The sequence below is a fragment of the Pseudomonas sp. GW823-FHT03E05 genome, from assembly GCF_058796855.1.
Map to the genome: position 1 here is coordinate 392,249 of NZ_JBXAJB010000004.1, position 113,433 is coordinate 505,681.

108 protein-coding genes and 1 tRNA gene (2 of these 109 only partly in view) are annotated in these 113,433 nt (G+C 62.8%); 48 read left to right on the plus strand and 61 right to left on the minus strand.

The window, feature by feature from the left end; translation table 11 throughout:
- From AC1RCO_RS18675 to AC1RCO_RS18705, 7 genes are all read left to right on the plus strand, one after another.
- Positions 1-251, plus strand: the end of a protein-coding gene (locus AC1RCO_RS18675) for an amino acid ABC transporter ATP-binding protein (protein WP_011063128.1). The gene continues 484 nt to the left of window position 1, outside the view; 251 of the gene's 735 nt are visible here — the last part of the coding sequence; its start codon lies beyond the left edge, outside the window; the stop codon is at positions 249-251.
- A gap of 133 nt (positions 252-384) precedes the next feature.
- Positions 385-2,286, plus strand: a complete 1,902-nt coding sequence (gene aauS / locus AC1RCO_RS18680; protein WP_492617936.1) for a two-component sensor histidine kinase AauS — start codon at positions 385-387, stop codon at positions 2,284-2,286.
- Positions 2,283-3,608, plus strand: coding sequence for a two-component response regulator AauR (aauR, locus tag AC1RCO_RS18685; RefSeq protein ID WP_011063130.1), 1,326 nt, complete (start codon positions 2,283-2,285; stop codon positions 3,606-3,608). The genes aauS and aauR overlap by 4 nt, the downstream gene beginning before the upstream one ends.
- A gap of 27 nt (positions 3,609-3,635) precedes the next feature.
- The gene (locus AC1RCO_RS18690) at positions 3,636-3,965 is read left to right on the plus strand and encodes a GlpM family protein (protein ID WP_169892259.1); all 330 of its coding nucleotides are present in this window, start codon (positions 3,636-3,638) and stop codon (positions 3,963-3,965) included.
- A 177-nt stretch (positions 3,966-4,142) separates the two neighbouring features.
- A complete protein-coding gene (locus AC1RCO_RS18695) occupies positions 4,143-5,063 on the plus strand; it encodes an arginase family protein (RefSeq protein ID WP_220223203.1) in 921 nt (306 codons plus the stop codon).
- Positions 5,060-5,434, plus strand: a complete 375-nt coding sequence (locus AC1RCO_RS18700; RefSeq protein WP_011063133.1) for a DMT family transporter — start codon at positions 5,060-5,062, stop codon at positions 5,432-5,434. Before AC1RCO_RS18695 ends, AC1RCO_RS18700 begins: the two co-directional genes overlap by 4 nt.
- 31 nt (positions 5,435-5,465) lie before the next feature.
- Positions 5,466-5,867, plus strand: coding sequence for a DMT family transporter (locus AC1RCO_RS18705; protein WP_011063134.1), 402 nt, complete (start codon positions 5,466-5,468; stop codon positions 5,865-5,867).
- 106 nt (positions 5,868-5,973) lie between these two features.
- Here AC1RCO_RS18705 and AC1RCO_RS18710 read toward each other — a convergent pair whose 3' ends face one another.
- A complete protein-coding gene (locus tag AC1RCO_RS18710) occupies positions 5,974-6,840 on the minus strand; it encodes a fatty acid desaturase family protein (protein WP_093408393.1) in 867 nt (288 codons plus the stop codon).
- 102 nt (positions 6,841-6,942) lie between these two features.
- Positions 6,943-7,713 carry a MipA/OmpV family protein gene (locus AC1RCO_RS18715; RefSeq protein ID WP_492617937.1) on the minus strand — a complete coding sequence of 257 codons (771 nt, stop codon included), beginning with the start codon at positions 7,711-7,713 and terminating at the stop codon, positions 6,943-6,945.
- Between the two features lie 229 nt (positions 7,714-7,942).
- Here AC1RCO_RS18715 and AC1RCO_RS18720 point away from each other — a divergent pair, with 229 nt between their 5' ends.
- The 6 genes from AC1RCO_RS18720 to AC1RCO_RS18745 are packed head-to-tail and all read left to right on the plus strand — an operon-like array spanning position 7,943 to position 15,186.
- Positions 7,943-8,638, plus strand: coding sequence for an HAD-IB family phosphatase (locus AC1RCO_RS18720; RefSeq protein WP_011063137.1), 696 nt, complete (start codon positions 7,943-7,945; stop codon positions 8,636-8,638).
- Positions 8,631-10,025 (plus strand): aspartate aminotransferase family protein, encoded by a 1,395-nt coding sequence (locus tag AC1RCO_RS18725; protein WP_011063138.1) that lies wholly within the window; start codon positions 8,631-8,633, stop codon positions 10,023-10,025. Before AC1RCO_RS18720 ends, AC1RCO_RS18725 begins: the two co-directional genes overlap by 8 nt.
- On the plus strand, positions 10,022-10,888 hold the full coding sequence (locus AC1RCO_RS18730) for an alpha/beta hydrolase (RefSeq protein ID WP_492617938.1): 867 nt from the start codon (positions 10,022-10,024) through the stop codon (positions 10,886-10,888). The genes AC1RCO_RS18725 and AC1RCO_RS18730 overlap by 4 nt, the downstream gene beginning before the upstream one ends.
- 14 nt (positions 10,889-10,902) lie before the next feature.
- Positions 10,903-12,030, plus strand: a complete 1,128-nt coding sequence (locus AC1RCO_RS18735; RefSeq protein ID WP_015636831.1) for a GNAT family N-acetyltransferase — start codon at positions 10,903-10,905, stop codon at positions 12,028-12,030.
- A complete protein-coding gene (locus AC1RCO_RS18740) occupies positions 12,027-13,799 on the plus strand; it encodes a sensor histidine kinase (protein ID WP_065365272.1) in 1,773 nt (590 codons plus the stop codon). The genes AC1RCO_RS18735 and AC1RCO_RS18740 overlap by 4 nt, the downstream gene beginning before the upstream one ends.
- Positions 13,789-15,186: a sigma-54-dependent transcriptional regulator gene (locus AC1RCO_RS18745; RefSeq protein WP_015636832.1), complete on the plus strand. Its 1,398-nt coding sequence runs from the start codon at positions 13,789-13,791 to the stop codon at positions 15,184-15,186. The genes AC1RCO_RS18740 and AC1RCO_RS18745 overlap by 11 nt, the downstream gene beginning before the upstream one ends.
- Before the next feature lie 71 nt (positions 15,187-15,257).
- Here the strand turns inward: AC1RCO_RS18745 and AC1RCO_RS18750 are convergent, their stop codons facing one another.
- Positions 15,258-16,292 (minus strand): alpha/beta fold hydrolase, encoded by a 1,035-nt coding sequence (locus AC1RCO_RS18750; RefSeq protein WP_015636833.1) that lies wholly within the window; start codon positions 16,290-16,292, stop codon positions 15,258-15,260.
- A 289-nt stretch (positions 16,293-16,581) separates the two neighbouring features.
- Here AC1RCO_RS18750 and metR point away from each other — a divergent pair, with 289 nt between their 5' ends.
- The gene (gene metR, locus AC1RCO_RS18755; protein WP_011063144.1) at positions 16,582-17,499 is read left to right on the plus strand and encodes a transcriptional regulator MetR; all 918 of its coding nucleotides are present in this window, start codon (positions 16,582-16,584) and stop codon (positions 17,497-17,499) included.
- A gap of 46 nt (positions 17,500-17,545) precedes the next feature.
- Here metR and AC1RCO_RS18760 read toward each other — a convergent pair whose 3' ends face one another.
- From AC1RCO_RS18760 to AC1RCO_RS18795, 8 genes are all read right to left on the minus strand, one after another.
- The gene (locus tag AC1RCO_RS18760; RefSeq protein ID WP_053153541.1) at positions 17,546-18,055 is read right to left on the minus strand and encodes a GNAT family N-acetyltransferase; all 510 of its coding nucleotides are present in this window, start codon (positions 18,053-18,055) and stop codon (positions 17,546-17,548) included.
- Between the two features lie 2 nt (positions 18,056-18,057).
- On the minus strand, positions 18,058-18,423 hold the full coding sequence (locus AC1RCO_RS18765) for a nuclear transport factor 2 family protein (RefSeq protein WP_072450848.1): 366 nt from the start codon (positions 18,421-18,423) through the stop codon (positions 18,058-18,060).
- A gap of 15 nt (positions 18,424-18,438) precedes the next feature.
- A complete protein-coding gene (locus AC1RCO_RS18770) occupies positions 18,439-19,077 on the minus strand; it encodes a LysE family translocator (RefSeq protein ID WP_011063147.1) in 639 nt (212 codons plus the stop codon).
- A 40-nt stretch (positions 19,078-19,117) separates the two neighbouring features.
- The gene (locus tag AC1RCO_RS18775) at positions 19,118-19,537 is read right to left on the minus strand and encodes an NUDIX hydrolase (protein WP_492617939.1); all 420 of its coding nucleotides are present in this window, start codon (positions 19,535-19,537) and stop codon (positions 19,118-19,120) included.
- 100 nt (positions 19,538-19,637) lie between these two features.
- On the minus strand, positions 19,638-20,984 hold the full coding sequence (gene nosR / locus AC1RCO_RS18780; protein ID WP_015636838.1) for a response regulator c-di-GMP phosphodiesterase, NosR family: 1,347 nt from the start codon (positions 20,982-20,984) through the stop codon (positions 19,638-19,640).
- 196 nt (positions 20,985-21,180) lie between these two features.
- A complete protein-coding gene (locus AC1RCO_RS18785; RefSeq protein ID WP_011063150.1) occupies positions 21,181-21,450 on the minus strand; it encodes a type B 50S ribosomal protein L31 in 270 nt (89 codons plus the stop codon).
- A 100-nt stretch (positions 21,451-21,550) separates the two neighbouring features.
- Entirely contained in the window at positions 21,551-22,876 is a 1,326-nt protein-coding gene (locus tag AC1RCO_RS18790) for an APC family permease (protein ID WP_492617940.1), read from the minus strand.
- Between the two features lie 96 nt (positions 22,877-22,972).
- Positions 22,973-23,794: a carbon-nitrogen hydrolase family protein gene (locus AC1RCO_RS18795; protein WP_015636841.1), complete on the minus strand. Its 822-nt coding sequence runs from the start codon at positions 23,792-23,794 to the stop codon at positions 22,973-22,975.
- A 93-nt stretch (positions 23,795-23,887) separates the two neighbouring features.
- On the opposite strand from AC1RCO_RS18795, the gene AC1RCO_RS18800 reads away from it, so the two are divergent.
- The 7 genes from AC1RCO_RS18800 (at position 23,888) to AC1RCO_RS18830 (ending at position 29,499) form a co-directional block, all read left to right on the plus strand.
- Complete coding sequence (locus AC1RCO_RS18800) at positions 23,888-24,688, plus strand: helix-turn-helix transcriptional regulator (protein WP_019093121.1); 801 nt, start codon at positions 23,888-23,890, stop codon at positions 24,686-24,688.
- A 108-nt stretch (positions 24,689-24,796) separates the two neighbouring features.
- Entirely contained in the window at positions 24,797-26,416 is a 1,620-nt protein-coding gene (locus AC1RCO_RS18805) for an FMN-binding glutamate synthase family protein (RefSeq protein WP_492617941.1), read from the plus strand.
- A gap of 63 nt (positions 26,417-26,479) precedes the next feature.
- A complete protein-coding gene (locus AC1RCO_RS18810; RefSeq protein WP_019093120.1) occupies positions 26,480-26,764 on the plus strand; it encodes a putative quinol monooxygenase in 285 nt (94 codons plus the stop codon).
- Between the two features lie 76 nt (positions 26,765-26,840).
- The gene (locus AC1RCO_RS18815; protein ID WP_011063156.1) at positions 26,841-27,137 is read left to right on the plus strand and encodes a cupin domain-containing protein; all 297 of its coding nucleotides are present in this window, start codon (positions 26,841-26,843) and stop codon (positions 27,135-27,137) included.
- An 80-nt stretch (positions 27,138-27,217) separates the two neighbouring features.
- Positions 27,218-28,060, plus strand: coding sequence for an alpha/beta fold hydrolase (locus tag AC1RCO_RS18820; RefSeq protein ID WP_492617942.1), 843 nt, complete (start codon positions 27,218-27,220; stop codon positions 28,058-28,060).
- 240 nt (positions 28,061-28,300) lie between these two features.
- Positions 28,301-28,891: a papain-like cysteine protease family protein gene (locus AC1RCO_RS18825; protein WP_011063158.1), complete on the plus strand. Its 591-nt coding sequence runs from the start codon at positions 28,301-28,303 to the stop codon at positions 28,889-28,891.
- Between the two features lie 8 nt (positions 28,892-28,899).
- Positions 28,900-29,499: a hypothetical protein gene (locus AC1RCO_RS18830; protein ID WP_210458161.1), complete on the plus strand. Its 600-nt coding sequence runs from the start codon at positions 28,900-28,902 to the stop codon at positions 29,497-29,499.
- A gap of 101 nt (positions 29,500-29,600) precedes the next feature.
- Here the strand turns inward: AC1RCO_RS18830 and AC1RCO_RS18835 are convergent, their stop codons facing one another.
- Positions 29,601-31,022, minus strand: coding sequence for an amino acid permease (locus AC1RCO_RS18835; RefSeq protein WP_015636846.1), 1,422 nt, complete (start codon positions 31,020-31,022; stop codon positions 29,601-29,603).
- Between the two features lie 477 nt (positions 31,023-31,499).
- On the opposite strand from AC1RCO_RS18835, the gene AC1RCO_RS18840 reads away from it, so the two are divergent.
- From AC1RCO_RS18840 to AC1RCO_RS18850, 3 genes are all read left to right on the plus strand, one after another.
- On the plus strand, positions 31,500-34,607 hold the full coding sequence (locus AC1RCO_RS18840; RefSeq protein ID WP_065365269.1) for a transglycosylase domain-containing protein: 3,108 nt from the start codon (positions 31,500-31,502) through the stop codon (positions 34,605-34,607).
- 120 nt (positions 34,608-34,727) lie between these two features.
- Positions 34,728-35,306 carry a PadR family transcriptional regulator gene (locus tag AC1RCO_RS18845; RefSeq protein WP_011063161.1) on the plus strand — a complete coding sequence of 193 codons (579 nt, stop codon included), beginning with the start codon at positions 34,728-34,730 and terminating at the stop codon, positions 35,304-35,306.
- The gene (locus AC1RCO_RS18850) at positions 35,303-36,088 is read left to right on the plus strand and encodes a siderophore-interacting protein (protein ID WP_492617943.1); all 786 of its coding nucleotides are present in this window, start codon (positions 35,303-35,305) and stop codon (positions 36,086-36,088) included. The genes AC1RCO_RS18845 and AC1RCO_RS18850 overlap by 4 nt, the downstream gene beginning before the upstream one ends.
- A 72-nt stretch (positions 36,089-36,160) precedes the next feature.
- On the opposite strand, the gene AC1RCO_RS18855 is transcribed toward AC1RCO_RS18850, so the two are convergent.
- Both AC1RCO_RS18855 and AC1RCO_RS18860 read right to left on the minus strand, forming a co-directional pair.
- Positions 36,161-36,829 (minus strand): Pr6Pr family membrane protein, encoded by a 669-nt coding sequence (locus AC1RCO_RS18855; protein WP_011063163.1) that lies wholly within the window; start codon positions 36,827-36,829, stop codon positions 36,161-36,163.
- 8 nt (positions 36,830-36,837) lie between these two features.
- On the minus strand, positions 36,838-37,068 hold the full coding sequence (locus tag AC1RCO_RS18860; RefSeq protein ID WP_019093117.1) for a VF530 family protein: 231 nt from the start codon (positions 37,066-37,068) through the stop codon (positions 36,838-36,840).
- 265 nt (positions 37,069-37,333) lie between these two features.
- Here AC1RCO_RS18860 and AC1RCO_RS18865 point away from each other — a divergent pair, with 265 nt between their 5' ends.
- Complete coding sequence (locus AC1RCO_RS18865) at positions 37,334-39,373, plus strand: TonB-dependent receptor (RefSeq protein ID WP_065365267.1); 2,040 nt, start codon at positions 37,334-37,336, stop codon at positions 39,371-39,373.
- Positions 39,374-39,438: 65 nt separating this feature from the next.
- On the opposite strand, the gene AC1RCO_RS18870 is transcribed toward AC1RCO_RS18865, so the two are convergent.
- Positions 39,439-40,827 carry an aminotransferase-like domain-containing protein gene (locus tag AC1RCO_RS18870; protein ID WP_123472919.1) on the minus strand — a complete coding sequence of 463 codons (1,389 nt, stop codon included), beginning with the start codon at positions 40,825-40,827 and terminating at the stop codon, positions 39,439-39,441.
- Between the two features lie 305 nt (positions 40,828-41,132).
- Between AC1RCO_RS18870 and AC1RCO_RS18875 the strand changes: the two genes are divergently transcribed.
- The 6 genes from AC1RCO_RS18875 (at position 41,133) to AC1RCO_RS18900 (ending at position 48,410) form a co-directional block, all read left to right on the plus strand.
- Positions 41,133-42,335, plus strand: a complete 1,203-nt coding sequence (locus AC1RCO_RS18875) for a benzoate/H(+) symporter BenE family transporter (RefSeq protein WP_492617944.1) — start codon at positions 41,133-41,135, stop codon at positions 42,333-42,335.
- A 227-nt stretch (positions 42,336-42,562) separates the two neighbouring features.
- On the plus strand, positions 42,563-43,936 hold the full coding sequence (locus tag AC1RCO_RS18880) for a carbohydrate porin (RefSeq protein ID WP_011063168.1): 1,374 nt from the start codon (positions 42,563-42,565) through the stop codon (positions 43,934-43,936).
- A 117-nt stretch (positions 43,937-44,053) separates the two neighbouring features.
- Positions 44,054-46,474 (plus strand): glucose/quinate/shikimate family membrane-bound PQQ-dependent dehydrogenase, encoded by a 2,421-nt coding sequence (locus tag AC1RCO_RS18885; protein WP_015636854.1) that lies wholly within the window; start codon positions 44,054-44,056, stop codon positions 46,472-46,474.
- Between the two features lie 348 nt (positions 46,475-46,822).
- Positions 46,823-47,134, plus strand: coding sequence for a hypothetical protein (locus AC1RCO_RS18890; RefSeq protein WP_019093113.1), 312 nt, complete (start codon positions 46,823-46,825; stop codon positions 47,132-47,134).
- Between the two features lie 229 nt (positions 47,135-47,363).
- The gene (locus tag AC1RCO_RS18895; RefSeq protein ID WP_220223212.1) at positions 47,364-47,657 is read left to right on the plus strand and encodes a hypothetical protein; all 294 of its coding nucleotides are present in this window, start codon (positions 47,364-47,366) and stop codon (positions 47,655-47,657) included.
- A 105-nt stretch (positions 47,658-47,762) separates the two neighbouring features.
- Positions 47,763-48,410 (plus strand): carboxypeptidase-like regulatory domain-containing protein, encoded by a 648-nt coding sequence (locus tag AC1RCO_RS18900; protein WP_026019976.1) that lies wholly within the window; start codon positions 47,763-47,765, stop codon positions 48,408-48,410.
- On the opposite strand, the gene AC1RCO_RS18905 is transcribed toward AC1RCO_RS18900, so the two are convergent.
- Positions 48,388-50,046, minus strand: a complete 1,659-nt coding sequence (locus tag AC1RCO_RS18905) for an ATP-binding response regulator (protein WP_053153562.1) — start codon at positions 50,044-50,046, stop codon at positions 48,388-48,390. The two genes, AC1RCO_RS18900 and AC1RCO_RS18905, sit on opposite strands and share 23 nt — an antisense overlap.
- A gap of 145 nt (positions 50,047-50,191) precedes the next feature.
- On the opposite strand from AC1RCO_RS18905, the gene AC1RCO_RS18910 reads away from it, so the two are divergent.
- Together AC1RCO_RS18910 and AC1RCO_RS18915 are read left to right on the plus strand one after the other, a co-directional pair.
- On the plus strand, positions 50,192-50,809 hold the full coding sequence (locus AC1RCO_RS18910) for a LuxR C-terminal-related transcriptional regulator (RefSeq protein ID WP_015636859.1): 618 nt from the start codon (positions 50,192-50,194) through the stop codon (positions 50,807-50,809).
- Positions 50,810-51,011: 202 nt separating this feature from the next.
- Positions 51,012-51,443, plus strand: a complete 432-nt coding sequence (locus tag AC1RCO_RS18915) for a hypothetical protein (protein WP_011063174.1) — start codon at positions 51,012-51,014, stop codon at positions 51,441-51,443.
- Positions 51,444-51,479: 36 nt separating this feature from the next.
- Here AC1RCO_RS18915 and AC1RCO_RS18920 read toward each other — a convergent pair whose 3' ends face one another.
- On the minus strand, positions 51,480-53,822 hold the full coding sequence (locus AC1RCO_RS18920; RefSeq protein WP_015636861.1) for a putative bifunctional diguanylate cyclase/phosphodiesterase: 2,343 nt from the start codon (positions 53,820-53,822) through the stop codon (positions 51,480-51,482).
- A gap of 458 nt (positions 53,823-54,280) precedes the next feature.
- On the opposite strand from AC1RCO_RS18920, the gene lon reads away from it, so the two are divergent.
- From lon to cmoB, 5 genes are all read left to right on the plus strand, one after another.
- Positions 54,281-56,701 carry an endopeptidase La gene (gene lon, locus AC1RCO_RS18925; protein WP_011063176.1) on the plus strand — a complete coding sequence of 807 codons (2,421 nt, stop codon included), beginning with the start codon at positions 54,281-54,283 and terminating at the stop codon, positions 56,699-56,701.
- 160 nt (positions 56,702-56,861) lie between these two features.
- Positions 56,862-57,254: a protease inhibitor I42 family protein gene (locus tag AC1RCO_RS18930; RefSeq protein ID WP_011063177.1), complete on the plus strand. Its 393-nt coding sequence runs from the start codon at positions 56,862-56,864 to the stop codon at positions 57,252-57,254.
- A 1-nt stretch (position 57,255) separates the two neighbouring features.
- Positions 57,256-57,891 (plus strand): lysoplasmalogenase, encoded by a 636-nt coding sequence (locus tag AC1RCO_RS18935; RefSeq protein WP_011063178.1) that lies wholly within the window; start codon positions 57,256-57,258, stop codon positions 57,889-57,891.
- A gap of 169 nt (positions 57,892-58,060) precedes the next feature.
- The gene (cmoA, locus tag AC1RCO_RS18940; protein ID WP_011063179.1) at positions 58,061-58,804 is read left to right on the plus strand and encodes a carboxy-S-adenosyl-L-methionine synthase CmoA; all 744 of its coding nucleotides are present in this window, start codon (positions 58,061-58,063) and stop codon (positions 58,802-58,804) included.
- The gene (gene cmoB, locus AC1RCO_RS18945) at positions 58,801-59,757 is read left to right on the plus strand and encodes a tRNA 5-methoxyuridine(34)/uridine 5-oxyacetic acid(34) synthase CmoB (RefSeq protein ID WP_011063180.1); all 957 of its coding nucleotides are present in this window, start codon (positions 58,801-58,803) and stop codon (positions 59,755-59,757) included. The genes cmoA and cmoB overlap by 4 nt, the downstream gene beginning before the upstream one ends.
- 142 nt (positions 59,758-59,899) lie before the next feature.
- Here the strand turns inward: cmoB and tadA are convergent, their stop codons facing one another.
- The 7 genes from tadA to treP all read right to left on the minus strand — a co-directional run bounded on the left by tadA (position 59,900) and on the right by treP (position 69,364).
- The gene (tadA, locus tag AC1RCO_RS18950; RefSeq protein ID WP_011063181.1) at positions 59,900-60,388 is read right to left on the minus strand and encodes a tRNA adenosine(34) deaminase TadA; all 489 of its coding nucleotides are present in this window, start codon (positions 60,386-60,388) and stop codon (positions 59,900-59,902) included.
- Positions 60,388-61,764 carry a multicopper oxidase family protein gene (locus AC1RCO_RS18955; protein WP_015636864.1) on the minus strand — a complete coding sequence of 459 codons (1,377 nt, stop codon included), beginning with the start codon at positions 61,762-61,764 and terminating at the stop codon, positions 60,388-60,390. The genes tadA and AC1RCO_RS18955 overlap by 1 nt, the downstream gene beginning before the upstream one ends.
- A gap of 198 nt (positions 61,765-61,962) precedes the next feature.
- Positions 61,963-62,253, minus strand: coding sequence for a PTS sugar transporter subunit IIB (locus tag AC1RCO_RS18960; RefSeq protein ID WP_011063183.1), 291 nt, complete (start codon positions 62,251-62,253; stop codon positions 61,963-61,965).
- A gap of 2 nt (positions 62,254-62,255) precedes the next feature.
- Positions 62,256-64,793: a phosphoenolpyruvate--protein phosphotransferase gene (gene ptsP / locus AC1RCO_RS18965; protein ID WP_492617945.1), complete on the minus strand. Its 2,538-nt coding sequence runs from the start codon at positions 64,791-64,793 to the stop codon at positions 62,256-62,258.
- A 60-nt stretch (positions 64,794-64,853) separates the two neighbouring features.
- A complete protein-coding gene (locus AC1RCO_RS18970) occupies positions 64,854-66,077 on the minus strand; it encodes a maltoporin (protein ID WP_152686411.1) in 1,224 nt (407 codons plus the stop codon).
- A gap of 134 nt (positions 66,078-66,211) precedes the next feature.
- Positions 66,212-67,861, minus strand: a complete 1,650-nt coding sequence (treC, locus tag AC1RCO_RS18975) for an alpha,alpha-phosphotrehalase (protein WP_065365257.1) — start codon at positions 67,859-67,861, stop codon at positions 66,212-66,214.
- Positions 67,862-67,921: 60 nt separating this feature from the next.
- Entirely contained in the window at positions 67,922-69,364 is a 1,443-nt protein-coding gene (gene treP, locus AC1RCO_RS18980; protein WP_011063187.1) for a PTS system trehalose-specific EIIBC component, read from the minus strand.
- Positions 69,365-69,593: 229 nt separating this feature from the next.
- Between treP and treR the strand changes: the two genes are divergently transcribed.
- The 3 genes from treR (at position 69,594) to AC1RCO_RS18995 (ending at position 71,909) form a co-directional block, all read left to right on the plus strand.
- On the plus strand, positions 69,594-70,298 hold the full coding sequence (gene treR / locus AC1RCO_RS18985) for a trehalose operon repressor (RefSeq protein WP_011063188.1): 705 nt from the start codon (positions 69,594-69,596) through the stop codon (positions 70,296-70,298).
- A gap of 145 nt (positions 70,299-70,443) precedes the next feature.
- Positions 70,444-71,163, plus strand: a complete 720-nt coding sequence (locus AC1RCO_RS18990; RefSeq protein ID WP_138641126.1) for a hypothetical protein — start codon at positions 70,444-70,446, stop codon at positions 71,161-71,163.
- A 140-nt stretch (positions 71,164-71,303) separates the two neighbouring features.
- A complete protein-coding gene (locus AC1RCO_RS18995; RefSeq protein WP_011063189.1) occupies positions 71,304-71,909 on the plus strand; it encodes an ADP-ribosyltransferase family protein in 606 nt (201 codons plus the stop codon).
- A 78-nt stretch (positions 71,910-71,987) separates the two neighbouring features.
- Here AC1RCO_RS18995 and AC1RCO_RS19000 read toward each other — a convergent pair whose 3' ends face one another.
- The 6 genes from AC1RCO_RS19000 to AC1RCO_RS19025 form a co-directional block, all read right to left on the minus strand.
- Entirely contained in the window at positions 71,988-72,509 is a 522-nt protein-coding gene (locus AC1RCO_RS19000) for a helix-turn-helix transcriptional regulator (RefSeq protein ID WP_053153583.1), read from the minus strand.
- A gap of 11 nt (positions 72,510-72,520) precedes the next feature.
- The gene (locus AC1RCO_RS19005; RefSeq protein WP_065365254.1) at positions 72,521-72,793 is read right to left on the minus strand and encodes a hypothetical protein; all 273 of its coding nucleotides are present in this window, start codon (positions 72,791-72,793) and stop codon (positions 72,521-72,523) included.
- Between the two features lie 323 nt (positions 72,794-73,116).
- On the minus strand, positions 73,117-74,694 hold the full coding sequence (gene guaA / locus AC1RCO_RS19010; RefSeq protein WP_011063192.1) for a glutamine-hydrolyzing GMP synthase: 1,578 nt from the start codon (positions 74,692-74,694) through the stop codon (positions 73,117-73,119).
- Between the two features lie 104 nt (positions 74,695-74,798).
- Positions 74,799-76,268 (minus strand): IMP dehydrogenase, encoded by a 1,470-nt coding sequence (gene guaB, locus AC1RCO_RS19015; protein ID WP_015636874.1) that lies wholly within the window; start codon positions 76,266-76,268, stop codon positions 74,799-74,801.
- A 116-nt stretch (positions 76,269-76,384) separates the two neighbouring features.
- Positions 76,385-76,933, minus strand: a complete 549-nt coding sequence (locus AC1RCO_RS19020) for a hypothetical protein (RefSeq protein WP_011063194.1) — start codon at positions 76,931-76,933, stop codon at positions 76,385-76,387.
- Positions 76,934-77,065: 132 nt separating this feature from the next.
- Positions 77,066-77,836 carry a sulfite exporter TauE/SafE family protein gene (locus tag AC1RCO_RS19025; RefSeq protein WP_053153589.1) on the minus strand — a complete coding sequence of 257 codons (771 nt, stop codon included), beginning with the start codon at positions 77,834-77,836 and terminating at the stop codon, positions 77,066-77,068.
- Between the two features lie 101 nt (positions 77,837-77,937).
- On the opposite strand from AC1RCO_RS19025, the gene AC1RCO_RS19030 reads away from it, so the two are divergent.
- The 4 genes from AC1RCO_RS19030 to leuA all read left to right on the plus strand — a co-directional run bounded on the left by AC1RCO_RS19030 (position 77,938) and on the right by leuA (position 83,142).
- Positions 77,938-78,834 carry a LysR family transcriptional regulator gene (locus AC1RCO_RS19030; protein ID WP_015636875.1) on the plus strand — a complete coding sequence of 299 codons (897 nt, stop codon included), beginning with the start codon at positions 77,938-77,940 and terminating at the stop codon, positions 78,832-78,834.
- Between the two features lie 47 nt (positions 78,835-78,881).
- Entirely contained in the window at positions 78,882-80,261 is a 1,380-nt protein-coding gene (xseA, locus tag AC1RCO_RS19035; protein ID WP_011063197.1) for an exodeoxyribonuclease VII large subunit, read from the plus strand.
- A 3-nt stretch (positions 80,262-80,264) separates the two neighbouring features.
- Positions 80,265-81,086, plus strand: coding sequence for a peptidoglycan DD-metalloendopeptidase family protein (locus tag AC1RCO_RS19040; RefSeq protein WP_125062143.1), 822 nt, complete (start codon positions 80,265-80,267; stop codon positions 81,084-81,086).
- A gap of 376 nt (positions 81,087-81,462) precedes the next feature.
- Positions 81,463-83,142, plus strand: a complete 1,680-nt coding sequence (gene leuA / locus AC1RCO_RS19045; protein WP_011063199.1) for a 2-isopropylmalate synthase — start codon at positions 81,463-81,465, stop codon at positions 83,140-83,142.
- Between the two features lie 97 nt (positions 83,143-83,239).
- Here leuA and AC1RCO_RS19050 read toward each other — a convergent pair whose 3' ends face one another.
- The 22 genes from AC1RCO_RS19050 to trmJ all read right to left on the minus strand — a co-directional run bounded on the left by AC1RCO_RS19050 (position 83,240) and on the right by trmJ (position 102,670).
- Positions 83,240-83,647: a hypothetical protein gene (locus AC1RCO_RS19050; protein WP_492617946.1), complete on the minus strand. Its 408-nt coding sequence runs from the start codon at positions 83,645-83,647 to the stop codon at positions 83,240-83,242.
- Positions 83,648-83,741: 94 nt separating this feature from the next.
- Positions 83,742-84,533 (minus strand): amidohydrolase, encoded by a 792-nt coding sequence (locus tag AC1RCO_RS19055; RefSeq protein WP_011063201.1) that lies wholly within the window; start codon positions 84,531-84,533, stop codon positions 83,742-83,744.
- A complete protein-coding gene (locus tag AC1RCO_RS19060; RefSeq protein WP_065365253.1) occupies positions 84,521-85,669 on the minus strand; it encodes a pyridoxal phosphate-dependent aminotransferase in 1,149 nt (382 codons plus the stop codon). The genes AC1RCO_RS19055 and AC1RCO_RS19060 overlap by 13 nt, the downstream gene beginning before the upstream one ends.
- Before the next feature lie 186 nt (positions 85,670-85,855).
- Positions 85,856-87,328 carry a ribosome biogenesis GTPase Der gene (gene der / locus AC1RCO_RS19065; protein ID WP_011063203.1) on the minus strand — a complete coding sequence of 491 codons (1,473 nt, stop codon included), beginning with the start codon at positions 87,326-87,328 and terminating at the stop codon, positions 85,856-85,858.
- Between the two features lie 207 nt (positions 87,329-87,535).
- Positions 87,536-88,687 carry an outer membrane protein assembly factor BamB gene (bamB, locus tag AC1RCO_RS19070; protein ID WP_011063204.1) on the minus strand — a complete coding sequence of 384 codons (1,152 nt, stop codon included), beginning with the start codon at positions 88,685-88,687 and terminating at the stop codon, positions 87,536-87,538.
- Positions 88,680-89,321: a tetratricopeptide repeat protein gene (locus AC1RCO_RS19075; protein ID WP_011063205.1), complete on the minus strand. Its 642-nt coding sequence runs from the start codon at positions 89,319-89,321 to the stop codon at positions 88,680-88,682. The genes bamB and AC1RCO_RS19075 overlap by 8 nt, the downstream gene beginning before the upstream one ends.
- 40 nt (positions 89,322-89,361) lie before the next feature.
- Positions 89,362-90,651, minus strand: a complete 1,290-nt coding sequence (hisS, locus tag AC1RCO_RS19080) for a histidine--tRNA ligase (RefSeq protein WP_011063206.1) — start codon at positions 90,649-90,651, stop codon at positions 89,362-89,364.
- Between the two features lie 23 nt (positions 90,652-90,674).
- Positions 90,675-91,784, minus strand: coding sequence for a flavodoxin-dependent (E)-4-hydroxy-3-methylbut-2-enyl-diphosphate synthase (ispG, locus tag AC1RCO_RS19085; RefSeq protein ID WP_011063207.1), 1,110 nt, complete (start codon positions 91,782-91,784; stop codon positions 90,675-90,677).
- Positions 91,785-91,787: 3 nt separating this feature from the next.
- Entirely contained in the window at positions 91,788-92,804 is a 1,017-nt protein-coding gene (locus AC1RCO_RS19090; RefSeq protein WP_015636879.1) for a RodZ domain-containing protein, read from the minus strand.
- Positions 92,804-93,562, minus strand: a complete 759-nt coding sequence (gene pilW / locus AC1RCO_RS19095; protein ID WP_011063209.1) for a type IV pilus biogenesis/stability protein PilW — start codon at positions 93,560-93,562, stop codon at positions 92,804-92,806. Before pilW ends, AC1RCO_RS19090 begins: the two co-directional genes overlap by 1 nt.
- A gap of 12 nt (positions 93,563-93,574) precedes the next feature.
- Entirely contained in the window at positions 93,575-94,723 is a 1,149-nt protein-coding gene (gene rlmN, locus AC1RCO_RS19100) for a dual-specificity RNA methyltransferase RlmN (RefSeq protein WP_011063210.1), read from the minus strand.
- A gap of 28 nt (positions 94,724-94,751) precedes the next feature.
- Positions 94,752-95,177 (minus strand): nucleoside-diphosphate kinase, encoded by a 426-nt coding sequence (gene ndk, locus AC1RCO_RS19105; RefSeq protein WP_011063211.1) that lies wholly within the window; start codon positions 95,175-95,177, stop codon positions 94,752-94,754.
- 94 nt (positions 95,178-95,271) lie between these two features.
- Entirely contained in the window at positions 95,272-95,472 is a 201-nt protein-coding gene (gene iscX / locus AC1RCO_RS19110) for a Fe-S cluster assembly protein IscX (RefSeq protein WP_011063212.1), read from the minus strand.
- Positions 95,473-95,487: 15 nt separating this feature from the next.
- Entirely contained in the window at positions 95,488-95,829 is a 342-nt protein-coding gene (fdx, locus tag AC1RCO_RS19115; RefSeq protein ID WP_011063213.1) for an ISC system 2Fe-2S type ferredoxin, read from the minus strand.
- 3 nt (positions 95,830-95,832) lie between these two features.
- Positions 95,833-97,695, minus strand: coding sequence for a Fe-S protein assembly chaperone HscA (gene hscA / locus AC1RCO_RS19120; protein ID WP_011063214.1), 1,863 nt, complete (start codon positions 97,693-97,695; stop codon positions 95,833-95,835).
- A 51-nt stretch (positions 97,696-97,746) separates the two neighbouring features.
- Positions 97,747-98,268, minus strand: coding sequence for a co-chaperone HscB (gene hscB, locus AC1RCO_RS19125; protein WP_011063215.1), 522 nt, complete (start codon positions 98,266-98,268; stop codon positions 97,747-97,749).
- Between the two features lie 8 nt (positions 98,269-98,276).
- A complete protein-coding gene (gene iscA, locus AC1RCO_RS19130) occupies positions 98,277-98,600 on the minus strand; it encodes an iron-sulfur cluster assembly protein IscA (RefSeq protein ID WP_007929524.1) in 324 nt (107 codons plus the stop codon).
- Positions 98,601-98,642: 42 nt separating this feature from the next.
- Positions 98,643-99,029, minus strand: a complete 387-nt coding sequence (gene iscU, locus AC1RCO_RS19135; protein ID WP_007929523.1) for a Fe-S cluster assembly scaffold IscU — start codon at positions 99,027-99,029, stop codon at positions 98,643-98,645.
- Positions 99,030-99,123: 94 nt separating this feature from the next.
- Positions 99,124-100,338, minus strand: coding sequence for an IscS subfamily cysteine desulfurase (locus AC1RCO_RS19140; protein ID WP_015636881.1), 1,215 nt, complete (start codon positions 100,336-100,338; stop codon positions 99,124-99,126).
- 50 nt (positions 100,339-100,388) lie between these two features.
- A complete protein-coding gene (gene iscR / locus AC1RCO_RS19145; RefSeq protein ID WP_011063217.1) occupies positions 100,389-100,880 on the minus strand; it encodes a Fe-S cluster assembly transcriptional regulator IscR in 492 nt (163 codons plus the stop codon).
- 240 nt (positions 100,881-101,120) lie between these two features.
- On the minus strand, positions 101,121-101,897 hold the full coding sequence (gene cysE / locus AC1RCO_RS19150; RefSeq protein WP_011063218.1) for a serine O-acetyltransferase: 777 nt from the start codon (positions 101,895-101,897) through the stop codon (positions 101,121-101,123).
- On the minus strand, positions 101,897-102,670 hold the full coding sequence (gene trmJ / locus AC1RCO_RS19155) for a tRNA (cytosine(32)/uridine(32)-2'-O)-methyltransferase TrmJ (RefSeq protein ID WP_019094261.1): 774 nt from the start codon (positions 102,668-102,670) through the stop codon (positions 101,897-101,899). The genes cysE and trmJ overlap by 1 nt, the downstream gene beginning before the upstream one ends.
- A gap of 245 nt (positions 102,671-102,915) precedes the next feature.
- Between trmJ and suhB the strand changes: the two genes are divergently transcribed.
- Entirely contained in the window at positions 102,916-103,731 is an 816-nt protein-coding gene (suhB, locus tag AC1RCO_RS19160; RefSeq protein ID WP_011063220.1) for a type III secretion system regulator SuhB, read from the plus strand.
- A gap of 129 nt (positions 103,732-103,860) precedes the next feature.
- On the opposite strand, the gene AC1RCO_RS19165 is transcribed toward suhB, so the two are convergent.
- From AC1RCO_RS19165 to queA, 6 genes are all read right to left on the minus strand, one after another.
- Positions 103,861-104,415, minus strand: coding sequence for a glycine zipper 2TM domain-containing protein (locus tag AC1RCO_RS19165; protein ID WP_011063221.1), 555 nt, complete (start codon positions 104,413-104,415; stop codon positions 103,861-103,863).
- A 122-nt stretch (positions 104,416-104,537) separates the two neighbouring features.
- Positions 104,538-105,452: a protein translocase subunit SecF gene (gene secF, locus AC1RCO_RS19170; protein WP_011063222.1), complete on the minus strand. Its 915-nt coding sequence runs from the start codon at positions 105,450-105,452 to the stop codon at positions 104,538-104,540.
- A 9-nt stretch (positions 105,453-105,461) separates the two neighbouring features.
- Complete coding sequence (gene secD, locus AC1RCO_RS19175; protein WP_011063223.1) at positions 105,462-107,330, minus strand: protein translocase subunit SecD; 1,869 nt, start codon at positions 107,328-107,330, stop codon at positions 105,462-105,464.
- A 62-nt stretch (positions 107,331-107,392) separates the two neighbouring features.
- Positions 107,393-107,731, minus strand: coding sequence for a preprotein translocase subunit YajC (yajC, locus tag AC1RCO_RS19180; protein ID WP_011063224.1), 339 nt, complete (start codon positions 107,729-107,731; stop codon positions 107,393-107,395).
- A 47-nt stretch (positions 107,732-107,778) separates the two neighbouring features.
- The gene (gene tgt / locus AC1RCO_RS19185) at positions 107,779-108,894 is read right to left on the minus strand and encodes a tRNA guanosine(34) transglycosylase Tgt (RefSeq protein WP_162470478.1); all 1,116 of its coding nucleotides are present in this window, start codon (positions 108,892-108,894) and stop codon (positions 107,779-107,781) included.
- 14 nt (positions 108,895-108,908) lie between these two features.
- Entirely contained in the window at positions 108,909-109,973 is a 1,065-nt protein-coding gene (queA, locus tag AC1RCO_RS19190; protein WP_492617947.1) for a tRNA preQ1(34) S-adenosylmethionine ribosyltransferase-isomerase QueA, read from the minus strand.
- A 108-nt stretch (positions 109,974-110,081) separates the two neighbouring features.
- Here queA and AC1RCO_RS19195 point away from each other — a divergent pair.
- Positions 110,082-110,166, plus strand: a tRNA-Leu gene (locus AC1RCO_RS19195).
- A gap of 100 nt (positions 110,167-110,266) precedes the next feature.
- Here AC1RCO_RS19195 and AC1RCO_RS19200 read toward each other — a convergent pair.
- Positions 110,267-110,935: a M35 family metalloendopeptidase gene (locus tag AC1RCO_RS19200; protein WP_011063235.1), complete on the minus strand. Its 669-nt coding sequence runs from the start codon at positions 110,933-110,935 to the stop codon at positions 110,267-110,269.
- A gap of 426 nt (positions 110,936-111,361) precedes the next feature.
- On the opposite strand from AC1RCO_RS19200, the gene ppk2 reads away from it, so the two are divergent.
- Entirely contained in the window at positions 111,362-112,258 is an 897-nt protein-coding gene (gene ppk2, locus AC1RCO_RS19205) for a polyphosphate kinase 2 (protein ID WP_161466650.1), read from the plus strand.
- A 96-nt stretch (positions 112,259-112,354) separates the two neighbouring features.
- Here ppk2 and AC1RCO_RS19210 read toward each other — a convergent pair whose 3' ends face one another.
- Both AC1RCO_RS19210 and ectB read right to left on the minus strand, forming a co-directional pair.
- The gene (locus tag AC1RCO_RS19210) at positions 112,355-113,260 is read right to left on the minus strand and encodes a DMT family transporter (RefSeq protein ID WP_011063237.1); all 906 of its coding nucleotides are present in this window, start codon (positions 113,258-113,260) and stop codon (positions 112,355-112,357) included.
- A protein-coding gene (gene ectB / locus AC1RCO_RS19215) for a diaminobutyrate--2-oxoglutarate transaminase (RefSeq protein WP_011063238.1) crosses the window boundary here: on the minus strand, positions 113,250-113,433 show its final stretch. Its footprint extends 1,139 nt past the window's final position; only the last 184 of its 1,323 coding nucleotides appear in the window; its start codon lies off the right edge, out of view; its stop codon occupies positions 113,250-113,252. The genes AC1RCO_RS19210 and ectB overlap by 11 nt, the downstream gene beginning before the upstream one ends.

The following is a 113,433-nucleotide window of genomic DNA, read 5'->3' on the forward strand; positions in this document are numbered from 1 at the left end:
AACCGACCTCGGCCCTGGACCCGGAAATGGTCAACGAAGTGCTGGACGTCATGGTGCAACTGGCCCATGAAGGCATGACCATGATGTGCGTGACCCACGAAATGGGCTTTGCCCGCAAAGTGGCGAACCGGGTGATCTTCATGGACAAGGGCCAGATCATCGAGGACTGCCAGAAAGAAGAGTTCTTCGGCGATATCAGCGCCCGTTCCGAACGTGCGCAGCACTTCCTCGAGAAGATCCTGCAGCACTAAAACCCGCGTTCCTGTAGGCGCCGGCTTGCCTGCGACGGGACGGTATCTGACTCCCCTATCGTCAGTGCCGCCCTGGTCGCCAGCAAGCCGGCTCCTACAGACACTGCGCAGTGGTTGACCCAAGGCATCTGTGATGAAATGCGACCCCACTCTCTATCGCGCCGCGCCGCCATCACTCGCCGTGAAACCCCGCCTGATCCGACATCTGTTCCTGCCGCCCCTGGTCATCCTGCTGATGATCGGCCTGGGCTACGTCGGGTTCTGGATCAGCGAGCACAACGGCATCCGCACCCTCAGCGAAAATGGCCAGCGCCAGCTGGAGCTGCATGCCCGCGCCGTAGAAAGTGAGATCAGCAAGTACACCTATCTGCCGAGCCTGCTGGAACTGGAATCCAGTGTTTCCCAGCTGCTGGGCGACCCTTCGCCGGAACACCGGCAAACCGTCAATCAATACCTCGAAGGCCTGAACCGCCGCAGCCGCAGCCGGGCCATCTATGTCATGGACACCACGGGCCGGGTGGTGGCCACCAGCAACTGGCGTGACGTCGACAGCTACCTGGGCGAAGACCTGTCGTTCCGGGCCTATTACCAGAACGCCGTGCGCGGCCAGCCCGGGCGCTTCTACGGCATCGGCAGCACCAACGGCGAACCTGGCTACTACCTGGCCCATGGCCTGGAGGAACAAGGCAAGATCATCGGCGTGGCGGTGGTCAAGGTACGCCTGGAGGCCCTGGAGGAACGCTGGCAGCGTGCCCGCCTGGAAGCCTTCGTCAGCGACGAGAACGGCATCATCATCCTGTCCAGCGATCCGGCGCGCCGCCTCAAGTCGGTCCGCCCGCTCAGCGACGACACCAAGGAACGCCTGGCCCGCAGCCTGCAATATTACTGGTTCCCCCTCAACGAACTGGAACCCCTGGCCCGGGAACGCCTGGCCGAAGGCGTGGAAAAGCTGACCTTTCCGGCCAACACCGAGCTGGTGTCCGACGAGAAAGCCATCAGCTACCTGTCCCAGACCCGGCCCCTGAGCGATACCCCCTGGAACTTCACCCTGCTCACCCCGTTGCAGGACCTGCGCCGCGAAGCCATCAACCAGGGCATCCTGGTGGCGGTGGCCTTTGCCCTGGTGGCCTTTCTGCTGATCGCCTGGAACGAACGGCGCAAGGTCATCGCCACTCGCCTGGCCGCCCGTGAAGCCCTGCAGGAAGCCAACAGCCAGCTGGAACGGCGGATCACCGAACGCACCGCCGACCTGCGGGCCAGCAACGAACGGCTCAAGGGCCAGATCCGCGAACGCCGCCAGGCCGAGGAAACCCTGCGCCGCGCCCAGGACGAACTGGTCCAGGCCGGCAAGCTGGCGGCCATCGGCCAGATGTCCACCAGCATCGCCCACGAGCTGAACCAGCCCCTGGCGGCCTTGCGTACCTTGTCCGGCAACACCGTGCGCTTCCTCGAACGCGGCGCCCTGGACACCGCCAGCGCCAACCTCAAGACCATCAATGAACTGATCGACCGTATGGGCCGCATCACCGCCAGCCTGCGCTCCTTCGCCCGCCGTGGCGACGACCAGGGCCAGGCCAGCCTGGACAAGGCCGTTGACGCAGCCCTGCAAGTGCTCAATGCGCGCCTCGAACCCCTGCCCCTGCAACTGCACCGCGACTTCACCGAGCAGACCCTGCAGATCGACCAGACCCGCCTGGAGCAGATCCTGGTCAACCTGATCGGCAATGCCCTGGATGCCATGCAGGCCCAACCGGAGCCGCAACTGTGGCTGGAGGGCGAATTCAGCGAGGGCAAGTACCGCCTGCGGGTGCGCGACAACGGCCACGGCATCGATCTTGAAGCGCGCAAGCACCTGTTCGAACCCTTCTTCACCACCAAACCCGGCGAGCAGGGCCTGGGCCTCGGCCTGACCCTGTCCGCCAGCCTCGCCGCCGCCACCGGCGGCAGCCTGGGGGTGGAACACCCGGCAAGCGGCGGCACCGCCTTTGTCCTCAGCTTGCCCCTGGCAAGCCCCACTCGAGCCGAGCCGATATGAACAACGAGCTGACCGTGCTGATCGTCGAAGACGACCCCCATGTCCTGCTGGGTTGCCAACAGGCCCTGGCCCTGGAAGACATTCCCTGCATCGGTGTGGGCAGCGCCGAAGAAGCCCTGGCCCAGGTCGGTGAAAACTTTCCCGGCATCGTGGTCAGCGACATTCGCCTGCCGGGCATCGATGGCCTGGAACTGCTGAACCGCCTCAAGGCCCGGGACCGCAGCCTGCCGGTGGTGCTGATCACTGGCCACGGCGATATTTCCATGGCCGTGGGCGCCATGCAGAAAGGCGCCTACGACTTCATGGAAAAACCCTTCTCCCCCGAGCGCCTGGTGGATGTGGCCCGCCGCGCCCTGGAGCAACGGGGCCTGGCCCGGGAAGTGACCTCGCTGCGCCGCCAACTGGCCGAACGCAGTTCCCTGGAAGGGCGGATCATCGGCCGCTCGCCGGCCATGCAGAACCTGCGGGAGCTGATCGCCAACGTTGCCGATACCTCGGCCAACGTGCTGATCGAGGGCGAAACCGGTACCGGCAAGGAACTGGTTGCCCGTTGCCTGCACGACTTCAGCCGGCGCCACCAGCAGCAGTTCGTCGCCCTGAACTGCGGCGGCCTGCCCGAGAACCTCTTCGAAAGCGAGATCTTCGGCCACGAGGCCAACGCCTTCACCGGCGCCGGCAAACGGCGCATCGGCAAGATCGAGCACGCCCACCAGGGCACGCTGTTCCTCGACGAAGTGGAAAGCATGCCGATCAACCTGCAGATCAAGCTCTTGCGCGTGTTGCAGGAGCGTACCCTGGAGCGCCTCGGTTCCAACCAGAGCGTGGCCGTGGATTGCCGGGTGATCGCCGCCACCAAGTCGGACCTGGACGAAATGAGCCGGGCCAAGGAGTTTCGCAGCGACCTGTACTACCGCCTCAACGTGGTGACCCTGGAACTGCCGCCCCTGCGCGAACGCCGCGAAGACATCCTGCAGTTGTTCGAGCACTTCCTGCAGCAGTCGTCCCTGCGCTTTGACCGCGCGGTGCCGGAGCTGGACAACCAGACCCTGTCGACCCTCATGAGCCACGACTGGCCGGGCAACGTGCGCGAGTTGCGCAACGTCGCCGAACGCTTTGCCCTCGGCCTGCCGGCCTTCAAGAAGCCCGGCAGCAGTGTCGCCCAGGGGCTGGGCTTTGCCGAGGCGGTGGAAGCCTTCGAGCGCAACCTGCTCAACGATGCCTTGCAGCGCAGCGGCGGCAACCTGACCCAGGCCAGCCAGGAGCTGGGCATGGCCAAGACCACCCTGTTCGACAAGGTCAAGAAGTACGGCCTGAGCCACTAACCCAAGGCGCGAGTAACCATGGATCTATTGTTGAAGGCCGCCCTGGGCGCGGCGGTGGTGGTGATTCTGGCGGCCCTGGCCAAGACCCGGAACTACTACATCGCCGGCCTGGTGCCGCTGTTCCCGACCTTTGCCCTGATCGCCCACTACATCGTCGGCAAGGGCCGCTCCCTCGATGACCTGAAGACCACCATCCTGTTCGGCATGTGGTCGATCATTCCCTACTTCGTCTACCTGGCGACCCTGTATGTGATGGTCGACCGCCTGCGCCTGGAAGCTTCCCTGGCGGTAGCCGCCGTGGCCTGGCTGATCGCCGCGACGATCCTGGTCAGCGTCTGGGTGCGCCTGCACGCCTGAGCCCTGCCATTCCCGTAGGAGCGAGCTTGCTCGCGAAGCCTGCGCCGCGGTCTTTCGCCGGCAACCCGGCAACGACCCTGGCCCGACCCTTGCATTTACCCGGCAAAGCCCGCCCAGCCTGCGTTTCAGCCTGATCACGCAGTTTTCTGGAGGGCGCTGCCATGGGTAAAGAACACCTTGAATATCTTAGATCTCGACCACAGCCTGACCGCCCAGGAGCCGATCATCCGACGCCTGAACAGCGGCCAGGCTCGGCGTCTCGACCTGCTGGACCTGGGCCCCAAGCTGCGCCTGTGGTCCACCGAGCGCACCTACCGTCACTTCACCGAACGCCTGCGCCAGCGGCCTCGCCACAGCGGCCCGCAGCCGGAAATCTTCTTTGTCGGCTCCGGTGACTATCACCACCTGACCCCGGCCTTTCTCGGCGACCTGCAAGAGCCGGTGAGCCTGATCCACTTCGACAACCACCCGGACTGGGTGCGCCTGGCTCCGCGCCGGCATTGCGGCTCCTGGGTCAACCGGGCGCTGAAACTGCCGCACATCCAGCGCATCGTCACCCTTGGCCCCTGCAGCGAAGACCTGCACAACCCACAACTGCGCGGCGGCAATGTCGCCGCCCTCAAGCACGGCAAGCTGCAGCTGTTCCCCTGGCAGCACGCGCCGTCCAAGGTCTGGGGGCGGGTCGGCGACGGCGCCGGGCACCAGCAGCAGGAAAACCACCTGCATTGGCGCAACCTGGCGGAACTGGACTGGCAGGCCTTTCTCGAACAGATGATCGACAGCCTGCCCACCGAGGCGCTCTGGATCACCATCGACAAGGATGTGCTGGCCAGCGAAGACGCCGCCACCAACTGGGACCAGGGCGGCATGCGCCTGACCCACCTGCTGCAGGCCCTGCGCACCCTGGCCGCGCGCAAGCGGATCCTGGGCATTGACGTCTGCGGCGAGTTCGCCCAGCCGGCCTTCAGCAACGCCTTCAAACGCTGGGAAGCCAAGTCCGACCAGCCTCCGGCCGAGCGCTGGAGCCAGAACGACCTGCTGCGCAATTCGGTGACCAATGAAGCCCTGATCTCGCTGTTCGAGGAGCTGTTCCCGTGACCCTGACCGTTGTTCTGCTGGTGGCCTTTTCCATTGTCCTGGACGTGGTCGGCCAACTCTGTTTCAAGCTCGGCCTGGACCGCCTGCCAGAGCTGGAAGGCGGTTTTCGCCTGAACGCTTTCTGGGGCCAGGTGTTCAACGCGCCCTTGCTGTGGTGCGGCATCGGCGCCTACGCCATCGAGTTCTTCGTCTGGCTCGAAGCCCTGTCCCGGGCGCCCCTGAGCCTGCTGTTCCCCGCGGCGGCCCTGGCCTATTGCGGCGTGGTACTGGCGGGCAAGGTGGTGCTGGGCGAGACCGTCAGCCGCCGTCGCTGGCTCGGCACCCTGGTGATCACCGCCGGGGTGATGCTGGTGTGCGTGGCCAGTACCTGAGCCTTGTTCAACGAATAGAAGGAAGCGTTTGATGAGTTCCAATACCTCCCACGGCTGGCTGCACGAGCGCCTGGGCACCATCGTGCTCTGGGCCCTGCTGATCGGTTTCGAAAGCGCCGGGCAGATCGCCACCAAGGTTGGCGGCGACCAGTTGGGCCAGATGGATTTCAACCTGCAGTGGCTGGCGGCGGTCGCGGTCAACCCCGGGGTGCTGATGGCGATTGCCTGCTATATCGGCGCGTTTTTCGTGTGGATGCTGATCCTGCGGCGCAGCAGCCTGTCCCTGGCCTTCCCCTTGAGCTCCCTGGTATTCGTGGTGGTGCTGCTGGGCTCGTGGCTGGGCCTGGGCGAGCAGATCAGCCTGCTGCACTGGGTCGGCGTCTTCGTGATCATCGGCGGGATTGCCCTCTTGGCGGAGGGTGAAGAGGCCTGAGGGCCTCTTTGCTACAGCGAAGGGATGTTGTGCAGGAGCCGGCTTGCCGGCGAAGGCGATCTTGCCGGCCCCTTCGCTGGCAAGCCAGCTCCTACAGCCACGGGGTTTAGGCCTTGCGGTGGGACACCAGGAAACCCAGGCCGTGGGACACCGGAATCACTTTCACCCCGGCAGCCCGTTGCTGCTCGCGGATCTCGCGGTGGAAAGCCTTGACCTTGGTCCAGTGCATCTTCGGCCGGTAGTGATGCTCGGCGTGGTAGCCGTTGTTCATCCAGATCAGGTTGTACAGCGGGCTGTAGGAGCTCACGCCCCAGGCGATAGGCAGGTCCGGGTTGCCCCCCAGGTGCTCGTAGTAGCCATTGAGCGACGACAGTGACTGTCCCAGGTACCAGAACGGCAGCAGCACCAGCACCGCGTGCCAGTCATACAGCGCCAGAGCCAGGTAGAAGGCGACCGTGACGCCGATTTCCACCTTTACCCAACGGGCATCATCAGGCCGCTTGCGCTGCATTTCCTGGTAGATCTCCTTGGGGTCGTCGCGGAAAAAGCTCAGGAAGGTGTAGGCCCAGGGATTGTCCGGCTGGCCATCCTTGCCATGCAGGTAGATGGAGAGCGGGTCGACGGTCTTGCCATTGGCGTCCGGCAGATCGGAGTTGCCCCGGTGGTGGCGGTTGTGGATGTCGCGGTACAGGGTCTGGGAAAAACCTATGGTCACCGACAGCAGCAGGTCGAAGCCGCGGTTCATCCACCCGGGGGTGAAATAGGCGTTGTGGATCTGGTTATGGGAAATGCTGTTGATGCTCCACGACAGGCTGACTGCGTAGAGCAGCGCCGCCGGCAGGATGACCCACCAGGACAGGGCGTGGAAATCCAGCACCAGCCACAGCACAAAGGCGAAATGCGCCAGGGCCATGGCAATCGGGATCAGGTCCCAGAGGGAATAGGCGAGTAGACGATAGGCAGGTCGAGCCATGAAGAACTTCCTGAGAAATTGAATTCATGGCGACCATTGCAAAGGCCAGACCAGTTTTTGCTGTAGCCGCCCCAGGCCGTGCTCAGGCCAGGGAGGCGCCCCTCAGAACTTGTAGCTGATGGCGGTCTGCACCTGCCCCTGGTTGACCTCGCCCTTGTCGCGGACGATGGTGCTGTCCGCGGCGGAATTGACCAGGCGCGTCCAGCTGGCACTGGCCACCAGCGCCCAGTTGTCCCCCAGGGGGAAGTGGAAATTCTGGCTCAGGGTGAAGTTCTGCATGCCACCGCTGGCGTTGTACTGGCCAATGCCGGAAGCGAGGGACTCCTTGGCGTCGACGCCGAAGAAGGTCTGGCTCTGGCGGCCATCGGCGAAGTGCAGGGTCAGGTTGTTGCTGCCAATGATGCCCAGGCCCAGCGGGTAGCCGATTTCACCCCCGACCTTGCCCAGCACCCCGCCCTGGCCCCCGGCACCGCCCACCGCCTGGCCCACGGCGGCGAACAGCCGCCAGAAGTCCTCGGGGGCGTACTCGATGAAGGCGCCGATATCGGCCATGTCGCGAACATCCCGCAGGCCGCGCAGCGCGCCGTCGGAATTACGCCCCTGCAGGTAATTGATGTAGGGGCCGATGCTCAAGCCATTGCTCTTGAAGGCATCCCAGGTCAGGCCATCGTCACCGCTCAGGCTGACATCTCCCCAATCCAGATCCATGTACGGCAGCGGCACGGTGTCGTAGCTGCTGCCTGTGGGGTCATGGGGTTGATAGCCCAGGCCCAGGCCCAGTTCACCGGTGATGCCGGAGTCGGCCATGGCGCCACTGGCGAGGGTCAGGGAGAGCAGGCCGGCCAGTAAGGCGGGGGATAAAAGCCTGGGCATGAATGAGTTTCCTTGTCTGAACATGCGCGCATCAATCATCAGAGCGGCCCTTGGGCGCAAGCACTGATGTTCTTTGTAGGGACCTACAAAAATTGTAGCCAGAACTCTACAAATCACCCTCTTTCCTCGCCAAGACCCCAGCCCCGCTGGGTTTTCGCCACTTGGCACAGTCCCTGCTCTACCCCTGCCACAAGCGCAAAGAGCGCTCTTATTCAACAGGTAACAGCAGATGATGCACTGGCATATCGTATGTGACTTCGACGGGACCATCTCCCGCGCCGACGTGATCGATAACGTTCTCCAACGCTTCGCCGACCCCAGCTGGGAAGGCATAGAGCAGGAATGGCTGGACGGTCACATCGGCTCCCGAGAATGCCTCAGCCGCCAACTGGCCCTGGTCAAGGCTTCGCCCGCCGAACTGCTGGGCTACTTCGACAGTGTCGAAATTGACCCCGACTTCCCCGACTTCGTCGATCACGTGATCGGCCTGGGCGCTTCCATCGAAGTGGTCAGCGACGGCATCGAGCAGGGCATCGCCCGCATCCTGGCACGCAACTACGTGACCCTGCTGCCGATCCTCGCCAACCGCCTGCGCCAGGTCGACCACAACAGCTGGCGCATCGACTTCCCCTACGCCAGCGACGCCTGCCGCGCCGCTTCCGGCAACTGCAAGTGCAAATCCACCCCGCGGGGCAAGCGCGTGCTGGTGATCGGCGACGGCCAGTCGGACATGTGCGTGGCTTCCACCGCCGACTTCGTGTTCGCCAAGGATCGCCTGGCCGACTACTGCGAACGCAACAAGATTCCCCATGCGCGGTTCGACTCCTTCGCCGAACTGCCAGCGCTGCTGGCCAAGCTGCCGAACAACGCCGCCAACGCGACCAACTTCTCTCTTGAAACCCAGGAACTCTTCCACCATGTCTGATATCCGCATCGCTACCGCAGAAGACCAGATCCTTCTGGAAAAAGAAGCCAAGTACTGCTCCTACGGCGATACCGTTCACTACATCGAACCACCGCGCATCTTCAGCCGCTGCGAAGGCTCCTACGTCTGGGACACCAGCGACCAGGCCTACCTCGACCTGCAGATGTGGTACTCGGCGGTGAACTTCGGCTACGCCAACCCACGCCTGAACAACGCCCTCAAGCAACAGATCGACACCCTGCCGCAGATCGCCAGCCAATACCTGCACAAAGGCAAGATCGAGCTGTCGGAAATGATCGCGGTCGACGCCAAGAAGAAGTTCGGCCTCGACGGCCGCGTGCACTTCAACGTCGGCGGTTCGCAGTCGGTGGAGGACTCGCTGAAAGTGGTGCGTAACGCCACCAACGGCAAGAGCCTGATGTTCGCCTTCGAAGGCGGCTACCACGGCCGTACCCTGGGCGCTTCGTCGATCACCTCCAGCTACCGCTACCGCCGCCGCTACGGCCACTTCGGCGAGCGTGCGCAGTTCATTCCATTCCCGTACCACTTCCGCGGCCCCAAAGGCATGACCAAGGAAGAGTACGGCAGCCACTGCGTGCAGCAGTTCGCCCGCCTGTTCGAAACCGAATACAACGGCGTCTGGGACCCGAAGGTCGGCCAGAGCGAATATGCCGCCTTCTATGTCGAGCCGATCCAGGGCACCGGCGGCTACGTGATCCCGCCGATGAACTTCTACAGCGAGCTCAAGCACGTGCTCGACCAGCACGGCATCCTGATGGTGGTCGACGAGATCCAGATGGGCTTCTACCGCACCGGCAAGCTGTGGTCGATCGAGCACTTCGACGTCAAGCCGGACGTGATCGTGTTCGGCAAGGCTCTGACCAACGGCCTCAACCCGCTGGGCGGCATCTGGGCCCGTGAAGAGCTGATCAACCCTGGCGTGTTCCCGCCAGGTTCGACCCACTCCACCTTCGCCTCCAACCCGCTGGGCACCGCCGTGGGCCTGGAAATGTTCAAGATGACCAGCGAGATCGACTACGGCGCGATGGTCATGGAGAAGGGCAAGTACTTCCTGGCCGGCCTGCAGGACCTGCAGAAGCGCTACCCGATCATCGGCGACGTCGACGGCCTGGGCCTGGCCCTGCGCTGCGAGATCTGCACCACCGACGGCTTCACCCCGGACAAGGCGACCCTGGACTACATGGTCGAGGAAGGCATGAAGGGCGACATCGAAATCAACGGCCAGCGCCTGGGCCTGATCCTCGATGTGGGCGGCTACTACAAGAACGTCATCACCCTGGCCCCGTCGCTGGAAATCAGCTACGCGGAAATCGACCTGGGCATCGCACTGCTGGATCGCCTGCTGGATCGGGCCATGAAGCGATGAGCAAGGCTGAGATCGATCTGGGCGAAGGCAGCGCCGGCTTCGTTCTCGGCACGGGTCCGGTCGGGGTCTTGTTGATCCACGGCCTGACCGGCACCCCGACGGAACTCCGTCGGGTGGCCCAGGGCCTGGCCAAGGACGGTACGTGCACGGTGTACGTACCGACCCTGCCCGGGCACTGCGGGGACAACAGCGACCTGCAGGCCACCGGCTGGCAGGACTGGTACGAGGGCGTGCGCAAGACCTTCGCCGATGTACAGCAGCGCCACGAGCAGGTGTTCGTCGGCGGCCTGTCCATGGGTGCGGTGATGTCCATGTACCTGGCCTCCGAGCATCCGGGACGGATCAGCGGCCTGCTGATGTACTCCACCACCCTGAAGTACGACGGCTGGAGCATCAACAAGCTGGCCTTCCTCACCCCGTTGCTGATGAAGATCCCCTTTGGCGTGCACATCTGCCGCTTCGAGGAAAAGCCACCCTACGGCATCAAGAACGAACGCCTGCGGGCCATCGTCGAGAAGCAGATGAAAGCCGGTGAAAGCAGCAATGCCGGGCTCCTGACCATGGAGGGCGTGACGGTGCGCGAATTGCACCGGATGAACGGCGTGGTCAAGAAACGCATGCCGTCGATCCTGACCCCGGCCCTGGTGCTGCACTCCAGTGAAGACGACATCACCAGTACCTGGAACGCCGACTACGTGGAGCGCAAGCTCGGCGGCCCGGTGACCAAGATCCTCCTCGACAACTGCTATCACATGATCACCGTGGACCTGCAGTACCAGCGGGTGATCGAGCTGAGCGCAGATTTCATCCAGCAGCGAGTGGTGGCACCTGCGGTGCGCGAAGACTACCGACAGCTGGCGTGACTTAAGGAAGAGACGTGATAACCGCCCAAGCCTTTTCAACCATCCAGGCCATCGATCGCAGCGCCTGGAATGACTGTTTCCCAGGGGCCCTGGAGGATTGGGACTATTACCTGGCCGTGGAAAAAGCCGCGATCGCCGATTTTCGCTGGCGCTACCTGGCGCTCTACGAGGGTTCGACCCTGGTGGCAGTGGCGCCGGCCTTCACCACCCAGTACCGGCTTGATACCACGGTCTCCGGGCTGGCCAAGCGCTTCACCGAACGCCTGGCACGCCAGTGGCCCGGGGCCCTGGAGCTGCGCCTGTACGCCATAGGCTCGCCTGTGGCCGAACAGTGCAATGCCGGCACCGCCAGCCATGTGCCTGCGCAACGCCGCCAGGAGCTGCTGGAGCAGTTGCTGCAACTGGCGCGACGCGATGCCGACAGCTTCGGCATCGGCCTGATGGCGGTCAAGGATGCGCCGAGCAACGACCGGCAATGGGCTGCCAGTTGCCTGGCCGCGGGCCTGCAAGCCATGCCGAGCCTGCCCACGGCGCTGCTGCCGGTACCCTTTGCCTCGATCGACGCCTACCTGGGCACCCTGGGCAAATCCACCCGCAAGGACCTGCGCCGCAAACTCCGGACACCGGCGCCACGCATAGAATGGCGACGCCAGATCGACGACGTGCTGCCGGACATCATGCGCCTCTACGAGGCCACCCTGAATCGTAGCGACCTGCAGTTCGAACGCCTGCCGGCAGGCTACTTCACCGGCATCCTCGAGCAGTTGGGGGAACGCGCGGCCTGTGTCCTGTACTGGGTCGACGAGCAACTGGTGGCCTTCAACCTGGTGCTCATCGACCAGCATCGGCTGATCGACAAGTTCTTTGCCCACGACCTCAGTGTCACCCGTGAGCACAATCTGTATTTCCGCAGTTGGCTGGCCAACGTCGACTACTGTATTCAGCAACGCATTCCCCTGTACGAGTGCGGCCAGGCCGGTTATGCCAGCAAGTTGCGCCTGGGTTGCCAGTTCACCGGTAACATGTTGTTTTTCCGGCATCGCAATCCCTTGCTCAATGCCCTGCTCAAACTGATAAAACGCTTTGTCCGCCCGGATCGCTCCGACCCCGCCATGGCTGCTGCAATAAGCGAAAGTACATGACCAGAAAAGATCGTCGCCCTCCTCGCCCCTTCGCCATTTCCCGCTGGAGCCTGCAACGCAAGCTGGTGCTGGCGTTCTGGCTGGTCAGTGTGATTCCCACCATGATCGCCGCGGAACTGGCGGCCACTACCCTGTCGGAAATCTTCGACAGCAACGTGCGGATCTGGCTGCAGGAGTCCACCAAGATCGTCGAGGACGAGATCACCGAAATCCTCCATGACAACGCGCGGATCGCCCAGCTGTTCCTGCGCTATACGCGCCCGCCCACGGACCGCAATGCGGCCAAGCATGACAAGCTCACCGCCGACATCGCCGATTCCATGGGCATCGACGTGGTGGCGCTGATCCGCAAGAACGATCACAAGGTGGTGTTCACCACTGCCGCCGATGACGTGGTGGGGCAGATCAGTACCGCCTCCAATGCCGTGCTGCAGACCATCCAGGTCGGCGGCGTGGCCACCGGGGCGGTGGTCTCGACGTTCCAGACCCAGCTCGACGGGGTCGACTACCAGTTGCTGATCGCCACCTACCTGGACGCCAGCTTCCTCACCAGCGTGGCCGACGTGCATTCCCTGGACCTGCGCCTGTACCTGGCCAAGGCCGATGACTTCTCGGAAATCTTCGCCACCCAGCGCTTCGAGGACCACCCGCCCCAGGTGCCGCACAAGATCGAAGACATCCTGCGCGCCACCCGCCAGCCCACCGAGCAGTTCACCAGCCGCTACAGCGGCCTGTACCGGCCGATCTTCAACGACAGCGGCGACCTGGTGGGGGTGATCTTCAGCGGCCTGCTTCGCCATAGCAGCCTGGTGGGCCTGGTCAACCAGAGCAACCTGTTCATCCTGATCTTCCTGCTCAGCTCGGCAGCCTCGCTGTGCGTCGGCTGGCTGGTTTCCCAGCGCCTGACCCGACCGCTGCGGGGCCTGTCCAAGGGCGTGCAGGCGGTGATCGCCGGCGACTACCGCCAACGGGTGCCGGTGATCGGCGGCGACGAACTGGCTGAGCTGAGCAGCACCTTCAACCACATGACCGAGCGCCTGGGGGAACTGCAGCATCTGGAAGCCCAGTTGCGCCGCCGCGACCGCCTGCACGCCCTGGGCGAAGTGGCCATGGGCCTGGCCCACGAGATCCGCAACCCGCTGGGCATCATCAAGACGGCCACGCAGCTGCTGCACCGCCGGGCCAACCTGCCGGAAAACGACAAGCGCCACCTGGAATACGTGATCAGCGAGGTCAGCCGGATCAACGACCTGATCACCGAATTCCTCGATTTCGCCAAGCCCAGCGCGCCGATACGCGCCACCCAGCTGGCCCGCCCGCTGGTGGAGGAACTGCTGGGCTTCTGCACCCCGGAACTGGCCACCCACAACATCGACGCGCGGATCGACGACCAGGCCCCGGGCGCCACCATCCACGCCGATGCCCGGCAACTCAAGCAGGCCTGCCTCAACCTGATTCTCAACGCCATCGACGCCATGCCCGACGGCGGCCGCCTGACCCTGGGCATTTCCCAGCGCGACGACGAAACCATCATCAGCGTCAGCGACACCGGCCAGGGCATCGAGCCGGACATGCTGGAACGCATCTTCACCCCATTCGTCACCACCAAGGCCTCGGGCACCGGCCTGGGTTTGGCTAAAGTCTTCTCGATCATGGAAAGCCATGACGGCCATATCGAGTGCACCAGCGAAAAAGATGCTGGCGCCACCTTCAGCCTGTACATTCCGGCCAACGGTGAAGAAGACGACGAGGACAGTGATGACGCATAACCTGCTGGTGGTCGATGACGAGCCGAAACTCTGCGACCTGCTGTCGTCGGCCCTGAGCCAGAACGGCATCCAGGTATTTACCGCAGGCAACGGCCTGCACGCGCTCAAGGTGCTGGAGCAGGAAGACATCGACCTGGTGATCAGCGACTGGCGCATGCCCGGCATGGACGGGCCGCAGTTGCTGGGGGAAATCAAGCAGCGCTACCCGCAGTTGCCGGTGATCGTGATGACCGCCTACAGCACGGTGAAGAATGCCGTGCAGTCCATGCGCAACGGCGCCTACGACTACATCGCCAAACCCTTCGACATCGACGAACTGGACATCACCGTCAGCAAGGCCCTGCAGTTTCGAGACATCCTCAAAGACAACCAGCGCATGCGCGCCGAGCTCGCAGAGCATCAGCAGATCGACAGCCTGGTGGGCGACAGCCCGGCCTTCCGTCGGGTGCTGCAAGCCGTGGATTCGGTGCGCGAAAGCAACGCCACCATCCTCCTGACCGGGGAAAGCGGCACCGGCAAGGAAATGGTCGCCCGGGCCATCCACAAGCACGGCAACCGGGCCGACAAGCCCTTTGTCGCGGTCAATTGTGCGGCCATTCCCGAGGGCCTGCTGGAAAGCGAGATGTTCGGCCACCGCAAGGGCGCCTTCACCGGTGCCGTGGCGGACCGGGTCGGGCGTTTCCAGCAAGCCGACAAGGGCACCCTGTTCCTCGACGAAGTCGGCGACATGCCCCTGGCCCTGCAGGCCAAGATCCTGCGTGCCCTGCAGGAGCGGGTGATCGAGCCGGTGGGCGATCCGCGGGAGCGCAAGGTGGATGTGCGGGTGATCGCCGCCACCAACAAGAACCTGCTGGAAGCGGTGGCCAACAAGGAATTTCGCGAAGACCTGTACTACCGCCTGAATGTATTCCCGATCCCCTTGCCGGCACTGCGCGAACGGGTCGAGGACATCGCCCTGCTGGCCCGGCACTTTGCCCACAGCCTGGGTGCCACCGCCGGCAAGCGCATCAGCGGCTTCAGCCCCGAAGCCCTGCAGGCCATGGCCAGCTACGCCTGGCCGGGGAATATCCGCGAACTGCAGAACTGCGTGGAGCGGGCCACCATCGTCGCCAGCGGCCAGGTCATCGAAGAAAAGGACCTGCCAGGGTATCTGTTCGGCCCCCAGGCGCAGGGCACAGAGAGCAGCGCAGCCATCAGTGTCGGCCCGCAAGTGCCCAGCGACCTGGAAGCGGCCCTGGCGGAAGTGGAAAAAGCCTACATTCTCGCCGCCCTGCAGCAGAGCAACGGTGTCCAGGCGGCAGCGGCGCAGTTGATCGGCATTTCCGAGCGCAGCTTCTGGTACCGGCTGAAGAAACTCGGCATCCAGGTGGACAAGATCGTTCGCTGAAACCGCGGCGCTTCATTCGCCGGCAAGCCGGCTCCTGCACCCAACCGCAAGAGCCGGCTTGCCGCGCTGCCCTAGAGGATGTTGCTGCTATCGAGCGGCTCGATCTGCGCCCAGTGGGAAGTGTCTTCCCGGTGGGTTTGCAGGTATGGCAGCACCGCCGCCAGCAGCGGCGCCTTGAAGGCTTCCTGGAACCGGTGGGCCAGCCCCGGAATCAACTTCAACTGGCTGCCCTGGATCTGCGCCGCCAGGTGCACGCCGTGCATCACCGGCAATAACGGGTCGGCGGTGCCATGCACCACCAGGGTCGGCACCCGCAGTTGCTTGAGCAATGCCACCCGGCTCGGCTCGGCAAGAATCGCCATGATCTGGCGCTTGACCCCTTCCGGGTTGAACGCCCGGTCATAGGCCACCGCCGCCTGTTGCAACAGGACCTGGCGGTCATCGCTGACCTTCGGGCTGCCCAGGGCCGCCAGCAGGTCGGCCTGCTGCTCCAGCGCCGCTTCCCGGCTTGGTGCGTTGCGCCGCGAGAGCAGTTGCACCAGCGCCGCGTTCGGCGCCGGCAAACCTTCGGCCCCGGAACTGGTCATGATCAGCGTCAGGCTCTCGACCCGCCGCGGCTCCATGGCTGCCAGATGCTGGGCGATCATCCCGCCCATGCTCGCCCCCAGCACGTGGAATTGCTCGATATGCAGGGCGTCCATCAGGCCCAGGGCGTCATCGGCCATGTCGGTCAGGGTGTAGGGCGCCGCCACCGGCAGGCCCAGCTTGTAGCGCAGCACTTCGAAGGTCAGGTTGGCGCTGGCCGGGGCCTGGCGCCAGGTGGACAGGCCGACATCGCGATTGTCGTAGCGGATCACCCGAAACCCTTGCTGACACAGGGCCACCACCACCTCATCCGGCCAGTGGATCAGTTGCCCGCCCAGGCCCATGACCAGCAGTAACGCCGGGTCGGAGGTGCGCCCAATGCTCTGGTAGGCCAGGCTCACCTGCGGCAGGTCGACCCGTTGGGTCGGGACATTGACATCGCAGCGCGCGGCCGCAAAACACAGCGGGCCGAGCAACAGCCCGGCCAAGAGTAGAACAGTCGAAAGAAATCGTACCCGCATGAAAAACACCGAAACGCAGAACCCCAGTGGAGCGCGAGTCTGATGAACCTGGATGATTCGCGCTGCCACAGTTGCGTGACAATTTGATGAAGATTGCCCCAGCGGTACTTTTTCCTCGGCAAGGGTCGGCGCTTGCCCCCGGCACCCGGTGCACAACACACAGGCGCTGTCGCCCCTATCGGCAAAGATGCCCGCGAATCGATGAACGCGGGATGGTCGACAGGCCCGTCAACATGAGACAAACTCAACCTTTTCGCTTTAACCACAAAATTTACTCATGGAGATCCTGGTGCTCGAAATCCGTCACCTGAAGACCCTGCACGCCTTGCGCGAAGCCGACAGCCTGGTGGAAGCCGCTGAACGCCTGCACCTGACCCAGTCCGCCTTGTCCCATCAGTTCAAGGAGCTGGAAGAGCGCCTGGGCATGCCGCTGTTCGTGCGCAAGACCAAGCCGGTGCGTTTCACCAGCGCCGGCCTGCGCCTGCTGCAACTGGCGGATGCGACCCTGCCCCTGCTGCGCGGCGCCGAACGCGACATTTCGCGGCTGGCCGGCGGCACTGCCGGGCGCCTGCACATGGCCATCGAATGCCACAGCTGCTTCCAGTGGCTGATGCCGACCATCGATCAGTTCCGCGACGCCTGGCCGGAAGTGGAGCTGGACCTGGCCTCCGGCTTCTCGTTCGCTCCGTTGCCAGCCCTGGCCCGGGGCGACCTGGACCTGGTGGTGACCTCCGACCCGCTGGAGCTGGCGGGTATCACCTACGTGCCGCTGTTCACCTACGAAGCCATGCTCGCGGTCGCCAACCAGCACCCGCTGGCAAGCAAGCCATACGTAGTCCCGGAAGACCTGCTGAGCGAAACCCTGATCACCTACCCGGTGGAACGCGACCGCCTGGACATCTTCACCCGCTTCCTGGAACCGGCGGACATCGAACCGGCCCAGGTACGGACTTCGGAGCTGACGGTGATGATGATGCAACTGGTGGCCAGCGGCCGGGGCGTGTGCGGGATGCCCCACTGGGCCCTGCACGAGTACAGCTCACGGGGTTATGTGAAGGCCAAGCGGCTCGGGGAAAAGGGCCTGTTCGCCACCCTGTACGCGGCGATTCGCGCCGACATGCTGGATGCGCCCTACATGCGCGACTTTTTGCTCACGGCCAAGGACACCTCGTTCTCGACCCTGGACGGCGTCAGCGCCGTACGCTGACCCCAAGCAGGCTTGCCCAGGAGCCGGCTTGCCAGCGAACCGGGGGTCAGCCTTCGGCCGGCAATTGGCGCCACATGTGGATCTTGTCGAAATAGTCCTCGCCCACCCGCACTGCCTGGGGTTCCAGGCCGAACTGGACGAAACCGCAGCGCTGGTACAGGGCCAGCGCCGCTTCATTGCCGGCCGTCACGGTCAACTGGATCAGGCGCAGCCCTTCGTATTCAGCCGCTTCGGCCAGCAGCCCCTGGACCAGGCGGTAGCCCAGCCCGCTGTTGCGCTGCGTGCCAGTGACATAGAGGCCGAACAGGGTCGCCTTGTGCCGGGCCTTCTCCCGCAGCTCGAAGGCCAGGCCGACGATCCCCAGCAACCGCCCTTCGGAAAACGCCCCCAGCAACAGGTCGAGCTCGCCGTCCAAGCGTGCGGCCCACCAGGCCAGAGGCAGTTTTTCCCGCTCTTTGACGCTGGAGGTGAAGGCTTGGGGATGGCGCTCATAGGCCTCGAGCATCAAGGCCCGGTATTGCTCCACATCGTCAGGGGTCAGGCGCTGGATCTGCATGCTCAGTCGAGGGTCTTGTGTCCGGTAATGAATGAAGCGCATTTTATCTTGCCGCCCTGCACTTCATAAATGGCCACGGTTTCCAGGGTGCCGCTGCCGTCGGCGAAGGTGCGGCTGATCAGTTCGTGATCGACCACCACGTTGCCCATGACCGTACGCTGGATCAGCCGGGCATGCAGGTTGGGTTCCTGGAAACGCACCACGGCCCGAGCTCGTATTTCCTCGTGCCCCCTGGCCAGCAAGGTGGCCGGATGTTCGTATTGCCGGGCATCTAAGGCATAAGTCGCCAGCCAGGCCTCCAGATCCTTGCGGTTGTAGGCCTGCAGTTGTGCTTCGACCACCGCTTGCGGGCTTGGAAAATCACTCATGCTGGCGCTCCTCGATCAGTTGACGCGACGCTGTTCGAACATCAGGCGCACGGCCAGCCCCGCCAGCACAAAGCCCATGAAATAACGCTGCACCGAGAGCCAGGTGGGGTTGCTGGCAAACCAGGAGGCGATACCGGCGGCAAACAGGGCGATCAGCAGGTTCACCGAGAAACTCACGCTGATCTGGGTCAGGCCCAGGATGATGCTCTGGGAGAACACCGAACCGTGCTCGGGGTGGATGAACTGCGGAAAGATCGACAGGTAGAACACCGCGATCTTGGGGTTCAGGGCGCTGGTCAGAAAGCCCATGGTCACCAGCTTGCGCGGCGAATCCGCCGGCAGCTGCTGGGCTTCGAAGGGCGAGCGCGCGCCAGGCTTGAGCGCCTGCCAGGCCAGCCACAGCAGGTACAGGGCGCCGGCCCACTTGAGCACCTCATAGGCCATGGGCACCGCCATGAACACCGCGGTCAGGCCCAGCGCGGCGGCGAACAGGTGGACAAAGAACCCCGCCACCACCCCCAATAACGACGTCACCCCAGCCTTGCGCCCCTGGCAGATCGAACGGGAAATCAGGTAGATCATGTTCGGCCCCGGGGTAAGCACCATCAGCAGGGAAGCAGCGGCGAAGATCAGGTAGTCGTGGAGTGGAATCATGGCAATCCTTGGCAATGGGAGGGGGTCAGGCGTGGCCCGCTCAGGCCTTGCGATAAAACGGCAAGATCAGATCGCGTGTCAACGGCGCAAGGAACAAATCTCCATCGCCGGCCGGGTCGATCCAGCGTACTTCCTCGATCTCTGCCGCCGGGGTCACCGGGCCATGGATATGGACCAGGAACACCTCGGCTTCCACCACATGCCCCGGCTCGTTGGCCGCCGGTGCCGAGAACTGTTGCAGGTAACGGGCCTGGGCCGGGTCGATGCGCAATCCCAGTTCTTCTTCCAGCTCACGGGCCAGGGCGTGCACCGGTTGTTCACCGGCTTCGATCTTGCCACCGGGCTGCATGAAGGCCTGGGTGCCGCGCTTGCGCACCAGGAGGGTCTGGCCGTCGGCACCGATCAGCAGGGCAGCGGCGATACGAATGATGGAGGGTGCAGCAACGGACGACAGCGACATGGGAATCCGGGAGCCTTGAGAATGAGGGCGCAAGGATCACATGCGCGGCGGCGGCTCGTCATCCGCCGCCGGCATTTTTCGATGTGACCGCCACCCGGCTTCAGGCCCTTGCCTGCTGTTCCTGGGGCAACTTGACGAACACGCTGTAGCGGGCGCCCTCCATGGTTTCAAAAGCGATCAGCTTGTCCACCAGCGGCAGGTTGAGCACCTTGCCGGCGTTGAGCAGCAGCATGCCGTTATCGGCATTCAGGTTGCGCGCCAGGATCATCCCCGCCGCCAGCTCCCGGGTACTCAGAACCTTCACCGAAGGGTCGCCCAGGGTCACGTCGCTGAGGTAGACCGCACACACCTGGATGAAACCTTCCACCAGGTCCGGGTCGTACAAGCGGCCGGCGTACTTGCGGATGAACACCAGGGCCTCGTCGCTGTTCATGTGCCGTTCCAGGATCAGCCCGCACTGCAACTCGATGAAGTCCACCGCCAGCTTGAGCAGCCGCGAGCCCAGGGGAATCGCGTCGCCCTTGAGGTGGTCGGGAAAACCGCTGCCGTCCCAGTGTTCCTGGTGATGGCGGATCAGCCGCGCGGCGTCCTGCACCGGTTCCAGGGTCATCAGCAACGATTCGCTCTGCGCCGGATAGGCCCGATAACGCTCGCGCTGATGGTGATGCAGCAAATCCGCCGGGCTGGTCATCATGCTGTCGCTCCAGCTCAGCTTGCCGATGTTGTGCAACGCCGCGGCCATGGCCAGGTCACGCTGGGCGCCAGGGTCGATGCCCTGGACTTTGCAGTAGGCCCGCACCAGCTCGATGATCCGCCGGTTGGTCTGCTTGTCCGCGGGCAAGCGCTGGTTGACCAGCAGGGAAAACAGCTCGGCGCCAGTGGCGTAGCTGTGCTTGAGCTCCTCATAGGCCAGGTCGAGCATGTCGGCGGTCTGCTGCAGCTCCGAGGTGCGTGCCGCCACGCGTTTTTCCAGCAGCGTGTTGAGCGCCTTGAGCTCGGCATTCTGCTGCTGGGCCAGATCCTGCAGGCGCAGGCGCTCGCGCTCGGAGTGCTGATGCTCAAGGGCCTGGCGCAGGGCCAGCAGCAATTCCTGGTCATCCCAGGGCTTGCTCAGGTAACGGTAGATCTCCCCTTCGTTGATGGCCTTGGCAATCAATTTCAGGTCCGGGTCGCCGGTCAGCAGGATGCGGGTGGTGCTCGGGTACTGCTGATGGATACGCGCCAGCAGGGTCGGGCCATCCATCTGCGGCAGATGGGCGGCGCTGATCACCAGGTCCACCTCCCGGCTGGCCAGGAGCTGCAGGGCCTGGGTGGCATCGCGGGCGAAATGCAGCGTGTAGGGAAGCGGGCTGAGCAACTGCTGCAGGCGTTGCAGGATCACTTCCTGGCTATCGACCAGCAGAATCTCGGGTCGGCGTGTGACAGTGGCAACGTTTAGCTCACCCATGAGACACCTCGGGTCAACGTCGATGCACGTGTCCTTCATTGTTAGAGCTGGCAACGGTAATCCCTGTTGCCTGATTGAAGACTAGAAGAATTTCCAATCGAGATAGTGGCTTTTTAATACCATCGGTCCGCTGCGGCTGGGCCGCCAACCGCCTTCAGCGAGTGTTGCGCAGTGGCAACACTCGCCGTGCATGCCGTCACTGGGCGGCTTTGGCGCCGGAACCGAAGGAAGCGAAACGCTTGTTGAAGCCGGCGATGCGGCCTTCGGACTGGGTCTTGCGCTGCTGGCCGGTGTACACCGGGTGCGAGGCGCTGGAAACGTCCAGCGCCACATAGGGGTAAGTCTTGCCGTCGCTGTAGGTGTGGCTGCGATCGGTATCGACGGTGGAGCCGATGAGGAAGTACACGTCGGCAGCGGTATCGTGGAAAAGCACGGTGCGGTAGTCAGGATGGATACCGGGTTTCATGAGGCCTCCTGGGCATCTGGGTGAGCTGGATGCGTTATACAATAACATATCCAAATCACCCAAACGAGAACCGATTGCAATAAGGAAACTGCCGACAGTTCTATGCCGCTTCCTGAAAATCCATTTCCGGAGGCTGGCGGGAGAAACCGCGAGTGAGGAAACCCAGGTACACCAGGCCAATAACCAGCCAGCTCGCCCCCAGGTAGATCGCCAGGTGATCGAGGCTGGACATCAGCCACAGATCGGCCGCCAGACCGATGAGGGGGAAGATCAGGAACAGGATAAACTCCCGCAGGCCACGCTGCCGGGCCCCCACCCAGTAATGAAAGATCACCGACAGGTTGACCAGGCTGAAGGCCAGGAAGGCGCCGAAGTTGATGAAGGACGTCGAGGTGGTGACATCCAGCTTCAATGCCAGCAACGCCACCACGGCGCACAGCAGGATGCTGTTGACCGGGGTACCGAAACGCCCGTGCAGGCTGCCGAAAAAGCGCTTGGGCAAGACCCCGTCGCGGCCCATGGCGAACAGCAGTCGCGAGCCGCTGGCCTGGGCCGAAAGCCCCGAGGCGAACTGACCGACAATCAGCCCGATCAGGAAGATCGAGACGAACAGGTCGCCGCCGATATTGCGCGCAATCTCGTAGGCCGCCGAATCCACATCGGCGAACTCGAAGGACGGATGGGCAACCTGGACGAAGTAGGACACCGCGACAAAGATCAGCCCGCCCACCAGGGTAATCAGCATGATCGCCCGGGGAATGGTCCGCCGTGGGTCGCGGGTTTCCTCGGTCAGGGTGCTGACCGCGTCAAAGCCCAGGAACGAATAACAGGCGATTGCCGCCCCGCTCATGATCAGCGGCAGGTGCATCTGCCCGTTGAAGAACGGTGCCAGGGTGAACAGCGGCCGCCCGGCCTCGCCACCTAGGTAGTGGATGCACAGGCCGACAAAGGCGATCAGCACCAGGAATTGCACCAGCATCAGCAGGCCGTTGATGCCGTTGGCCAGTTTCAGGCCAACGATATTGATCGCGCTGGTCACCCCGATGAAAGCCAGCACCCAGACCCACTGCGGTACACCGGGAAACGCCGAATGCAGGTAAGCGGCGCCGATCAGCCAGATGGCCATGGGCAGGAACAGGTAATCCAGCAGCACCGCCCAGCCGGCGATGAAACCCAGCTTGGGGCTGATGGCCTTGCGCACATAGCTGTAGGCCGAGCCGGCCACGGGAAACGCCGCGGCCATGCGCCCGTAGCTCATGGCGGTGAAGAACATCGCCACCAGCGCCGCCAGATAGGCTGCCGGCACCATGCCAGCGGTGGATTGGGCGAGGATGCCAAAGGTGCCGAGGACAATGATCGGCGTCATGTAAGCGATACCGAACAGCACCACCGCGCCCAATGAAAGGGTGCGTTGCAAGCGAGCCATGAGCGAGTACTCCGCAATTATTAGATTTATGGCAGGACTGAAATGAGTGCAGCAGGGGGTCTTTCTTATGGGATTGGCCGACCGCGGACGGCCCTTTCAGCGGATCGGAATCAGCAGTTCACGCACGCCATCGCCGTGTTCGAGCACTTCGCCCGCAAGCTTCAGGCGCTGGTCTTCGAGGTAGCGGTAGTCCTGGCGCGCCACCTGCAGTTGCTTGAGATCCAGCTCGACCTTGAACTGACCTTCCTCGCGCCCGGCTTCGAACAGCAGGCTGCCCAGGGGGTCCACCAGGGCACTGCCGCCGGCGAACAGCAGGCCGCCATCGCCTTCTTCCACTCGGTTGACCATTAGCGCGAACGCCTGGTTTTCCTGGGCCCGGGCCATGATCGCGGTACGGTGGGTGGGCCCGTAGGGGTCCATGTTGCCGTTGGTCACGATCAGCAGTTCGGCGCCCAGTTGCGCCAGGGCCCGGGCGCTTTCGGGGAACTCGATGTCGTAGCAGATCAGCAGGCCGACCCGCACACCGTTCCACAGGCAGGTGGCGTAGCGGTCACCGGGGGTGAACACACCGCGGTCGGACGCCCACAGGTGGGTCTTGCGATAACGCAGGGCGATGCCCTCGGGGGTAATCAGCAAAGTGGTGTTATAGAATCGGCCGTCGTCGTTTTCGGCCATGCCGATCACCACCGCGATATTGCGCGCCCGGGCGGCCTGGATCACGGCCTGCACGGTGGGGCCATCCAGCGGCTCGGCCACGGCGGCCACGGTCTCGGCGCTGGGGAAACCCATCAGGTGGGTTTCTGGAAACACGATCAACCGGGTATCGGCGGCGCAGGCGGCAATGGCCGCCAGGGCCCGTTCCAGGTTGTAAGCTGTGGCGTTATCACGGCCCGCCAACTGGGCCAGTTCAACCTTCATGGGTATTCCTTGTTCTTTGGCTGTGCCGCAGTATGCGCAGCAGCAACCGGCCCGCAAATCACGCAGCCGGGGTAACCCGATAGGGGTAGATGCATGACATTGTCGCTGGATGACATCGCCTGGCACCGCTCGGTGGGGCAGATGATCGAAGCCCTGGACCAGGCCAGTTTCTGGCCCCAGCTGGTGCGCCTGCTGGAGCAGTACGTGAGTTTCGACAGCTGGGTGGCGCTGCTGTTTTGCAGTGAGCGCAAACCCCTGGTGTTCGCCGAATGCCCGGGGGAGGACGGCAGCCCCGACCAGTTGTTCCAGGACTACCTCAACGGCCTGTACCTGCTCGACCCCTTCTACGTTGCCAGCCGCGAACAATCGCGCAGCGGCCTGCTGCGCCTGGCGGAAGTGGCCCCGGAACACTTCCAGCTGACCGAGTACTACCAACGCTACTTTCGTCTGAATGTGGTGGCCGATGAGATCCAGTTCAATTGCCAGCTGGCGGACGGCCGCACCCTGTGCCTGTCCCTGGGTTCGCGACAACGCTTCGCCCCACCCCAGATCGCCCTGCTGTCACTGATCGAGCCCTGGGTGGTGGCCTTGCTGCGCCAGCGCCTGTCCCACGAAAGCATTGAGCAAGACAACCCAGCGCAATTGCATCCAATGCCCGATTGGCGCAGCCAGCTGGACCACTCCATGCAACAACTGCGGGGCGCACAACTCACCGCCCGGGAGCTGGATGTGGGGCGCCTGATGCTCAGCGGTTGCTCCAACAAGGAGATCGCTCGTAAGCTGGAAATCTCCGCCGAAACCGTGAAAGTTCATAAAAAGCACATCTACAGCAAGCTGGGCATCAAATCCCAGTCCGAGCTGTTTTCGATTTTTCTCCAGGCGCAAAGCGCCTGATACCCCTTCAGGGCCGCCCCGGCAGCCCCACACAACAATAAGATCTTGTGCACCCATAAGAATGAGTACTGATAAACGACCTTAATGAGTCCGAACCAAGGAAACCGTATGAGCCTGTCCCTTCTGAGCCGCTACGCCTTCTTTGCCGCCTGTGTGATTTTCACCCTCGCCAGCCTGCCCTTTCTCGAACACGACTGGCTCTGGCCATTCGCCCTGGTCACCGGCCTGCTGAGCCTGCTGGGGATCTTCGACCTGCTGCAAAGCCCGCACGCGGTGCGGCGCAATTACCCGATCCTGGGCAATATCCGCTACCTGGTGGAAGGCATCCGCCCGGAGATCCGCCAGTACCTGCTGGAATCCGACAGCGACGCCCTGCCCTTTTCCCGCGCCCAACGCTCCCTGGTGTACTCCCGGGCCAAGAACGAAAGCGCCGACAAACCCTTCGGCACCCTGATCGATGTCTACCAGTCGGGCTTCGAATTCATCGGCCACTCCATGCGCCCGGCGCCCCTGAGTGATCCCAACAGCTTTCGCGTGACCGTCGGCGGCCCGCAATGCACCCAGCCCTACTCGGCCTCGGTGTTCAACATCTCGGCCATGAGCTTCGGCTCCCTCAGCGCCAACGCCATCCGCGCACTGAACCAGGGTGCCAAGCTCGGCAACTTCGCCCACGACACCGGTGAAGGCAGCATCAGCCCCTACCACCGCGAACACGGCGGCGACCTGACCTGGGAACTGGGCAGCGGCTACTTCGGCTGCCGCACCAGCGACGGCCGTTTCGACCCGGAGCGCTTCGCCGTGCAGGCGCAGAACCCCCAGGTGCGGATGATCGAGATCAAGATGAGCCAGGGCGCCAAGCCTGGCCACGGCGGCATCCTGCCCAAGCACAAGGTGACCCAGGAAATCGCCGACACCCGGGGCGTCCGCATGGGTGAGGACTGCATTTCACCGTCGAGCCACAGCGCCTTTTCCACCCCGATCGAGATGATGCATTTCATCCAGCAACTGCGTGAGCTGTCCGGCGGCAAGCCGGTGGGCTTCAAGTTCTGCCTGGGCCACCCCTGGGAGTTCATGGGCATCGCCAAGGCCATGCTGGAAACCGGCATCCTGCCGGACTTCATTGTGGTGGACGGCAAGGAAGGCGGCACCGGCGCGGCCCCCGTGGAGTTCACCGACCACATCGGCGCACCGATGCGCGAGGGCCTGCTGTTCGTCCACAACACCCTGGTGGGCCTGAACCTGCGGGACAAGATCAAGCTCGGCGCCAGTGGCAAGATCGTCAGCGCCTTCGACATCGCCAGCGTGCTGGCCATCGGTGCCGACTGGGCCAACTCGGCCCGGGGCTTCATGTTCGCCATCGGCTGCATCCAGTCCCAGAGCTGCCATACCAACAAGTGCCCCACCGGTGTCGCCACCCAGGACAACCTGCGCCAGCGCGCCCTGGTGGTGCCGGACAAGGCCCAGCGGGTATTCAGCTTCCACCGCAACACCCTCAAGGCCCTGGCGGAAATGCTCGCTGCCGCCGGCCTGCAACACCCTTCGCAACTGGAAGCCAAGCACCTGGTGCGACGCATGTCGGCCACCGAGATCAAGCTGTTCTCCCAGTTGCACGTGTTCCTCAAGCCCGGCGAGCTGCTCACCGGCGAGGTCAACGGCGAGTTCTACTCGCGCATGTGGCAACTGGCCCGGGCCGACAGCTTCGAACCCAACACCGAAGCCGCCGCTTAAGCCCCATTGCCCAGTGCTCCCCGGTTGCCGGGGAGCGCGGGGCGTCACCCAAGGAAGATTGCAATGCTCAAGGTCATCGCTGAAGATTTCATCCAGCCCGAACACCTGGACACCGTGCGCCCGTGGTACGCCGAACTGGTGGAAAAAACCCGCCAGGAACCGCTGTGCATCGCCTACGATCTGTTCGTCGATCAGAAAGACCCCGGGCACTTCATCTTCGTCGAACAGTGGCCGGACCAAGCGGCCCTCGACACCCACTGCCAGACCGAGCACTTCACCCGCCTGGTGCCGCAGATCAATGCTTTTCAGCGCCGCGAATGCCGCGTGCTGTTGATGAACGAGTTCTAGAAAACCCGACCCAGACCTTGCTTGACCGGACCACCGAAAGCAGACCCGAACCCCACTGACCTTTCGGAGACCCGCCATGCCCTTGCTGTCATTCGAACAACTGTCCCGCCAACTGCCAGCGCCCTGGCAATCCACGCTGGTGGGCCAGGTCGGCCCGGCCCGCATCAAGGTGCTGCGCATGGACGGCCAGCCCTACCCGGAAGAAACCCACGACTTCAACGAAGGCCTGCTGGTGACCCAGGGCTGCCTGCACCTGGGCATTGGCCAGGCCGTGGTGGAAGTGGCGACGGGCCAGATGTACCTGGTGGAGGCCGGCCAGGCCCATAGCGTGCTGCCCGGCAGCCACGGCACCCTGGTGATCATCGACGTCTAACCGGCCCCTCGATCGACTCAATCGCGGTAACCACCTGCCCAAGGTCGGTCCGACCAGAGGGCCCATGCACGGAGAAGCCCATGCCTCGTCGTCTGTTTGCAGTGATCGCTTTACTGATGTCCTTCAACAGCGCCTTTGCCGGCGAAAGCTGGCAGAGCCTGCCGCCCACACCAGCCCCGGTGGCCGGGGCGCAAGCCGGTTATGCCGAAGTCAACGGCATCCGCCTGTATTACAGCAAGCTCGGCCACGGCTCACCGGTGGTGCTGCTGCATGGCGGCCTGGGTAATGCCGACTATTGGGGGCTGCAGGCCAAGGCCCTGGCGGCCAGGCACACGGTGATCAGCGTCGACAGCCGCGGCCACGGGCGCAGCACCCGGGACGCCCGGCCCTACGGCTACGACCTGATGGCCGACGACGTGATCGCCCTGCTGGACCAGCTGAAGATCCCCCGCGCCGATTTCGTCGGCTGGAGCGACGGCGCGATCCTCGGCCTGGACCTGGCCATGCGTTACCCGCAGCGGGTCGGCAAGGTCTTCGCCTACGCCGCCAACACCCAGACCTCAGGGGTCAAGGAAGGCGTGGAGAACAACCCGACCTTCGCCGCCTACGTCGAGCGCGCCGGCCAGGAGTACACCCGCCTGTCACCCACGCCCAAGGAGTACCCGGCCTTTGTCGAGCAGATCGGCCACATGTGGGCCAGCCAGCCGAACTGGAGCGACGCCGACCTGGCGAAGATCAAGACGCCGGTACTGATCGTCGATGGCGACCACGATGAAGCCATCAAGCGCGAGCACACCGAATACATGGCCCAGGCGATTCCCGGCGCCGGGCTGCTGATCCTGCCCAACGTCAGCCACTTCGCCTTCCTCCAGGACCCGGGCCTGTTCAATGCAGCCCTGGAACATTTCCTCGACGAAAAATAGCCCCGGCCATCGCCATGGATGCCCCTCTTTCCAGGGACGTCCACGGCAGATAATATGCATAAACGCATATTTTAATTGCATTGACGCATCAATCCTCTAAGGTTGTTTGCAGACCCGGTCAACGCAGGCCATCGAGGCTGGCCCAGCGCAGCGTCATGTCCCGGGTCCGGCTACGCGCAGTAGCCCGACACGCAACGACGACACCAGCCGGAGGCTGGATTTCATTCATGGAGGATGAACATGTTAAGTAGCAACCTGACCCCAGGCGACGCTCCCCAGGCCCTGCCCCAGTGCCTGGCCGGCAGCCTGCTCGACCCGCAACTGAGCGAAGTCGATCCACACACCGAAGCTGCGCCCCAGGCCGCTGCCCGGCTCAACTTCAGCGTGCAGCAGCAAACCCAGAGCAACTGGTGCTGGGCCGCATTGTCCGCATCGGTGGGCAACTACTACGGCACCGGTTCCTGGACCCAGTGCGGAGTGGCCAACGCCGAACTGGGCCGCAACTCCTGCTGCAGCCAGCCCGGGCCTTGCAACGTCTACGGCTACCTGGATTCGGCCCTGCGCACCACCCGCTGCTACGGCGGCATGCGTGAGGACCGGATGCAGATGCCGGCCATCGACAACCAGCTCGGCATGGGCCGCCCCGTGGGCCTGCGCTGTGCCTGGTACGGCGGCGGTGCGCATTTCCTGACGATCTACGGCAGCGATGGCGGCTACATCCTAGTGGCGGATTCGATCTACGGATACTCGACCCGCGCCCTGAACAGTTTCCCCGGTTCCTACAACGGTGGCGGCAACTGGACCCACACCTACTTCACCCGAAAAAACTAGGAGGCGACATGCAACTGACTTACCCCAAGGCGCCTGTCGATGGCGTCCAGCACCTGCGCTCGGCCCTTCAGGCGGCCCTGCAGACCCAGGGTTTCGGTATCAACCGCGGGTTTGCCAAGGCCAGTGCCCGTAACCTGAATCTGTCCCAGGCCTTTCGCGGCTACGCCCTGAGCCTGGAGGACCTGGCCCAGGGCAAGGGGCTGGCCGAGGCCAAGGCCGGTGACTGGCATTACCTGGTGCTCGATGCCGGAGTGTCGATTGCCGATGCGCAGTTGACCGAGGTGGCCGGCAAGGTCGGCTTCTCTGCGCTGAACCATGGCAGCCTGGCGGCGTCCGCCGTCAACGCCCTGGACCTGGCGGAACAGGCGCCGCAACTGCAGGGAAAAAGCTATGAACTGCGCCTGCTGTTCATCTCGGCGCTGCAGGTCACGGCGATCTGGCTGCATGGGCCCGGCGAAGAGGTGCTGATTCCCATCGAGCCGACACCCAAGACCCTGGCCGCCCATCAGCTCCACAGCGAAACGGCGTTGCTCGCCCTGCTGGCGCCGGCGGCGCTGCAGGCCAAGGCCATCTTCGACGCCGATACCAGCGGCACCCTGGGCGGTTGACCCGGGCAAAAAAAATCCGGCGGCCTTTGCAGGTCGCCGGATTTCTGGTCTCAGCGTTTCAGTCCAGGATGCTCAAGCCAGCCGCATCACCGAAGCGCAGGTCAGGACGCCGACCGCGCCGAACCTTGCTGGACATTGGTCGGTTGCAGCTTGAACAGATAGAACAGCACTGTCAGCAGCACCAGGAACGCCGGGCCGACATACAGCGCCACACGGGTATCCGGGAAGTAGGCCATCAGCCCCACCACCAGTACCAGGAAGGCCAGGGCCAGGTAGGAACTGATCGGGTACAGCCACATGCGGTACTTCAGGCCGGCACGTTCTGCCGGGCTCAGGCCCTTGCGGAACTTGAGCTGGGCCAGAAGGATCATCACCCAGGTCCAGATCGCACCGAAGGTGGCGATGGAGGTCACCCAGACGAACACTTTTTCCGGCACCAGATAGTTCAGCAGCACGCCTAGCAGCAGGGCGAAGATCGACAGCAGCAAGGCGCGACGCGGCACGCCGTTGTTCGAGGTCTTGGCGAAGCCGGCCGGGGCCTGGCCGTTCTGCGCCAGGCTGTAGAGCATGCGCCCGGTGCTGAAGATGCCGCCGTTGCAGGAGGACAGCGCGGCGGTGATCACCACGAAGTTGATGATGCCGGCGGCGGTCTTGATACCCAGGCGCTCGAAGGTCATCACGAAGGGGCTGCCCTGGGTGCCGATCTCGTTCCACGGGTAGATCGACAGGATCACGAACAGCGCGCCCACGTAGAACAGCAGGATGCGCCAGAACACCGAGCCGATGGCGTTGGGAATGGTCTTTTGCGGGTTGCGCGCTTCACCGGCGGTGAGGCCGATCATCTCTACGCCCAGGTAGGCGAACATCACCATCTGCAGGGACATCAGCACGCCGGTCACGCCATTGGGCATGAAGCCGCCGTGGGTCCACAGGTTGGAGATGCCCAGGGCCACGCCGTCATTGCCGAAACCGAAGGCGATGATGCCGATGCCGCCGACCACCATGGCGATGATGGTGACGATCTTGATCAGGGCGAACCAGAACTCGAACTCACCGAAGGCCTTGACCGCGATCAGGTTGATCGAGCCCATGCTCACCAGGGCCGCCAGGGCCCAGATCCAGCGCGGCACATCGGGGAACCAGATCCCCATGTACACCGCCACTGCGGTGATTTCCGCAACACAGGTCACCAGCCACAGGAACCAGTAGTTCCAGCCGGTGAGAAAGCCCGCCAGCGGGCCCAGGTAGTCTTGTGCGTAACGGCTGAAGGAACCTGCGACCGGGTTATGCACCGCCATCTCGCCGAGGGCGCGCATGATCACCAGGATCGCCAGGCCGCCAATGATGTAGGACAGCATGATGGCCGGGCCGGCCATTTCGATGGCCTTGGCCGAGCCGAGGAACAGGCCGACACCGATACAGGCGCCGAGGGCCATCAAGCGAATATGCCGTTCGCCGAGTTCGCGTTTCAGCGGGCCGCCCTGAGCGGTCTCGCCGTGGGGCAGTTGGTTGCCAACTGGCATAGAGATACAACCTCATTTTGTTATTGGATATGAACCACCGAGCCTTCGAAGCGCCAGCGGATAGCCGAAGCTTGCTCGACCGCACCGGCCTTGTGGGACGGAGCGTCTGGTAGGACAAGACCTGCCAGATCAGCGGGGTGCGCAGTATAAAAAGCTCCCGACAGGGCTTTTCACTCTATAAGTTGCAATATTCAGAGAGAAATCTCGGCAAATACCGCTTTCACGGAGAAGCATTACCTGCTTTTTGCCCTGAAACCTCACTCGGAAAGGGCCGGGAGTATTGCACAGGCCTGGTGCATCGTCATGCCCCTACCTAGGGCGTATTTACCTGGGAAAAGGCTCTACCCTGTGGCGAGGGAGCTTGCTCCCTCGCCACAGAAGCGGGGCCGGGTCGTTTTCACATTTTCTTCACCGACGCCCACCACCGACTAAGCTTCAGGCAAGTCCGATCAATCTGCGTGAATGGATCAATCGACTATGGGCGCTCTGTGGCAGACCGATTCGCATAAGAACGCAGTGCCAAGCCACAGCGAGGACGAAACGCCTTTACCGAAACGCCGCAAATCCCGCCGTTATGCCTGGCGCCTGTTCTGGCTGTTGCTGCTGATCGCCCTGATTGCCCTTGGCTTTGCCGCTGCCCGGGAGATGCGCACCTCGAAACTCCAGGCCCGGGAATTCAGCCGGCTGGCCGCTGACCTGAGCTACTCCCTGGAGCCCGGCCCCAGTGATGCCGTGCTCTATCCCGGTGCCGGGCCGTTCGACCGGCGCCTGGGCTACAGCGCCCTGGGGGAGTTCCTGCCACGCTTGCTCAAGCGCGGTTACCTGATCGACGCCCAGACGCGTTTCTCCCCGGCACTGATGGACTACAGCAAAAGCGGATTTTTCGTGCCCTACACCGAAAAGATCCAGGCTGGCCTGTCCATTACCGACTGCCGCGCCGCGCCCCTGTACCAGTTCAATTACCCGCAACAGCTGTATGAGAGCTTTGCCAGCATTCCGCCGCTGGTGGTGCACAGCCTGCTGTTCATCGAGAACCGCGATCTGCTGGCCCCCAAGCCGGCCGAGGCCAACCCGGCGGTGGACTGGCCGCGCTTTGCCAAGGCCGCCTGGTCGCAGATCGCCCGGCTCTTGCACCTGCCGGGGCAGAGCGCCGGGGGTAGCACCCTGGCCACCCAGTTGGAAAAATACCGCCATTCGCCGGATGGCCTGACGGTATCCGGGGGCGAGAAGATCCGGCAGATGGTTTCCGCCAGCGTGCGGGCCTATCAGGACGGCCCACAGACCCTGGAGGCCCGCAAACGCATCGTGCGCGACTACCTCAACAGCGTGCCGCTGTCCGCAGTGCCCGGCCACGGCGAAGTGCACGGCATGGCCGAGGGGCTGCGGGTCTGGTATGGCGCTGACTTCGACAAGGTCAACCAGGTGCTCGGCAGCACCGCCATGGACTCGAAAAGCCTCGCCGCACGAGGGCTGGCCCTGCGCCAGGTGCTGTCGCTGATGATTGCCCAGCGCCGTCCCTCCCATTACCTGGCCAAGGGTCGCGCAGAACTGGCGGAACTGACGGACAGCCATATCCGCCTGCTGGCACAGAACAACGTCATCGACCCGGCGCTGAGCAGCGTCGCCCTGGCCAGCCAGGTGACCTACCGCGACTGGCAGCAGCAGCCGACCATTCAGCCGATCGAGACCAACAAGGGCATCAGCGTCGCCCGCAGCCGCCTCGCCGCCCTGCTCAACCGACCGCTGTATGACCTGGACCGCCTCGACCTCTCGGCCACCAGCACCTTGCAGAGCGACCTGCAGCGCCAGGCCACCGAATACCTCAAGCACCTTGCGGACCCGGCCTTCGCCGCGCAGATTGGTGTGCTAGGCGAACGCCTGCTGACCCCCACCAGCACCACCCAGGTGCGCTACAGCTTCACCCTGTTCGAACTGACCCCCGACGGCTCGCGGGTGCGGGTGCAGACCGACAGCACCGACCAGCCTTTCGACATCAACGAAGGCAGCAAGCTGGAACTGGGCTCCACCGCCAAGCTGCGGGTGCTGACCACCTACCTGCAGATCATTTCCGAGCTGCACGACAAGTACGCCACGCAAACACCCGCGCAGTTGAAAAAGATCCCGGTGAACGAGCAGGACCGCCTGAGCCGCTGGGCCCTCGACTACCTGATGCAGAACAGCGACCGCAGCCTGCCGAAAATGCTCGACGCCGCCCTGGACCGCACCTACTCCGCCAGCCCCGGCGAGGCCTTCTTCACCGGTGGCGGGGTGCATCACTTCCACAACTTTCGCAACGAAGACAACGGCCGCAGCCCGACCCTGCGCGATGCCCTGCGCGAATCCATCAACCTGCCGTTCATCCGCCTGATGCGTGACCTGGTGCGCTACAGCACTTATGGCGGCGACAGCAGCAGCGCCGAATTGCTCAAGGACGACCAGAACCCGCGGCGCCAGGAGTACCTGGCACGCTTTGCCGACCGTGAGGGCACCTCGTTCCTGCTGCGTTTCTGGAAGAAGTACCGCAACAAGGACACCCAGTCGCGCCTGGAAACCTTCCTCGACAGCATGCACCCCACGGCAATCCGCCTCGCCGCCGTGCACCGCTACCTGCTGCCGGACGCCAGCCAGGAGAGCTTCAACCGCTTCGTCCGGGCCCACATGAAGAGCGCCAAGGTCAGCGAGAAGCTCACCGACGAGCGCCTGGACAAGCTCTACGCCAGCTACGGCCCCGGCGCCTATGACCTGCCGGACCAGGGCTACATCGCCAAGGTCCACCCCCTGGACCTCTGGCTGCTGGGCTACCTGATGAACAACCCGGAGGCGAACTTCACCCAGATCGTCAAGGCCAGCGAGTTCGAGCGCCAGGAGGTCTACAGCTGGCTGTTCAAGAGCCGCCATCGCAGTGCCCGCGACAGCCGTATCCGCACCATGCTGGAGATCGAGGCCTTCCTCGATATCCACCAGCGCTGGCAGAGCGTCGGCTATCCGTTCGACCACCTGGTACCGTCCCTGGCCACTGCTATCGGCAGCTCCGGCGACCGCCCCGCGGCGTTGGCGGAACTGGTGGGCACCATCCTCAACGACGGCGTGCGCCTGCCAACCTTGCGCATCGACAGCCTGCACTTCGCCGCCGGCACGCCCTATGAAACCCGCCTGCTCAACGACCCGGACAAGGGCAAGCGGGTGATGCCCTCGGAGGTGGCCACGGCGCTGCGCGGAGCCTTGTCGCAGGTGGTGGATGCCGGCACCGCGAAACGGGTGTCCGGCAGCTTCAAGCTGGCTGATGGCACGCCATTGGCCATGGGCGGCAAGACCGGTACCGGCGACAACCGCATCGAAGCCATTGGCGCCGGCGGGCGGGTGTTGAGCTCCAAATCCATCAACCGCACCGCAACCTTCGTGTTCTACATCGGCGACCACCATTTCGGCACCCTTACCGCCTACGTGCCGGGGGCCTCGGCCCAGGCCTTCAGATTCACCTCGGCCTTGCCGGTGCAGGTGCTCAAGGGCATGGCGCCGATCCTCATGCCCTACCTGCAACCGGGCAGTGGCACCCAATGCCTGGGCAGCGTGGCGCAACGCTGAATCACGACAGGCAGCCCCCTCTCTCTCCGACAAACGGCAGCTTTGCCGCAGGCAGAAGTGCTTGCGTCATTCTTAAGATATATCTTAAGTTATGTCTAAATCGAAACGGAGATAGAGAAAATGAGAGAGCACCACCACCCTCCCCATCGCGAGCACGGGGACAGCCATGAGATCTTCGAACGCCGCCCGGGCCGCGAACGCGGTGGCCGCGGGCCCCGGGTATTCGCCCCCGGCGACCTGAAGCTGCTGCTGTTGGCGCTGATCGCCGAGCAGCCCTGCCACGGCTACGACCTGATCCGCCAGATCGAAAGCATGTTCGACGGCGCCTACAGCCCCAGCCCCGGGGTGATCTACCCGACCCTGACCTTTCTCGAAGAAAGCGAAATGATCCAGGGCGATGCCGAAGGCGGCAAAAAGCGCTACAGCGTGACCGACGCCGGACGTCTTTCCCTGCAGGAGCAGGCCATCGCCCTGGACGGCGTGCGCATGCGCATCGAGGTCAGCAAGCGTTCCCTGCGCGGACATGATCGCCCCGCTGAAATCCACGAGGCGGTGCACAACCTGCGCCACGCCCTGCAAATGCACCATGGCCGCTGGAGTCCGGAAGAAATCCTTCGGGTGCGCGACCTGCTGAACAACACCGCCAAGGCCATTGTCGATGGTCCTGTGAGCCACCCCGCCCCGGAGAAAAGCCAATGACTGCCAGCCCAGAACTGTCCATCCATCGGGTCATGCACGAGATCAAGCGCCGCCGCCTGGAGGTGCTGCGCGTGGTCGACCTGACCCCGCGCATGCGCCGCATCACCCTGCGCGGCCCTGAGCTGGCCGGGTTCATCAGCCTGGGCAGCGACGACCATGTGAAGCTGCTGTTCCCGCAGAACGCCGAACAGCAAGCCGCCCTGGAAACCCTGGTACTGGGCCCGGGCAAGGACAGCGGCCCGATGCCCGCCATGCGCGACTACACCCCGCGCCGCTACGACCTGGAGTTGGGCGAACTGGACATCGACTTCGTGCTCCACGGCGACGGCCCCGCCTCCACCTGGGCCGAACAGGCCGCACCGGGCCAGTTCCTGCACATCGGCGGGCCACGGGGCTCGATGGTGGTGCCGGATATCTTCGACAGCTACCTGCTGATCGGCGATGAAACCGCGCTGCCGGCCATTGCCCGGCGCCTGGAAGAACTGCCGGCCGGGCGCCAGGTGCTGGCGGTGATCGAGGTGCAGAACGCCGCCGAACGCCAGGCTCTGGACAGCGCCGCCCAGGTGCAGGTGATCTGGGTTGAACGGGACGCAGGCGGGCAGGACCTGATCAGCACGGTGCGCCAGGTGCAGGTGCCGCAAGGCAAGCTGTATGCCTGGGTAGCCACCGAGAGCAAGGTGTCGCGCCAGGTGCGTCGAGTGCTGCTGGATGAGCACCAGCTCAACGACGAATTCGTCAAGGCCGCCGGTTACTGGCGCCTGGACAGCAGCGAAGAAGAATAATCGCGCATCAGGGTAGGAACTGGCTTGCCAGCGAAGGCGGTCCCAAGGGCCCCCTCGCCGGCAAGCCGGCTCCTACGGGGCCCGGGACCGGAGTTTACCCAGCCAGCGGTCCAGCCCCAGCAACAGCAGGGATACCAGGACGAACCCCGCCAATATCCCGAGGGCATTGAGCAGCACCCGGGGGTAGCCCAGCCTGTCCACGGAGATGAAGGGATAGGGGTACAGCCCAAGCAAGTGCCCGCGCAGCAACAGGTAGGCGAAATACACAATCGGGTAGAGCGTCCACCACCCGATGTGCCTCATCCGCAGCCCGCCCTTGGGCACGCAACACCACCAATAGACCAGGAATAGTAGCGGCATCACGTCATGCAGCAACTCGTCCGCCAGCCATTGCCAACCCTGGGGATGCCAGAGGTGGCGCAACAGCAGGCTGTAGGCCAGCCCCACCAGCAGAATGCTCGCCGCCACGGCGCCGCTGACCCAGGGCTGGAGCATGAACGCCTGCCCCTTGGAAACCCGCAGGTTGAGGGCGCAAGTCAGCACGCTGGCCACCAGGGTATTGCTGAGCACGGTGAAGAAACTGAAGAAGTTCACCAGCCCGCCCAGCAGGCTGGCGCCACTGTCCCAGCGCAACAGCAGGATCAGGTACAGCTGGACGGTCAGCCCGAACCAGCCAAGGATCGCCGCCACGGCAATCAGGCCACGCCGAGTGCACAGCCCCGGCAGCGAGAAGCCAGCCATAGGGCTCCTTAAAGCGGGCGCTTGGTGCGTTGCAACTTCACATAGAGTTTCTCGACCTTCTCCCTCGCCCAGGGCGTCTTGCGCAGGAAGGTCAGGCTCGACTTGATGCTCGGGTCGCTCTTGAAGCAGCGGATATCAATGCGTTCAGCCAGCCCCGACCACTCGTAGTGTTCCACCAGCGCCTTGAGGATCTGTTCCAGGGTCACGCCATGCAGCGGGTCGGTGTGGGTGTCGGTCATGCCAGGCCTTTGCGGGAAGAAAATGAGGAAAGCCGCGCACCTTAGCCGAGGGCTTGGCCCCGCGCCAGCACGCTTGAGTAACTGTAGTCGCAGCCCGTCACCGAGGCGATCGGGCATGAACAGCGAAAAGTTCCTGGCTTTTCGAAATAAAAGAGATGTTATATTGTATCAATCAATAACAACTCACCCGCATTTTGGGCACCCCCGTGTCCCGCCTGCTCACTGACTCAAAGCGCCTAGCGCTCTGTTCGCCAAGGAATGACCGATGTCCCGCTCAACTCACCGCCCTTCTCGCTCCCTGCTCTGGCGCCTGTCGCCACTGTCCGCCGCGCTGCTGATCGCCTCCCAGGCCCATGCCGTGGAATTGCCCCAGCAAGTCATCACCGCCAACCCCCTGGGCAGCACCGAACTGGCCGCCCCAAGCACTGTGCTGGAAGGCGACCAACTGACCCTGGAACAAAAAGGCAGCCTCGGTGAAACCCTGAACAAACAGCCGGGCGTGTCTTCATCCTACTTCGGGCCGGGGGCCAGCCGGCCGATCATTCGCGGCCTGGATGGCGACCGGATTCGCATTCTGCAGAACGGCGTCGGGGCCCTCGACGCCTCGTCGCTGTCCTACGACCATGCGGTGCCCCTGGACCCGGTTAACGTCGAGCGCATCGAGATCGTCCGCGGCCCGGCGGCCCTGCTGTACGGCGGCAACGCCATTGGCGGGGTGGTCAACAGCTTCGACAATCGGATTCCCACCGAGGCCATCGAGGGCATCCACGGGGCGGGCGAGTTGCGCTACGGCGGCGCCGACACCACCCGCAGCAGCGCCGGCAAGCTGGAAGCCGGCGATGGCACCTTTGCCCTGCACCTGGATGCCAACTCGCGGCAGTTCAATGACCTGAAGATTCCCGGCTACGCCCGCAGCCGTCACGCTGCGGCCAGTGAAGACGGGGATGGCAAGAAAGGCCGCCTGGGCAACAGCGACGGTCGCCAGGACGGCGGTGCCATCGGCGGTTCCTACACCTGGGACGACGGCTATGCCGGCCTGTCCTACAGCAACTACGACTCCAACTACGGCTCCCCCGCCGAAGAAGACGTGCGCATCCGCATGAAGCAGGACCACTACGCCTTCGCTTCGGAACTGCGCAACCTGCAGGGCCCGTTCAGCTCGCTCAAGTTCAACGCCGGCTACACCGACTACGAACACCGCGAGATCGAGGGCGGCGAAACCGGCACCACCTTCAAGAACAAGGGCTACGAGGCCCGTGTCGAGGCCCGGCACCAGCCGCTGGGCCCGCTCGAAGGGGTGATCGGTGCACAGGTCAACCGCAACGAATTCTCCGCCCTGGGCGAAGAAGCCTTCGTGCCACAGACCGATACCAACAGCGGCGCGCTGTTCATCCTCGAAGAACTGCAAGCCACCGAACGCCTGCGGCTCAGCCTCGGCGGGCGCCTGGAACACACCACCGTGGACCCGGAAAGCAAGGGCAACGAACGCTTCGCCCAGGCCGACAAGTCCAGCAGCTTCACCGCCGGCAGCCTGTCCTCGGGGGCGGTCTACACCCTGACCCCGGTCTGGTCCCTGGCCGCGACCCTGGGCTACACCGAGCGCGCCCCGACCTTCTACGAGCTGTATGCCAACGGCGCCCACGTCGCCACCGGCACCTATGAAGTGGGCAGCGCCAAGCTATCGAAGGAAAAAGCCGTGTCCAGCGACCTGGCCCTGCGCTTCGACAACGGCATCCACAAAGGCAGCGTCGGCGTGTTCTACAGCCACTTCTCCAACTACATCGGCCTGCTGGGCACGGGGCGCACCCTCAACGATGAAGGCGAAGAAGATGCGACAGGCATCCCGGAATACGCCTACAGCGGAGTGCGGGCACGCTTCAGTGGAATCGAGGCCCAGGATCGCTGGACCCTGGGGGAAAACGCCTACGGCAAGTTCGCCCTGGAACTGTCCGGCGACTACACCCGGGCCAAGAACCTGGATAACGGCCAGGACCTGCCCCGCATCGCTCCATTGCGCCTGAACAGTGGCCTGCTGTGGGAACTGGACCGCTGGCAGGCACGCCTGGATGTACAACATGCCGCCAGCCAGGGCCGGGTGCCGGACAACGAAAGCGGCACCGATGGCTACACCACCTTTGGCGCCAGTGCCGGTTATCGCTTCGATATCGGACATAGCCAGTGGCTGGCCTTCGTCAAGGGCGAGAACCTGACCAACCAGACCGTGCGCTATGCCAGCTCGATCCTGCGGGATATCGCGCCGGCCGCCGGGCGCAGTGTGGAAGTGGGGTTGCGTACTACCTTTTAAGGCCCTGTTCGCCGGCAAGCCGGCTCCTACACGGCCCCGCAGGAGCCGGCTTGCCGGCCAAGGGCTTAGCGGTAACGCCGCGGGTCAGCCTCGATCAGGCTGGCCAGCTGGGTCAGGGCAAAGCGCAACTCGTCCTGGGTGGTGGGCGACATCAATACCACCCGCACACAACGGGAGCTGGCACCGCGTTCCACCTGGAACTGGCTGCCGCTCATCACCAGCACGCCATTGGCTCGGGCCAGGGTGGCGAACTCATCGCCCGTCCAGGGCTCCGGCAAGGTCAGCCACAGGTGATAGCTGTGGGGCTGGGTCCGGATCTCCAGGCCGGCAAACACGTCCCGTGCAATCGCCTGGCGCGCTGCCGCTTCATTGCGCTGGGTCTGTACCAGCTTGCGGTCCAAGCCTTCGACAATCACATTGCTGGCCAATTGCGCGGTCAGCGGCGACGGCATCCACACGCTGCTACGGACCATGGAACTCAGCCGCGACAGCAGCTTTGGCGGGCTGTAGAGGTAACCCACGCGCAACGCCGGCATGATCGCCTTGGACAGGCTGGTGAGGTACACCGAACGCTGCGGCGCATAGCTCGCCAGCGGCTTGATCGACGGATCGGTGGCGAGAAAGCCGTAGATATCGTCGTCGATGATCAGGAAGTCGAACTCGTCGGCGATTGCCGCAATCTGCGCCCGACGCCTTGGCGACATGATCGCCGTAGTGGGGTTCTGACAACTGGCGACACACACCAGCAGCGCCGGTTTTTCCCGCAGGCACTGCTCGCGCAGGGCCTCGGGGAGTATCCCCTCTTCATCCATGGCCACGCCCCGCAGGCGCCGCTCCAGGCCGTGGGCCACGGAGATGATGCCCGGGTAGCAGAGCGACTCGCAAAGCACCAGGTCGCCGGCGTTGCTCAGGGCGCTGATGGCCACCATCAGCCCGTGCTGGGCACCGGAGGTAATGACCACCTGCTGCCAGTTGGCCTCGGGCAAGGAATGCCGCAACCACTGCGCCCCGGCCTCGCGATGAGCCGGGTGGCCTCCATCGGGGGCGTAGTCCAGCGCCCGGCCGAAGTCACTGCTGCGGGCCATGCCCACCAGGGCGCCACGCAACCAGTACTCCAGGGTTTCGCTGTAGGGCTTGATGATCGACAGGTCCAGGGCTTCGGCCTGCCCCAGGGACAGGGACGGAGCGCTGGAACCTTCGGGCAACACCAGCGGCGGCTGCGCCAGCACGTAAGTGCCGCGGCCGACTTCGCCCTGCACCAACCCGCGCCGCTGAGCTTCGCTGTAGGCGCGGCTGATGGTGCCAGGAGTGACATTCAGGGTTACCGCCAGCTCGCGCAGGGTCGGCAAGCGGTCACCATCATTCAACAAACCGCTGCCGATATCCCGCGCCAGGGCGTCGGCGATGGACAGGTAGACCGGTTGATTGAACTCGCTTAACTGGGGAACCCACATGGAGGCTGATGACCATGGCTGCGTTGAGGTGGACCGGAGCATATCACAGCCATGGATCGCCCCTTAACATCGACTCATTTGGAAAATTGATTCGATCTTCAAGCCAAACTGGCGACTCAAAACCGCTAAAAAATTTTTATATGATCTATAAATTCCTATAAATCATTAAGTTATCAACAAACCACAGCCAACTTCGGTAGAGCCATCCCGAGAAACAATTGAATCGATTCAATTCATTGAAATACACTCAGACAGCACCAACCCAATCGACTCAATCCCTCCCACCCATGCCCAGTCGAGATGCCATGCACAGTCTCAGCAAGGACCTGTCCCTCTCCGCCGTGATCGCCGGCCTGATCGCCGTGATCATTTCCTACGCTGGCCCCTTGATCATCGTGTTCCAGGCCGCCCGCGAAGCCCATCTGCCCAGCGACCAGGTGTCATCGTGGATCTGGGCCATCTCCATCGGCAGCGGCCTCACCGGCCTGCTGCTGAGCTGGCGCCTGAAAGTGCCGGTGATCACCGCCTGGTCCACCCCCGGCGCGGCGCTGCTGGTGTCGATGCTGCCCACGGTGTCGCTGCCCCAGGCCGTCGGCGCCTACATCGTGGCCTCATTGCTCATCGCGCTGGTCGGGCTTTCCGGGGCCTTCGACAAGCTCATGAGCCGCCTGCCCAAGGCGATTGCCGCCGCCATGCTGGCGGGCATCCTGTTCCGCTTCGGCGCCGGCCTGTTCACTTCGGTCAGCCTGCAACCGGCCCTGGTGCTGGCGATGATCGCCGCCTATTTGCTGGGCAAGCGCCTGTCACCCCGCTACGCGATCCTCGCGGTGCTGCTGGTGGGCTGCGCGATGGCCGCAGGCCTGGGCGAACTCAATGGCGGTGCCATCACCCTGGCGGTGGCCCAGCCGATCTTCATCGCTCCCGAGTGGAGCTGGCACGCCATCATCAACATCGGCCTGCCCCTGGCCCTGGTCACCCTGACCGGGCAATACGTGCCGGGCATGGCGGTGATGCGCAGCGCCGGCTACAACACCCCGGCCCGCTCGATCATTTCCTGGACAGCCATCACCTCGGCACTGCTGGCGCCGTTCGGCTCCCACGGGATCAACCTGGCGGCCATCACCGCTGCCATCTGCACCGGCCGCGAAGCCCATGAAGACAAGGACAAGCGCTACATCGCCGGGATCGCCTGCGGCCTGTTCTACATCCTCATGGGGATTTTCGGCGCAACCCTGGCCTCGGTGTTCGCCGCCCTGCCCAAGGAGCTGATTGCGGCACTGGCCGGCCTGGCCCTGTTCGGCGCCATCAACGCCGGGTTGAGCGGCGCCATGGCCGACGAAAAACAGCGTGAAGCAGCGCTGATCACCTTCCTGGTCACGGCATCGGGCATGAGCTTCCTGGGCCTGGCCGCCGCGTTCTGGGGGTTGATCTTCGGCCTGGTGGCGCACTTTGCCCTGAGCCACACCCGGCACAAACCCAGCCTCGCCCAGGCCAGCGCCCCACGCTGAGCAGAGCCCGGGCCGGGAACTGTTACCGATTGCGAAACTGTTCATGTCAATAAAAGCGCTTTCTCTCCCGGAGACGGCGCTTTATCCTTAGCCCCCTAATAAAGCTGAACCGTTTCATCTTTCCCTTTGAAATCAGTGGCCTGCCGTTCTCGATCAACCTGCATCGATGCTACGCGCCATGCCCTTGCTTCTGCCTATTCCTAGAAAAAGACCTTATCCGAATGCCTATGCCCACTTTTCAGCGTTTAAAAGACAGCGCTGTCCTGACTTCCGTCGCCCTGCCCAAGAGCCTGAGCCTGCTCGGCGCCCTTGGATTTGCCGCCTGCGCCCAGGCCGCACCGGCCTTCGACAGTGACTCACCGTGGATGCTCGGCGACTGGAATGGCACCCGCACGGAACTGGCCAACAAAGGCTACGACTTCAAGATCGACTACGTCGGCGAGATGGGCGCCAACCTGCACGGTGGCTACGACCACGACCGCACCGCGCGCTACAGCGACCAGTTTGCCTTCGGCAGCCACCTGGACCTGCAGAAGATCCTCGGCTGGGACGACGCCGAATTCCAACTGACGGTGACCAAGCGCGACGGCGACAACATCAGCAACGACCGGATCAACGACCCGCGGGTCGGCGGCTTCACCTCGGCCCAGGAAGTCTGGGGCCGCGGCCAGACCTGGCGCCTGACGCAAATGTGGTACCAGCAGAAATTCTTCGACCAGAAGCTCGACATCAAGGCCGGCCGCTTCGGCCAGGGCGAAGACTTCAACAGCTTTCCCTGCGACTTCCAGAACCTGGCGTTCTGCGGCTCCCAGGTGGGCAACTGGGCCGGCAGCGTCTGGTACAACTGGCCGGTCAGCCAGTGGGCCCTGCGGGTCAAATACCACCTGAACGCCGAGCTCTACGCGCAGATCGGTGCCTATGAGCAGAACCCCTCGAACCTCGATCGCGACAACGGCTTCAAGCTCAGCGGCAGCGGCACCCAGGGCACACTGCTGCCAGTGGAACTGGTGTGGACACCCAAACTCAACGGCCTGGCCGGTGAGTACCGCGCCGGCTACTACTACAGCAGCGCCAAGGCCAGCGACGTCTACAAGGATGGCAATGGCCAGCCTGCAGCCCTGACCGGCGAGGCCTACCGCAGCAGCTCCAGCAAGCACGGCCTGTGGCTGGGCGCGCAACAGCAGGTCACCAGCCAGGCCAGCGACCACTCCCGCGGCCTGAGCCTGTTCGCCAACGTCACCGCCCACGACAAGAAGACCAACGCCATCGACAACTATGTCCAGGCGGGCCTGGTCTACAAGGGGCTGTTCGATGCCCGGGCCAAGGATGACATCGGCTTTGCCCTGGCCCGGGTCCATGTCAACCCGGCGTACCGCAAGAACGCCCAGGCCAGCAACCAGGCCCGGGCGCTCTACGACTACGACAACCCGAGCTACCTGCCGCCCCAGGACACCGAATACAGCGCCGAGCTGTACTACGGCGTGCACCTGGCCAACTGGCTGACCGTGCGCCCCAACCTGCAATACATCCGCCACCCCGGCGGCGTGAGCCGGGTGGACGACGCCCTGATCGGCGGGATCAAGATCCAGAGTTCGTTCTAAGGCCGACAGGCACACAACGACGCCATTCACAGTTTTCAGCTGAACCAAGCCCGCGCCTGATCGTCATCTACAGTGAACATGCGCGGGAACACTCTAAACGTCACGGAGAACCACACTATGAGCACTGAGGGTGCTTCAAGTCCGAGCCGCTTGCTGCCAAGCCTGCTCGGGATCTTGCTGCTGCTAATGGGCCTGGCCTTGCTGGCCGGGGGGATCAAGCTGAGCATGCTCGGCGGCTCGCTGTATTACGTCCTGGCCGGTATCGGCCTGACGTTGACCGGCCTCTTGCTGCTGGCCGGTAAACGCGCAGCACTGGGCCTGTACGCCCTGGTACTGTTCGCCAGTACCGTCTGGTCGCTATGGGAAATCGGCCTGGACTGGTGGCAACTGGTGCCACGCCTGTCGCTGTGGTTCGCCCTCGGCGTGGTCCTGCTGCTGCCCTGGTTCCGTCGCCCGCTGCTGCGCGATGGCCCGGCCCCGCTGGGCACCGCTGCCCTGAGCGTGGCCGTGGTCCTGGCCGGTGGCGCCGCCATTGGCAGCCAGTTCACCAACCCCGGGGAAATCTCCGGTGACCTGGGCCGCGACACCGCGGACATGACCAGCACCGCGCCGGCCATCCCCGACGGTGAATGGCAGGCCTACGGCCGCACCGAGTTCGGCGATCGCTACTCGCCGCTGAAGCAGATCACCCCGGCCAACATCGGCAAGCTGCAGGAAGCCTGGCGCATCCGCACCGGCGACATGCCGACCGACAAGGACCCGGTGGAAATCACCAACCAGAACACCCCGCTGAAGGTCAACGGCAAGCTCTATGCCTGCACCGCCCACAGCAAGGTGCTGGCCCTGGACCCGGATACCGGCAAGGAAATCTGGCGCTTCGACCCGCAGATCCAGGGCCCCAACGGCGACGACTTCCGTGGCTGGGCACACATGACCTGCCGTGGCGTGTCGTACTACGACGAAGCCAACTTCAAGAACGCCGACGCCATCAGCCAGCCGGCCACCCTGTCCCCAGCGGGCCAGGCCATCGCTACCAGCTGCCCGCGTCGCCTGTTCCTGCCTACCGCCGATGCGCGCCTGATCGCCATCAACGCCGACACCGGCAAGGTCTGTGAAGACTTCGGCACCAAGGGCGCCGTGGACCTGAAGGCCGGTATCGGCCCATTCACCCCGGGCGGCTACTACTCCACCTCCCCGGCGGCCATCACCCGTAACCTGGTGATCATTGGCGGCCACGTGACCGACAACGAGTCGACCAACGAGCCGTCCGGCGTGATCCGCGCCTTCGACGTGCACGACGGCCACCTGGTGTGGAACTGGGATTCGGGCAACCCGGACGAGACCACTCCGCTGCCGGAAGGCAAGACCTATACCCGCAACTCGCCGAACATGTGGTCCCTGGCCAGCGTCGACGAGAAACTGGGCATGGTCTACCTGCCACTGGGCAACCAGATGCCTGACCAATGGGGCGGCAACCGCACCGCGGGCGCCGAGAAATTCAGCGCCGGCACCGTGGCCCTGGACATCGACACCGGCAAGCTGCGCTGGAACTACCAGTTCACCCACCACGACCTGTGGGACATGGACGTGGGCAGCCAGCCGACCCTGCTCGACATGAAGACTGCGGACGGCGTCAAGCCGGCGCTGATCCAGCCGACCAAGCAAGGCAGCCTGTACGTGCTGGACCGTCGCGATGGCACCCCGATCGTGCCGATCCGTGAAGTACCGGCCCCCACCGGCGCTGTCGAAGGCGACCACACCGCGCCAACCCAGGCCCGTTCGGACCTGAACCTGCTGCCGCCGCCACTGGACGAGAAAGCCATGTGGGGCGCGACGCCGTTCGACCAGATGCTGTGCCGCATCCAGTTCAAGGAACTACGCTATGAAGGCCAGTACACCCCGCCGTCGGTGCAGGGCAGCCTGATCTACCCGGGCAACGTGGGCGTGTTCAACTGGGGCAGCGTGTCCCTGGACCCGGTTCGCCAACTGCTGTTCACCAGCCCGAACTACATGGCCTTCGTTTCCAAGCTGGTGCCGCGTGCCGAAGTGGCTGCCGGGAGCAAGCGCGAAAGCGAGACCTCGGGCGTGCAACCCAACACCGGCGCGCCTTACGCGGTGATCATGCACCCGTTCATGTCGCCGCTCGGCGTACCTTGCCAGGCTCCGGCCTGGGGCTACGTGGCCGGTATCGACCTGACCACCAACAAAGTGGTGTGGAAGCACAAGAACGGCACCAGCCGTGACAGCTCGCCGATCCCGATCGGGCTGCCGATGGGCGTGCCGAGCATGGGCGGCTCCATGGTTACCGGTGGTGGCGTGGGCTTCCTCAGCGGCACCCTGGACCAGTACATCCGCGCCTATGACGTGAAGAACGGCAAGGAGCTGTGGAAGTCCCGCCTGCCAGCGGGTGGCCAGGCCACGCCGATGAGCTACACCGGCAAGGATGGCAAGCAGTATGTGCTGGTGGTCGTGGGCGGCCACGGCTCCCTGGGCACCAAGATGGGCGACTACATCATTGCCTACAAACTGTCGGAATAAGCTTTACCGGCAGGCATGAAAAAGGCGGCTACCTTCTGGTAGCCGCCTTTTTTTGTGCCGTTCGCCCTCTGCGTAGGAGCTGGCTTGCCAGCGAAGGCGCGGGCCCGGGCGCTGCATGGCTTGCGGGCCTCTTCGCCGGCGAGCCGGCTCCTACAAGGGGCTTGTCATTCCATCTTGCTCGACCGGCAGCCCTTCAAAGGAAGGTCACCGAAAATTCCTACAACTCACGTCCCATCGCATCACCTTGCCCCTCAAGGGCTCTGCCCTTAAGGTCTGGGGGGTCATTGATAACTCAGTGACAGGGGTGTGGAAGCCCCTCATATCGTCAGGCGCGCAAAGCACCAGCAAATGCCTGACCTGTTTGTAGCCTGCACTTTGGACAAAGCCGTGGAGCAATACATGCCCCTCACCAGCAACGACTACAACATCCCCGCCCTGCTGGTGGACACCCAGGCCCCGCTGGACGCTCTCCACGAAGCCGCCGCGCACCGCATCCGCGCGGCCACCCAGTTGCTGGAGAACATCGCCAGCCACGACAACCTGCAGAGCAACCCGGCCCTGCTCCAGGACTTCGCCCAGCTGTGCGTCATCCCCCTGCGCGATGGCTGCGACCTGCTGGACGTACTGGGCCGACGCCTGCAGGAACAACTGCTGACCTGACCCTGACTCCAAGACCGGCGGCGCCTCGCCGGCCCTCTCAAGCGGCCCTGTTCGCCTGCCCAGCAGTCCCGTAATTGCAAAGCGACATTAGCCCATTTGTGCTAATCGACCCTCCCCCAACCCGGGGCTATAGTGCCGGGCAACCATCTGATCTCCCCACCGTTGCCAGCCTGCGGTGTCGGGAGCGGCTGCGCCGTTGAAAACACAACAACACCAAGGAAGATTCATCATGAAACTCCAGTCCAGCCTCCGCCCCGTTGCCCTGCTCAGCCTCCTGGCACTCGCCCTGGGCGGTTGCGCCATCGCCAAACCGAGCAACGACGACCTCAAGAACCGCGCCCAGATCACCCTTGGCAAGCCGGTTTCCACGGTTTCCAACGTGCGCAGCGACGCGTCCCAGACCTACTTCACCGCCAGCACCAGTGCCGGCGAATACAATTGCGTACTGCCCAGCGGCGGCATGGTCGCCTTCGCCACCATGGGTGGAGCAGTAGCGCTGCCGGCCGAGTGCAACAAGCAATAAACCGCTAGCCCCTGGCCAACCAGATTCGCCGCGACGGGCTGCCCCGGTGTAGCAGCGGGACAGCGTCGGGCGAGCACCACTCCCTCCTGAAAAGGTCCTGAGTTGATGAAACCCCGTCTCTTCATGGTGACAGGCCTGGCCCTGCTCGCCTGTACCCTGATTGCCTGCGCGCCGCGCCAAGGGCGAACCCTGGACGAATACCCGCCAGTCAAGATTCCCACCGTGCAGTACCCCGACGAGCCCTTCGACACCCAGGCCGCGCGCGCCGCGCTGCAACCCGGCACCGCAACGCTCACCGGCAAGTTCTGTATCGTCGGCAATGACGGTATCGAAGACAGCCGCAACGTCGAGATCTATCTCTACCCGGCCACCCCGCACTTGCAGGCCTGGCACAAGTTGCGCGCGTCCCAACCCGAAGGCGCACCGGTGAGCATGGTCCCCGAGGCCCTGGCCGTGCACCGGGTGACCCGCACCGACGGCAACGGCATCTTCCAGTTCACGGGGCTGCAACCGGGCCGCTACTTCGTCCAGGGCCACGATATGGTGTACGGCACCAGCCGCTGGAACGAGTACGTGGGCACCGGCCAGAGCAACACCAACTACGGGCCGGTGACCACCCACTACTACACCGAGCGCAGTTCGATCTCTTCGTACTCGGGCATGCTGGATGACTTCGTCGAACTGGCCAGCGGCGAGAACAAGAAGCTGACCATGACCAACTACCCCCTGCTTATCCCGTGCCGGACCTGGTAACTGTCTCTGGCGCCGCAGCCCTGTGGGCAGGCACCAGCGGTGCCTCGCGCAGGGCTCGCAAGGTGCTGCGCAGTTCCACCGGCCGCACCGGCTTGGACAGGATGGCGATGTTGCGGTCGTGCAGGGCGGCGTGGATTTTCTCGATGTCGTGCCCGGTGATGATCAGCGCCGGCACTTCCCAGCCCCGCTGCTGACGGATGCTGTCGATGCATTCGATACCCGAGGCCCGGGTGCCCAGGTCATAGTCGGCGACGATAATGTCGCAATCGGTCAGCAGGTTCTCCCCGCTCGATTCGGCCTGGACCACGCAGCCCCAGCGCTCCAGCAGCGCCGAAGTGGCCAGCAGCACGTTACGGTCATCCTCCACCAGACAGACCCGCAGCCCGGTCAGCAAGCCGCTCTGCAACGCCTCGTCACGACCGTGCAAACGCTGTGGCGCGGCCAGTGACAGGCCGTGCAGGCTGACCGTGGTGCCGTGGTCGACCCGCGAACGAATCGTCACCTGCAGGTCAGTCATCTGCCCCAGGCGCTTGACGATGGACAGGCCCAGGCCGACGCCTTCGACGTCCTTGTCCCGTACCTGGCGAACCCGGTAGAACTCATCGAAGATCTTCGGCAGATGCTCCTCGGCAATCCCCCGGCCCTGGTCATAGATGACAATGGCCAGGCCTTGGCCACGCCGGCGCACGCCAATCAGCACCGGCCGTTCCGCGGCGTACTTGAAGCAATTGGACAGTACGTTCTGCACCATGGTCGCCAGCAGCCCCGGATCGACCCGCACCCAATGGGCGCAGGGCCGCAGCCGCAGTTCGACACCTGCCCAGCGCGCCGCCTCGGAATTCTGGCGCACCAGGTCGCGCAGCAGTTCGCCCAGGTGGACGGTTTCGTACTTGGGCTGCACTCGCCCGTTGTCCAGGGTGTAGAGGTCGAGGATCGAGCGGAACAGCTGCGAGACGTTGAGCAGCGAACGATCGATGTTGTCCACCAGGCGCCGCTCATCCACCCCCAGGCTGGCTTCGCGCAGGCAGGCGGTGAACAGGCCGATGGAGTGGATCGGCTGGCGCAGGTCATGGCTGGCCTGGGCCAGGAAACGGGACTTTTCCAGGTTGGCGGCAATCGCCTCTTCCGAAGCCAGGCGGGTGCGCTTGAGCAGGATGTGGGCGTACACCGGGATCACCGTGCTGGTGATCATCAGCATCAGCACCATGTAGGGCTGGGCCTGCCAATAGGGGGTCAGCAGGTAGACCATGAACAGCGCGAACAGCGCCAGCACGGTGGCGATGGCCAGGTAGCGCGAGCCGAAACGCATGCCATTGCCCAGGTTGACCCAGACCATCACCGCATAGATCGGCAGCGCCCCCTCGCCGCCTACCACCAGGCCGTAACAGGTGCCGGTGTAGTCATAGACCATGCCCAGGATGCGCCGCGCCGGGTAGTGCCCGGGCCAACGGGCAATGGCCATGCGCAGCACGATCGAACCCAGCATGAACAGGGAAATGTAGATCATCACCGGCACGTAGGGATCCACATCCTGCCCCGGCAGGAAGCCGATCACGCCAAACCAGACCAGGGCGCATCCGGCGACGATAATCCGCAGGGTGGCCTGATCGAGTTCACTGTCTTTCTCAACTTTCATGCAATCACCTCCTTGTGCAATATGCGCTGCCGTGGTCTTTTGCCGTTCGGCAAACTGGCCCATCGGACACGACCAGCGGGCAGTTACAACGCCGTGCGCCAAGTTAGCATGCCCACAGGACTGGATGTTTCAAGGAGTTTCAAACATGACATGCCGGATTATCGTCGCCGACGACCACCCGTTGTTTCGCGAAGGCATGCTGCGCACCATCCAGCGCTTGCTGCCCGATGCCGTGCTCGAAGAGGCCGGCGACCTGGCTGCGGTAATGGCCCTGGCCGAGAGCGGCGAGGAGCCGGACTCGCTGATTCTCGACCTGCGCTTTCCCGGCCTGACCTCGGTCAGCATGATTGCCGGCCTGCGCCAGCAATTGCCGCGCACCTCGATCATCGTGGTGTCGATGGTCGACAACCAGGACCTGATCGCCGAAGTCATGGCCGCCGGGGCCGACGGTTTCATCGGCAAGAGCATCAGCCCGGACGAGATCGGCCAGGCGATTCAGGCCATCCGCGAAGGCGACGTGGTGGTCAAGTACGCGCCTTCCGGCCTGCTGCTGCCCCTGGACGCCTGCGCCGAAGTGAGCCAGCTGACCACCCGGCAACAGGAAGTCCTGCGCCTGATCGCCCAGGGCAAGACCAACAAGGAAATCGCCCGAGAGCTGGATATCTCGCCGTTCACCGTGCGCATCCACGTGTCTTCCCTGCTGCATACCCTCAAGGTGCCGTCGCGCGCCGCGGCGGCGGTGAAGTTCGCCGGCACCTGGTAAACCGGGACAATCGGGGCCGCGCTATCGGGCGGCCTGCACCAGAATGCCAAGACACGGTTGGTCAGCGCGCGCCGTTAATGCTGGGAAGCCCTGCGCAAATGAGGCAGCATCGGTTCTGGCACGCCGGTATAAACGCCATGGCATTGGGCGGCACGCCAGGAACAGCGTGCTGGCGCAACCGCCCTCGCAGGAGAAAGACATCATGAGTACGGATAAGCGTGATGAGTTGTTTGAACGGTTACACCACTGGTTCGGTGACTCGGAAGCCGCCAACTGGAACGAATACACCACCGAGCAGGTGGCCAAGGGAGTCCTCCACGCCTTTACCCCGGCGCAATGGCAACGCCTCGGCGAAACCCTGCTGTCGCGCCCCGAGTACTGGCAGCACCGCTGCGCGGTGTCCCTGGGAGAGTTGCGCAGCCCGCCGGCCATCGAGCTGCTGAAACGCCTGCTGGTGGATTCGCCCTACCTGGACGTGAGGGTCATGGCGATCTATGAACTGGACTGGTCGGAAGCGGCCATCGAGCCCCGCTATGCGCCCTGCATCCTGGAAATCATGGACAACCTCAGTGAGGAAGGCATAGAGCCGGAGCTGCAAAGCCTGTTGACCAAGGCCGAGTCCGCCGCCCCCTGAGCGCGCCCCCTGGATGGCCCCTCGGCCATCCAGCTTTCAGCTCGACACCCGGGAGTTCACCAGCCAGCGCTCAAAGGCCTCGGTCGGCAACGGTCGGCTGATCAGATAGCCCTGCACCGTGTCGCAGCCCCAGCTTTCCAGCAATTTCAGGCAATGCTCATATTCCACGCCTTCGGCCACCACCTTGAGCCCCAGCTTGTGGCTCATTTCAATGGTGGAACGCACGATCACCGCATCGCCGCTGGTTTCATCCAGATTGCGGATGAACGACTGGTCGATCTTCAGTTCCTGCACCGGCAGGCGCTGCAACTGCGCCAGGGATGAATAGCCGGTACCGAAATCGTCCACCGACAGGCTGATGCCGCAGCCGCGCAAGCGTTGCAGCACGGCCAGGGCCTGCTCCGGGTCGCGCATGATGGCGCTCTCGGTGATCTCGAACACCAACTGTTCGGCTGCCACCTGATAGCCCTCAAGGTAATCGCTGACCCGTACCTCCAGGCCGTCGTCCTCCAGGTCGCTGGCCGAGATGTTCAGTGACAGGCGTACGGGCAGGGCCCGGCGGTTCCACTCCGCCAGCTGGCGGATACAGGCTTCGATGACCCAGGCGGTGAGGCTGTGCATGCTGCCGGTGCGCTCGGCCAGGGGAATGAATTCCGCCGGCGAGACCACGCCGAACACCGGGTGCTGCCAGCGCAGCAGGGCTTCGGCCTGGTGCAGGTAGTCCCGGCGCAGATCGAGCTTGGGCTGGTACAACAGGAACAGCTCACCTTCGGCGGCCGCCCGGCGCAGGTCGCGGATCAGGCTGATCTGCCGCTGGTGAGCCAGGTCTCGGTCCTGCTGGTAGACCTGCAAGTAACCGGGCTTGAGCGAAGCATCATGGCGGGCGATGGCGGCGCGGCTGATCAGTTCCTCGGCGGACTTGCCGTCGGCGGGGTACACCGCCATCCCCATGCAGATCTGCCGGCGCACCTCATCGCCCTGGATCAGTTGCGGCCGGCTGAGCAGGTCATGCAGCCGGTCAGCCATGGCCATGGCCCCGTCCAGTTCGGTGTTCTCCAGCAGCAGGAGGAATTCACTGGCGGTGATCCGGGCCGCCGTATCGCCCTGGGACAATACTTCCCGCAGGCGCCGGCTGAGCTCGCCCATCATCTGGTCCAGGCCTTCTGTGCCAAAGCCTTCGTTGATCGCCCGATAGTTGTCGATGCCCAGGTAGAGCAGCACCACATTGCGCCGGGCGGCAATGGCCTTGGTCAGGCGTTCGATGGCCAGGGCCCGGTTCGGCAGCCCGGTCAGCGGATCATGCAGAGCATTGTGGGCCAGTTGCCGTTCGCGGGTGGCAATGGCGCTCTGCATGGCGTTGAAGGCATCTGCCAGCACCCCGAACTCGTCGCTGCGCTTGATGGTTACCGGGGCCTGATAGTTACCGGCACCGATGCGTCTTGCCGCCTGGGCCAGGTCTTCCAGGGGCCGCGATACCCGCCGCGCCATCAGCAGGGCGCAGACCAGGGAGACCACCAGCGCCACCATGGCGATCCACATGAACTCCCGGTCCAGCGGGGCAAAGGCCTGCAACGCCTGCTCCAGGGGGCTTTGCAGCAAGGCCATGACCCGCGGATCGCCGGCATCCCCGGTATTGGCCAGTTGCAAGGCCTGGTTGAGGAAACGCTGGCCATGGGTCTCGCTCAACTGCGGCAGGGATTGCCACAGGGAGTCGGCCAGGACATTGATGATGGGCGACCAGAAGAACTCCGGCTGGGTGCTGAACAGCTCGCCGGGATGCTGACCATCGACCGTCAGAAACGACACTTCCAGGTTGCTCATGGAGCGCAGTTCCTGGGCAAACAGCTCATCCATGGGAAAGCCCATCACTACCCGGGCGATGGGTAGCGACTCCAGCACTTCCCCCTGGACCAGCAGATAGGGCCGGCCCTTGATTGCGACGAAGAGCATGTGGGTGTTGTGCCGCATGGCCCGGCGCAGGGCCTGGTCGTAGGGAAAGTGCTGGTCCCGGGCGATCACCGGCAGGGTGCTGGCGATGACCCGGCCCTCGGGGCTGAGCACGAACATCTCGCTGGAACGGATGCCGCCGCTATGCTGGGCCAGGGCGGCAAGGATATCCACCGGCTTCCCGCTGAGCACCGCCCGGCGAAACTCGGAATCCACCACCAGCCAGTCGACACCGTACTGCAGGTTGCGACCGCGCAAGTCCAGCAGCCGTTCGAATACCCGGGTGCCGATCTTCAGTTGCAATTGCGCCTGGCGCTCCACCGCTTGGGTAGTGGCGGTCTTGACCGCGAAATACACCGCGGCAATCAATACCAACAGCAATAGCGCCAGCACCCCGACAATCCTTGCCTGAAAGGTTCGGCGCCACTTCATAAGGCTGCTCTCAGTCGCTCCAAGTCCCAGGCGGGCCTTGAAAAGGCCGACGCGGATAACCCCTGCCGGAAGCTGAAAAATCCCTTCTTCATACCCATCCCTCTGAGAAGCTGAATGCGCGCGTCAAATAAATGCCAGCTTCATTCCGGCATTCCGGGCAATCAGATTAATCCTCAAATTACACAAGATCACGCAATAAAACAGGTGACATCGCAGTCATTTTATTGACAACCCATGTCAAACAGCCCCTTCAAGTGAGCTTGAATCCCTTCGCAAAAACCCCCAGGCATGCAGCAAGAACAGCCTAGACCGCGGCTATGCAACGCTTCTCTGCCAGGGCAAGAGGCGATGCAGCGGCATTTCCCACCGCTTCGGAAAAACGCTGAAACCAGTCCCCCATTGAAACCCGCGGCGACCTGCCCCATCTAAGCTGCATAGTCCATCGCGCAGGAGCCTCCATGAGCGACCAGCAAGAATTTCCCGAAGATCCACGTGACTACGTCGATCCGGAAAACACCGAACACCAGGCTGCCCATGGCACCGGCCTGGCCCTGCCCGGACAGAATCTGCCGGACAAGGTCTACATCATCCCGATTCACAATCGTCCCTTCTTTCCTGCGCAAGTATTGCCGGTCATCGTCAATGAAGAGCCCTGGGCCGAAACCCTGGAACTGGTGAGCAAATCCGAGCATCACTCCCTTGCCCTGTTTTTCATGGACACCCCGCAGGAGGACCCGCGGCACTTCGATACCTCCGCGCTGCCGGAGTACGGCACCCTGGTCAAGGTCCATCACGCCAGCCGTGAAAACGGCAAGCTGCAGTTCGTTGCCCAGGGCCTGACCCGGGTGCGCATCCGCACCTGGCTCAAGCACCATCGTCCGCCCTACCTGGTGGAGGTCGAGTACCCCCATCAGCCCAGCGAGCCCACCGACGAGGTCAAGGCCTACGGCATGGCGCTGATCAATGCGATCAAGGAGTTGCTGCCGCTCAACCCGCTGTACAGCGAAGAGCTGAAGAACTACCTCAACCGCTTCAGCCCCAACGATCCGTCGCCCCTGACCGACTTCGCCGCCGCCCTGACCTCCGCCACCGGCAACGAACTGCAGGAAGTGCTGGACTGCGTACCCATGCTCAAGCGCATGGAAAAAGTCCTGCCGATGCTGCGCAAGGAAGTCGAAGTGGCGCGCCTGCAGAAAGAGATTTCCGCCGAGGTCAACCGCAAGATCGGCGAGCACCAGCGCGAGTTCTTCCTCAAGGAGCAGCTCAAGGTGATCCAGCAGGAGCTGGGGTTGACCAAGGATGACCGCAGCGCCGACCTGGAGCAGTTCGAACAGCGCCTGACTGGCAAAGTGCTGCCGCCCCAGGCGCAGAAACGCATCGACGAGGAAATGAACAAGCTGTCGATCCTGGAGACCGGCTCGCCGGAATATGCGGTTACCCGCAACTACCTGGAATGGGCCACGGCCGTGCCCTGGGGTGTCTTCGGCGACGACAAGCTCGACCTCAAGCACGCGCGCAAGGTGCTGGACAAGCACCACGCCGGGCTCGACGACATCAAGAACCGTATCCTCGAATTCCTCGCGGTGGGCGCCTACAAGGGCGAGATCAGCGGCTCCATCGTGCTGCTGGTAGGCCCACCCGGTGTCGGCAAGACCAGCGTCGGCAAATCCATCGCCGAATCCCTGGGGCGGCCGTTCTACCGCTTCAGCGTCGGCGGCATGCGTGATGAAGCCGAGATCAAGGGCCACCGCCGCACCTACATCGGCGCCCAGCCGGGCAAGCTGGTGCAGGCCCTCAAGGAAGTGGAGGTGATGAACCCGGTGATCATGCTCGACGAGATCGACAAGATGGGCCAGAGCTACCAGGGCGACCCGGCCTCGGCCCTCCTGGAGACCCTGGACCCGGAGCAGAACGTCGACTTCCTCGATCATTACCTGGACCTGCGCATGGACCTGTCCAAGGTCCTGTTCGTGTGCACTGCCAACACCCTGGATTCGATTCCCGGCCCGCTGCTGGACCGTATGGAAGTGATTCGCCTGTCCGGCTACATCACCGAAGAAAAACTGGCCATCGCCAAACGCCACCTGTGGCCCAAGCAGCTGGAAAAGGCCGGTGTCGCCAAGACCAGCCTGAGCATCAGCGACAGCGCCCTGCGCACGGTGATCGATGGCTACGCCCGGGAAGCCGGGGTGCGCCAGCTGGAGAAACAACTGGGCAAGCTGGTACGCAAGGCCGTGGTCAAGCTGCTGGACGAGCCGGACGCCACGATCAAGATCGCGCCCAAGGACCTGGAGGCTTCCCTGGGCATGCCGGTGTTCCGTAACGAGCAGGTCCTGAGCGGCACCGGGGTCATCACCGGCCTGGCCTGGACCAGCATGGGCGGCGCCACCCTGCCTATCGAGGCCACGCGCATTCACACCCACAACCGCGGCTTCAAGCTCACCGGGCAACTGGGGGATGTGATGAAGGAATCGGCGGAGATCGCCTACAGCTACGTCAGCTCGCACCTCAAGCAATTCGGCGGCGACAGCAAGTTCTTCGACGAAGCCTTCGTCCACCTGCACGTTCCCGAAGGCGCCACCCCCAAGGACGGCCCCAGTGCCGGGGTGACCATGGCCAGCGCCCTGCTGTCCCTGGCGCGCAACCAGCCGCCGAAGAAAGGCGTGGCCATGACCGGCGAGCTGACCCTCACCGGCCACGTGCTGCCCATTGGCGGGGTGCGCGAGAAAGTCATCGCCGCGCGGCGCCAGAAGATCCACGAGCTGATCCTGCCGGAGCCCAACCGCGGGCATTTCGAAGAACTGCCGGACTACCTCAAGGAAGGCATCACCGTGCATTTTGCCAAGCGTTTTGCCGACGTGGCCAAAGTACTGTTCTAACCCCTTTCGCCGGCAAGCCGGCTCCTGCAGGGCCCCCCTCGCAGGAGCCGGCTTGCCGGCGAACAGGCCATAACCGCCAACCTTTATTCCCCTCCCCACACCGCCCATCATCTTCAGTTATGCTCGCCGTTCGTCATGAATGATCGGAGCTTCCTGACCCATGCCCACACCCCGCCTTCTTGCCCTGCTCAGCCTCGCCCTGCTGACCGCTTGCGCCAGCCAGCCCAAGCAGAACGTCACCGTTGAAAACCAGAGTGAATGCCCGCTGCAACTGCACAATGGGCAGAACCTGATCCTCACCCTGCCAAGCAACCCCACCACCGGTTATCGCTGGGCGATCCAGGATTCGGCCGGCGGCATCCTGCGCAAGGTCAGCCCCGAGGTCTACAGCAACCCCGAAGACACCGGCCTGGTGGGCAGTGGCGGGCAGTCGACCTGGCGCTTCCAGGCCTTCGCCAGCGGCCAGGGCCGGCTGCTGCTGACCTACCAGCAACCCTGGGCACCGGAAGAGGCCCCGGTGAAGGCCTTCGACTGCTCGATCACGGTGAACTGACATGGGCTGGCTGATACTGGCGCTGATGGGCGCCGCGACCTTCCTCTACGGCGTCAGCGTGCATGCCACCCTGCTCTGCCTGCTGGTCAAGCCACTGCCGGTGCTGGCCCTGCTGGGCTGGCTGCACGATGCACCGCCCGGGGACTACCGGCGCTGGATCATCATCGGCCTGCTGTTCTCGGTGCTGGGGGATGTCCTGCTGGCCTGGCCCACGGACCTGTTCGTGTTCGGTCTCGGAGCCTTCCTGGTGGCACACCTGGCCTACCTCAAGGCTTATCTCAGCGACTGCCGGCGCCCGGCGCTGCTGCCCTTGCTGGTGGCACTGGCCATTGGCGCGGTGCTGTTGAGCATCCTGATCTCCCACGGCCTGGGGCCGTTGCTGGTGCCGGTGATCGTCTACGCCCTGACCATCAGCGCCATGCTCTGGCGCGCCTTGGCACGCCTCGGCTCAGCGGTGCCCACGCGGTCCGCGGTACTGGCAGCGCTGGGCGCCCTGAGCTTTGCCTTCTCCGACAGCCTGATCGGCATCAGCCGCTTCGTGCTGGCCTTCGACGCCGCGCCCTACCTGATCATCATTTTCTACTGGCTGGGCCAGTGGGGCATTGCCGCTTCGGCGTTCAGCCAGAAGCCACGCTGAGCCGCCTGCGCCGACAGGCCGGTCCCTACTCTCCGTAGGAGCCGGCTTGCCGGCGAAAGGACCCCACCTTGCGTCGCCCTTGCGCCCCTGAAGGCCCTGCGGGCCTTATCGCAGCCTGCGGCAGCGGCTACAATGCCGCCCTCTTTTTATCTCCATCGCCGGAACCGCCGTGAGCAAAGAACCCGACCGCCTTTTCGCCCAGCCACTGGCCCAGGTGCCCGACTTCGCCTTCAACGAGGATGTGGTGCGGGTGTTCCCGGACATGATCAAGCGCTCGGTGCCGGGTTACCCGACCATTGTCGAGAACCTCGGGGTGCTGGCGGCGCAGTTCGCCCAGCCCAACAGCGTGCTCTACGACCTGGGCTCTTCCCTGGGGGCAGTGACCCAGGCCCTGCGCCGCCATGTGCGCACGGATGGCTGCCGGGTCATCGCGGTGGACAACTCCGCAGCCATGGTCGAACGGTGCCGGGAATACCTCAACGGCCAGGATTCGATGTTCCAGGAGCTGCTGCCGGTGCAGGTGATCGAGGGCGATATCCTGGCCCTGGAATTCCAGCCGGCCTCGGTGGTGGCCCTGAACTTCACCCTGCAGTTCATCGCCCCCGAGCAGCGTCTGGCCCTGCTCGGGCGCATCCGCCAGTCGCTGCTACCCGGTGGCGCGCTGATCCTCTCGGAGAAGCTGCGCTTCAACGATGACCAGGAACACGCCCTGCTCACCGACCTGCACATCGCCTTCAAGCGCGCCAACGGCTACAGCGAACTGGAAATCGCCCAGAAGCGCAGTGCCATCGAAAACGTCATGAAGCCCGACAGCCTCGAAGAACACCGCGAACGCCTGCTGGCTGCCGGGTTCTCGAAAGTCGTGCCGTGGTTCCAATGCCTTAACTTTGCCTCGTTGATTGCCCTGCCATGATTGATCTGTCCCCCCTCGCTCGCCGTCTGGCGGGTACGCCCCTGGCCACCTGGGCCAATGGGCTGCAAGCCCAGCTCGACGCCAAGATGGAAAAAGGCCATGGCGACCTGGAGCGCTGGCAAAGCGCCCTGGATGCATTGCCGAAGATCCAGCCCAGCGAAATCGACCTGATCAATGGCCTGCGCCTGGACACCGACTGCGACGACGCCACTCGGGCGCAGATGCGCACCGCACTGATGGGCCTGTCGCCGTGGCGCAAGGGCCCGTTCGACCTGTTCGGCGTGCACGTGGACACCGAATGGCGTTCGGACTGGAAGTGGTCGCGGGTCGCCCCGCACCTGAACCTTGAGGGCAAGCGCATCCTCGATGTCGGCTGCGGCAATGGCTACTACATGTGGCGCATGCTTGGCGCCGGCGCCCACAGCGTGATCGGCGTCGACCCCAACTGGCTGTTCTTCTGCCAGTTCCAGGCGGTGCAGCGTTACTTGTCGGAGCCTTCAGTGTGGCACCTACCGTTCCCCTTCGAAGACCTGCCGGCCAATCTGGAAGGCTTCGACACGGTGTTCTCCATGGGGGTGTTCTACCACCGCCGTTCGCCCATCGAGCACCTGCTGGCGCTCAAGGACTGCCTGGTCAAGGGCGGTGAACTGGTGTTGGAAACCCTGGTGGTGGAAGGCGACCAGCATCAGGTGCTGGTACCGGAAGATCGCTACGCGCAGATGCGCAACGTATGGTTCCTGCCGTCCGTACCGGCCCTGGAACTGTGGCTGCGACGGGCCGGTTTCAGCGATGTGCGTTGCGTGGATGTGAGCGTGACCAGCATCGAGGAACAGCGCGGCACCGAGTGGATGAAGTATCAGTCCCTGAGCGACTTCCTGGACCCCAACGACCACAGCAAGACCATCGAAGGCCTGCCGGCGCCGATGCGTGCGGTGATAGTCGCCAAGAAATAACCCCGCCTTCCCCCGCAGGAGCTGGCCGGGCGGCGTTCCGCTTGCCAGCGAAGGCGCCCGCCAGAGCGGCGCAAGGCTCAAGGGCCTCTTCGCCGGCAAGCCGGCTCCTACGGTTTTGTGTAGGCCGCGAACCGGTTTGAGATCAGCGCGCTCTACGCGCCTTGAAGAATTCGCTCAGCACCGTGCCGCACTCCTCGGCCAGCACCCCGCCCTCGTACAGCACCCGATGGTTGAGAAACCCCTGGGTGAAGAACTGCCCCTGGCTCTGCACAATGCCGGCCTTGGGTTCCAGTGCGCCGTACACCACCCGGGCAATGCGCGAATGGACGATCAGCCCGGCGCACATGCTGCAAGGCTCCAGGGTCACGTACAGGGTGCTGCCGGGCAGGCGATAGTTGCTCACCGCCTGGGCCGCTTCGCGGATCGCCACCATCTCGGCGTGGGCGCTGGGATCGCTGCCGCTGATGGGGCAGTTGTAGCCACGGCCGATGACCTGCCCATCCAGCACCAGCACCGCGCCAACCGGCACCTCGCCCAGGGCAGCGCCCTGCGCGGCCAGGGCCAGGGCTTCACGCATGAAGTCCTGGTCGCGGCTGCGGTCGATGATCGGCGCCGGGCGTATCTGGCGCATCACACCACCTCGATGGCGGCCATCAGGCCGGTTTCCATGTGGTCGATCACGTGGCAGTGGAACATCCAGACCCCCGGGTTATCCGCCACCAGGGCGACCCGGGCACGCTCGTTCTTGCCCAGCAGGTAGGTGTCGGTGAAGTAGGGGGTGATTTTCTTGCGGTTCGAGGCGATGACCTTGAAGCTCATGCCGTGCAAGTGGATCGGGTGCTGGTACTGGGTCATGTTCTTCAATTCGAAAATGTAGCTCTTGCCCTTTTTCAGGGTGGCAATCGGGCGGTCGGCACAGGTCTTGTCGGTGATGTCCCAGGCCTGACCGTTGATCTGCCACAGGCTTGGCGGCTTGCCATTGTCCACGTTCACCGAGACCGAGCCAACCCATTCGAAATTGAAGTTGAGCTTCTCGGCGTTGTCGAGATCCGGCTCGGCCACGGGGTTGGCCGGCAAGGCAGCGGGCCACTGGGTGGGCGCGTCGTTGTTGGCCACCGAGCGCAAAGTGCCCAGGCGCACCGGTCCGTTGCGCAGGGACAACTCCACACCGGCCGCCGGCGCCTTGATCGCCAGGCAGATGCGCATGCCCGGGCCCAGCCAGTATTCCTTGCCCAAGGGGCGCGGCTCGATGGGGTTGCCGTCCAGAGCGTAGATCTGCGCTTCGACATCCGGGATGTTGATGCGGTAGGTCAGGGTGTTATCCAGGTTCAGCAGGCGCACCCGGGTGATCTGCCCGGCCGGCAGGTCGATCACTGCCTGGGACACACCGTTGATGGTGGACAGGCGCCCGGCCGTACCACCGCGCGCCGCCTCCCGAGGGATGCTGAAGGGCATGAACGCGCCCTCTTCATCCACGTGCCAGCTTTTCAGGCTCAGGGTGCGCTCGTACTTGAAGCCGGTGGGTTCGCGTTCTTCGATGATCAGCGGGCCCACCAGGCCGCGACCCAGTTCTTCACTGCTGTTCACATGGGGGTGATACCAGTAGCTGCCGGCATCCGGTACGCGGAACTTGTAATCGAAGTATTCGCCGGGCAGCACCGGCAGTTGCGAGACGTAAGGCACGCCGTCCATTTCCAGGGGCAGGCGGATGCCGTGCCAGTGGATGGTGGTGGCCACGGGCAGGTGGTTGATGAAGCGTACCCGCAGCCATTCGCCCTGGCGCACCCGCAGTTCGGTACCCGGCGCTGAAGGGCCGAAGGCCCAGGCCTCGGTCTTGTGCCCAGGCACCAGCTCCACGTCCAGTGGCGCGGCGATCAGCTCGTAATCGTGCCCCGCCTCGGCGTCAGCCATCTTTCCCAGCCAATAACGCGATGCGCCGCCCGCCCCCACGCCCACCACTACCAGACCGGCCAGACCACCGAGTATTTGTCGACGGGTAAAGGACATGGACTCAACTACCTCACGTATCAGCCGCGGGCCCAGGCCCGCAAAAGGCGAATACGATACACCCGCAGTTGAGAAACAGTAAGGCCGGCGCGGCGACGGGACGCAGGCGAGACGGGGAAACGATGGGTGTTTTCGAGAGTCTGCTCGCTGGCAAGCCCGTTGCTCTTGCAGGAGCCGGCTGGCCGGCGAACAGCCCCCTCAGCCCTGCAATCCCAGCAGCAGATGCACCACGCCACCGGCCAGGGGCATCACCGCCGGTACCCCCGCCACGCGCAAGGCGCTGCTGTCCAGCAGTTGCGGATCATGCAGCTCAAGGCGCAGGCGGGTCAGGGCCAGGGGTTGCTGGCTCTTGATGTTGGCGCTGCCACCCAGCGCCGCCAGCATTGCGTCATTCAGAACATTGCCGTTGGCCCTGGGGGCCTTCGGCTGATCAGGGATCAGATCCGGGGTCAGGGCTTTCCAGAACGCGCGTTGCAATTTCTCGAACATTTTCAGTTCTCCAGAACCAGTGAATCGGCTGCGACTTGCTGCTTGTGCAGGTATTCACGTACCTGAACCGCGTCCTCCAGATCGATGATCCGAGCTGCCAGCGCCTGGCATTCGCTCAGATCCAGCTCGCGTACCCGGGCCTTGATGGCCGGAATCAACGGCACGCTCACCGACAGTTCGTCCACCCCCAGGCCCAGCAACAGCGGCACTGCCAGGGTTTCGGACGCCAGTGCACCACAGACTCCGACCCACTTGCCGTGGGCATGGGCGGCCTGCACCGTTCGCGCGATCAGGCGCAGCACCGACGGGTGGAAGCTGTCGGCCTGACTGGCCAGGCGCGGATGATCACGGTCCATGGCCAGGGTGTACTGGGTCAGGTCGTTGGTGCCGATGGAGAAGAAATCCACCTCCGGAGCAAAGCGGTCTGCCATCAGGGCCGCCGAAGGCACCTCGATCATGATGCCCAACTTGGGCCTTTCCGCCAGGCCCAGGGCCCGAACCTCGTCATCCAGTAGCTGCCGCGCCTGACGCAGCTCCGCCAGCTGGCTGACCATGGGCAACATGATGTGCAGGCGTGCCTGCCCGGCGCTGGCGAGAATCGCCCGGAACTGCTCCCGCAGCAGTTCGGGGCGCTCCAGGCACAGGCGGATGCCCCGCAGGCCGAGAAAGGGGTTGGCTTCACTGTCCATGGGCACATAGGCCAGGGGCTTGTCGCCGCCCACGTCCAGGGTGCGCACCACCAGATTGCGCTCAGGGCCCAGGGCCTGGGCGATGGCCCGATAGGTTTCAGCCTGCTCCTCCAGGCTGGGGGCGTGGCTGCGGTCCTGGTAGAGGAACTCCGAACGCAACAGGCCGACGCCTTCGCCTCCCAGGCTCATGGCCTGCTCGGCCTCCGCCAGAGAGGCAATGTTGGCCGTGACCTCCAGATGATGACCATCGCGGGTCACCGCCGGTTGCGCCGCCTGGGCCAGGTCCTGACGCTGGCGCAGGCGTTGCTGCTGACGCAGGGACTCCAGTTGCTGCAAGCGTTGCGGGTCAGGGTCCGTATGCAGTTCTCCGCGATCGGCATCCAGCAGCACCCGGGTGCCGTTGGCCAGGGACAGGACCCGGGGGGACAGCCCACAGATCGCCGGCAGGCCCAGGGCTCGGGCGAGAATCGCCACGTGACTGGTGGCGCCGCCGCCGACGGTGGCAAACCCCAGCACCTTGGCCGTGTCCAGGCTGGCGGTCTGCGAGGGGGTCAGTTGCTCGGCAATCAGAATGGCCTGGTCCGGCAAGCTCACGGCATGCTCTTGCACCCCGAGAATCAGCTTGAGCACCCGTTGGCCGACGTCCGCCAGATCCACCGCGCGTTCAGCCAGCAGCGTGCTGCCCAGGCCCTTGAACAGCTCGGCGGTAACCTCGATGGCACTGTTCCAGGCAAAGGCGGCGCTCTTGCCGGTGACGATCAGGGCTTCGGTTTGCTGCAACAGGCTCGGGTCGTCGAGGAGCTCCTGGTGGGCACGGAAGATTTCCTGCTGTGCTTCACCCGGGGCATTGTCCCGCAGCTGTTGCAGGCCCCGCACCGCCTCTCGCAAGGCCCGCTCAAGGACTTCACGCTCCTGCTGCGGGTTTGCCGCCCACTCGCTTATCTGCAGGCGCTGCTCAGCCACCTGGACCACCTGGCCGACCGCCGAACCCGGTGACGCACAGACACCCCGCAGAACCGTCTCCAACGACTCATCCCGCGCCGCTACTGGCTCAGGACTCGGCGCCGCAGCACTGACTTTCTCGCCACAACCCGAGGCCAGCAGCTCCACCAGAACCTGGATCGCCCGATCGGCATCCGCACCCGCAGCACTGACCTGCAAGACATCGCCCTGCACCGTCTGCAACGCCATGATCGACACCAGGGACTTGGCATTGGCCGAGTCCTGGCGCCGGTGCAGGCAGATATTCGCGGCAAAGCCCTTGGCGGCCTGGGCCAGCAACGCCGCCGGACGTGCGTGCAGCCCCTGGGGGTTGCCCAGGATCAGCGGTTTGGAAAACAGCGCCTCTGCTTCAGCGCCCTCGACCTTGGCCCCTTCCTCTGCGCAGGCGGGCTCGATCTGCAACACCGGCTGTCCCAGCTCCACCAGCAGGCTGCCGGACACCAGCCCCATCACCGCCTCGCCACTGACCACCAGCATCAGGGTCAACAGGCTGCGCGCGTGCCGGGCCAGATAATCAGCATCGAACTCGATCAGCGGCTGGCCTGCCGAGACCTGCTGACCCTCCTCGACCAGACAGGTGAAGCCCTTGCCCGCCAGGTTCACCGTGTCCAGCCCGATGTGCATCAGCACCTGCTGGCCCTGTTCACCAGTGATGCTCACCGCATGGCCGCTGTGCTGCAGGTTGCTGACCACCCCGGACAGAGGTGCGCAGAGGGTCTGGGAAGTCGGGTCGATGCACACGCCGTCGCCGATCACCCGGCTGGAAAACACCGGGTCCGGAACCTGGTCCAGGGGCAGCAGCACCCCGGACAGGGGCGCGAGCAATTGCAAGGGTTGGGTTATGGCCATGACGTCACCTGCTAATGATTCCTTGAAGTGCCGATGGAGCGCGAGCCCCGACAGCATCGCTTATTTCCACCAGTACTCGACCTGCAAACCGACGTTCGCCCCGTGCCGGGCGGTGCCGAAGACACCACTGTCGGACAGCGCGGAGCCGGCCGCCAGTTCGTTGGCCGCGCGTTTGGCGGCCTCGTTCCAACTGGCATAGGTGTAATACAGGCGCACCTCGGGCCGCGCCCAGAACTCCGGCCCCTTGGGTGACCAGGTGGGCGCGAAGGTGAACTTGCTGAGTTTGCGGGTGCCCCCGGGCGCCTCCACCTGATCATGACCAAACTCGGTCACCAGCTTGAACTGCTCGGTGATGGCATAGGCCGGGCGCACACCCAGGGAGATCCAGTTCTGGTCCTGGCCGTCGGGGCGAATGTCCTTCTGATAGACCGCCTCTACCTGGCCGCCGAAGCGCGGGGTGACCTGCCAATCGAAGAACTCCACCAGGCGATAGCTCTTGTTGCCGTCATCCAGGTAGGGATTGCCGGTGTAGCCCAGGCCGGTACCGGGCCCCTCACCGTATTGCAAGGCCAGTTTGTTCTTGCCGCCGAAAAAGTCTTTCTGCACATGCTGGGTGGTGATCGCCCAGCCATTGTGGGCACCACGGCGATCGGGCTTTTCCAGGTAACTCAGGCCCAGTTCCAGCTCGCCGCCGGAGTTGGTCTGGAAACCGGCAACGTTGAAGTCGTGACGGCTCACGGCCTGCTTCTGGTAGAGGTTGTCCTTGCGGGAAAAGGCGTAGCTGTATTTCAGATCGCCGATGCGCACGTCCTCGACCCCGCCGCCGGTGGCGCTCTGGTTCCAGTAGTAGAAGTCGGAAATATGGATGTCGTTACGCTTGTAGTAACGGCGCCCGGCCCACAGCGAGCCGCCATTGAGGCTGGGCAGGTTCGACCACTGGGCGTACATCTGCGGCATGCGCGCCGAGCCGTTTTCGCCCTGGAAGGTCAGGTTGCGGTCGTAGCGGTTGTAGAGCGAAGCCATGCCGTCGACGCTGAGCACCGAGCCGTCCTCCAGGGTGTACAGGTCCTGGCGCAGCTCAAGCTCTGCGTACTGCTCACACTCGTTGCCCAGGCGGTACTTGGAGGGCGCGCCGGGCAACTGGAAGCAAGACTGCGAGCCACTGTTCACCGAGGTGCCGAGACCGCTGCGCAGGTAGCCGGCGAACTCCAGGGCCTGGGCCGGAAAGGGCAATGCCAGGCACAGGCAGGACGCCGCCAGGCCGCGATTTATTGTTGTTTTCATAAGCCACCCCATTATTTTTATTGTGATATTTCGATCCGCAGAAGCCGGCTTGCCGACGAACGAAGCCCTGCGCTGTATCTGCAACAGCGCATTCACGGCAGACGCAAACCGCCCGGCAGCTTCTGCGAGGATTGTCAGCAGTCGGTCAGGTGCAGGACGAAGGACTCATAGGGCCGCAGCCGCAAATGCCGGCTGCGGGCGCCATCCCCCGGGTAGTTGCTGATCAGCAGACGCTGCTGCATGCCCGGCTCGATGACCTCCTGCGGCAATTCAACCTCGCACGGCGAACCATAGAAGTTGTTCACCACCAGCAGTCGCTCGCCCTGCCCTTCCCGCACGTAGGCCCAGACCTGCGGATGCTCGGGCAGCAATTGGCGATAGACGCCGTGCTGGATCAAACCCTGCTCACGGCGCAACGCGATCAATTGGCGATAGTGGTGCAGCACTGATTGCGGGTCGTCGAGCTGTGCCTGGACGTTGATCTGGCCAGCGTTGGCCGCAACCTCGATCCAGGGGGTGCCGCTGCTGAAACCGGCATTGGCCCCGGCATTCCACTGCATTGGCGTACGCCCGTTGTCCCGGGACTTCTGCTGGATCGCCGCCATGATGGCCTGCGGCTCTTCACCGGCCTCGCGCTTGAGGCGGTAGATGTTCAGGGTCTCGACGTCGCGATACTGCTCGATGCGCTGGAAATGCGGATTGGTCATGCCCAGCTCTTCGCCCTGATAGACAAAGGGCGTGCCCTGCAGCAGGTGCAATGCGGTGGCCAGCATCTTCGCCGACACCACACGGTGTTCGCCGTCGTCGCCAAAGCGCGATACCACCCGGGGCTGGTCGTGGTTACACCAGAACAGCGCATTCCAGCCGCCACCGGCCTGCATGCCGGTTTGCCAGTCGGAGAGGATGCGCTTGAGCTCGAGGAAGTCGAAATCGGCTCGCAGCCACTTCTGCTGATTGGGGTAATCCACCTTCAGGTGATGGAAGTTGAAGGTCATGGACAGCTCCTTCGACTCCGGGTTCGAGTAGCGGATGCAGTGTTCCAGGCGGGTGGACGACATCTCGCCGACATTCACCAGGTCATGGCCGGCGAACACTTCCCGATGCATTTCCTGCAAGTACTCATGAACGTTCGGGCCATCGGTATAGAAGCGCCGGCCATCGCTCTGGTCCTCAGGGAAGTCCGCAGGCTTGGAGATGAGGTTGATCACGTCGAGGCGAAAGCCGCCGACGCCCTTGTCCCGCCAGAAGCGCATCATCTTGAAGACTTCGGCGCGCACCCGTGGGTTGTCCCAGTTGAGGTCGGCCTGGGTGTGGTCGAACAGGTGCAGGTAGTACTGGCCGGTCTGCGCTTCGTATTCCCAGGCCGAGCCGCCGAACTTGGACTCCCAGTTGTTGGGCTCATCGCGCCAGATGTAGAAGTCCCGGTAGGGGTTGTCCAGGCTGCTGCGGGCCTGCTGGAACCAGGCGTGTTCGATGGAGGTGTGGTTGACCACAATGTCCAGCATCAGCTTGATCCCGCGCTTGCCGGCCTCGGCGATCAGCAACTCGCAGTCGGCCATGCTGCCGTAGCTGGGATCGATGGCGTAGTAGTCGCTGATGTCATAGCCGTTGTCGCGTTGCGGCGAACGCAGGAACGGGGTCAACCACAGGCAATCGACCCCCAGCCAGTGCAGGTAGTCGAGCTTGTCCACCACTCCCAGCAGGTCGCCGGTGGCCTGCCCTTGGTGGCTGTGAAAACTTTTCGGGTAGATCTGGTAGATCACCGAACGCTGCCAGTCTTGCATGGGGGAATCCTTTGGAAAGTGCGAGGGCATTCGCCGGCGAGCCGGCTCCTGCAGGGCCGGTCAGGCCACTCGGTAGCCGGGACGGATGATCTTCAGGCTCAGGCCGCAGGTCAGGACGAAAGGCACCACCAGGGCGACGACCATGCCGATCACGAACATCGGGATGTATTGCGGAATGATCGAGATGAACCCCGGCAGCCCACCGACGCCGATAGCCGAGGCCTGGACCTTGTTCAGCGAGAGGAAGATGCTGCCCAGGGCCGAACCGATCAGCGCGGCATAGAACGGAAACTTGTAGCGCAGGTTGACGCCGAACATCGCCGGCTCGGTGATGCCGAAATAGGCCGAGATCGCCGAGGTCGAAGCCATGCTGCGGTCCCGGGCATTGCGGCTCATGGTGAACACCGCCAGGGCCGCGCTGCCCTGGGCCAGGTTGGACATGACGATCATGGGCCAGATAAAGGTGCCGCCCTGGGTGGAGATCAGTTGCAGATCGACCGCCAGGAACATGTGGTGCATGCCGGTGATCACCAGCGGCGCATAGAGCAGGCCAAAGATCGCCCCACCCACCACCGGCGCCAGGTCGAACAGGGTGACCACGCCTTCGGTGATCAGGATCCCCAGATGGCGGGTCACCGGGCCGATGATCGCCAGAGCCAGCACCCCGGTGACCACGATGGTGGTGATGGGCACCACCAGCAGGGTAATGGCGTTGGGCACCCGGGCCCGCAGCCATTTTTCGATCACGCTCATCACATAGGCTGCCAGCAGGATCGGCAGGATCTGCCCCTGGTAGCCGACCTTCTCGATCTGGAACAGGCCGAGGATGTCGAAGTACGGCAGGCTCTGGCCATCCAGCCCGGCCACGGCCTTGCCGTAGTTCCAGGCGTTGAGCAGGTCCGGGTGCACCAGCATCAGGCCCAGGACGATGCCGAGGATCTCGCTGCCGCCGAAGCGCTTGGCCGCCGACCAGCCCACCAGGGCCGGCAGGAACACGAAGGAAGTGTTGGCCATCAGATTGATCAGGCTCCACAGCCCGTCCAGGCCCGGATAGGCCTCGAGCAGGGTCTGGCCCTCGATGAACATGCCCTTGGCACCCAGCAGGTTGTTCACCCCCATCAGCAGGCCGGCGATGATCAGGGCCGGCAGGATAGGCATGAACACATCGGAGAACACCCGCACCAGGCGCTGCATGGCGTGGGTCTTCTGCGCGCCCTTGTCCTTCACATCGGCAATGGTCGAGGCCGCAAGGCCAGTCTGCTCACGCAGCGCCGCATAGACCTTTTCCACTTCGCCGGGGCCGATCACGACCTGGAACAGGCCACCGGTGAAGAACGATCCCTTGACCAGGTCGATCTGGTTGAGCGTGGCGCTGTCGACCCGGCTCGGGTCCTTCAGGGCCAGGCGCAGGCGGGTCACGCAATGGGCAGCCTGCTCGAGGTTGTCGGCGCCACCGAGGCTGTGCAGCAACTCGCTGGCGATCGTTGAATAGTCGTGGCTCATGCTCGTTCTTCCACCTGAGATTTTTGTTATTGGCAGCACGCCGAGGAGGAAACTACTCGTCTGTACGAGTTAAATCAACAACTCGTACAGACGAGTTTGGATTTTTCTTCGAGCCAACGCTCGAAATGTGCTTTTCCGAGCCGACTCCGGCCTGCCAGGTACATGGACAAATACCCCGCGCAGCCCTTAAGGTGCCTGCCTTGAGCACAGCGCGGCACAGAGCCATCCCATGAGCAAATACAACCAGATCTACAGCGATCTGCTTGCCAGCATCACCACCGAACGTCTGGAGCGTGGCGCCCGCCTGCCTTCGGAAAGCGAACTGATGGACAGCTACCAGGCCAGCCGCGGCACCGTGCGCAAGGCCATCGAACTGCTGCAGGAGCGCGGCTTCGCGCAGAAGATCCACGGCAAGGGCACCTTCGTGCTCTCGCCCAATCCCATCGAGTTCCAACTGGGCGGCATCGTCAGCTTCCAGGAAACCTATCCAGGGCTGGGGGATGACGTCAGCACCGAGGTGGTGGAGTTCAGCCAGTTTCCTCTCGAAGGCCCGCTGCGGGCCCATCTGCAAGCCGAAGAAGGCAGCCTGATCACCCGGATCAAGCGGGTCAGGCGCATTGACGGCAAACGGGTGATTCTCGACATCAACCACTTTGTCGCCGATCTGATTCCAGGGCTGGACCGGCAGATCGCCGAGCAGTCGATCTATGCCTACATCGAACAAACCCTGCAATTGAGCATCAGCTACGCCCAACGCACCATCGAGGCCAGCCCGCGGAGCAAGGACGACCAGCAGTTGCTCGACCTGGACGGCCAGAGCCACGTGATCGTGGTGAGCAACCAGACCTTTCTCCAGGACGGGCGCCAGTTCGAGTACACCGAATCACGGCACACCCTGGACAAGTTCTACTTCTCCGACGTGGCGCGGCGCTGATTCAGCAACCATCTCCGAGGACGCATACGTCTATCAGTGGCACTGGTTGCAGGACACCTTATCCATGTCAGTAAATTGCCGGCCTCTGTAGATCACCACATGGGAGCTTGCTGACTCGATTACTTACACATTGCATGGAGCAGCGATGAACCGACCTTTACTGGCTACAAAAATTGCCTCAGGCCTTTCTGGGTGGCACCAACTTCAAACCGCTCAGAATCTCAACAACTTATCCGGCGAAGACTCCGCCCGGTCCGTCACGGCCCAGATCATAAACGCACAAGGTCAATTTCTTCCGGCAACCAGCCAGCTACCACCCGACTGGGGAAACACAAAAAAACGGGTAGATCTGGCCCTTCTGGGACGTTCGCTTAATACAGTTATCTGGTACGGCGCCATTGAACTCAAATGGCCGAGTTCGGCTGTCGATATGCATCAAGTCCGACAGAATATCTTCCAGGATGCTATGCGCCTGGCATTTATCAGCACAAACGGACTGAGAGCCAGATTCCTCATCGTGGGTGGTGAAAGCAGCACTATCAGCACATTGTTCGATACCCAACATCCCAATGCGCCTGATCGAGAAGGCCGCCGGCAAGCCTTTGCCCGCCTGTTCTCCCGCGACTTGAGCAATCCCCGTGGCTTTCTTCCTTCCAACGAATGGGCGGTAAGCTTTCCGCAGGCCGGCGATAGAGTGCCGCAAACGACGTTCAACGGATTCAATGGCAGATTGAAAACCGAACTCATTGCGCATTCACAATCGAAAATAGGCTCCACCACCGTAGGCTCTGTGTTTATCTGGCAGTGCAGCCGCACCCGCGGCACAGCAGCCCCGAATAGCGGACAAGCGGGTTTGACACCATAAGGGTGGTGCTTCACGGAATCCCGTTTCGATACACTGTCTCCTGAAAATCACCGACTCGGCAGTTTGCACCCAATAGATAGCCTTCGTCCGCACACAGATGCGTCGCTTAATCATCTTGCAAGCTGCCAACAAGGACCTTCATGAACCACCACCAAGCCTTCAAGGCGCATCTGGACACTCTTCCCCACGGTGTAGATATTCTGCGGGTATGCAAAAGCTACAAGACCGCTGAGGACGACTATGCCTTTGAGCTCAACGGTCGCTTAAAGGCCGGCCTGCCTCTGGAAAGATTTTTTAGCGACCTACCGCATCTCAAGAAGCTCATAGGCGCTACGCCAACAGACACCATCACCTTGTTTCGAATGACATCAGAGGCGGAGTTTTCCGTTCCATTACTTCAAGCCCTTGAAGGAACCTTCACCTATCAAGCCTTCATGTCGACTACGAGCGATATCAACGAGCTGGGGAAATTCATCCCGCTATCAGGCGCACCGCTGATCCTTGAAATAGAGTGCCCGCCTGGCATGGCATTCGCGCCTATCGATTTCATTTCTGGAATCAAGGAAGGTGAATACCTGCTTGGCTGTGGAACTAAGTTCCGAATGACTTCCGATCCGCAAGCCCTGAGCGTGGAGCAAGCCAAGGAATACGCTTCAGGACGCAGTGACCTGCGGCTTATAAAGCTCAAGGTCGTCGAGAACCCACCCTATATTGAACCTGACAGCCTCCTCCAGATCAGCGTCTGACTTCATGATCGCCAAGGCAACCTGGCACCTAACCACGCGTAGACCGTATCGGAGCTAGGTTGCCAGGCGAATACCCCATCAGCCCAGCAAGGCCACCAGTTCACCGCTGAGGGGGCCGATGCGCTTCGACTCCTTGGCGGTGTTCACCTGCTGCGCCACCCGCGCCACCTCGATCACCGGGTGCTTGAGGGCGTAGCCGCCCTTGCTGTCCAGCCAGCTCAGGACCTCCGCCAAGTGCCACAGCGAAGCGCTGCCTTCATGGATCGCCAGGGGAAAGCTGTCGGCATGGCCGAGCATCAGCTTGCGCATGTTCTGCCGGGACACGCCGACGATCTCGGCGATCTCGCTGAGGCCGACAAAATCCGGGCTGGCCTCCACCAGCCGCGCTTCGGGAATGATCCGCTTGATATCCCCCAGGGCACTGAGCAGCGCCGCCTCGGCGCTCTCGGCCTCGCGACTGAACTCCAGGGCCAGGCGCCCGGCCAGGCCGGTGCCCACCAGGACGTCGGTGCAACCCGCCGCACCGAGGCGCTCCACCAGTTGCAGCGGATCACAGCCCTCCAGCGGCAGCAGGTAGTTGAGGGTGAACAGGTATTCCATGGTGCTTACTCCTAGCGGGCTGCCGGCGACTTGGCTCCACGCAGCTGGTTCAGGGTGCAGTTATCGATCACCCGGCATAACGCCCGGGCGTGCTGGGTCGGGTTCTTCGGCGTGCGCCATACGCTGGTGATGCAAAACTCGCCACAGCGACACACTTCGTTGTTGTACGGACAGTAGATCCGCCCCCAGGCATGACCACCGCCGACCTCGATGCGCCAGCCCTGCCATTCGGCGTAGCGCAGGGCCATTTCAATGTCCTTCTTGGGATGAGTTGCACGAGCCATCCATAGCCTCCAGTATCGCCAGTCACACAAGGTTGTCAACCGACAACCCTGTACCCTCCGATCAAACCCCGCCGCGAACAAGCCGCAGCAAAAACAGGCGGGGGGAGATCCAAGGGTAGAGAGAAGCCCAGGACAAGGGGCCGAGCATGTCTTACGTGATATTGCCGGAAGCCGAAAAAGCGCCGCTTCCAAAGGTCCTGCAACACAAATGCCGATGTGTACCGCAGGCAATCCCCTAGAAACGACAATGGCGATCGACACCCGAAGGTCCCGATCGCCATTGGCTAACGCGAATGGATCAAGCGCCGATCACTCGGCCCCGATCATTCCCACTCAATCGTGGCCGGCGGCTTGCTCGACACGTCGTAGGTGACGCGGGAGATGCCTTCGATCTCGTTGATGATCCGGCCGCTGACGGTTTCCAGCAGTTCGTAAGGCAGGTGCGCCCAACGTGCGGTCATGAAGTCGATGGTTTCCACGGCGCGCAGGGCCACGACCCAGGCGTAACGACGGCCATCACCTACCACGCCCACGGATTTCACCGGCTGGAACACCACGAATGCCTGGCTGACCTTGTGGTACCAGTCGGCCTTGCGCAGCTCTTCGATGAAGATGTGGTCGGCGCGACGCAGCAGGTCGGCGTATTCCTTCTTCACTTCACCAAGGATGCGCACACCCAGGCCCGGGCCCGGGAACGGGTGACGGTAGACCATGTCGTACGGCAGGCCCAGTTCCAGGCCCAGACGGCGGACTTCGTCCTTGAACAGCTCGCGCAGTGGCTCGACCAGCTTGAGGTTCATTTCCTCCGGCAGGCCGCCCACGTTGTGGTGCGACTTGATCACGTGGGCCTTGCCGCTTTTCGCGCCAGCCGACTCGATCACGTCCGGGTAGATGGTGCCCTGGGCCAGGTACTTGATGTTTTCCAGCTTGCAGGATTCGGCATCGAACACGTCGATGAAGGTACGGCCGATGATCTTGCGCTTCTTCTCCGGGTCGGCTTCGCCGGCCAGGTTATTGAGGAACTGCTCCTCGGCGTTGGCGCGGATCACCTTGACGCCCATGTTCTCGGCGAACATGGCCATTACTTGCTCGCCTTCGTGCAGGCGCAGCAGGCCGTTGTCGACGAAGACGCAGGTCAGCTGGTCGCCGATGGCCTTGTGCAGCAGGGCCGCGACCACCGAGGAGTCGACGCCGCCGGACAGGCCCAGCAGCACGTTGTCGGTGCCAACCTGGGCACGGATCTGGGCAATGGCGTCCTCGGCGATCTTCGACGGGGTCCACAGCGCTTCACAGCCGCAGATGTCGAGGATGAAGCGCGACAGGATGCGACCGCCCTGCTTGGTGTGGGTCACTTCCGGGTGGAACTGCACGCCGTAGTAGCGCAGGTCGTCGTTGAACATGCCGGCAATCGGGCAGCTCGGGGTGCTGGCCAGGATGTGGAAGTCTTCCGGCATCTTGGTGACCTTGTCACCATGGCTCATCCAAACGTCTAGGCCGAACAGGCCGTCGGCGTCGACGTGGTCTTCGATGCCGTCCAGCAGGCGGCTCTTGCCGACTACATCAACCCGGGCATAGCCGAACTCACGCAGCTCGGAACCTTCGACCTTGCCGCCCAACTGCTCGGCCATGGTCTGCATGCCGTAGCAGATGCCGAAGACCGGGACGCCCAGGTCAAACACCGCCTGCGGGCAGCGAGGGCTGTTGGCTTCGTGCACGGATTCGGGGCCGCCGGCGAGGATGACGCCTTTGGGAGCGAATTCGCGGATCGCTTCGTCGTCCATGTCGAACGGATGCAGTTCGCAGTAGACCCCGATCTCGCGCACACGGCGGGCGATCAGTTGGGTGTACTGGGAACCGAAGTCGAGGATCAGGATACGGTGAGCGTGAATGTCGAGGGCCATGGTCAGTCTCGTCTAATTTCAGAAACGACACGGGGCTGAAAAACACAGCCCCGGTTACTAAATTCGTCAATCGCCTCCGGGCCTTGGCCTGGAGGCGATCACTATCAACCTACGCGATAGTTTGGCGCTTCCTTGGTGATCTGCACGTCGTGGACGTGGGATTCAGCCATGCCGGCACCGGTGATGCGGACAAACTCCGGCTTGGTGCGCATTTCTTCGATGTTGGCGCTACCGGTGTAGCCCATGGAAGAACGCAGGCCGCCCATCAGCTGATGGATGATCGCGGTCAGGGTGCCCTTGTACGGCACGCGACCTTCGATACCTTCCGGCACCAGCTTCTCGGCACCCGCGGAGGAGTCCTGGAAGTAGCGGTCGGAAGAGCCCTGGGCCTGGGACATGGCGCCCAGGGAACCCATGCCACGGTAAGCCTTGTAGGAGCGGCCCTGGAACAGCTCGATCTCGCCTGGAGCCTCTTCGGTACCGGCGAACATCGAACCCATCATCACGCAGGAAGCACCGGCGACGATGGCCTTGGACAGGTCACCGGAGAACCGGATACCGCCGTCGGCGATCAGCGGCACGCCAGTGCCGACCAGCGCCGCTGCAACATTGGCGATGGCGCTGATTTGCGGCACGCCAACACCGGCAACGATACGGGTGGTGCAGATCGAGCCCGGGCCGATACCGACCTTGACTGCGTCGGCGCCAGCTTCGGCCAGGGCCTTGGCAGCAGCGCCAGTGGCGATGTTGCCGCCGATCACCTGCACTTGCGGGAAGTTCTCCTTGACCCAGCGAACGCGGTCGATCACGCCTTTGGAGTGACCGTGGGCGGTGTCCACCACCACCACGTCGACACCGGCATTGACCAGCGCAGCAACGCGATCGCCAGTGTCCTTGCCAGTACCGACCGCAGCGCCGACGCGCAGGCGACCCTGGTCGTCCTTGCTGGCCAGCGGGTAAGCCTTGGCTTTCTCGATATCGTTGACGGTCATCATGCCCTTGAGAGCGAAGGCGTCGTCGACGATCAGTACACGCTCGATGCGGTGCTTGTGCAGCAGCTCGCGGACGGCGGTCTTGTCGGCGCCTTCCTTGACCGTGACCAGGCGCTCTTTAGGCGTCATCACTTCACGGACGCTGACTTCCAGACGGCTTTCGAAACGCACGTCACGGGAAGTCACGATGCCCACCAGGTCGCCGTTGTGCAGTACCGGCACACCGGAGATGTTATGCATGCTGGTCAGTTCGAGCAGGTCACGCACGGTGGCGTCGGCCTCGATGGTGATCGGGTCCTTGACCACACCGGCTTCGAAACGCTTGACCTTGCGCACTTCGGCAGCCTGCTGCTCGATGGTCATGTTCTTGTGGATGATGCCGATGCCGCCTTCCTGAGCCATGGCGATTGCCAGACGGGCTTCAGTGACGGTGTCCATGGCGGCGGAAACCAGTGGAATATTCAGCTCGATGCCACGGGTCAAACGGGTCTTAAGACTGACTTCATTAGGCAGTACTTCGGAATAACCGGGCACTAGGAGAATGTCGTCGAAGGTGAGGGCTTCTTGGCTGATACGCAGCATCGCGGGGGCTCCCGGGCGGGAAAATGGAAGCGCGCCATTATACTCAGACAGCTACCCGGGCTCAATGTAAAACTCTGGCTAATATCGCTGGAGTGATAGATGGAGATATCCGCGCGCTACAACTCGACCTTGACCCAACTTATCGGCTGATCCAGCCAGTCGGCGAACTCGTCGATAAAGCTCTGTTTAAAACCCGCTTCGGCCCAGTTGTTGAAGATAAAGCCCAAGTTGGAAAAACCGCATTCCTGAAGAAACAGAAAGCCGTTGATGTCATCTTCATGGCCGCATTCGGGGCAGGTGAAGTTGTCGGTACGCCCTGGCATCCAGTCTTCCAGGCTCTCGAACAGCGCTTCGCCGATTTCCTGCCGGCACTCGGCACAGCCCGCTTCCTCGAGAAAGCCCTTGGCCGGGGTATAGATGCAGCGCTTGGTGATGATTTCCAGGCCATTGATCGGCTCGCCGAAGGGCAGCGCCTCTGGCCGCAGCACCACCTCCCGTGCCCCGGCGGCAATGGCGTGCCCCATGCGATTGCCCGTGCGCCCGCAGGTGCTGAGGCTTTCCTCGACGATGTTCTTGCGCACCAGCCAGCGCACGATCGCCCGGGCCCGGGGCTCGTGCACCGGCAGGGTGGAAATTTTCGGGACGAGGATGCTTTGGGAGTTCATGGATAAGCCTGGAACATGCGGGGACGGTACTCACGCTTTCGCCGGCAAGCCGGCTCCTGTCATCAATTGTAGGAGCCGGCCTGCCAGCGAACGAATTCAAAGGCCCGCAGCTTAATCCCTGGCCCCAGCAGGTCAAGTGCTCAGGTAACGGCCGATCAAGGCAACGCCACTGGCCAGCACCAGCCAGGTCACCAGGCGTACAAAAGCCTCCCGGGACAGTTTCATCGTCAACCGGCGGCCAATCCACGACCCCAAGGCCATCGCCGGCAACAGGCATAGCGCCAATAGCAGCAGCGGCAACTCGGCATAGACCCCGGCCAGGGCGAACAGGCTCAAGCGCACCACGGTGCTGCAACTGATCAGCGCGCTCTGGGTCGCCCGCGCCGGGTCCTTGGGCAGGCGGCTGTTCAGGTAGATGGCATATAAAAAGCCGCCACTGCCGAAGAGTGCGCCAAACAGCCCACCGACAATCCCCATCGGCACCGCCCAGCCGGCCGCCAACTGGGTCGGACGCGCCTTCACCCACAGGCTGTAGATGGCGTAGGCACTGATGAACAGCCCCATCAATAGCAGCAACAGATCGGATTTGAGGTTGAGCAGGAAGATCACCCCCAAGGTGCAACCTACTGCCATGCAGGGCAACAGGCGCAGCAACTCCGGCCTGGCCACATCCTTGCGCGAGGGCAGAAGGTTGCCAAAGGCCGCGACAAAATCCAGGAGCACCAGCAGCGGCACGATCTTCGACAGCGGCATGAACAGGATCAGCACCGGCCCTGCCACCAGCGCCGTACCGAACCCGGCAATGCCGAACACTATGTACGCCAGCGCGATGCCCAGGCCGATCACCAACCAACTGCCCGGGCCGAAAGACCACTGGTTCAAACCCTCGATTACCACGCTCATCGCTGCGACTTCCCAGTTGAATACGCAGTGACTTTAGCCAGCAGTGAGCCTTGCGACTAATATCGTCCAAGTCGCCAACTCATCGCAAAAAGGCATGCCTCGTGATTTCGACCCGCCAACTGCGCTATTTCGTGGAAATCGCCGAATGCGGCAGCTTCAGCGCCGCCGCCGAGCGCCTGTTCGTCGCCCAGTCAGCCCTCAGCCGGCAGATCAAGGAGCTGGAAAACCAATTGCAGACCCCACTGTTCGAGCGCACCGCGCGCCTGCCGCGGCTGACGGCGGCCGGTGAAGCGTTTTTCCCCAAGGCACGCAACCTGCTGAGTGAATTGCACAAGGCCAGCGAACTGGCCACTCAGGTAGGCATGGGGCAATTGGGCACCTTGCGCCTGAGCCACTCCAGCACCGTGCCCATGAGCGGCCGGCTACTCCAGGGCATCGGCAGCTACTTGCAGCATTGCCCTGGAGCCTCGATGGACATCGCCAAGCTGTCTTCCGAGGCGCAACTGGAAGAGTTGGCGCAGGGGCACCTGGATATCGGCCTGTTGCGCCTGCCGGTGTTACGTCAACGGGCAGGTGTACAGATCACGCCCCTGTTCGCCGAACCCTTGCTGCTGGCGGTGCCACCTCAGCACCCACTGGCGCTGGACCCTCCGGCCGGGGGCGTCGACCTGGCCCAGCTTCGCGAGGAAGCCTTCATCTCCATCCCCCACCCCCAGCGGGGCGGCTTGAGTTACCTCTCGGCCGAGCTGTGCATGCGCCAGGGCTTCTTTCCCAGGGCGGCGCGGGTGATGTCGCGCAAGACCACCCAATTGCAACTGATCCAGGCCGGCTTCGGCATCGCCCTGCTGCCCGAGTCGATGCAGGACATCGCCCCGGCCAGCATCCGCTTCCTGCCGCTGGCGGATGCCGATTGCCAGAGCACCGTGGCCCTCGCCTACCGACAGGAGCCGACGCCCCTGGTGGCGCAATTCGTCGAACATTTTCGCAATCACTTGTAGTTGATTTGCGTTGTTCCATTCAGAGACAGGCCTTTAAACTGCGCCCCATGATTAAAGATCCCTTCGCACGACTCGGCCTGGACCGCGAGGTCCTCACCGTCACCCAGCTCAACGGCCGCGCCCGGGTGCTGCTCGAGGACGTGTTCAGCAATATCTGGGTGGAGGGCGAGATCTCCAACCTCGCCCGCCCGGCCTCCGGCCATGTGTACTTCACCCTCAAGGACAGCGGCGCCCAGGTGCGCTGCGCACTGTTCCGGCAGAACGCCGCGCGGGTCCGCCAGGCGCTGAAGGACGGCCTGGCGGTCAAGGTGCGGGGCAAGGTCTCGCTGTTCGAAGGGCGCGGTGACTACCAGCTGATTCTCGACACCGTGGAACCGGCCGGTGATGGCGCCCTGCGCCTGGCTTTCGATGCCCTGAAAGACAAGCTGAGCGCCGAAGGGCTGTTCAGCGCCGAACGCAAAGTGCCACTGCCGGCCCATCCACAACGCATCGGCATCATCAGTTCACCCACCGGCGCGGTGATCCGCGACATCATCAGTGTGTTCCGGCGCCGCGCACCGCAGGTTGTGCTGACCCTGATCCCTACCGCCGTGCAGGGCCGCGAGGCTACGGCGCAGATCGTCCGGGCCCTGCAGCTGGCCGACGCCCGGGGCTTCGACGCGCTGATCCTGGCCCGTGGCGGCGGCTCCCTGGAGGACCTCTGGTGCTTCAACGAAGAAGCCGTGGCCCGTGCGGTGGATGCCTGCGTGACACCGATCGTCAGCGCCGTCGGTCATGAAACCGACGTCTCCATCAGTGATTTCGTGGCCGACGTTCGCGCGCCCACGCCTTCCGCAGCAGCCGAACTGCTGGCCCCCGATTCCAGTGACCTGCAACGCCGGGTCGACAACCTGCATCGACGCCTGGTGATGCGCATGCGCGACCGGCTGGTGCGCGACCGGCTGCGCCTGGACGGCCTGGCCCGACGCCTGCGCCATCCCGGCGAACGCCTGCGCCAGCAGGCACAGCGCCTGGACGACCTGGACATGCGCCTGCGCCGCGCCTTCGAGCGCAGCCTCAATACCCGTCGCGAACGCTTGATCCGCCTGGAAACCCGCCTCGGAGCCCAGCATCCAGGGCGGCAACTGGCACTGCTGCGCCAGCGCCTGGACAGCCTGGCCGAACGCCTGCCCCGGGCCATGCGCGAAGGCCTCAAGGGCCGCCGCCTGCAATTGCACAGCCAGATGCAGACCCTGCATGTGGTCAGCCCCCTGGCCACCCTGGGGCGCGGTTACAGCATCCTGCTGGACGATCGCGGGCAGGCCATTCGCAGTGCCGGCCAGACCCGCCCAGGCCAGCGCCTCAGTGCCCGCCTGGGCGAAGGCGAGCTGCAAGTACGCGTCGAAGACAACCACCTGACGCCCGTCACCCTTTCTCTACTGGATTGATCCATGCCGCGTTTTCTCTGCTCCCTGCTGTTGCTGTGCCTGGCCTTCAATGCTCACGCCGACAGCTACATCACCCGCCTGCTGAACAAACCCGTGCCCGGTGGCGTAGCGGTGGTCGACCTGGGCAGCGCCGCCCAGGCGCCCAAGGCCAGCTACCAGGGCAAGCCGGTGCTGGTGGTGAAGGAGCAGAACAACTGGCTGGCGATTGTCGGCATCCCGCTGACGGTCAAGCCCGGCACTCAACAAGTAAGCGCCGGCGGGCGCAGCCTGAACTTCGTGGTCGGCAACAAGAAATACCCGGAGCAGCACATCACCCTGAAGAACCAGCGCCAGGTCAATCCGAACCCGGCGGACCTCAAGCGCATCGACGGCGAGTTGGCGGAACAGATCCGCGCCTACCGCAGCTTCAGCCCCAACACCCCAAGCAACCTGCTGTTGGACAAGCCGGTGAATGGCCCCCTGTCGAGCAAGTTCGGCGTACGCCGTTTCTTCAACGGTGAAGAGCGCAACCCTCACGCGGGCCTGGACTTCGCGGTGCCGGCAGGCACACCGATCAAGACCCCGGCGGCGGGCAAAGTGATCCTGATCGGCAACTACTTCTTCAACGGCAACACCGTGTTCGTCGACCACGGCCAGGGCTTCATCAGCATGTTCTGCCACATGTCGAAAATCGACGTGAAGATCGGCCAGTCCCTGGCCCGTGGCGCCGTGGTGGGCAAGGTGGGGGCGACCGGCCGCGCCACCGGGCCGCATATGCACTGGAACGTCAGCCTGAATGATGCGCGGGTCGATCCGGCCATCTTTATCGGGGCCTTCCAGCCCTGATCGCGCAGCGCCGCTTGCCTGCATCAGGCATTGATTCAGCGGCGAGCCGACGCCCACAGGGATTGCGCAGCCCTACTCGACTGCGCAATCGTTAGTATTCTTTCAAAGAATACCCAGCATAAAATCTCGATATAGCTTTGTTTTCGAGTATTCCTCTCAATTTTTTTCGACTGCTTGCCATCTCTCACCCCAGTGGTTAGGGTTGAGCACATGAAAACCTCTCACACCCTCATTCAGCGTCGTCAACACCGGAGCCTCTGCCTCGTCAGCGCACGACTGCCAGGCTGAATCGCGGTGCCTCATCCCCCTGCGTCAACCTCACTCTTGACTCACCGGCAGGCCGCCTCTTTTCGGCCCGGACAATAAGGATTTCTCCATGACCATGCTCAAAGACCCATCCTCCAAGTACCGCGCGTTCCCGACCATCAACTTGCCGGACCGTACCTGGCCGTCGAAAACCATCACCAGCGCGCCGATCTGGTGCAGTTCGGACCTGCGTGATGGCAACCAGTCGTTGATCGAACCGATGGATGCCGTCAAGAAGCTGCGCTTCTGGAAGACCCTGGTGGCTGTGGGAGTGAAGGAAATCGAAGCTTCTTTCCCGGCCGCTTCGCAAACCGACTTCGACTTCGTGCGCACCCTGATCGAAGGCGGCCACATTCCGGACGACACCACCATCCAGGTATTGACCCAGGCCCGTGAAGACTTGATCGCCCGCACCTTCGAGTCCTTGCGTGGAGCGAAAAAGGCCATCGTCCACCTGTACAACGCCACCAGCCCTTCGTTCCGCCGCATTGTCTTCAACCAGGACAAGGCCGGTGTGAAAGAGATCGCGGTGAATGCGGCCAAGCTGTTCGTCAAATACGCCGCCCAGCAACCGGAAACCCAGTGGCAGTTCGAGTACTCGCCAGAGACCTTCAGCGCCACCGAGCTGGAGTTCGCCAAGGAAGTCTGCGACGCCGTGGTGGAAGTCTGGAACGCCACGCCAAGCAACAAGGTGATCCTCAACCTGCCGGCCACCGTTGAAGTCGCCACACCGAACATCTACGCCGACCAGATCGAGTGGTTCTGCCGCAACATCAACCGTCGTGACAGCGTGCTCATCAGCCTGCACACCCACAACGACCGCGGTACGGGCGTGGCCGCCACCGAGCTGGGCCTGATGGCCGGCGCCGACCGTGTCGAAGGCTGCCTGTTCGGCAACGGCGAGCGTACCGGTAACGTCGACCTGGTCACTGTGGCCTTGAACCTCTATACCCAGGGTGTGAACCCTGAACTGGATTTCTCCGACATCGACGGCGTGCGCAAAGTCGTGGAAGAGTGCAACCAGATTGCCGTGCACCCGCGTCACCCTTATGTCGGCGACCTGGTCCACACCGCGTTCTCCGGCTCGCACCAGGACGCGATCCGCAAGGGCTTCGCCCAGCAGAAAGCCGATGGCTTGTGGGAGGTGCCGTACTTGCCGATCGACCCGGCCGATATCGGTCGCAGCTACGAGGCGGTGATCCGCGTCAACAGCCAGTCGGGCAAGGGTGGTATCGCCTACCTGCTCGAGCAGGAATACGGCATCAGCTTGCCACGCCGCATGCAGATCGAGTTCAGCCAGGTGGTGCAGCGGGAAACCGACCGCCTGGGCCTGGAAATGACCGCCCAGCAGATCCACGCGCTGTTGCACAGCGAGTACTTGCAGGCCAACACTCCTTACGCGCTGGTCAGCCATCGCTTGCAGGAAGAGAACGGCCACAGCGCCGTGGAAGTGGAAGTCTCGAGCAAGGGTCAGGGCGAGACCAACCTCAGTTGGCGCGGCAAGGGCAACGGTGCCCTGGAAGCGCTGGTGGCCGGGCTGCCGGTTCCGGTGGAGATCATGGACTACAACGAGCACGCCATCGGCGCCGGCACCAACGCCAAGGCGGCGGCCTACATCGAACTGCGGGTCAACGGTGAGCGCGCCGTGCACGGCGTCGGTATCGACGAAAACATCACCACCGCCAGCTTCAAGGCGCTGTTCAGTGCGCTGAACCGCTCCTTGAGCGAGCAGCAGGCCAAGGCAGCCTAAAGGCTGCCAAAAGCAAAAGGCCCCGAGGAGCTCGACTCCCCGGGGCCTTTTTTATGCAGGAACAGATAACACCAGCTAAATGTCAGCAACGACTGTTTCAGGCATGCACATCAACACTGAACATGGCTTGCAGCAAAGCCGCCTGCAGCACCTGCAAGGTGCTGTTGGTCACGGCGATCTGCGCCTGGACTTCCATCACCTGCTGGGCTTTCTGTTCGTCGCTGGCCTGGCCCTTCTGCACATTGGCCAATTGGGCCTGCTGTTCGGTCAGGGTTTTCTGGGTCTGCTCGATCTGTTTCTGCAGCGCCTTGACCGGATCACCACCGGCCTTTACCGCATCGATATTGGCATCGCCAGAGTTGACCCGCAGCTCCTTATCCTGACCGTCCTTGCTGTCATCCACCGGCGCCAGCGGGCTGGCGCTGTTGCCTTCGGCTTCAGTCGAAGCAGTTTTGGGTGCCGACAGGGGGTAAGAATTGACGATGGTGGCAGTGATGGTAGTCATGGTTGATTCCTCCTGAACTGATCCTGCTATCGGCCTTCACCCTCGAAGCTTGATATTCGCAACCTGTAAAAAAGTGTGCAGTGCCGAAGCGATCCTAAGTGAACATGAAGGTATCGGCGTCGAGGTTCGCCGGAAAACGCGCACGGTAAGCCGCCAGTTCACCCGCGTTCAGGCACACCTGGAAGACGCCATCGGCCTCTCCGGCGCTGAGCAGGGTTTCGCCCTGATAGTCCAGAACCTGGCTGTCTCCGGTATAGGCAAAGCCCTTGCCGTCGGTGCCCACCCGGTTCACCGCCGCAACGTAGCAGAGGTTTTCAATGGCCCGGGCTGGCAGCAGGCGATTCCAGTGCAGGCGGCGGGCACCCGGCCAATTGGCGGTGTAGAGCAGCAGGTCGGTGTCCTGGGCGTCCCGGCTCCACACCGGGAACCGCAGGTCGTAGCAGATCAGCGGGCGAATACGCCAACCCTTGAGCTCGAACTGTACCTGCCGTTCCCCCGGCGTGTAGTGATTGTGCTCGCCGGCCATGCGAAACAGGTGGCGCTTGTCGTAGTGCCAGACCTCACCGTCAGGGCGCGCCCACAGCAAGCGATTACGATGGCTGCCATCCGCTGCCTGGATTATCACGCTGCCGGTGATCACCGCATTCAGCTTCTTCGCCTGGCCACGTAGCCATTTGCTGGTAGGGCCATTCTCCGCTTCCGCGAGAGTCGCGGATTCCATGGAGAATCCGGTGGTAAACATTTCCGGCAGGATGATCAGATCTGCACCACGGGCCTGCTCCAGCAACTGCTCGAAATGCTCGAAGTTGGCCTGGCGGTCGTGCCAGGCCAGGGTGGTCTGGATCAGGGCCAGATTCAGATCGGGTAATGCACTCAGATCACGCATAGTTTCTCCGCTGCTTGGCGCAACGTCTCCTCGCGCTTGGCAAAACACAGACGCACCAGGCGCTGCCCCTGGGGCGGCTGCTGATAGAACACCGACACCGGAATGGCCGCCACGCCGTGTTCGCGGGTCATCCATGTCGCCATGTCGACATCATTCAAGTCTGGACGAATCTGCGAATAGTCCACCAATTGAAAATAGGTACCCGACACCCGGTTGAAGCTGAAACGCGAGGCGCTCAGCAGATCGCAGAACAGATCACGCTTGGCCTGGTAAAAGGCCGGCAACTCTTCGACATGTTCCGGGTGTTCGGCCATGAAGTCCGCCAGAGCGTACTGCAAAGGCGTGACCCCGCAGAAGCTGACATATTGATGCACCTTGCGCAGCTCGGCGCTCAGGGCCGGTGGTGCAACCACATAACCGGTCTTCCAGCCGGTCACGTGGTAGGTCTTGCCGAACGAGCTGACCACGAAGGCACGCTGATACAGCTCCTCATGGGCCAGCACACTGACATGGGGTACGCCATCGAACACCAGGTGTTCGTAGACCTCGTCACTGACCAGATAAATATCGCGATCACGGATCAGGGCGGCCAACTGGTCCAGCTCGGCGCGGCTGATCAAGGCACCACTGGGGTTGTGCGGCGAATTGAGGATGATCATCCGCGTGCGCGGACTCAGGGCTTCACCGAGTTTCTGCCAATCGAGGGCAAAGCCCTGCCCGGCCAACGGCACATGCACACAACGCCCACCGGCCAGCTCCACCGACGGCTCATAGCTGTCGTAACTGGGGTCGAACACAATGACTTCGTCACCGCGCTGGATCACCGCCTGGATGGCACAGAAGATTGCCTGGGTCGCACCGGGCGTGATGGTCACCTCAGCGTCCGCATCGACCTGGACGCCATAGCTGCGGGCGATTTTCGCGGCGACCTGCTGGCGCAGTGCCGGTAGGCCGGTCATGGGTGCGTACTGGTTATGGCCATTGGCGGCATGCCAGCCAAGCGCATCACGCAGGGCTTGCGGGCCATCGAAATCAGGAAAGCCCTGGGACAGGTTGAGCGCTCCGGTTTCCACCGCGAGCTGGGACATTTGCGTGAAGATGGTGGTGCCGACATTCGGCAACTTACTGATGATCATGAGGATTCCCTGCTGAGCAGTCCGCACTACGGCGGCGCGGAGGTCCCCGAGAATAGCCCAAACGCCAGGCATGAAAAAGGGCGCCCGGGGCGCCCTCTTATCCACACAGATCCCGTAGGAACTGGCTTGCCAGCGAAGCTCTGAAGCAGGTCCGGAGCTTCACCGGCAAACCGGCTCCTAAGCCGGTCAGCGCTTGTCGCGACGCTTCTTGTCGGCCTTCTTGTGGTGCGACATCAAGCGACGCTTCTTGTTGACCTGGCGGTCGGTCAGCGTGTTCTTGTTGCCTTCGTACGGGTTCTCGCCGCCCTTGAACTCGATGCGGATCGGCGTACCTACCAGCTTCAAGACTCGACGGTAGGTGTTTTCCAGATAGCGCACATAAGACTTGGGCACCTTCTCCACCTGGTTGCCGTGGATCACGATCAGCGGCGGGTTGGCACCACCCAAGTGGGCGTAGCGCAGTTTGATCCGGCGATTGTTGACCATGGGCGGCGCGTGCTCGCCAACGGCATCTTCGAGGATCTGCGTCAGGCGGCTGGTGGGCCAGCGGGTTACCGCCGACTTGAAGGAGTTCTGCACCGACTGGTAGAGGTTGCCCACACCGGTACCGTGCAGCGCCGAGATAAAGTGGATATCGGCGAAGTCGACGAAGAACAGCCGGCGTTGCAGCTCGGTCTTCACATAGTCGCGCTCGCTCGGCTGCATGCCGTCCCACTTGTTCAGGGCGATCACCAGGGCCCGACCGGCTTCCAGGGCAAAGCCCAGCAGGTTCAGGTCGTGGTCCACCACACCTTCGCGGGCGTCCATGACAAAGATCACCACGTTGGCGTCCTTGATCGCCTGCAGCGTCTTGACCACCGAGAACTTTTCGACTTCCTCGTGGATCTTGCCGCGCTTGCGCACACCGGCGGTGTCGATCAGGGTGTACTTCTCGTCGTTGCGCTCGAACGGGATGTAGATACTGTCGCGGGTGGTGCCGGGCTGGTCATAGACGATCACCCGATCTTCACCGAGCATGCGGTTGACCAGGGTCGACTTGCCGACGTTGGGACGACCGATGATGGCGATCTTGATCCCGTCCTTCTCGCTCGGGCCCGGAATGCGCTTGGCTTCCTCACCCTCGGCAACGATCTCTTCCTCGCCTTCTTCCGGCTCGTCAGCGTCATCCTTGGGAAATTCGCTCAGGGCGATTTCCAGCATCTGGGTGATACCGCGGCCATGAGCACCGGCGATCGGGATGGCATCGCCCATGCCCAGCGGCGCGAACTCGGCGCGGGCCATGTCCGGGTCGATGTTGTCGACCTTGTTGGCGATCACGTAGGAAGTCTTGTTACGTTTGCGCAGGTGCTCGCCGATCATCTGGTCGGCCGCGGTAAACCCGGCCTTGGCGTCCACCAGGAACAACACCACATCAGCTTCTTCGATGGCCAGCAGCGACTGCTCGGCCATCTTTTCATCCATGCCATGCTCGTCACCGGAGATACCGCCGGTGTCGATCAGAATATAGGTACGCCCTTGCCACTTGGCCTCACCGTATTGGCGATCACGGGTCAGACCGGACAGGTCGCCGACAATGGCGTCGCGAGTCCGAGTCAGGCGGTTGAACAAGGTGGACTTGCCGACGTTAGGTCGGCCCACCAGGGCGATTACGGGAACCATGCGGCTCTCCACTGCGTTAATTCAGAAAATACAAAAGCCGCTGCGAGGCAGCGGCTGGTGCTCGGGGCAGCACTGTAGGAGCGAGCGTGCTCGCGATTAACTCCATGGCGCCGCGCTCGTCCAGCAAGCTGGCGTCACCTGGCATCCATCGCGAGCACGCTCGCTCCTGCAGTTCGCTTGGGGATCACCCCAAGCATAGTCAAACCATTACTTGATGGTCAGGGCTTCCAGTTTGCCGCTGTTGCCATACACATAAATCATGTCGCCCACCACCAGCGGACGAGCACGCAGGCCGTCGCTATCGATGCGCGTACGACCGACGAAGCGACCGTCAACCTGGCTCAGCAGGTGCAGGTAACCTTCCAGGTCGCCCACGGCTACGTAGCTGGAGAAGACTTCCGGTGCCGACAGTTGGCGGCGAGCCAGGGAGTCGTTGCTCCACAGCGCGGTAGTCGAACGCTCGTCCACGCCTTCCACGGTACCCGAGGACAGGCTGACATAAACGCTGCCGAACCCTTGGGCCACACCGGCGTAGCTGGAAGCATCACGCTGCCACAGCGGACGGCCGCTCTCCAGGTCCAGGGCAACCACACGCCCCTGGTAGCTGGCAACGTACAGGGTGCCACCGGACAGCAGCAGGCCACCGTCGATGTCCACGACCCGATCCAGTTCGGAACGGCCTTGTGGAATGGCTACACGCTGTTCCCACACCGGCACGCCGTTGCGAATATCCAGCGCGACCACCTTGCCGGTGGAAAGACCGGCCAGGGCCAGACGGTTGGTCGCCAACGGCGCACTGGTGCCCCGCAGGGTCAACACCGCTGGAGTGCTGTCGTAGAGCCAGATCTGGTGACCGGTGCTGGCTTCAAGGCCAATCACGCGGTCGTCCTGAGTCTGCACCACCACCACGTCACCGTTGGTAGCTGGCGGAGCCAGCACTTCACTGGTCACACGGGCACGCCATTTCTCTTCACCGCTGGAGGCATCCAGGGCAACCACTTCGCCTTTCAGAGTGCCGATCATGACCAACCCATAACCCACGCCCACGGCGCCGGAAACAGGCAGTTCGAGATCTTTCTTCCATTTGACGTCGCCGTTCATGCGATCCATGGAAACCACCACGCCGGTCACGTCAGCGGCATAGATGGTGTCACCATCGATGGCTGGCACCAGCATGTTGTAGGTTTCGCCCTGACCGTCACCGATCGAACGGCTCCACTGCTTCTGCAGGACCACTTCTTCTTTGAAGTCGACCAGTTCCGCCGGTGGCAGTTCTTTCTTGCTGTTGCTGCTGCAACCCGCGGCCAACAAGGCCAGAGCCAGCAATGCTGCATGTTTCCAACGGATCACGTCATGCATCCCCTTTGGCCAGGTCGTCCAGCTTGATTTGTAGGCCACCGACTGCCGCTTCATCCGAGAGCGCCGCCTTGGCTTTTTGGTATGCCGCATGGGCTTCGTCCACACGGCCCAGCTGGACCAGCAGATCGCCCTTGAGTTCTTCACGAGTCGCCAGGAATGCCTTGTCGGCATCGCCGTCGAGCAGCTTCAGAGCCTCGTCGGCCTTGTTCTGCGCCGCCAGTACCTGTGCCAGGCGCTGACGCGCCACTTCACCCAGGGTCGGGTTGGCGGGCTTGTCGGCCACGGCCTTGAGCTGTGCCGCTGCATCGTCCAGCTTGCCGGTGTCTACTGCCACCTTGGCCACGAACAGGTTGCCGTACTGCGCGTAGGCAGTACCGCCGAACTCGCTGTTGAGCTTGCCCGCCAGGTCCGTAACACGAGCCGCATCCGGCTTGCCATCCGGCGTCAGGGTAGTTTCCAGCAGTTGCTGATAGAGCACCGAAGCGCCTTGCGACTGATTGTTCTGATACTTGTGCCAGGCTTGCCAGCCGAACACGATAACCAGGGCCAGCAGGCCGCCAGTCACCAGGGGTTTGCCGTTACGCTGCCACCAGTCTTTCAATTCCGCCAGCTGTTCATCTTCGGTACTCGACACCCCAATACTCCTTATTCGCTAAATCGGCTGTTTGACAGCTTCAACCCTGCACGACGCAGGTGGCCAGGTGCGCAGCGAGTGCATCCCAGGCAATGCTTTGTTGTTCGCCCTGGCCACGCAGGGGTTTGAAACCTACCACTTGCTGGGCCAGTTCGTCGTCACCGAGGATCAGCGCATACAGCGCGCCGCTCTTGTCGGCCTTCTTGAATTGGCTCTTGAAGCTGCCGGCACCGGCATTGATCTGCAGACGCAGGTTCGGCAATTGATCGCGAACACGCTCGCTCAGCGCCAGAGCGGCCAGTTCGGCGGCCTCACCGAAGGCGCAGAGGTAAACGTCGACCTGGCGCGAGATCTCTTCCGGGACCTGCTCCAGGGTTTCCAGCAGCAGCACCAGACGCTCGATCCCCATGGCAAAGCCAACGCCCGAGGTAGGCTTGCCGCCCATCTGCTCCACCAGGCCATCGTAACGGCCACCGGCACAGACAGTACCCTGGGCACCGAGCTTGTCGGTGACCCATTCGAAAACGGTCTTGCTGTAGTAATCCAGCCCGCGCACCAGCTTGGGGTTGATCACATAGGGGATACCCGCAGCATCCAGGCGGGCCTTGAGGCCTTCGAAGTGCACGCGGGACTCTTCGTCCAGGTAGTCGGCCAGCTTGGGCGCATCCACCAGCACGGCTTGAGTGTCCGGGTTCTTGGTATCCAGCACCCGCAGCGGGTTGGTCTTCAGGCGGCGCTGGCTGTCTTCGTCCAGCTTGTCCATGCGCGCCGACAGGAACTCCACCAGCGCGTCGCGATAGCGCGCGCGCGCTTCGGCGGTACCCAGGCTGTTGAGTTCGAGCTTGACCGCATCACGGATGCCCAGCTCGCCCCACAGGCGCCAGGTCAGCACGATCAGTTCAGCATCGATGTCCGGCCCGTCGAGGTTGAATACCTCGCAACCGATCTGGTGGAACTGGCGATAACGGCCTTTCTGCGGGCGCTCGTGACGGAACATCGGGCCGATGTACCACAGCTTCTGCACCTGGCCACCGCCAGTGATGCCGTGCTCCAGCACTGCACGGACACAGGCAGCGGTGCCTTCCGGACGCAGGGTGAGGGAGTCGCCGTTGCGATCTTCGAAGGTGTACATCTCTTTTTCGACGATGTCGGTCACTTCACCGATGGAGCGCTTGAACAGCTCGGTGAACTCGACGATCGGCATGCGGATCTGCTTGTAACCGTAGTTATCCAGCAGGCGCGCCACAGTACCCTCGAAATAACGCCACAGGGGCGTCTGCTCGGGCAGGATGTCATTCATGCCACGAATGGCTTGCAGAGACTTGCTCACAAAAAATCCTTAAATACGTTCGGTTAGCCGCGAGCGATCAGCGCTGCGTCGGCCTCGACCTTTTCGGCCGCCTTCTGCCGGATCAGCTTTTCAAGCTCGTCCACCAGATTGTCATTGGTCAGTTTCTGTGCCGGCTTGCCATCGATGTAGATCAGGTTCGGTGTACCACCGGTCAGGCCGATGTGCGCCTCTTTGGCTTCACCCGGGCCGTTGACCACGCAACCGATCACTGCAACATCCAACGGCACCAACAGGTCTTCAAGTCGTCCTTCCAGTTCGTTCATGGTTTTCACCACATCGAAGTTCTGCCGCGAGCAGCTCGGGCAGGCGATGAAGTTGATGCCACGGGAACGCAGGTGCAGGGACTTGAGAATGTCGTAGCCGACCTTCACTTCCTCGACCGGGTCGGCCGCCAGCGAAATGCGAATGGTATCGCCAATTCCTTCGGCCAGCAGCATACCGAGGCCGACGGCGGATTTCACTGTGCCTGAACGCAAACCACCGGCTTCGGTGATCCCCAGGTGCAGGGGCTGGATGATTTCCTTGGCCAGCAGGCGATAGGCCTCGACGGCCATGAACACGTCCGAGGCTTTCACGCTGACCTTGAAGTCCTTGAAATTCAGGCGTTCCAGGTGCTCTACGTGACGCAGCGCCGACTCCACCAATGCAGCCGGGGTCGGTTCGCCGTATTTTTTCTGCAGGTCTTTTTCCAGGGAACCGGCGTTGACCCCGATACGGATCGGGATCCCGCGATCACGGGCAGCATCCACCACCGCGCGTACCCGGTCTTCACGACCGATATTGCCCGGGTTGATCCGCAGGCAATCGACGCCCAGTTCGGCCACGCGCAGCGCGATCTTGTAGTCGAAGTGGATGTCGGCCACCAGCGGTACCTTGACCTGCTGCTTGATCCGGCCGAACGCCTCGGCGGCGTCCATGTCCGGCACCGAAACCCGCACGATATCGACACCGGCGGCTTCCAGGCGGTTGATCTGGGCGACGGTTGCGGCCACGTCGTTGGTGTCGCTGTTGGTCATGCTCTGCACCGCAATCGGGGCATCGCCTCCGACCGGTACCGAGCCGACCCAGATCTTGCGGGATTCGCGACGCTTGATTGGAGATTCGCCGTGCATGACTTATTGACCTAACTTCAGGCGAGCAGTCTCGCCACTGGTGAACGGGGCGATATCCACCGCCTGACCGTTGTAAGTGATTTGTGCGCCACGGGCATAGCCCAGACGTACGGCAAAAGGCGGCTTGCCGCTGACATCGACATTTTCACCCTTGCGCTTGAGGGCGCTGAGCAGAACCTTGCCGTTGGCATCGATGACCTGGGCCCAGCAGTCGGCGCTGAACTGGATCTGTACCTGGCCCGCGCCTGCAACTGCAGTTGCCGCAGCGCTGCCCGGTGCAACCGCAGCAGCAGGCGCGGTCGGCGTGACAGGCGCTTGCGCCACGGCAGCCGGTGCGACAGGCGCCGGAGCCGGCGCGTTGTGCACGGGAGCTGCGGGGACGGACGCAGTGGCAGCCGGCGCCGGAGCGGTCGAAACGGCTGGGGCGGCAGGAGTCTCGCTCGCTGCCTGGCCTTCGCTTTGAGCGGCGTTGTCCAGCGCTTCGCTCTGCCCCTCGGCAACCGCCTGGTCTTCGGGCTCGTCGATAGGATGAATCTGGGTAGTGCCGTCGGCGCCTTCGACCTCGACATGCTCGGGGCTCAGGGAGACCGGCTCCTTGCCGCGCTGGGAGGACTGATCCTGCCACCAGATGAAACCGCCACCAACCACCGCCACCAGCAGCAGCAAACTGACAATGCGCAAGATAGTGTGGGAAACCCGCACCGGCTCTTCGATGCGCCCCAGGGCATGGACGCTGCTGCCCTGGGAGTCGGTACCGGTGTATTGATCGAACTCCTGGACCAGTACCGCCTGATCCATGCCCAGCAATTTGGCGTAGGCACGAATATAGCCACGGGCGAAAGTGTGCCCCGGCAGCTTGTCGAAGGCGCCAGCTTCCAGGTTGCTCAGGGAGCTCACGGTGAGGTTGAGCTTGTGGGCCACTTCGGCCAGCGACCAACCATTGCTTTCGCGGGCCTGACGCAGGGTCTCACCGGGGTTTACGCGAGTCACTGCTTGAACTTCGGGATGGGCCGCTTTCATCATTGCTCCGACAGGTATTGCTGATATTCCGGCGTACCGGGATAAAGTCGTTTTAGTTGCAGACCGTAACTGGCGGCCTTGTCGCGATCTTCGAACACCGTTGCCAGCCGAACGCCGAGCAATAGACTACGTGCATTTTGCTCGCCGAGCAGGCTAAAACGATCGTAATAGTCGCGCGCGGGCACATAATGCCTGTCTTCGTAAGACAACTCAGCCATTTCCAGCAATGCACGGGGCTGTTGATGATTGAGACGCAAGGCCTTTTCCAGCTGCAGCTGGGCCAGATCACGCTGGCCGAGCCTTGAAGCGGTCATGCCGAGGTTTTCAAACACTCGGGAACGTTCGGGGTACAGAGTATCAGCAGCGGCTTGCTCAAAGCGCTGATAAGCCTCTTTGTAACGTTTTTCCTGGAACAGAAAGCTGCCGTAGTTATTGAGGATCCGGGCACTGTCCGGACGCGCCGCCAGGGCCTGGCGAAAATGCTCGTCGGCCAGGGCCGGTTCCATCTCGGCCTGGAACACCAGTGCCAGGGCAGCATTGGCGTCGGCATCGGCGGGGGCCAGTTCCAGGGCTTTCTTCAGTGGCACCTTGGCCCGCTCGCTCATGCCCTGCTGCAAGTAGCCCAGGCCCAACTGCACATAGGCCTCGCGCGCCTCGTCGCGCCCCTTGCTGGTGTTCATCGGGTTGGAATCACCCGACAGAACACAGCCAGCACACAGGCTGGCAACAAGCAGGAGCAGCGCAAAGCGCAGGGCCATGGAGATCCTCTCTCAGGTACGGGTCGCGGCGCTTTGCGGCATATCGGCGTCGGCGCTCAACTCACGCACGGCGATATAGCGTTCGCTACGACGGGTGCGGTCCAGCACCTGCCCGACCAACTGACCGCAGGCGGCATCGATGTCTTCACCACGCGTGGTGCGCACGGTGACGTTGAAACCGGCGTGATGCAGCTGGTCCTGGAAGCGACGAATGGCATTGTTGCTCGGACGCTCGTACCCGGAATGCGGGAACGGGTTGAACGGGATCAGGTTGATCTTGCACGGTACATCCTTGAGCAGCTCGATCATCTCCACCGCGTGCTCAAGCTTGTCGTTGACGTCTTTGAGCAGGGTGTACTCGATGGTCAGCACACGCTTCTCACCCAGGGCCGACATGTAGCGCTGGCAGGACTCGAGCAGCATCTTCAGCGGGTACTTCTTGTTGATCGGTACCAGCTGGTTGCGCAGCGCATCATTGGGTGCGTGCAGAGACAACGCCAGCGAGACGTCGATGTGCTTGGCCAGCTCATCGATCATCGGCACCACGCCGGAGGTCGACAGGGTCACCCGGCGCTTGGAGATGCCGTAGCCCAGGTCGTCCATCATCAGGTGCATGGCAGCGATGACGTTGTCGAAGTTCAGCAGCGGCTCACCCATGCCCATCATCACCACGTTGGTGATGGCACGGTCGACGGTCGCCGGGACGCTGCCAAAGGATTTGTTGGCAATCCACACCTGGCCGATGACTTCGGCGGCGGTGAGGTTGCTATTGAAGCCTTGCTTGCCGGTGGAGCAGAAACTGCAATCCAGGGCACAGCCCGCCTGGGACGAAACGCACAGAGTGCCACGCTTGCCCTGGGGAATGTAGACGGTCTCGACGCAGCTGCCGGACGCCACGCGCACCACCCATTTACGGGTGCCGTCGCTGGAGATGTCCTCGCTGACCACTTCCGGACCGCGAATCTCGGCAACAGCCTTGAGCTTTTCGCGCAAGGCCTTGCCGACATTCGTCATGGCGTCGAAATCATCGACGCCAAAGTGGTGAATCCATTTCATTACCTGACCGGCACGGAAACGCTTCTCCCCGATTGAGTCGAAGAATTTCTCCATTTCCGGTTGAGTAAGCCCCAACAGGTTAGTTTTGCCGATCGATGCAGTCATGGTTTCACCTCTCACGCGCAAGCCTTACTCAGCGAGCGGTTACTTCAGTAGCTGCGAAGAAGTAAGCGATTTCGCGAGCAGCGGCAGCTTCGGAGTCCGAACCGTGAACGGCGTTGGCGTCGATGGACTCGGCGAAGTCAGCACGGATGGTGCCGGCAGCAGCTTCTTTAGGGTTGGTAGCGCCCATCAGCTCACGGTTGCGAACGATGGCGTTTTCGCCTTCCAGAACCTGAACAACAACCGGGCCGGAAGTCATGAAGGCAACCAGTTCGCCGAAGAAGCCACGCTCGCTGTGCTCAGCGTAGAAGCCTTCAGCTTCAGCCTTGGACAGTTGCTTCATTTTCGAAGCTACAACGCGCAGGCCGGCTTCTTCAAAACGGGAAACGATCTTGCCGATAACGTTTTTTGCAACAGCGTCAGGCTTGATGATGGAGAAAGTACGTTGAACAGCCATGGTGTAACTCCAGAAACGGTGATTAAAGCGAAAAATTAAACCCGCGAATTATACGCGGGTTTATAGGGATTGCCTAACTGCGTAGCCCGCGGATTCAGTCAGCTTCGTCGATCCAGGCGGCCTGAATTGCTTCAAGAACCTTCTCGCCTCCGCGAGCCGGATCGTCGCTGAACTCCGGCAGTGCCAGAACCCATTGGTGCAGATCGACAAAGTTCACATAACGCGGATCCACATCCGGCTTGGACTCAGCCAGTTGGATCGCGATTTCCAGTACATCAACCCACTTGAGGCTCATGCCAGTTCCTTGAAATCAGTGCGGCGCTTCGGCTGCATGGTTGAGCGAGTATTTTGGAATTTCGACGGTCAGGTCTTCATCGCCGACGATGGCCTGGCAGGACAGGCGCGACTGCGCTTCCAGGCCCCAGGCCTTGTCCAGCAGGTCTTCTTCCAGCTCGTCAGCCTCGTTCAGCGAGTCGAAGCCTTCACGAATGATGCAATGGCAGGTGGTGCAGGCACAGACGCCGCCACAGGCACTTTCGATCTCGATGTGGTTGTCATGCGCCACCTCGAGCACCGAGACGCCAGGCTCGACCTCTACAACCAGGCCGTCCGGACAGAACACGGCGTGTGGCAGAAAAATGATCTGCGGCATCAGTTATTCCTCGATTTCATTCAGGTTGCGCCCCGCCAGCGCGGCTTTCACCGTCGAATCCAGGCGTCGGGCAGCAAAGGCATCGGTCACTTGCGACAGACGCTTGGTCTGCTGCTCGATGGCATAACCATCGGTGCCACGCATCAATTCACTCAATTCCTGCATCTGCAGCTCGATGACCATGCGCTCTTCGGCGTCCAGCAGACGCTCGCCATCGGCGTCCAAGGCACCTTGCACCGCCTCGATCAGGCGCTGAGCATCAACCTGCTGCTCGCGCAGTACACGGGCCACCTTGTCGTCGCCGGCGTACTGGAAGGAATCCTTGAGCATCTTGGCGATCTCGCCGTCGGTCAGACCGTAGGATGGCTTGACCTGGATGCTGGCTTCGACGCCCGAACCCAGCTCTCGCGCAGAAACGCTGAGCAGGCCATCGGCGTCGACCTGGAAGGTCACGCGGATCTTCGCCGCACCGGCCACCATCGGTGGGATGCCGCGCAATTCGAAACGCGCCAGGGAGCGGCAGTCGCTGATCAGCTCGCGCTCGCCCTGCAGCACATGAACCATCATGGCCGTCTGGCCATCCTTGTAGGTGGTGAAGTCCTGGGCACGGGCAACCGGAATGGTGGTGTTGCGCGGAATCACCTTCTCCATCAGCCCGCCCATGGTTTCCAACCCCAGGGACAGCGGAATCACGTCCAGCAGCAGCAATTCGCCGCCTTCGCGCTTGTTGCCGGCCAAGGTATCGGCCTGGATCGCGGCCCCAATGGCCACCACTTGATCCGGATCGATCTCGGTCAACGGCTGGCGACCGAACATTTCAGCCACCGCCTCACGCACACGCGGCACACGAGTCGAACCGCCCACCATGACCACCGCCTGCACTTCATCCAATTCGACATTGGAATCGCGTACAGCACGACGACAGGCCTTGAGGCTGCGGGCAACCATCGGCTCGATCAGGGCGTCGAAGGCGTCGCGAGTCAGGGTGGCACGCCAATCGCCATACACCACTTCCACGGACGCGGCGCCGGTCAAGGCTTCCTTGGCCGCACAAGCGGCTTGCAACAGACTGCGCTGGGTACCCGGGTCGAGGTCGGCGGACAGGCCCGCGCCCTCGATGATCCAGCCGGCAATGGCGTGATCGAAGTCATCGCCGCCCAAGGCAGTATCGCCACCGGTAGCCAAGACTTCGAAGACGCCGCCGGTCAGGCGCAGAATGGAAATATCGAAGGTGCCGCCACCCAAGTCATAGATCGCCACCACGCCTTCGGCGTGCTGATCCAGACCATAAGCCACAGCCGCCGCGGTCGGCTCGTTGAGCAGGCGCAGCACATTCAGGCCAGCCAGCTTGGCCGCATCCTTGGTGGCTTGACGCTGGGCGTCGTCGAAATAGGCAGGAACGGTGATGACCGCACCTACCAGCTCGCCACCCAGGGCCGCCTCAGCACGCTGACGCAGCACCTTGAGCACTTCAGCCGATACCTCCACCGGGCTTTTCGGCCCCTGGATGGTCTCGATGAACGGCATGTGCGACTCGCCCTCGACGAAGCGATAGGGCAGTTGCTCACCCAGCTGCTTGACGTCGGACAGGCCGCGCCCCATCAGGCGCTTGACCGAAAGCACGGTATTCAAAGGGTCGGTAGGTGCAGCCAGGCGGGCAGACTCGCCCACCTCGACGCGGTCGGCGTGATAACGCACCGCGGACGGCAGAATCACCTGTCCCTGCGCGTCGGCCAGCGGCTCGGAAAGACCACTGCGCAAGGCAGCGACCAGCGAATTGGTAGTGCCCAAGTCGATCCCCACAGCCAGGCGACGCTGGTGCGGTTGAGGACTTTGGCCGGGTTCGGCGATCTGCAGTAGGGCCATGCTTATCTGGACTTATCTGTATATCAGGCGTGCGACCGGAGCGGCACTGGGTTAATCGTCGAGGCGCTCTTCTAACTGGCGCACTTCGTAGGTGAGCTTGTCGAGGAACTGCATGCGCCGCATCAGGCGCTCGGCCTGCTCGCGTTGCGCCGCATCATCCCAACAGGCTGCGAAGCTTTCATTCAGTTCATCCTGGGCTGTCTTGAGCCGACGCTTGAATGCCGCCACTCCGGCCAGGTCGGCGCTGTCCTGCAAATCCTCGAGCTCTTCGCGCCATTGCATCTGCTGCAGAAGAAACTCCGGATCATGCACCGTGACTTCCAGCGGCAACTCGCCGCCATTCAAAGCCAGCAGATAACGGGCGCGCTTGGGCGGGCTCTTGAGGGTCTGGTAAGCCTCGTTGAGGCTTGCCGACTGCTCCAGGGCCAGGCGCTGCTCGCGCTCGGAAGCATCGGCAAAACGGTCTGGATGAACCCCACGCGCCAACTCGCGGTAGCGCGCGGCCAACTGCTCGAGATCCAGGCGGAAGCTCGGTTGCAGCTCAAATAAAGCGAAATGACAAGGAGTACCCACGACAAGCCTCAGATGTTGAAGCTTTCGCCGCAGCCACACTCACCGCGCACGTTGGGGTTGTTGAACTTGAAGCCTTCGTTCAACCCTTCCTTGACGAAATCAAGTTCGGTGCCGTCCAGATAGGTCAGGCTTTTCGGATCGATGATCACTTTCTCGCCGTGACTCTCGAATACCTGATCGTCCTCGCCAATCTCGTCGACGAACTCCAGCACGTAGGCAAGGCCGGAACAGCCCGTGGTGCGAACACCCAGACGAATCCCATCACCCTTGCCGCGCCCGTTGAGGGAGCGTCGCACGTGTTGAGCAGCCGCTTCTGTCATGCTGATAGCCATCGTGACTCCTTACTTGTCGCCAAATCTGTGAAAGCCGATCGGTCAGATCAGGCCTTTCTTCTGCTTGTAGTCGCGTACGGCGGCCTTGATGGCGTCTTCGGCGAGTACCGAGCAGTGAATCTTCACGGGAGGCAGGGCCAGCTCTTCAGCCAGCTGGGTGTTCTTGATGGTTTCGGCTTCATCCAGGGTCTTGCCCTTCATCCACTCAGTGGCCAGGGAGCTGGAAGCAATGGCGGAACCGCAGCCATAGGTCTTGAACTTGGCGTCTTCGATGATGCCCTGCTCATTGACCTTGATCTGCAGGCGCATCACGTCGCCGCAGGCAGGAGCGCCGACCATGCCGGTGCCGACATCCGGATCTTCCGCGTTCATCTTGCCGACGTTGCGCGGGTTCTCGTAGTGGTCGATGACCTTTTCGCTGTAAGCCATGATTCTTAATCCTCACTCATCAGAGAGTCGCTCTTGGGTTCTGCAAATCGCCGTTATCGGTACGCTCTACAGAACCCTGTGCGGCGACTTATATTCAGTGCGCCGCCCACTCGATCTTCGAGATATCGACGCCATCTTTGTACATGTCCCACAGCGGCGACAGAGCGCGCAGCTTGGTAACGGCTTCGCAGACTTTCTGCGCCGCGTAATCGATTTCTTCTTCAGTGGTGAAGCGGCCGAAGGTGAAGCGGATCGAGCTGTGAGCCAGCTCGTCGTTGCGACCCAGGGCACGCAGCACGTAGGAAGGCTCCAGGGAGGCCGAAGTACAGGCCGAACCGGAAGACACTGCCAGGTCCTTGAGGGCCATGATCAGCGACTCGCCTTCAACGTAGTTGAAGCTCAGATTCAGGTTGTGCGGTACGCGGGCAGTCATGCTGCCGTTGATGTACAGCTCTTCCAGGTGCTCGACCTGCTTGTAGAAGCGGTCGCTCAGGGCCTTGATGCGCAGGTTCTCGGCAGCCATGTCTTCCTTGGCCACGCGGAAGGCTTCGCCCATGCCGACGATCTGGTGAGTAGCCAGGGTACCGGAACGCATGCCGCGTTCGTGACCACCGCCGTGCATGGTGGCTTCCAGGCGCACCCGCGGCTTGCGGCTGACGTACAGCGCGCCGATCCCTTTCGGGCCGTAGGTCTTGTGGGCGGAGAAGGACATCAGGTCGACCTTCAGGGCCTGCAGGTCGATGTCGACCTTGCCGGTGGACTGAGCGCCGTCGACGTGGAACAACACGCCCTTGGAGCGGGTCAGTTCGCCGATGGCAGCGATGTCGTTGATGGTGCCGATCTCGTTGTTCACATGCATGATCGAAACCAGGATGGTGTCGTCACGCAGGGCTGCTTCGACCATGGCCGGAGTGATGAGGCCGTCTTCGCCCGGCTCGATGTAGGTCACTTCGAAGCCTTCACGCTCGAGTTGGCGCATGGTGTCCAGGACAGCCTTGTGCTCGATCTTCGAGGTGATCAGGTGCTTGCCCTTGGTGTGGTAGAAATGCGCGACACCCTTGATTGCCAGGTTGTCGGATTCGGTAGCACCGGAAGTCCAGACGATTTCACGCGGGTCGGCGTTAACCAGGTCGGCCACTTGGCGACGGGCGTTTTCCACCGATTCTTCGGCTTTCCAGCCAAACACGTGGGAGCGGGACGCCGGGTTACCGAAGTTCCCGTCGACCAGCAGGCATTCACTCATTTTCTGCGCGACGCGCGGATCAACCGGGGTGGTCGCTGAGTAATCAAGGTAAATCGGCAATTTCATGGACTCTCTCCTAAATCAGGCTGGCTGGCGTGCCGCTAGCTCTTTGGCTGTCATTCGACGGCGGACGCTTCAATCTTGTCCAGGCGCGGCGCCTTGCCATTACAACGGCGCTGGTCCTGACGCTGGGCTACTTCTTGCACCTCACGGCGAGTGACAAGGTCAGCCAAGCTGATACCGCTTAGAAATTCGTGGATCTGCAGGCTCAGATCGCACCACAAGTGGTGCGTCAGGCAGGTGTCGCCGGCATGGCAATCACCCAGCCCCTGGCATTTGGTTGCATCGACCGATTCGTTCACCGCATCGATCACCTGGGCCACCTGGATCCCCTGCATGTCGCGGGACAGCTGATAGCCGCCACCAGGACCCCGGACGCTGGACACCAGATTGCTACGGCGCAATTTGGCGAAAAGCTGTTCGAGATAGGACAGGGAAATGCCTTGGCGCTCGGAGATATCGGCCAGGGAGACCGGGCCATGTTGCGCGTGCAACGCCAGATCGAGCATGGCGGTCACGGCGTATCGGCCTTTAGTAGTCAGTCGCATGGACAAGTACCACGGAGTTTCGGAATGGAGGCGAGTATGCAATACCCGAGTAATCAGGTCAACTATAAGACCAACTACTTTAGTCGGATTTACCCGCAAAAGAGCGCGCGAATCATAGCAAAGTCTGCGACGTAATGGCACAGCGCGATGGCAACAACTGACCCGCGGGTCGCTTATGGCATCTCGGGGGCTTTTTCGCCGGCAAACCGGCTCCTGCAGGAGAAGCCGGTTTGCGGGGCATCAGCCGACCTGGCTGTCGCCCTTGCCCTTGACTTCAGCGAAGTCTTCTTCACGCAGGGCAGGCAAGTCCTTGGCGCAGTAGTCACTGCCCAGATCCTTCAGCGCGCCACACATCCCCTCCAGACGACCATCGACCGCTTGCAGGTGATCAAGCAACTGACCAATGGCCCGCGCCACGGGGTCAGGCATGTCCTCGCTGACGCCATAGGCATCGAAGCCGAGCTTTTCCGCCATGGCCTTGCGCTTGGCTTCCTGCTCATCATTGGATTTCATAATGATCCGCCCCGGAATCCCCACTACGGTCGCACCGGCCGGCACCGCCTTGGTCACCACGGCATTGGAACCGACCTTGGCCCCGGCCCCGACCGTGAACGGCCCCAGCACCTTGGCGCCAGCCCCCACCACTACACCATCTTCCAGGGTCGGGTGGCGCTTGCCTTTATTCCAACTGGTGCCACCCAGGGTCACCCCCTGGTAAAGCGTGACGTCATCACCGATCTCGGCGGTTTCGCCAATGACGATGCCCATCCCATGGTCAATAAAGAAGCGACGACCGACCTTGGCCCCCGGATGAATCTCGATCCCGGTCAGCCAGCGCCCGAAGTTCGAGACCAGCCGCGCCAGCCACTTCCAGCCCATCCCCCACAAGGCGCCGGACAGGCGATGGATCCAGATCGCATGCATCCCCGGGTAGCAGGTCAGCACCTCAAAGGCGTTGCGCGCAGCCGGGTCACGATGGAAAACACTTTGGATATCTTCACGCAGACGTTCGAACATCACTGATCCTTCCGCTTCTGTAGCTCCCCACGAGCCGCTTTCTGGGTTTCCGTGAGGATGCCTCGCAATATATTCATTTCCGCCCGACTGACCGAGCTGCGACCGTACAACCGACGCAAGCGCGCCATCAAGTGTCGAGGTTTCTCCGGATCGAGGAAGTCGATGGCCACCAGGGTTTGCTGCAGGTGCTCGTAGAACCGCTCCAGCTCATCCATGGTTGCCAGCTCATCACTGCGCGGCGACGCCACCTCATCCTTCTCCACCTTGCTCGGCTGGCCCTGGGCTGCCAACCAGGACATGCGCACTTCATAGGTCAGCACTTGCACCGCCGTGGCCAGGTTCAACGAGCTGAACTCCGGATCCGACGGGATATGCACATGGAAATGACATCGCTGCAGCTCGTCATTGGTCAGGCCGGAATCTTCACGACCGAACACCAGAGCGATCTGCGCCCCCTGCCCGGCCTCCTCCACGACCTTGAGGCCCGACTCGCGAGGATCCAGCAGCGGCCAGGGAATGCGCCGATCACGAGCGCTGGTGCCGAACACCAGGGTGCAACCCGCCAGAGCATCCTCCAGCGTCGCCACCACCTGGGCATTTTCGAGAATATCGGTGGCACCAGAAGCCCGCGCATCCGCCTCATGGGACGGAAATACCCGCGGCTCCACCAGCACCAGCCGCGACAAGCCCATGTTCTTCATGGCACGCGCAGCCCCGCCGATATTGCCCGGATGACTGGTATTGACCAGGACGACACGAATGTTCTGCAGCAAGGGAGGCGCTCTCGGACACGGGAAGGGGGAGCAAATATTACAGAACAGGCTGCACCACCGCCTCAAAAATAACCATCTGCCAATTCCGCTGCCTTATTGAGAGCCCGCGACAGGAGCGGCCAATACCCGCTGACGAAATGCGCCACACAGCGGATCAATGCAATCAAAGCGAACGCCGACCTTCATCTGCAAAAGTTTTCTGCTAGAATGCTCGGCTTTCTTTAACAACCTTAGGTGACCTATCCATGCAGCCAATGCTGAATATCGCGCTGCGCGCCGCCCGCAGCGCCAGTGAATTGATTTTCCGCTCCATCGAGCGCCTGGATACCATCAAGGTCGACGAAAAAGACGCCAAAGACTACGTATCCGAAGTTGATCGCGCTGCCGAGCAGAAGATCATCGACGCGCTGCGCAAAGCCTACCCGACCCACGCCATCCTCGGCGAAGAAACCGGCCTGCACGCCGGCAGCGGCGAAGGCGAAGACTACCTGTGGATCATCGACCCACTGGACGGCACCACCAACTTCCTGCGCGGCATCCCGCACTTTGCCGTGAGCATCGCCTGCAAATACCGTGGCCGCCTGGAACACGCCGTGGTCCTGGACCCGGTTCGCCAGGAAGAATTCACCGCCAGCCGTGGCCGCGGCGCCCAGCTGAACGGTCGTCGCCTGCGGGTCAGCGGCCGCACCAGCCTCGACGGCGCCCTGCTGGGCACCGGCTTCCCCTTCCGTGACGACCAGATGGACAACCTGGACAACTACCTGGGCATGTTCCGCGCCCTGGTTGGCCAGACTGCTGGCATCCGTCGCGCTGGCGCAGCAAGCCTGGACCTGGCCTACGTCGCCGCCGGTCGCTTTGACGCCTTCTGGGAATCGGGCCTGTCCGAATGGGACATGGCAGCAGGCGCCCTGTTGATCCAGGAGGCCGGCGGCCTGGTGAGCGACTTCACCGGCGGTCACGACTTCCTGGAAAAAGGCCACGTCGTGGCCGGCAATACCAAATGCTTCAAGGCAGTCCTGACCGCCATCCAGCCGCACCTGCCGGCTTCGCTGAAGCGCTAAGCACCAGCGACAAAAAAAGCACCCCGAGGGGTGCTTTTTTTATGCCCGCAATTGCCGTAGAAGCCAGCTTGCCGGCGAATGGGACCTTGAAATCGCCTTCGCCGGCAAACAGGCTCCTGCAGTTGAGGGTTACTGGCCGGGCTGATTCTGGTTCTGACCGAGAATCAGGCGCCCTTCTTTATCCACCGGAATCTGGTTGCCCGGATCCCGATCCATACGCACCTGGCCCTGCTTGCCACCCAGGTCGTACTTCACGTCATAACCAACGATCTTGTCACTGATGTCATTGACCGTGTTACAGCGAGTCTGGGTGGTGGTGTAGGTATCACGCTCCTGCATGCCTTCCTGCACCTTGTTCCCCGCATAGCCCCCACCAACAGCACCGGCAACCGTGGCGAGTTTCTTGCCATTGCCATTACCGATCATGCTGCCCAACAGGCCACCGCCCACTGCGCCAGCCACGGTGCCCAGGATCTGATGCTCATCCTTGACCGGGCGCTGCCGGGTCACGGCGACGTCCTTGCAGACTTCCCGCGGGGTCTTGATCTGTTGCTTGACCGGCTGAACGGCCAGCACTTGCGCATACTCAGGGCCGCTTTTAACCAGGCTGTAGGTGGCAACAGCACCCCCGGCGGTGACACCGACAGCACCCAATACCGCACCAACCAGCAACGACTTGTTCACGTGAACCTCCTGACCATACATGCGGGTCAAAAGCCCGCGCTTCTCCCAGCCTTGGAGCAAAAAAAAAGGCGCGAGTTCAACACTCGCGCCTTTTTAACTGACAGCCGGAACAGGTCAGGCCATCAAGGACGGTCGTCCACTTCCTTCTCGGTATTGGCCGGAGGAATCAGGTCTTCACTGTTCAGGTTCAGCCAGATCAGCACCACGTTGGCGATGTAGATCGACGAGTAGGTACCCGCCAACACACCGACGAACAGGGCGATGGAGAAGCCCCACAGGTTGTCGCCACCGAAGAACAGCAGGGCCACGATCGCCAGCAGGGTGGAGATCGAAGTGGCCATGGTGCGCAGCAGGGTCTGGGTGGTCGAGATGTTGATGTTCTCGATCAGGCTGGCCTTGCGCAGCACACGGAAGTTCTCACGCACCCGGTCGAACACCACGATGGTGTCGTTGAGCGAGTAACCGATGATCGCCAGCACCGCCGCCAGCACCGTCAGGTCGAAGGTGATCTGGAAAAACGACAGGATACCCACGGTCACGATCACGTCATGGATCAGCGAGACGATGGCACCGACCGCGAACTTCCACTGGAAGCGGAACGCCAGGTAGATGAGGATGCCGCCCAGCGCCATGAGCATGCCGAGGCCACCCTGGTCGCGCAGCTCTTCACCCACCTGCGGGCCGACGAACTCGACGCGCTTGACCTGCGCCGGGTTGTCACCGCCAACCTTCTGCAGCGCTTCAGCCACCTGGTGGCCCAGTTGCGGGTCTTCGCCCGGCATCCGCACCAGCAGGTCGGTGGTCGCACCGAAGCTCTGCACGATGGCTTCGTGATAACCGGCGTCGTTCAGTTGCGAACGCACCTTCATCACGTCTGCCGGACGCTCGTAGGTCAGCTCGATGAGCGTACCGCCGGTGAAGTCCAGACCGTAGTTCAAGCCTTTGTGGAACCAGCTGAACAACGCCAGGATGGTGAGCAGCACAGTGACGCCGAACGCAACGTTGCGCACGCCCATGAAGTTAATAGTACGTAACATGGCAGCCCCTTAAATCCACAACTTCTTGAAGTCACGACCACCGAAGATCAGGTTGACCATCGCGCGGGTCAGCCAGATGGCCGTGAACATCGAGGTAAAGATCCCGAGGGACATGGTCACCGCAAAGCCCTTGACCGGGCCGGTGCCCATGGCAAAGAGGATGCCACCCACCAGCAGTGTGGTCAGGTTGGAGTCCAGAATCGCGGTGAATGCCCGGCCGAAGCCTTCGTTGATTGCTCGCTGCACGGTCATGCCGGCGGCGATCTCTTCACGTATCCGCGAGAAGATCAGCACGTTGGCGTCCACCGCCATGCCCATGGTCAGCACGATACCGGCGATACCCGGCAAGGTCAGCGTAGCCCCCAGCAGGGACATCAGGGCCAGCAGCAACACCATGTTCAAGGCCAGCGCCACAGTGGCGATCACCCCGAAGAAGCGGTAGATGGCGATGATGAACAGCGACACGAACAGCATGCCCCACAGCGACGCATCGATACCCTTGGTGATGTTGTCAGCACCCAGGCTCGGACCGATTGTGCGCTCTTCAGCGAAGTACATCGGCGCCGCCAGACCACCGGCACGCAACAGCAGCGCCAGCTCGGAGGATTCGCCCTGGCCATTGAGGCCAGTGATACGGAACTGGCTACCCAGTGGCGACTGAATGGTCGCCAGGCTGATGATCTTCTTCTCTTCCTTGAACGCCTGGACCGGCACGTCCTTCTCGACGCCGTCGACCACCTGCTTGGTATAGGTGGTGATCGGCTTCTGCTCGATGAAGATCACCGCCATGCTGCGGCCGACGTTGCTGCGGGTCGAACGGTTCATCAGCTCGCCACCGTGGCCATCAAGCTTGATGTTCACCTGTGGGCGGCCATGCTCGTCGTAACCGGCCTGGGCATCGGTCACCTGGTCACCGGTGATGATCAGGCCACGCTCGATCTGCGCTGGAGGACGATTGCCCTCACGGAATTCGAAGGACTCGGAAGTCGCCTTGGAAGCACCCGGCTCGGCGGCCAGACGGAACTCCAGGTTGGCGGTCTTGCCCAGGATCCGCTTGGCTTCAGCGGTGTCCTGCACGCCCGGCAGCTCAACCACGATACGGTTGGCACCCTGGCGCTGAACCAGAGGCTCGGCCACACCCAGCTCGTTGACCCGGTTACGCACGGTGGTCAAGTTCTGCTTGATGGAGTATTCGCGGATTTCCGCCAGCTTGGCTGGGGTCATCGCCAGACGCAGCACCGGTTGGCCATTGAGGTCGGCCGGTACGATATCGAAATCATTGAAGTTCTTGCGGATCAGCGAACGGGCCTGCTCACGGCTGTCTTCATCGCTGAAGCCCAGCTGGATGGCGCCATTGAGCTGCGGCAGGCTGCGATAGCGCAGGCGCTCTTTGCGCAGCAGGCTCTTGACGTCGCCTTCGTAGACTTTCAGGCGGGCGTCGAGGGCTTTGTCCATGTCCACTTCCAGCAGGAAGTGCACACCACCGGACAAGTCCAGACCCAGTTTCATCGGGTGCGCACCGAGGTTGCGCAGCCATTGCGGAGTGGTTTGCGCCAGGTTCAACGCCACCACATAGTCATCGCCCAGCGCCTTGCGCACTACATCCTTGGCCGGAAGCTGGTCTTCCTTGTTGGTCAAGCGCAGCAGGCCACCCTTGCCGTTGGCGGCAATGGAAGAAGCCTTGACGTTGATGCCGGCGTCGGTGAGCGCTTTGCTCGCACGATCCAGATCCGCCTGAGTGACCTGCAACGCGGTACTCGCGCCGCTGACCTGAATGGCCGGATCATCAGGGTATAGATTGGGAGCGGAATAAATAAAACCGATCGCCAGCACCGCCAGGATCAGTAGGTACTTCCACAGAGGATATTTGTTCAGCATCACGCCGCCCGTTTATGACGCGGGGCGCCTTGCGCGCCCCGTCGATTGGTAAAAGATGAAACTTAGATCGCTTTCAGCGTGCCTTTTGGCAGCGTGGCAGCGATCGCGCCCTTCTGGAACTTCAGTTCAACGGAGTCCGACACTTCCAGAACCACGAAGTCGTCGGTCACTTTGTTGATCTTGCCGGCAATACCGCCGGTGGTCACAACTTCGTCGCCTTTCTGCAGGCTACCCAGCAGGTTCTTCTGCTCTTTGGCGCGCTTGGCCTGTGGGCGCCAGATCATCAGATAGAAGATGACCAGGAAGCCGACCAGGAAAATCCACTCGAAACCAGTGCCAGCAGGACCGGCAGCGGCAGGTGCAGCGGCGTCCGCATACGCGGCAGGGATCAAAAAGCTCATTTAACACTCCGATAATTTCAGAATTAGTGTCTTAACGTCTTTAGAACTTATTCTAAAGGCGGCACGGGTAACCCGCGTTTGGCATAGAAGGAATCGACAAAGGCGGCCAATGTACCTTGTTGAATAGCCTCGCGCAAACCAGCCATAAGACGCTGGTAATGGCGCAAATTATGGATGGTATTGAGCATACTCCCGAGCATTTCCCCACACTTGTCCAAGTGGTGCAGATAAGCACGGGAGAAGTTCTGGCAGGTGTAGCAATCACAAGTTGGGTCCAGCGGCGAATCATCATGGCGATGGAACGCGTTACGGATCTTCAGCACGCCTGTATCGATGAACAGATGCCCATTGCGGGCATTGCGGGTTGGCATCACGCAATCGAACATGTCCACACCGCGGCGCACACCCTCAACCAGATCTTCCGGCTTGCCAACTCCCATAAGGTAACGAGGTTTGTCGGCTGGCATCTGGCCTGGCAGGTAGTCCAGGACCTTGATCATTTCATGCTTGGGCTCGCCCACCGACAGGCCACCAATGGCCAGGCCGTCGAAGCCGATCTTGTCCAGGCCTTCCAGGGAGCGCATGCGCAGGTCCTGGTGCATGCCGCCCTGGACGATACCGAACAGCGCCGCGGTGTTGTCGCCGTGGGCATTCTTCGAGCGCTGGGCCCAGCGCAGGGACAGCTCCATGGAGATTCGCGCCACGTCTTCATCAGCCGGGTACGGCGTGCATTCATCGAAGATCATCACGATGTCCGAACCCAGGTCGCGCTGCACTTGCATCGACTCTTCCGGACCCATGAACACCTTGGCGCCGTCCACCGGCGAGGCGAAGGTCACGCCCTCTTCCTTGATCTTGCGCATGGCACCCAGGCTGAACACCTGGAAGCCACCGGAGTCGGTCAGAATCGGGCCTTTCCACTGCATGAAATCATGCAGGTCACCGTGGGCCTTGATCACTTCCGTACCCGGGCGCAGCCACAGGTGGAAGGTGTTGCCGAGGATGATTTCGGCGCCGGTAGCGACGATATCCCGCGGCAGCATGCCCTTGACCGTGCCATAGGTGCCCACCGGCATGAAGGCCGGGGTTTCCACCGTGCCGCGGGGGAAGGTCAGGCGACCGCGACGAGCCTTGCCATCAGTGGCCAGGAGCTCGAAGGACATACGACAAGTGCGACTCATACAGTTTCCTCGGGGGCCAGATCCTTGGGAGCGGTCGGCGCGGGATTACGGGTGATGAACATCGCATCACCGTAGCTGAAAAAGCGGTATCCATTTTCCACCGCGGCGCGATAGGCGGTCATGGTTTCGGGATAGCCGGCGAACGCCGAAACCAGCATCAACAGCGTGGATTCCGGCAGATGGAAGTTGGTCACCAGGGCATCGACCACATGGAACGGCCGGCCCGGGTAGATAAAGATGTCGGTGTCGCCACTGAACGGCTTGAGCACGCCATCGCGCGCGGCGCTTTCCAGGGAGCGCACGCTGGTGGTGCCCACTGCCACCACCCGGCCACCGCGAGCCCGGCACGCAGCAACTGCATCCACCACGTCCTGGCCGACTTCCAGCCACTCGTGGTGCATATGGTGATCTTGGATGCGCTCGACCCGCACCGGCTGGAAGGTACCAGCCCCCACGTGCAGGGTGACGAACGCGGTCTCCACGCCCTTGGCGGCAATGGCCTCCAGCAGCGGCTGGTCGAAATGCAGCCCGGCGGTCGGTGCCGCCACCGCGCCCAGGCGCTGGGCGTACACGGTCTGGTAACGCTCGCGATCGGCGCCTTCATCCGGACGGTCTATATAAGGAGGCAACGGCATGTGCCCGACCCGGTCCAGCAGCGGCAGCACTTCTTCGGCAAAGCCCAGCTCGAAGAGCGTGTCATGGCGCGCCAGCATCTCGGCTTCGCCACCGCCGTCGATGAGGATCTTCGACCCAGGCTTGGGCGACTTGCTGGAGCGCACATGGGCCAGCACACGGTGGCTGTCCAGCACCCGCTCGACGAGGATTTCCAGCTTGCCGCCGGAAGCCTTCTGACCGAACAGACGGGCCGGAATCACCCGGGTATTGTTGAACACCATCAGATCGCCCGGGCGCAAATGCTCAAGCAAATCAGTGAATTGACGGTGGGCCAAGGCGCCGGTTGGCCCATCCAGGGTCAACAGACGGCTGCCGCGACGCTCGGCCAGTGGATGGCGGGCGATCAGCGAATCAGGAAGCTCGAAGGTAAAGTCAGCAACGCGCATGATGGGGTTCGTCTAGCAGGGCCGGAAAGTTTAGCGGATTAAGCAAAAATTGACCATGAAAGCCGATTGACCAACGGTAAGCGCCTCTCTATACTTCGCCGCCATTGAGCCCTGATGGCGGAATTGGTAGACGCGGCGGATTCAAAATCCGTTTTCGCAAGAAGTGGGAGTTCGAGTCTCCCTCGGGGCACCAAACATGAAAAAGACCTTGAAATCCAAGGTCTTTTTTTTCGCCTGCAGAAAAGTGCCAGCACGGCGCACACCTCCCGTTGCGGGCCTCTTTCCCGCCCTGCTCAGTCGTACAAGTCCTCCACGTAGTACTCGTAGTTGTCGGCATTCTCCACCGCGTCGCTCGGGCGGTTGGCTCCCAGGTTCTGCGATCCCGCCACGCCGTAGGCGCCGGGGATATCGGTGGTGTGGCCAATGGAATGGGTCAGTTCATGCACCACGGTACCGGCCTGGGTATCGAAACCCACGCGCGGCGGCAGGGCAAAGAATGCCGTGCAGAACCAGGCCTGCACGTCCCCGCGGGCGTTGACGTAGGTGGCGGCGATATCCCCGGGCGCGTCGCAAGGGTCATTCGGGTTGACCCGGCAATAGGCCGTCAGGGTGTTGCCACTGTTGAGCTTGAAACGCACCCCGTCGAGCACTGCACGCACCCGCTGGTAGCGATCCTGGCTGAAGGTACCGAACCAGGTCCGGTAGGCCAGGTCCTGATTGCGGCGAAAGGTCGCTTCATTGTTGTTGACCTGGTTGTAGGCATTGGTCGACCAGGTAGTAGCGACAGCCACGGCATTGCTCACCGCGGTACGGTCAGCCTGGGTGGCACAGGAGCCGTCAAACGCCACGTTGATGGCGAGCGCCGATTGCGCCAGCGCACCCAGGCCCAGTAACAGCAACAGACTTTGCCAGCGACGCGCCAGACGACGGCGGCTTGAATGAACAACGGTATCAGTATCCATATTCAGCATCCTTCCATGCAGGTTCCGAGGAATGTCGCTCCCCCTGCCAGGGGCGACACTCGCATTGGATTCCCGAGGCTCGCGGTGCATCAGCAGGAATTGCTTCCGTAGCCGGCGCCAGGGCCCCGCGCGCCTGATACAAGCATCTCTCGGGCACATCCTTGATGGAGGTCAAAGAGCCGACGTTTGAGGGCCATACACTTGTAAGTGAACATTTGAACGAGACGCACAGGCCCTCCTTATATGAGTGAAGAATCCACCCTCCGCACCCAGCCCAAAGCCTTGCCGGAAGCCAGCTCCGCCAGCCCTGCCAAGAGCACCCCGCGCAAACCCGCAACGCCGCGCCCGCGTCGCCCACGCACAGCGAGCAAGGCTGCACCGGTGAAAGCCGCCGAGGCCGAGATCAGCGCCATCAGCCAGAAGCCCATGGCCCTGCAGGTGGCCAGCGCGCCACGCGGCTCCAACGAAGACAGCGTGTCCGCTGCGCTGCCGGGCAATTATCCGTACCGCAACCGCATGCGCCGCGCCGAGTACGAAAAGGCCAAGAACGAACTGCAGATCGAACTGCTCAAGGTGCAAAGCTGGGTCAAGGAAACCGGGCAGCGCATCGTGGTGCTGTTCGAAGGCCGTGACGCTGCTGGCAAGGGCGGCACCATCAAGCGCTTCATGGAACACCTCAACCCCCGCGGCGCGCGGATCGTGGCCCTGGAAAAGCCCTCGGAACAGGAAAAGGGCCAGTGGTACTTCCAGCGCTATATCCAGCACCTGCCCACCGCCGGGGAAATGGTCTTCTTCGACCGCTCCTGGTACAACCGCGCCGGGGTGGAACGAGTGATGGAGTTCTGCTCGCCCCTGCAATACCTGGAGTTCATGCGCCAGACCCCGGAGCTGGAGCGCATGCTGTGCAACAGCGGCATCCTGATGTTCAAGTTCTGGTTCTCGGTGAACCGCGAAGAACAGCTGCGCCGCTTCATCTCCCGTCGGGACGACCCGCTCAAGCACTGGAAGCTCTCGCCCATCGACATCAAGTCCCTGGACAAGTGGGACGAGTACACCGCCGCCAAACAGGCGATGTTCTTCCACACCGACACCGCCGATGCCCCTTGGACGGTGATCAAGTCCGATGACAAGAAGCGCGCGCGAATCAACTGTATCCGCCACTTCCTGCACGAGCTGGACTACCCGGGCAAGGACCTGAAAGTCGCCCATGCCCCGGACCCATTGCTGGTGGGCCGCGCCTCGCGGGTACTGGAAGAGGACGAAGGCACCCAGGCCCAGGCTGCGACAGATCCGCGAGCCACGCGCCTGGCCTTGTCAGCCTGAATTCCGGGCAAAAAAAACTGCGCGCAGACAGGCGGGTCTGTGCGCAGCAAAAGTCGAGCGGATCTATGAATCAGAGCACTGGATCAGCTCGAGACCTCAGGCAGCCTCGGTCACCGGCGTCACCTTCTCCGGTGGTTTGATAGAGCCGATGTACACCGCAAAGATGGTCAGCAGCGCACCCGCGATCTGCAGCGCCGAGCTGGCCTTGCCGAGAAACGCCACATCGACGAAGTAGGTGATCACCGGTTCCAGCAGCAGGATCAGCCCCGCCAGGCCCAGGCTGATGGCACCGATGGAGCGGTTGACCAGCAACCAGCCCACGAATTGCACCATCACCCCATAGATGATCAACATCACCAGGGTCTGCCCATCGACGATGGCCAGGCTTTCCCCCATGGCCAGGGCATACACCAGCAGCACCAGCGCGGCCCACAGGCTCAGGTTGAGCATCTGTGCGATCTTGTCGCCCCCACCGTCAGGCAACTGCGTGTTGACCTTGAGGAAATACACGCAAATGGCGTAGGCCAGGCCCGAAAGCACGCCATAGACCACACCCTTGATGCCCACTGCACTGGTCATTTCCGGCAGCAGCAACAGGTACAGGCCGATAAACGCCAGGGTGATGGAGATCAGGAAGTAGATCGACGGCTTCTCCTTGAGCAGGTACAGACCCAGCAGGGTCATGAAGAACACCTGGCAATTGGTCAGGATCGAACCGATGCCCGGGCCGACGATGTAGATGCTCTGGTGCCAGAGCACCAGGTCGATGGCCAGGAACACCCCGGCCAGGGCCGTGTACAGCTGCGCCTTGGCGCTCTTGAGCAGCACCGGGATGCGCCGCACCTTGAGCAGCAGGAAGAACAGGATCGAGGCGAACAGCATGCGGTAGAACCCGGCCCCACCGGCGCCGATGTGGGCAAAGGCCACGGCCAGCGCCGACAGGCTGAGCATCAAGCCACCAATGGTCAGCTCGATGATGGCGCGGTTGGTATTAGTCGACATGCGCGACTCCATTAATGAAGACCAGAGGATCGACGTCCTGGTCCGGGTCACTTAACTTGCCCTGCTCCAGCACCTGTTGCATGGCGTCGAAAATGCTCGCCAGGCCGGCCTGCAGCGTTTCGCTGCTGATGGTCAGCGCCGGCATCAGCTTGAGTACCTGGTCCACCGGACCG

What these genes read in the sequence shown, in the direction of transcription:
- AC1RCO_RS19210 (WP_011063237.1), bottom strand. Translation starts at nt 113,260, where the DNA reads ATGTCGACTAATACCAACCGCGCCATCATCGAGCTGACCATTGGTGGC.
- AC1RCO_RS18955 (WP_015636864.1), bottom strand. Translation starts at nt 61,764, where the DNA reads ATGTCCTTTACCCGTCGACAAATACTCGGTGGTCTGGCCGGTCTGGTA.
- AC1RCO_RS19025 (WP_053153589.1), bottom strand. Translation starts at nt 77,836, where the DNA reads ATGAGCGTGGTAATCGAGGGTTTGAACCAGTGGTCTTTCGGCCCGGGC.
- tadA (WP_011063181.1), bottom strand. Translation starts at nt 60,388, where the DNA reads ATGCGCCAGATACGCCCGGCGCCGATCATCGACCGCAGCCGCGACCAG.
- AC1RCO_RS18835 (WP_015636846.1), bottom strand. Translation starts at nt 31,022, where the DNA reads ATGCCAGTTGGCAACCAACTGCCCCACGGCGAGACCGCTCAGGGCGGC.
- AC1RCO_RS18850 (WP_492617943.1), top strand. Translation starts at nt 35,303, where the DNA reads ATGACTGCCAGCCCAGAACTGTCCATCCATCGGGTCATGCACGAGATC.
- ndk (WP_011063211.1), bottom strand. Translation starts at nt 95,177, where the DNA reads ATGGCTGTTCAACGTACTTTCTCCATCATCAAGCCTGACGCTGTTGCA.
- AC1RCO_RS18705 (WP_011063134.1), top strand. Translation starts at nt 5,466, where the DNA reads ATGAGTTCCAATACCTCCCACGGCTGGCTGCACGAGCGCCTGGGCACC.
- AC1RCO_RS18770 (WP_011063147.1), bottom strand. Translation starts at nt 19,077, where the DNA reads ATGATTCCACTCCACGACTACCTGATCTTCGCCGCTGCTTCCCTGCTG.
- AC1RCO_RS18910 (WP_015636859.1), top strand. Translation starts at nt 50,192, where the DNA reads ATGACATGCCGGATTATCGTCGCCGACGACCACCCGTTGTTTCGCGAA.
- AC1RCO_RS18905 (WP_053153562.1), bottom strand. Translation starts at nt 50,046, where the DNA reads ATGAAAGTTGAGAAAGACAGTGAACTCGATCAGGCCACCCTGCGGATT.
- AC1RCO_RS19060 (WP_065365253.1), bottom strand. Translation starts at nt 85,669, where the DNA reads ATGATCATCAGTAAGTTGCCGAATGTCGGCACCACCATCTTCACGCAA.
- suhB (WP_011063220.1), top strand. Translation starts at nt 102,916, where the DNA reads ATGCAGCCAATGCTGAATATCGCGCTGCGCGCCGCCCGCAGCGCCAGT.
- AC1RCO_RS18970 (WP_152686411.1), bottom strand. Translation starts at nt 66,077, where the DNA reads ATGAAAACAACAATAAATCGCGGCCTGGCGGCGTCCTGCCTGTGCCTG.
- AC1RCO_RS18865 (WP_065365267.1), top strand. Translation starts at nt 37,334, where the DNA reads ATGTCCCGCTCAACTCACCGCCCTTCTCGCTCCCTGCTCTGGCGCCTG.
- AC1RCO_RS19140 (WP_015636881.1), bottom strand. Translation starts at nt 100,338, where the DNA reads ATGAAATTGCCGATTTACCTTGATTACTCAGCGACCACCCCGGTTGAT.
- AC1RCO_RS18900 (WP_026019976.1), top strand. Translation starts at nt 47,763, where the DNA reads ATGAAACCCCGTCTCTTCATGGTGACAGGCCTGGCCCTGCTCGCCTGT.
- AC1RCO_RS18890 (WP_019093113.1), top strand. Translation starts at nt 46,823, where the DNA reads ATGCCTGACCTGTTTGTAGCCTGCACTTTGGACAAAGCCGTGGAGCAA.
- AC1RCO_RS19040 (WP_125062143.1), top strand. Translation starts at nt 80,265, where the DNA reads ATGCCGCGTTTTCTCTGCTCCCTGCTGTTGCTGTGCCTGGCCTTCAAT.
- AC1RCO_RS18720 (WP_011063137.1), top strand. Translation starts at nt 7,943, where the DNA reads ATGATGCACTGGCATATCGTATGTGACTTCGACGGGACCATCTCCCGC.
- treP (WP_011063187.1), bottom strand. Translation starts at nt 69,364, where the DNA reads ATGAGCCACGACTATTCAACGATCGCCAGCGAGTTGCTGCACAGCCTC.
- AC1RCO_RS18710 (WP_093408393.1), bottom strand. Translation starts at nt 6,840, where the DNA reads ATGGCTCGACCTGCCTATCGTCTACTCGCCTATTCCCTCTGGGACCTG.
- cysE (WP_011063218.1), bottom strand. Translation starts at nt 101,897, where the DNA reads ATGTTCGAACGTCTGCGTGAAGATATCCAAAGTGTTTTCCATCGTGAC.
- leuA (WP_011063199.1), top strand. Translation starts at nt 81,463, where the DNA reads ATGACCATGCTCAAAGACCCATCCTCCAAGTACCGCGCGTTCCCGACC.
- AC1RCO_RS18750 (WP_015636833.1), bottom strand. Translation starts at nt 16,292, where the DNA reads ATGCGGGTACGATTTCTTTCGACTGTTCTACTCTTGGCCGGGCTGTTG.
- AC1RCO_RS18885 (WP_015636854.1), top strand. Translation starts at nt 44,054, where the DNA reads ATGAGCACTGAGGGTGCTTCAAGTCCGAGCCGCTTGCTGCCAAGCCTG.
- AC1RCO_RS18740 (WP_065365272.1), top strand. Translation starts at nt 12,027, where the DNA reads ATGACCAGAAAAGATCGTCGCCCTCCTCGCCCCTTCGCCATTTCCCGC.
- der (WP_011063203.1), bottom strand. Translation starts at nt 87,328, where the DNA reads ATGGTTCCCGTAATCGCCCTGGTGGGCCGACCTAACGTCGGCAAGTCC.
- guaA (WP_011063192.1), bottom strand. Translation starts at nt 74,694, where the DNA reads ATGGCCCTCGACATTCACGCTCACCGTATCCTGATCCTCGACTTCGGT.
- bamB (WP_011063204.1), bottom strand. Translation starts at nt 88,687, where the DNA reads ATGCATGACGTGATCCGTTGGAAACATGCAGCATTGCTGGCTCTGGCC.
- AC1RCO_RS18840 (WP_065365269.1), top strand. Translation starts at nt 31,500, where the DNA reads ATGGGCGCTCTGTGGCAGACCGATTCGCATAAGAACGCAGTGCCAAGC.
- AC1RCO_RS18935 (WP_011063178.1), top strand. Translation starts at nt 57,256, where the DNA reads ATGGGCTGGCTGATACTGGCGCTGATGGGCGCCGCGACCTTCCTCTAC.
- AC1RCO_RS18915 (WP_011063174.1), top strand. Translation starts at nt 51,012, where the DNA reads ATGAGTACGGATAAGCGTGATGAGTTGTTTGAACGGTTACACCACTGG.
- AC1RCO_RS18875 (WP_492617944.1), top strand. Translation starts at nt 41,133, where the DNA reads ATGCACAGTCTCAGCAAGGACCTGTCCCTCTCCGCCGTGATCGCCGGC.
- AC1RCO_RS18830 (WP_210458161.1), top strand. Translation starts at nt 28,900, where the DNA reads ATGCAACTGACTTACCCCAAGGCGCCTGTCGATGGCGTCCAGCACCTG.
- AC1RCO_RS18930 (WP_011063177.1), top strand. Translation starts at nt 56,862, where the DNA reads ATGCCCACACCCCGCCTTCTTGCCCTGCTCAGCCTCGCCCTGCTGACC.
- AC1RCO_RS18810 (WP_019093120.1), top strand. Translation starts at nt 26,480, where the DNA reads ATGCTCAAGGTCATCGCTGAAGATTTCATCCAGCCCGAACACCTGGAC.
- ispG (WP_011063207.1), bottom strand. Translation starts at nt 91,784, where the DNA reads ATGCACGGCGAATCTCCAATCAAGCGTCGCGAATCCCGCAAGATCTGG.
- hscA (WP_011063214.1), bottom strand. Translation starts at nt 97,695, where the DNA reads ATGGCCCTACTGCAGATCGCCGAACCCGGCCAAAGTCCTCAACCGCAC.
- secF (WP_011063222.1), bottom strand. Translation starts at nt 105,452, where the DNA reads ATGTTACGTACTATTAACTTCATGGGCGTGCGCAACGTTGCGTTCGGC.
- iscX (WP_011063212.1), bottom strand. Translation starts at nt 95,472, where the DNA reads ATGAGCCTCAAGTGGGTTGATGTACTGGAAATCGCGATCCAACTGGCT.
- AC1RCO_RS19005 (WP_065365254.1), bottom strand. Translation starts at nt 72,793, where the DNA reads ATGGCTCGTGCAACTCATCCCAAGAAGGACATTGAAATGGCCCTGCGC.
- xseA (WP_011063197.1), top strand. Translation starts at nt 78,882, where the DNA reads ATGATTAAAGATCCCTTCGCACGACTCGGCCTGGACCGCGAGGTCCTC.
- iscA (WP_007929524.1), bottom strand. Translation starts at nt 98,600, where the DNA reads ATGGCTATCAGCATGACAGAAGCGGCTGCTCAACACGTGCGACGCTCC.
- cmoB (WP_011063180.1), top strand. Translation starts at nt 58,801, where the DNA reads ATGATTGATCTGTCCCCCCTCGCTCGCCGTCTGGCGGGTACGCCCCTG.
- AC1RCO_RS19020 (WP_011063194.1), bottom strand. Translation starts at nt 76,933, where the DNA reads ATGAACTCCCAAAGCATCCTCGTCCCGAAAATTTCCACCCTGCCGGTG.
- AC1RCO_RS18845 (WP_011063161.1), top strand. Translation starts at nt 34,728, where the DNA reads ATGAGAGAGCACCACCACCCTCCCCATCGCGAGCACGGGGACAGCCAT.
- nosR (WP_015636838.1), bottom strand. Translation starts at nt 20,984, where the DNA reads ATGGGTGAGCTAAACGTTGCCACTGTCACACGCCGACCCGAGATTCTG.
- lon (WP_011063176.1), top strand. Translation starts at nt 54,281, where the DNA reads ATGAGCGACCAGCAAGAATTTCCCGAAGATCCACGTGACTACGTCGAT.
- AC1RCO_RS18855 (WP_011063163.1), bottom strand. Translation starts at nt 36,829, where the DNA reads ATGGCTGGCTTCTCGCTGCCGGGGCTGTGCACTCGGCGTGGCCTGATT.
- iscR (WP_011063217.1), bottom strand. Translation starts at nt 100,880, where the DNA reads ATGCGACTGACTACTAAAGGCCGATACGCCGTGACCGCCATGCTCGAT.
- pilW (WP_011063209.1), bottom strand. Translation starts at nt 93,562, where the DNA reads ATGGCCCTGCGCTTTGCGCTGCTCCTGCTTGTTGCCAGCCTGTGTGCT.
- rlmN (WP_011063210.1), bottom strand. Translation starts at nt 94,723, where the DNA reads ATGACTGCATCGATCGGCAAAACTAACCTGTTGGGGCTTACTCAACCG.
- tgt (WP_162470478.1), bottom strand. Translation starts at nt 108,894, where the DNA reads ATGTCCTTCGAGCTCCTGGCCACTGATGGCAAGGCTCGTCGCGGTCGC.
- AC1RCO_RS19200 (WP_011063235.1), bottom strand. Translation starts at nt 110,935, where the DNA reads ATGGATACTGATACCGTTGTTCATTCAAGCCGCCGTCGTCTGGCGCGT.
- aauS (WP_492617936.1), top strand. Translation starts at nt 385, where the DNA reads ATGAAATGCGACCCCACTCTCTATCGCGCCGCGCCGCCATCACTCGCC.
- AC1RCO_RS18990 (WP_138641126.1), top strand. Translation starts at nt 70,444, where the DNA reads ATGAACCGACCTTTACTGGCTACAAAAATTGCCTCAGGCCTTTCTGGG.
- treR (WP_011063188.1), top strand. Translation starts at nt 69,594, where the DNA reads ATGAGCAAATACAACCAGATCTACAGCGATCTGCTTGCCAGCATCACC.
- AC1RCO_RS19055 (WP_011063201.1), bottom strand. Translation starts at nt 84,533, where the DNA reads ATGCGTGATCTGAGTGCATTACCCGATCTGAATCTGGCCCTGATCCAG.
- AC1RCO_RS18785 (WP_011063150.1), bottom strand. Translation starts at nt 21,450, where the DNA reads ATGAAACCCGGTATCCATCCTGACTACCGCACCGTGCTTTTCCACGAT.
- AC1RCO_RS18760 (WP_053153541.1), bottom strand. Translation starts at nt 18,055, where the DNA reads ATGCAGATCCAGCGCCTGACCCCTGACGATGTGGAGCAATACCGGGCC.
- guaB (WP_015636874.1), bottom strand. Translation starts at nt 76,268, where the DNA reads ATGCTGCGTATCAGCCAAGAAGCCCTCACCTTCGACGACATTCTCCTA.
- queA (WP_492617947.1), bottom strand. Translation starts at nt 109,973, where the DNA reads ATGCGCGTTGCTGACTTTACCTTCGAGCTTCCTGATTCGCTGATCGCC.
- AC1RCO_RS18805 (WP_492617941.1), top strand. Translation starts at nt 24,797, where the DNA reads ATGAGCCTGTCCCTTCTGAGCCGCTACGCCTTCTTTGCCGCCTGTGTG.
- AC1RCO_RS18825 (WP_011063158.1), top strand. Translation starts at nt 28,301, where the DNA reads ATGTTAAGTAGCAACCTGACCCCAGGCGACGCTCCCCAGGCCCTGCCC.
- AC1RCO_RS18715 (WP_492617937.1), bottom strand. Translation starts at nt 7,713, where the DNA reads ATGCCCAGGCTTTTATCCCCCGCCTTACTGGCCGGCCTGCTCTCCCTG.
- aauR (WP_011063130.1), top strand. Translation starts at nt 2,283, where the DNA reads ATGAACAACGAGCTGACCGTGCTGATCGTCGAAGACGACCCCCATGTC.
- yajC (WP_011063224.1), bottom strand. Translation starts at nt 107,731, where the DNA reads ATGAGCTTTTTGATCCCTGCCGCGTATGCGGACGCCGCTGCACCTGCC.
- AC1RCO_RS18860 (WP_019093117.1), bottom strand. Translation starts at nt 37,068, where the DNA reads ATGACCGACACCCACACCGACCCGCTGCATGGCGTGACCCTGGAACAG.
- ptsP (WP_492617945.1), bottom strand. Translation starts at nt 64,793, where the DNA reads ATGGCCATAACCCAACCCTTGCAATTGCTCGCGCCCCTGTCCGGGGTG.
- AC1RCO_RS19050 (WP_492617946.1), bottom strand. Translation starts at nt 83,647, where the DNA reads ATGACTACCATCACTGCCACCATCGTCAATTCTTACCCCCTGTCGGCA.
- AC1RCO_RS18960 (WP_011063183.1), bottom strand. Translation starts at nt 62,253, where the DNA reads ATGTTCGAGAAATTGCAACGCGCGTTCTGGAAAGCCCTGACCCCGGAT.
- AC1RCO_RS18765 (WP_072450848.1), bottom strand. Translation starts at nt 18,423, where the DNA reads ATGAGTGATTTTCCAAGCCCGCAAGCGGTGGTCGAAGCACAACTGCAG.
- AC1RCO_RS19000 (WP_053153583.1), bottom strand. Translation starts at nt 72,509, where the DNA reads ATGGAATACCTGTTCACCCTCAACTACCTGCTGCCGCTGGAGGGCTGT.
- ppk2 (WP_161466650.1), top strand. Translation starts at nt 111,362, where the DNA reads ATGGCCCTGCAGGTGGCCAGCGCGCCACGCGGCTCCAACGAAGACAGC.
- AC1RCO_RS18920 (WP_015636861.1), bottom strand. Translation starts at nt 53,822, where the DNA reads ATGAAGTGGCGCCGAACCTTTCAGGCAAGGATTGTCGGGGTGCTGGCG.
- AC1RCO_RS18725 (WP_011063138.1), top strand. Translation starts at nt 8,631, where the DNA reads ATGTCTGATATCCGCATCGCTACCGCAGAAGACCAGATCCTTCTGGAA.
- AC1RCO_RS18815 (WP_011063156.1), top strand. Translation starts at nt 26,841, where the DNA reads ATGCCCTTGCTGTCATTCGAACAACTGTCCCGCCAACTGCCAGCGCCC.
- AC1RCO_RS18790 (WP_492617940.1), bottom strand. Translation starts at nt 22,876, where the DNA reads ATGGCTCGCTTGCAACGCACCCTTTCATTGGGCGCGGTGGTGCTGTTC.
- AC1RCO_RS18820 (WP_492617942.1), top strand. Translation starts at nt 27,218, where the DNA reads ATGCCTCGTCGTCTGTTTGCAGTGATCGCTTTACTGATGTCCTTCAAC.
- AC1RCO_RS18895 (WP_220223212.1), top strand. Translation starts at nt 47,364, where the DNA reads ATGAAACTCCAGTCCAGCCTCCGCCCCGTTGCCCTGCTCAGCCTCCTG.
- AC1RCO_RS18880 (WP_011063168.1), top strand. Translation starts at nt 42,563, where the DNA reads ATGCCCACTTTTCAGCGTTTAAAAGACAGCGCTGTCCTGACTTCCGTC.
- treC (WP_065365257.1), bottom strand. Translation starts at nt 67,861, where the DNA reads ATGCAAGACTGGCAGCGTTCGGTGATCTACCAGATCTACCCGAAAAGT.
- AC1RCO_RS18730 (WP_492617938.1), top strand. Translation starts at nt 10,022, where the DNA reads ATGAGCAAGGCTGAGATCGATCTGGGCGAAGGCAGCGCCGGCTTCGTT.
- secD (WP_011063223.1), bottom strand. Translation starts at nt 107,330, where the DNA reads ATGCTGAACAAATATCCTCTGTGGAAGTACCTACTGATCCTGGCGGTG.
- AC1RCO_RS18775 (WP_492617939.1), bottom strand. Translation starts at nt 19,537, where the DNA reads ATGTCGCTGTCGTCCGTTGCTGCACCCTCCATCATTCGTATCGCCGCT.
- iscU (WP_007929523.1), bottom strand. Translation starts at nt 99,029, where the DNA reads ATGGCTTACAGCGAAAAGGTCATCGACCACTACGAGAACCCGCGCAAC.
- AC1RCO_RS19090 (WP_015636879.1), bottom strand. Translation starts at nt 92,804, where the DNA reads ATGAAAGCGGCCCATCCCGAAGTTCAAGCAGTGACTCGCGTAAACCCC.
- AC1RCO_RS18745 (WP_015636832.1), top strand. Translation starts at nt 13,789, where the DNA reads ATGACGCATAACCTGCTGGTGGTCGATGACGAGCCGAAACTCTGCGAC.
- AC1RCO_RS18795 (WP_015636841.1), bottom strand. Translation starts at nt 23,794, where the DNA reads ATGAAGGTTGAACTGGCCCAGTTGGCGGGCCGTGATAACGCCACAGCT.
- AC1RCO_RS18870 (WP_123472919.1), bottom strand. Translation starts at nt 40,827, where the DNA reads ATGTGGGTTCCCCAGTTAAGCGAGTTCAATCAACCGGTCTACCTGTCC.
- fdx (WP_011063213.1), bottom strand. Translation starts at nt 95,829, where the DNA reads ATGCCGCAGATCATTTTTCTGCCACACGCCGTGTTCTGTCCGGACGGC.
- AC1RCO_RS18800 (WP_019093121.1), top strand. Translation starts at nt 23,888, where the DNA reads ATGACATTGTCGCTGGATGACATCGCCTGGCACCGCTCGGTGGGGCAG.
- AC1RCO_RS18995 (WP_011063189.1), top strand. Translation starts at nt 71,304, where the DNA reads ATGAACCACCACCAAGCCTTCAAGGCGCATCTGGACACTCTTCCCCAC.